General features: G+C 51.8%; 79 protein-coding genes, 1 other RNA gene, 3 pseudogenes and 1 riboswitch. Of the genes and pseudogenes, 52 read left to right on the top strand and 31 right to left on the bottom strand.

The genetic code is table 11. The features are described 5' to 3' along the window. The first annotated feature begins 400 nt into the window (after positions 1-400). The 3 genes from ardA to dddY all read left to right on the top strand — a co-directional run bounded on the left by ardA (position 401) and on the right by dddY (position 3,770). Positions 401-1,927, top strand: a complete 1,527-nt coding sequence (gene ardA, locus G506_RS0107430) for an acrylate reductase flavoprotein subunit ArdA (RefSeq protein WP_028116311.1) — start codon at positions 401-403, stop codon at positions 1,925-1,927. A gap of 25 nt (positions 1,928-1,952) precedes the next feature. Continuing rightward, on the top strand, positions 1,953-2,339 hold the full coding sequence (locus G506_RS0107425) for a cytochrome c3 family protein (RefSeq protein WP_028116310.1): 387 nt from the start codon (positions 1,953-1,955) through the stop codon (positions 2,337-2,339). A 174-nt stretch (positions 2,340-2,513) separates the two neighbouring features. Beyond that, positions 2,514-3,770, top strand: a complete 1,257-nt coding sequence (gene dddY / locus G506_RS0107420; protein WP_028116309.1) for a dimethylsulfoniopropionate lyase DddY — start codon at positions 2,514-2,516, stop codon at positions 3,768-3,770. Between the two features lie 83 nt (positions 3,771-3,853). Here dddY and G506_RS0107415 read toward each other — a convergent pair whose 3' ends face one another. The 5 genes from G506_RS0107415 to G506_RS0107395 form a co-directional block, all read right to left on the bottom strand. Next, on the bottom strand, positions 3,854-5,158 hold the full coding sequence (locus tag G506_RS0107415) for an NRAMP family divalent metal transporter (protein ID WP_028116308.1): 1,305 nt from the start codon (positions 5,156-5,158) through the stop codon (positions 3,854-3,856). A gap of 12 nt (positions 5,159-5,170) precedes the next feature. Then, a complete protein-coding gene (locus G506_RS0107410) occupies positions 5,171-6,100 on the bottom strand; it encodes a branched-chain amino acid transaminase (RefSeq protein WP_035387137.1) in 930 nt (309 codons plus the stop codon). Between the two features lie 539 nt (positions 6,101-6,639). After that, positions 6,640-7,929, bottom strand: a complete 1,290-nt coding sequence (locus G506_RS0107405; protein WP_028116306.1) for an NAD(P)/FAD-dependent oxidoreductase — start codon at positions 7,927-7,929, stop codon at positions 6,640-6,642. Between the two features lie 356 nt (positions 7,930-8,285). Further along, positions 8,286-9,125 carry an S-formylglutathione hydrolase gene (gene fghA / locus G506_RS0107400; RefSeq protein ID WP_035387136.1) on the bottom strand — a complete coding sequence of 280 codons (840 nt, stop codon included), beginning with the start codon at positions 9,123-9,125 and terminating at the stop codon, positions 8,286-8,288. Between the two features lie 76 nt (positions 9,126-9,201). Further along, positions 9,202-10,332: an S-(hydroxymethyl)glutathione dehydrogenase/class III alcohol dehydrogenase gene (locus G506_RS0107395; protein WP_028116304.1), complete on the bottom strand. Its 1,131-nt coding sequence runs from the start codon at positions 10,330-10,332 to the stop codon at positions 9,202-9,204. 183 nt (positions 10,333-10,515) lie between these two features. Between G506_RS0107395 and G506_RS0107390 the strand changes: the two genes are divergently transcribed. Continuing rightward, complete coding sequence (locus G506_RS0107390; protein ID WP_028116303.1) at positions 10,516-11,415, top strand: LysR substrate-binding domain-containing protein; 900 nt, start codon at positions 10,516-10,518, stop codon at positions 11,413-11,415. Positions 11,416-11,538: 123 nt separating this feature from the next. Here G506_RS0107390 and G506_RS0107385 read toward each other — a convergent pair whose 3' ends face one another. Next, a complete protein-coding gene (locus G506_RS0107385; protein WP_028116302.1) occupies positions 11,539-12,405 on the bottom strand; it encodes a LysR family transcriptional regulator in 867 nt (288 codons plus the stop codon). A gap of 159 nt (positions 12,406-12,564) precedes the next feature. Here G506_RS0107385 and G506_RS0107380 point away from each other — a divergent pair, with 159 nt between their 5' ends. Together G506_RS0107380 and G506_RS0107375 are read left to right on the top strand one after the other, a co-directional pair. Next, positions 12,565-13,230 (top strand): TetR/AcrR family transcriptional regulator, encoded by a 666-nt coding sequence (locus tag G506_RS0107380; protein ID WP_028116301.1) that lies wholly within the window; start codon positions 12,565-12,567, stop codon positions 13,228-13,230. Positions 13,231-13,308: 78 nt separating this feature from the next. Continuing rightward, positions 13,309-13,983 (top strand): DNA-3-methyladenine glycosylase I, encoded by a 675-nt coding sequence (locus G506_RS0107375; protein WP_028116300.1) that lies wholly within the window; start codon positions 13,309-13,311, stop codon positions 13,981-13,983. Positions 13,984-14,516: 533 nt separating this feature from the next. On the opposite strand, the gene G506_RS0107370 is transcribed toward G506_RS0107375, so the two are convergent. Further along, the gene (locus G506_RS0107370; protein ID WP_028116299.1) at positions 14,517-14,897 is read right to left on the bottom strand and encodes a PH domain-containing protein; all 381 of its coding nucleotides are present in this window, start codon (positions 14,895-14,897) and stop codon (positions 14,517-14,519) included. A 226-nt stretch (positions 14,898-15,123) separates the two neighbouring features. Here G506_RS0107370 and codB point away from each other — a divergent pair, with 226 nt between their 5' ends. The 3 genes from codB (at position 15,124) to G506_RS0107355 (ending at position 18,252) form a co-directional block, all read left to right on the top strand. Then, positions 15,124-16,365: a cytosine permease gene (codB, locus tag G506_RS19165; RefSeq protein ID WP_035387152.1), complete on the top strand. Its 1,242-nt coding sequence runs from the start codon at positions 15,124-15,126 to the stop codon at positions 16,363-16,365. A gap of 4 nt (positions 16,366-16,369) precedes the next feature. Continuing rightward, positions 16,370-17,638 carry a cytosine deaminase gene (locus tag G506_RS0107360; protein WP_028116298.1) on the top strand — a complete coding sequence of 423 codons (1,269 nt, stop codon included), beginning with the start codon at positions 16,370-16,372 and terminating at the stop codon, positions 17,636-17,638. Positions 17,639-17,754: 116 nt separating this feature from the next. After that, positions 17,755-18,252 (top strand): RNA methyltransferase, encoded by a 498-nt coding sequence (locus tag G506_RS0107355; protein ID WP_028116297.1) that lies wholly within the window; start codon positions 17,755-17,757, stop codon positions 18,250-18,252. A 377-nt stretch (positions 18,253-18,629) separates the two neighbouring features. On the opposite strand, the gene G506_RS0107345 is transcribed toward G506_RS0107355, so the two are convergent. After that, the gene (locus tag G506_RS0107345) at positions 18,630-19,931 is read right to left on the bottom strand and encodes a DUF2325 domain-containing protein (RefSeq protein ID WP_028116296.1); all 1,302 of its coding nucleotides are present in this window, start codon (positions 19,929-19,931) and stop codon (positions 18,630-18,632) included. Between the two features lie 233 nt (positions 19,932-20,164). On the opposite strand from G506_RS0107345, the gene fabV reads away from it, so the two are divergent. The 8 genes from fabV (at position 20,165) to G506_RS0107305 (ending at position 29,387) form a co-directional block, all read left to right on the top strand. Continuing rightward, the gene (gene fabV / locus G506_RS0107340) at positions 20,165-21,364 is read left to right on the top strand and encodes an enoyl-ACP reductase FabV (protein WP_028116295.1); all 1,200 of its coding nucleotides are present in this window, start codon (positions 20,165-20,167) and stop codon (positions 21,362-21,364) included. Between the two features lie 166 nt (positions 21,365-21,530). Further along, complete coding sequence (cysD, locus tag G506_RS0107335; RefSeq protein ID WP_035387135.1) at positions 21,531-22,457, top strand: sulfate adenylyltransferase subunit CysD; 927 nt, start codon at positions 21,531-21,533, stop codon at positions 22,455-22,457. Between the two features lie 150 nt (positions 22,458-22,607). Then, positions 22,608-22,955, top strand: a complete 348-nt coding sequence (locus G506_RS0107330; protein ID WP_028116293.1) for a four helix bundle protein — start codon at positions 22,608-22,610, stop codon at positions 22,953-22,955. Positions 22,956-23,039: 84 nt separating this feature from the next. Then, positions 23,040-24,464, top strand: coding sequence for a sulfate adenylyltransferase subunit CysN (gene cysN / locus G506_RS0107325; protein ID WP_028116292.1), 1,425 nt, complete (start codon positions 23,040-23,042; stop codon positions 24,462-24,464). Further along, positions 24,464-26,200, top strand: coding sequence for an SLC13 family permease (locus G506_RS0107320; protein ID WP_035387134.1), 1,737 nt, complete (start codon positions 24,464-24,466; stop codon positions 26,198-26,200). The genes cysN and G506_RS0107320 overlap by 1 nt, the downstream gene beginning before the upstream one ends. A gap of 133 nt (positions 26,201-26,333) precedes the next feature. After that, the gene (glmM, locus tag G506_RS0107315; protein ID WP_028116290.1) at positions 26,334-27,674 is read left to right on the top strand and encodes a phosphoglucosamine mutase; all 1,341 of its coding nucleotides are present in this window, start codon (positions 26,334-26,336) and stop codon (positions 27,672-27,674) included. 73 nt (positions 27,675-27,747) lie between these two features. Next, a complete protein-coding gene (locus G506_RS0107310; RefSeq protein ID WP_028116289.1) occupies positions 27,748-28,662 on the top strand; it encodes an ROK family protein in 915 nt (304 codons plus the stop codon). Next, a complete protein-coding gene (locus tag G506_RS0107305; protein ID WP_035387133.1) occupies positions 28,656-29,387 on the top strand; it encodes an ElyC/SanA/YdcF family protein in 732 nt (243 codons plus the stop codon). Before G506_RS0107310 ends, G506_RS0107305 begins: the two co-directional genes overlap by 7 nt. Here G506_RS0107305 and G506_RS0107300 read toward each other — a convergent pair. From G506_RS0107300 to G506_RS0107290, 3 genes are all read right to left on the bottom strand, one after another. Continuing rightward, entirely contained in the window at positions 29,377-30,021 is a 645-nt protein-coding gene (locus tag G506_RS0107300; protein ID WP_156904837.1) for a DUF2982 domain-containing protein, read from the bottom strand. The two genes, G506_RS0107305 and G506_RS0107300, sit on opposite strands and share 11 nt — an antisense overlap. Positions 30,022-30,080: 59 nt before the next feature. Then, complete coding sequence (gene galU, locus G506_RS19160) at positions 30,081-31,031, bottom strand: UTP--glucose-1-phosphate uridylyltransferase GalU (RefSeq protein WP_051201979.1); 951 nt, start codon at positions 31,029-31,031, stop codon at positions 30,081-30,083. Positions 31,032-31,140: 109 nt separating this feature from the next. After that, positions 31,141-31,461 carry a ComEA family DNA-binding protein gene (locus G506_RS0107290; RefSeq protein ID WP_028116286.1) on the bottom strand — a complete coding sequence of 107 codons (321 nt, stop codon included), beginning with the start codon at positions 31,459-31,461 and terminating at the stop codon, positions 31,141-31,143. Positions 31,462-31,681: 220 nt separating this feature from the next. Here G506_RS0107290 and ffs point away from each other — a divergent pair. From ffs to G506_RS0107235, 10 genes are all read left to right on the top strand, one after another. Then, an RNA gene (gene ffs, locus G506_RS20665) (signal recognition particle sRNA small type) lies at positions 31,682-31,778 on the top strand. A 134-nt stretch (positions 31,779-31,912) separates the two neighbouring features. Then, the gene (locus G506_RS0107285; protein WP_028116285.1) at positions 31,913-32,530 is read left to right on the top strand and encodes a TnsA endonuclease N-terminal domain-containing protein; all 618 of its coding nucleotides are present in this window, start codon (positions 31,913-31,915) and stop codon (positions 32,528-32,530) included. Between the two features lie 2 nt (positions 32,531-32,532). Continuing rightward, the gene (locus tag G506_RS19155) at positions 32,533-34,434 is read left to right on the top strand and encodes a Mu transposase C-terminal domain-containing protein (protein WP_035387132.1); all 1,902 of its coding nucleotides are present in this window, start codon (positions 32,533-32,535) and stop codon (positions 34,432-34,434) included. After that, positions 34,421-35,455, top strand: a complete 1,035-nt coding sequence (locus tag G506_RS0107275) for a TniB family NTP-binding protein (RefSeq protein ID WP_028116284.1) — start codon at positions 34,421-34,423, stop codon at positions 35,453-35,455. Before G506_RS19155 ends, G506_RS0107275 begins: the two co-directional genes overlap by 14 nt. A gap of 82 nt (positions 35,456-35,537) precedes the next feature. Further along, complete coding sequence (locus G506_RS0107270) at positions 35,538-35,837, top strand: helix-turn-helix domain-containing protein (RefSeq protein ID WP_028116283.1); 300 nt, start codon at positions 35,538-35,540, stop codon at positions 35,835-35,837. Between the two features lie 76 nt (positions 35,838-35,913). Then, the gene (locus G506_RS20660; RefSeq protein ID WP_028116282.1) at positions 35,914-37,137 is read left to right on the top strand and encodes a TniQ family protein; all 1,224 of its coding nucleotides are present in this window, start codon (positions 35,914-35,916) and stop codon (positions 37,135-37,137) included. 5 nt (positions 37,138-37,142) lie between these two features. Then, positions 37,143-39,263, top strand: coding sequence for a type I-F CRISPR-associated protein Csy2 (locus G506_RS19150; protein ID WP_051201976.1), 2,121 nt, complete (start codon positions 37,143-37,145; stop codon positions 39,261-39,263). Further along, positions 39,241-40,281, top strand: a complete 1,041-nt coding sequence (csy3, locus tag G506_RS0107255; protein ID WP_028116281.1) for a type I-F CRISPR-associated protein Csy3 — start codon at positions 39,241-39,243, stop codon at positions 40,279-40,281. The genes G506_RS19150 and csy3 overlap by 23 nt, the downstream gene beginning before the upstream one ends. Continuing rightward, entirely contained in the window at positions 40,282-40,905 is a 624-nt protein-coding gene (gene cas6f / locus G506_RS0107250; protein ID WP_028116280.1) for a type I-F CRISPR-associated endoribonuclease Cas6/Csy4, read from the top strand. A 502-nt stretch (positions 40,906-41,407) separates the two neighbouring features. Continuing rightward, positions 41,408-42,558, top strand: a protein-coding gene (locus G506_RS0107235; protein ID WP_156904836.1) for an IS3 family transposase whose coding sequence is annotated in 2 segments (ribosomal slippage) — positions 41,408-41,651 and positions 41,651-42,558 — 1,152 coding nt in all. Because the reading frame shifts where the segments join, the coding sequence is not laid out codon by codon here. A gap of 33 nt (positions 42,559-42,591) precedes the next feature. On the opposite strand, the pseudogene G506_RS20655 reads toward G506_RS0107235, so the two are convergent. Further along, positions 42,592-42,774 (bottom strand): annotated as a pseudogene (locus tag G506_RS20655) (transposase family protein); the annotation flags it as partial. A gap of 313 nt (positions 42,775-43,087) precedes the next feature. On the opposite strand from G506_RS20655, the gene G506_RS0107225 reads away from it, so the two are divergent. The 6 genes and pseudogenes from G506_RS0107225 (at position 43,088) to G506_RS21310 (ending at position 58,030) form a co-directional block, all read left to right on the top strand. After that, complete coding sequence (locus G506_RS0107225; RefSeq protein WP_028116276.1) at positions 43,088-54,232, top strand: putative Ig domain-containing protein; 11,145 nt, start codon at positions 43,088-43,090, stop codon at positions 54,230-54,232. A 2-nt stretch (positions 54,233-54,234) separates the two neighbouring features. Continuing rightward, positions 54,235-54,732, top strand: coding sequence for a hypothetical protein (locus G506_RS0107220; RefSeq protein WP_028116275.1), 498 nt, complete (start codon positions 54,235-54,237; stop codon positions 54,730-54,732). Positions 54,733-55,113: 381 nt separating this feature from the next. After that, positions 55,114-55,374: a hypothetical protein gene (locus tag G506_RS0107215; RefSeq protein ID WP_028116274.1), complete on the top strand. Its 261-nt coding sequence runs from the start codon at positions 55,114-55,116 to the stop codon at positions 55,372-55,374. Between the two features lie 46 nt (positions 55,375-55,420). Next, positions 55,421-56,317 carry a leucine-rich repeat domain-containing protein gene (locus G506_RS0107210; protein ID WP_156904835.1) on the top strand — a complete coding sequence of 299 codons (897 nt, stop codon included), beginning with the start codon at positions 55,421-55,423 and terminating at the stop codon, positions 56,315-56,317. 142 nt (positions 56,318-56,459) lie between these two features. Continuing rightward, a pseudogene (locus G506_RS19145) lies at positions 56,460-57,221 on the top strand (IS5 family transposase). 512 nt (positions 57,222-57,733) lie between these two features. Further along, the gene (locus G506_RS21310) at positions 57,734-58,030 is read left to right on the top strand and encodes a DUF6538 domain-containing protein (protein WP_420806078.1); all 297 of its coding nucleotides are present in this window, start codon (positions 57,734-57,736) and stop codon (positions 58,028-58,030) included. A 348-nt stretch (positions 58,031-58,378) separates the two neighbouring features. On the opposite strand, the gene G506_RS0107195 is transcribed toward G506_RS21310, so the two are convergent. Beyond that, entirely contained in the window at positions 58,379-58,729 is a 351-nt protein-coding gene (locus tag G506_RS0107195; RefSeq protein WP_028116271.1) for a hypothetical protein, read from the bottom strand. Positions 58,730-59,151: 422 nt separating this feature from the next. Here G506_RS0107195 and G506_RS0107190 point away from each other — a divergent pair, with 422 nt between their 5' ends. Further along, positions 59,152-60,288, top strand: coding sequence for a DUF6538 domain-containing protein (locus tag G506_RS0107190; RefSeq protein WP_156904834.1), 1,137 nt, complete (start codon positions 59,152-59,154; stop codon positions 60,286-60,288). A 62-nt stretch (positions 60,289-60,350) separates the two neighbouring features. On the opposite strand, the gene G506_RS20900 is transcribed toward G506_RS0107190, so the two are convergent. The 4 genes from G506_RS20900 to G506_RS0107170 all read right to left on the bottom strand — a co-directional run bounded on the left by G506_RS20900 (position 60,351) and on the right by G506_RS0107170 (position 64,872). Next, positions 60,351-61,094, bottom strand: a complete 744-nt coding sequence (locus tag G506_RS20900; RefSeq protein WP_156904833.1) for an ankyrin repeat domain-containing protein — start codon at positions 61,092-61,094, stop codon at positions 60,351-60,353. 472 nt (positions 61,095-61,566) lie between these two features. After that, entirely contained in the window at positions 61,567-62,676 is a 1,110-nt protein-coding gene (gene dbpB / locus G506_RS0107180) for a DGQHR domain-containing protein DpdB (protein ID WP_028116269.1), read from the bottom strand. 26 nt (positions 62,677-62,702) lie between these two features. Continuing rightward, on the bottom strand, positions 62,703-63,947 hold the full coding sequence (gene dpdA, locus G506_RS0107175; protein ID WP_028116268.1) for a tRNA-guanine transglycosylase DpdA: 1,245 nt from the start codon (positions 63,945-63,947) through the stop codon (positions 62,703-62,705). Between the two features lie 82 nt (positions 63,948-64,029). Next, positions 64,030-64,872, bottom strand: a complete 843-nt coding sequence (locus G506_RS0107170) for a hypothetical protein (protein ID WP_156904832.1) — start codon at positions 64,870-64,872, stop codon at positions 64,030-64,032. Between the two features lie 211 nt (positions 64,873-65,083). Between G506_RS0107170 and dpdE the strand changes: the two genes are divergently transcribed. From dpdE to dpdD, 8 genes are read left to right on the top strand one after another with little or no spacing between them, the layout of a single operon-like run. Continuing rightward, complete coding sequence (dpdE, locus tag G506_RS0107165) at positions 65,084-68,125, top strand: protein DpdE (RefSeq protein WP_051201974.1); 3,042 nt, start codon at positions 65,084-65,086, stop codon at positions 68,123-68,125. Positions 68,126-68,131: 6 nt separating this feature from the next. Further along, complete coding sequence (gene dpdF, locus G506_RS19140) at positions 68,132-70,570, top strand: protein DpdF (RefSeq protein ID WP_156904831.1); 2,439 nt, start codon at positions 68,132-68,134, stop codon at positions 70,568-70,570. A 4-nt stretch (positions 70,571-70,574) separates the two neighbouring features. Next, positions 70,575-71,456: a protein DpdG gene (gene dpdG, locus G506_RS20410; RefSeq protein WP_028116265.1), complete on the top strand. Its 882-nt coding sequence runs from the start codon at positions 70,575-70,577 to the stop codon at positions 71,454-71,456. Then, on the top strand, positions 71,447-74,557 hold the full coding sequence (gene dpdH, locus G506_RS0107150) for a protein DpdH (RefSeq protein WP_156904830.1): 3,111 nt from the start codon (positions 71,447-71,449) through the stop codon (positions 74,555-74,557). The genes dpdG and dpdH overlap by 10 nt, the downstream gene beginning before the upstream one ends. Before the next feature lie 2 nt (positions 74,558-74,559). Continuing rightward, on the top strand, positions 74,560-75,297 hold the full coding sequence (gene dpdI, locus G506_RS0107145; protein ID WP_028116263.1) for a protein DpdI: 738 nt from the start codon (positions 74,560-74,562) through the stop codon (positions 75,295-75,297). Beyond that, positions 75,297-79,739, top strand: a complete 4,443-nt coding sequence (gene dpdJ, locus G506_RS0107140) for a protein DpdJ (RefSeq protein WP_035387131.1) — start codon at positions 75,297-75,299, stop codon at positions 79,737-79,739. The genes dpdI and dpdJ overlap by 1 nt, the downstream gene beginning before the upstream one ends. 22 nt (positions 79,740-79,761) lie before the next feature. Then, positions 79,762-80,286, top strand: coding sequence for a phospholipase D-like domain-containing protein DpdK (gene dpdK / locus G506_RS0107135; RefSeq protein ID WP_028116261.1), 525 nt, complete (start codon positions 79,762-79,764; stop codon positions 80,284-80,286). Beyond that, complete coding sequence (gene dpdD / locus G506_RS0107130; protein WP_028116260.1) at positions 80,286-82,409, top strand: protein DpdD; 2,124 nt, start codon at positions 80,286-80,288, stop codon at positions 82,407-82,409. Before dpdK ends, dpdD begins: the two co-directional genes overlap by 1 nt. A 232-nt stretch (positions 82,410-82,641) precedes the next feature. Here the strand turns inward: dpdD and queC are convergent, their stop codons facing one another. The 4 genes from queC to queE are packed head-to-tail and all read right to left on the bottom strand — an operon-like array spanning position 82,642 to position 85,788. Then, positions 82,642-83,298, bottom strand: a complete 657-nt coding sequence (gene queC, locus G506_RS0107125) for a 7-cyano-7-deazaguanine synthase QueC (RefSeq protein ID WP_028116259.1) — start codon at positions 83,296-83,298, stop codon at positions 82,642-82,644. A gap of 7 nt (positions 83,299-83,305) precedes the next feature. Next, positions 83,306-84,223 carry a GTP cyclohydrolase FolE2 gene (gene folE2, locus G506_RS0107120; RefSeq protein ID WP_240473396.1) on the bottom strand — a complete coding sequence of 306 codons (918 nt, stop codon included), beginning with the start codon at positions 84,221-84,223 and terminating at the stop codon, positions 83,306-83,308. Continuing rightward, a complete protein-coding gene (locus G506_RS0107115; RefSeq protein WP_028116257.1) occupies positions 84,220-85,110 on the bottom strand; it encodes a 6-carboxytetrahydropterin synthase in 891 nt (296 codons plus the stop codon). The genes folE2 and G506_RS0107115 overlap by 4 nt, the downstream gene beginning before the upstream one ends. A 6-nt stretch (positions 85,111-85,116) precedes the next feature. Beyond that, positions 85,117-85,788, bottom strand: coding sequence for a 7-carboxy-7-deazaguanine synthase QueE (gene queE, locus G506_RS0107110; RefSeq protein ID WP_028116256.1), 672 nt, complete (start codon positions 85,786-85,788; stop codon positions 85,117-85,119). Positions 85,789-86,254: 466 nt separating this feature from the next. Here queE and G506_RS0107105 point away from each other — a divergent pair, with 466 nt between their 5' ends. The 3 genes from G506_RS0107105 to G506_RS0107095 all read left to right on the top strand — a co-directional run bounded on the left by G506_RS0107105 (position 86,255) and on the right by G506_RS0107095 (position 90,141). Further along, positions 86,255-86,818, top strand: a complete 564-nt coding sequence (locus tag G506_RS0107105) for a DUF6538 domain-containing protein (protein WP_156904828.1) — start codon at positions 86,255-86,257, stop codon at positions 86,816-86,818. A gap of 446 nt (positions 86,819-87,264) precedes the next feature. After that, positions 87,265-87,434: riboswitch (Lysine riboswitch) on the top strand. 111 nt (positions 87,435-87,545) lie between these two features. Next, positions 87,546-89,042 (top strand): 5-oxoproline transporter, DUF979 family subunit, encoded by a 1,497-nt coding sequence (locus tag G506_RS0107100; RefSeq protein ID WP_028116254.1) that lies wholly within the window; start codon positions 87,546-87,548, stop codon positions 89,040-89,042. Between the two features lie 31 nt (positions 89,043-89,073). After that, complete coding sequence (locus G506_RS0107095; protein ID WP_028116253.1) at positions 89,074-90,141, top strand: saccharopine dehydrogenase; 1,068 nt, start codon at positions 89,074-89,076, stop codon at positions 90,139-90,141. 145 nt (positions 90,142-90,286) lie between these two features. Here the strand turns inward: G506_RS0107095 and G506_RS0107090 are convergent, their stop codons facing one another. Further along, positions 90,287-90,562, bottom strand: a complete 276-nt coding sequence (locus tag G506_RS0107090; RefSeq protein ID WP_028116252.1) for a hypothetical protein — start codon at positions 90,560-90,562, stop codon at positions 90,287-90,289. Positions 90,563-90,710: 148 nt separating this feature from the next. Beyond that, a complete protein-coding gene (locus G506_RS19130; protein WP_051201972.1) occupies positions 90,711-91,622 on the bottom strand; it encodes a diguanylate cyclase domain-containing protein in 912 nt (303 codons plus the stop codon). Between the two features lie 165 nt (positions 91,623-91,787). Between G506_RS19130 and tadA the strand changes: the two genes are divergently transcribed. After that, positions 91,788-92,309: a tRNA adenosine(34) deaminase TadA gene (tadA, locus tag G506_RS0107080; RefSeq protein WP_035387130.1), complete on the top strand. Its 522-nt coding sequence runs from the start codon at positions 91,788-91,790 to the stop codon at positions 92,307-92,309. Between the two features lie 13 nt (positions 92,310-92,322). Here tadA and G506_RS21305 read toward each other — a convergent pair. The 3 genes and pseudogenes from G506_RS21305 to mltF all read right to left on the bottom strand — a co-directional run. Next, positions 92,323-92,649, bottom strand: a pseudogene (locus G506_RS21305) (RDD family protein); the annotation flags it as partial. A gap of 638 nt (positions 92,650-93,287) precedes the next feature. Beyond that, positions 93,288-93,452 carry a hypothetical protein gene (locus tag G506_RS20895; RefSeq protein ID WP_156904827.1) on the bottom strand — a complete coding sequence of 55 codons (165 nt, stop codon included), beginning with the start codon at positions 93,450-93,452 and terminating at the stop codon, positions 93,288-93,290. A gap of 610 nt (positions 93,453-94,062) precedes the next feature. Continuing rightward, positions 94,063-95,604: a membrane-bound lytic murein transglycosylase MltF gene (gene mltF / locus G506_RS19125; protein ID WP_156904826.1), complete on the bottom strand. Its 1,542-nt coding sequence runs from the start codon at positions 95,602-95,604 to the stop codon at positions 94,063-94,065. 295 nt (positions 95,605-95,899) lie between these two features. On the opposite strand from mltF, the gene purL reads away from it, so the two are divergent. Next, positions 95,900-99,817 (top strand): phosphoribosylformylglycinamidine synthase, encoded by a 3,918-nt coding sequence (gene purL / locus G506_RS0107060; protein WP_028116249.1) that lies wholly within the window; start codon positions 95,900-95,902, stop codon positions 99,815-99,817. 111 nt (positions 99,818-99,928) lie between these two features. On the opposite strand, the gene G506_RS0107055 is transcribed toward purL, so the two are convergent. The 3 genes from G506_RS0107055 to G506_RS19120 form a co-directional block, all read right to left on the bottom strand. Further along, on the bottom strand, positions 99,929-100,888 hold the full coding sequence (locus G506_RS0107055; protein ID WP_028116248.1) for a hypothetical protein: 960 nt from the start codon (positions 100,886-100,888) through the stop codon (positions 99,929-99,931). A 425-nt stretch (positions 100,889-101,313) separates the two neighbouring features. Beyond that, positions 101,314-102,090 carry an arylamine N-acetyltransferase family protein gene (locus G506_RS0107050; protein WP_028116247.1) on the bottom strand — a complete coding sequence of 259 codons (777 nt, stop codon included), beginning with the start codon at positions 102,088-102,090 and terminating at the stop codon, positions 101,314-101,316. A 2-nt stretch (positions 102,091-102,092) separates the two neighbouring features. Beyond that, positions 102,093-102,752, bottom strand: a complete 660-nt coding sequence (locus G506_RS19120) for an FMN-dependent NADH-azoreductase (RefSeq protein WP_051201971.1) — start codon at positions 102,750-102,752, stop codon at positions 102,093-102,095. A gap of 104 nt (positions 102,753-102,856) precedes the next feature. Between G506_RS19120 and soxR the strand changes: the two genes are divergently transcribed. After that, positions 102,857-103,324, top strand: a complete 468-nt coding sequence (gene soxR / locus G506_RS0107040; RefSeq protein ID WP_084631232.1) for a redox-sensitive transcriptional activator SoxR — start codon at positions 102,857-102,859, stop codon at positions 103,322-103,324. A gap of 35 nt (positions 103,325-103,359) precedes the next feature. Beyond that, a complete protein-coding gene (locus G506_RS0107035; protein ID WP_028116245.1) occupies positions 103,360-103,830 on the top strand; it encodes a LabA-like NYN domain-containing protein in 471 nt (156 codons plus the stop codon). 61 nt (positions 103,831-103,891) lie between these two features. Here the strand turns inward: G506_RS0107035 and G506_RS0107030 are convergent, their stop codons facing one another. Further along, complete coding sequence (locus G506_RS0107030) at positions 103,892-105,067, bottom strand: sugar transporter (protein WP_051201970.1); 1,176 nt, start codon at positions 105,065-105,067, stop codon at positions 103,892-103,894. Between the two features lie 183 nt (positions 105,068-105,250). Between G506_RS0107030 and katG the strand changes: the two genes are divergently transcribed. Continuing rightward, positions 105,251-107,413, top strand: coding sequence for a catalase/peroxidase HPI (gene katG / locus G506_RS0107025; RefSeq protein WP_028116243.1), 2,163 nt, complete (start codon positions 105,251-105,253; stop codon positions 107,411-107,413). A 190-nt stretch (positions 107,414-107,603) separates the two neighbouring features. Further along, entirely contained in the window at positions 107,604-108,947 is a 1,344-nt protein-coding gene (rlmD, locus tag G506_RS0107020) for a 23S rRNA (uracil(1939)-C(5))-methyltransferase RlmD (RefSeq protein ID WP_028116242.1), read from the top strand. A gap of 65 nt (positions 108,948-109,012) precedes the next feature. Here rlmD and dauA read toward each other — a convergent pair whose 3' ends face one another. Beyond that, positions 109,013-110,758 (bottom strand): C4-dicarboxylic acid transporter DauA, encoded by a 1,746-nt coding sequence (gene dauA, locus G506_RS0107015; protein WP_028116241.1) that lies wholly within the window; start codon positions 110,756-110,758, stop codon positions 109,013-109,015. 206 nt (positions 110,759-110,964) lie between these two features. Between dauA and G506_RS19115 the strand changes: the two genes are divergently transcribed. After that, positions 110,965-115,343, top strand: a 4,379-nt coding sequence (locus G506_RS19115; protein WP_169628081.1) for a retention module-containing protein, incomplete at its 3' end; no start/stop codon positions are given.

Here is a 115,343-nt window from a genome sequence, read left to right as displayed (position 1 = left end):
AGCCGATGCGGGTAACCGTATCGGCTTTTTTTCGTTAATATAGTGGCTGATCTGTGAGTTAACTTACATTATTTTAATTGTTGTGGTTTATTCTATATTTAATAATTGTAATAGGTTGAGTTAGATCTCTGAATAATAGCAAAGCCAGCAAAAATGCGCTGCCGCAAGCTTTATTAAGTATTTTCTGGTAAGCCGCTAGATTTGAACTGGGCAGCCTGAAAGTAAATTTCTTTTTATTGCAAACAACTGCGAACTTACCGTAAATATCAAAGTAATTGTGCCGTCAACCATAAATTTAATAATGGACAATTTGGCCAGTCAATATCCCCACTGAATTAGCAGTTTGGAATCAGTTCCAAAATTATCTTGGTTGCATCTCTCACTGATAGGGTAATCAACCATGACTGATGTAACTCAACAAGCGCGTCGTCGTTTTCTAAAAGGACTAGGGGTCGCCGGCGCTGTTGCCGCGGCACCGATGGCGATGCCGGCATTGGCGGTATCCAAAGCAAGCGATATCAAGTGGAACAAAACCGTTGAAATCGCCATTATCGGCTCCGGTTTTGCCGGTCTTGCCGCTGGCATTGAAGCGATGCGTAATGGCGCTAAACAGGTCACCATTTTTGAAAAAATGGGGGTGTACGGCGGGAACTCGGCCATCAACGGTGGCTTATTCGCGGCACCCAATACCCCGATGCAGCAACAAGAGGGCGTAGAAGATAGCCCAGAGCGGATGGCGCAGGATCAGATCAAAGCTGGCCGCGGTATCGCCGATGAAGTGCTGTTGCGCCATGTGGCTAAGCACGCCATGGAAGCGCTGCAGATGACCTTAGATGCCGGCGCGCAATTCCACCCATACCTGCAGCAGCTGGGCGGTCACTCGGTGGCGCGTACCTATCAAACCTCGGTTTCTTGTGGTGCTGGTATTACCCAGCCGCTGCTGAAGCTAGCGCGTAAAGAGGGCGTAGAAACTGTCAACCGGATGAAGTTCGTGCGCTTTGTGCAAGACGACAGCGGTAAAGTTATCGGCGCCGAGATGCGGCAAAACTTCTACATCGATCAGCCTGACAGCGGCACCCCTTATTTTGTTAAGGCCAGCCGTGGGGTGATCATGGCTACCGGCGGTTTCTCTAACAACATCAAACTGCGGATGGCGCAGGATCCAACCCTGACCGCCGAAGTGGGCTGCACCAACGTTGAAGGCGCGACCGGTGAAGGGATGTTAGAGATGTTCCGTCTGGGCGCGGTACCCGTGCACCTGGCGCACATTCAGTCCGGCCCATGGGCTTCACCAGATGAAGGCGGCTTTGGCTACTGTTCCAACTTTGCCATCTACAACTTCCCACATTCAGTGGCTATCGACTGCAACACCGGCAAACGTTTTATGGACGAGATTGCCGATCGTAAGACCCGCGCCGATGCCGAACTGAAGTGTCGTTACCCTGATGGCAGCCCACGTCCGCCACTGATGATCTCCAGCTACGAGCACGCTGATCAGCACCCGAACAACAAGAAAGTATTGAAGTATGGCGTTGGTTGGAAGTTTGAATCACTCAAAGAGATCGCCGCTAAGTTCGATGTTCCAGCTGAAGCGCTGGAGCAGCAGGTCGCCGAGTACAACGAATATGTTCGTACTGGGGTTGATAAGCAGTTTGGCAAAGACATGACCTTGTCGATGCAAAAAGGCGAAATCAAAGCGCCATACACCGTGATCCGACTGTGGCCAAAAGTGCACTACTGCATGGGCGGGGTGCAAATTGACGCGACCGCTAAGGTACTGGATTCACTGACCGGCCAACCGATTGCCGGGCTGTACGCGGCCGGCGAAGTGACCGGTGGCATTCACGGGGTAAGCCGCTTAGGCAGCTGCTCGATTCCAGAATGTATGGTGATGGGGATGACTGCAGCACGCACCATCATGGCGTAAGCAGCGGACTTTAAGGGAATTTATTATGAAAAAATTACTGACTGTTGTTGCCGCTGCTGCCATTGCGTTAAGTGCGCAAGCGGCGGAATTGAAAGCCGATGCGTCGCTGGTGGAGATGGGGCCGACCATGGGCCGTGATTTCCATGCGATGAACTACGATGACGGCTGTGAATCGTGCCACGATCAGGGTATCAAAGTGCGTCCTTCCGACACCGCCTGTGCCGCTTGCCACGATATTGATGAGTTGGCGGAAGCGACCAAACGCAGTGGCGATGAAGTGCATCAGAACCCACACGACAACCTGCACTACGGCAAAGAAACGCCATGTACCGAGTGTCACGGCGAACACGAAGCCAAAGCGCCACTGTGTGCCGACTGTCATACCTTTAAGTACGACCAACATAAAAATTAATTAGTCAATCTGATTAATTAAACAAGCCGTCTTGTTAATGTTGTTGATCCCGACCTCACCGGATTAACTGGCAATAATTAAGGCGGCTTTCCTATTTTTACCTCGGCATAAACCACTAACGTAAATACCGGTTTAGTGGCATTAGTGTGCTTATAAATTTTGATGAGAATCCCAATGAATAAACTAAGTTTGGTTGCGGCAGCGCTGTTTGCTGCGAACGGTTATGCAATCGAGATCCCAGATTTCCTGGATAAAAATGAAATTAGCAATGCAACTTTCCAATGTCTAGGTGATTCACCACGTTACTCTGCGGCAGACCAAAAATACGTCGATATGCTTTGGGCGGAAACCTTGAAATACCTAGAGGGTTACGCGGTCGCCTTAAGCACCAGCGACAGCAATTGTCGTAATTCCGATTTGGCGATGTACCAAACCAATACTCACGATCTAAAAGGGCCACAGTACATGTGTATTATGGACAACCGTGATATGCAGTTGATGGTAAAACATATCCATGCGGTGTTGGCCAACCCAGAGCAAGCTAAGCAGTGCTTTGGTGCCCGTGAGGACGTCAATTGGATCTACAGCCCTGGTGGTGAACTGGAGGCCAATTCGCCGGTAGCTCAGTGGCTTAAACGGGAAACCTTTGCCGAGTTCTTCGACAACAAAGTGACCGATCCAAAAGTTAAAGCCTACGGCAAGGATTACACCGAACACTTCGCCAAGATGGTCACCGGCAGCGACATTAAGATGCCAGCGGCGTTCCCGTTTGATGTTAGTGCCAATGCCTTACCAAACCTATGGGCAGCGGTCGGCTGGTTCCCGATGTACGCCGAAGAGAGCGAGCGTAACCAACGTAACTTCGATAAGACCCGAGGCACTTATTCTTACGCAGAAGTGTTTGGTCACTGGGGCTTGCTGCGAATCGATCAAATTAACAATGAAAAGGTTGGCGCGGAAGTGGGCATGGTGGCGCAGCGGATCGATTCGTTCTACCCCTACCACAACCATGCGATCTCTGAGATTTACTACACCATTCGCCAACCGGCCTGCACCGATGAGTTCCAAAATTTCGCGATTCGTGAAGACAGCCCACTGGTGAAGACCATCAGCGAAACCGATACCGTTCGTGAAGTTGAGTTTGATGCCGGCATGGAGAACGAGTCGTGGTTCTGGGCCAGCACCTCACCGGAAAAAGATGATTTGTCCTATTTCCATCAAAACACCATCCACGCCTTTAATTACAACGGCGCCGATTGCCACGCCAAACCGGAACAGAAAGCGATTGTTTCCGTCTGGGCTCGGTCTAATGCGCACGACACGCGCAATGACTACGGCACTACGCTGTTGTGCGAATCGGCCGAGCGCCCAAACACGCCAGCCATGCGTGGAGAGAAGATCCGTTGTGACCTGACTAAGACCAAATATTGATGGTCAAGATTGGTTGAGTAACACGCAAGCCTCAGCAATTGCTGAGGCTTTTTCTTGGTGTAGCGGCAGGCAAGCGAGGCCAATTACAAGTAGAAAAATTTCCACCAGATAAACAGTGCTAAGAAGCCGAACAGCGCGACCAAGCCCAGTTTTGACAACAGCTTAACCCAGGTCGGGGAGTGGTATTGGGCAGGCAGACGAGCATCGCTGACCAACAGGTAGTTCAACAGCGCAAATACCGGTGTGGTGGTAAACGCGGCGACCATCGCGAAGTTAAGCATTCCCAGCAAACTGGAACTGAACGACACCACAATAGCGACTGAACCGAGGCCCACGGCCAGCAACCATTTGCTGTAGTGGCGCGCATTGGTTTGCGGATCGTAGTTGACGCCCTGATCGCACAGCAGTCGGTGAGATTCGGCCACCGCGCGACTGTAGCCATCTAAGGCGGTGATGGTACTGCCAAAGATGGTAAGGAACGCGACGGTGGAGATCAGATAGTGCGCCCAATCGCCGATCACCGAGGTAAACATGCTGACCAATTGATGGGTAAAGCCGGTACCGGATTTTTCCAACACCACCCCAGTACCATGCATTACCAGTGCGCCAAGGGCGACAAAGACAACGGCCAACACCGCGGTGCCGATGTAACCGACGTTAAAATCCAACAGTGCCTGTTTGAAGTTCACTTCGGTGGTTTTGCAGTGGCGCTGTAGCCACAAGGTGTTGATGGCGGCAATGTCGATGGGTGCAGGCATCCAGCCCATGGTCGCCACCAAGAACCCCAGCGAGGCTAATGTCCACGGCGATGGCGACACAAAGTTGGGATCGGTGATGCTCGGCGCACCAGCGGCGATCGCCACCGCACTGCAAGTAGCGATGGTTAACGCCAACATCAACCATTTCGACAGCGAGTCCAGCAACCGATAGTGACCGCCGATCAGAATCGCTAAGCAGGCTGCCATGATCAGCAGTGCCCACGGCAATCCTGCCCAACTGGTTGGCACAAACAGCAACCACAAACTGGCGCTAAACAGCAGCAGCGCCGCGACGTTAACCACCGCTGAGAATGCCGCCAAGACCGCAAACACCAACAGGTAAGGACGTCCCATTTCGGCATAACCTTCAATTAAGGTTTTGCCGGTGCCCATGGTGTATTGCACCCCGGCGCGGAAAAACGGGTATTTCAGCAAGTTCACCAATAGGATCAGCCCGACCAATTGCCAGCCGTATAGGGCGCCGGCTTGGGTGGAGGCGACCAAGTGGGAACCTCCCACTGCGGCTGCCGCTAACATGATCCCAGGCCCAAGCAGCTGATACAGCTTGATTACGCGTTGTTTCAAACTGCTGCTGGGGTTATCAAGCACTAATGTGACGTCTCTTTGCATGATGTTCTCTGCCTATTTTGCCGGTGTGACCGGGGTGAGCCATTGCCATTTGTCTTCGGTGGTGCCATCAAACAGGCCGAAAAAGGCCCGTTGCAGCTGTTCGGTGATCGGGCCTCGGGCGCCGCAGCCGATGTCGATGCCATCGACGCTGCGCACCGGCACAATTTCGGCGGCGGTGCCGGTCATAAACACTTCATCAGCCAGATAGAGCGCTTCCCGTGCCAACGCTTGCTGCTGGACTTCCAAACCTAACTCTTTGGCCAGCGTCATCACGCTGTCTCGGGTTAGACCCGGCAGAATCGCCGCGGTTACCGGTGGGGTGTACAGCACCTTGTTTTTGACGATAAACAGGTTTTCTCCGGCGCCCTCGCTGATCTGGCCATTAACGTCTAAGGCGATCCCTTCGGCATAGCCGTGACGTTTGGCCTCGCCGGAGATCAGTTGTGATGACAGGTAGTTACCACCGGCTTTAGCGCCAGTTGGCATGGTGTTGGCGGCCAGTCGTTGCCAACTGGAGACGCACACATCAACCCCTTGTTGCAGGCTCTCTTCACCCAGATAGGCGCCCCATGGCATCGCCGCGACCATCACTTCGGCGTTGTGACCGCGGGCGGCGTTGATGCCAAGGCCGACGTTACCGTAAAACGCCAGCGGGCGGATGTAGGCGCTGGCCAAGCCATTGCGGCTCACTGCCTCGCAGCAAGCTTGTTCCAGCTCTGCTTGGCTGTAAGGGATAGTCATCCGGTAGATTTTGGCGCTGTCGAACAGTCGCTGGATATGATCGCCTAAGCGAAACACTGCCGGACCGTTCGGGGTATCGTAAGCGCGGATCCCTTCAAATACGGATGAGCCGTAGTGCAGGGCGTGGCTGAATACGTGAACTTTGGCATCGGCGTAGGCAACAAATTGACCGTTGAACCAAATCGTTTCTGGCAGAGACATGAAGCAGTTTCCTTGAGTTATTATTTTGTTTTAAGCAAAAAAAAAGCCCGCTTGAATCAAGCGGGCTCTGGGAATGCTACATCAACTTAGGGGTACTTTTTGATGTACGGATCCACGCCCGCCAGTGCCATTAGCACTAGAGTAATTCGCTTTAGAATTAGGGCGATAAAATGGAAGTACATGGTAGTTATCCAAGTGATGGTAATTAAGGCTATCCGCCACGGTTGGAGACGAGGCGGAGGTTTATCTTGCGACTGCTGTTAACGATCACGCAATCAGATTTTGCCGAATAGGTTGTTCTGATGGGCGGCGAATCCGCAGCCACATCAAAACCGCCAAGAAGTTAATTAATCTGAGCTACCCCCAGTTCTGCTAAGGAAGCTCGTATAGCCGCGACCAAATTCTGAACACCAAACGTCAACACGTCCTAGCAACTGTTAAGGGCGAAATCGACCAGCCTTAGAGCGGATTTTCGGCCACTAAAAAGGGCTCTGAGTTACCTCAGCGCCCTTGTTTATGACGGCGTTAGTCAGACACTGTTACCACAGTTTCAGTTGTGGCCGCAGCAGCCGGTTAAGGCCGTGGATCATCAGGATCATTGAGCCTTTCAGCGGGCCGTGTAGCGCTAGAATGTGGCGCCGGTACAGCGACGCGTAGACGAAGCGAGCTGGCGAGCCGGCCAACTGCAAACCACCGTGGAAGAACGAGAACATGTTACCGATGGTGTTGAAGTGGGCCAGGTTTACGAAGCTGCCCAAATCTTTGTAGATGTAGCTGTCCATCTTGGCGTTTGGATTGCTGTTCAATCGGATCAAGTTGGTGCCGACCATCAGTGCCACTTGGCGAGCGGTTTGGCCGCGCGGTGGCAGGAAGCTGCCATCTGGCTGTGGAATGCAGGCGCAGTCACCGAAGGTGAAGATCCGCTCGTCCGACAGGGTGCGGCCGGTATCGGCAGCCATCAGCTGGTTGGCACGGTTAACTTCCAGACCCAAGGTGGCCAGTACTTCCGGGGCTTTTACGCCGGCGGCCCAGATCACCAGATCGGCTTCGATGAAGTTGCCGTCTTTGGTGCTTAGACCAGTTTCGGACACTTCGGTCACCATGGTGTTGGTGGCCACTTTCACGCCGATCTCAATCAGTTTGTCGTGCACTGCTTTGCGCAGATCCGATTTTGGCAGCGCTGGCATCACCGAATCGGACGCTTCAACGATGGTCAGATCCAGCAGGTCTTTTTCCAACTGGTAGCCGTAGCGACGCAGGGTGTGATCCATGTGGTGCAGTTCGGCGGCCATCTCTACCCCGGTGGCGCCAGCGCCAACGATGGCGACCTTCATCTTGCCCTGACGTTGGCCGGTGGCGTGCTGCATAAACTGGTGCTGAATGCGTTCGCGCAGGGTCATCGCCTGTTCGGTCAGATCCAGAGTAAAGGCGTGTTCTTTAACCCCGGGAATGCCGAAATCGTTGCTGATGGCACCAATGCCGATAACCAAGTAGTCGTAGTCCAGACGGCGTTCATTCAAGATCAGTCGGCCGTCGCTGCTGTACAGCGGCGCCAGAATAATTTGGCGGTTTTCACGGTCGATGCCGGTGAGCGCGCCGCGCTGGTAGATGTAACCGTTGTTGGTGCCATGCACTTGGTAATCGACGGCGTTGGTGCCTTCGTCCAAGCTGCCGGTGGCCAGTTCGTGCAACAGCGGTTTCCAGATGTGGTGGTTACAGATGTCCACCAAGGTGATTTCGGCTTTGCCAGTTTTACCAAGACGTTTGCCGATCTTGGTGATCAGTTCCATACCGCCGGCACCGCCGCCGACGACCACGATCTTATTCATCATTTGCTCCAAGTAAGGGGCAGCGCAGTTGCCTCTGGGATCACAAGTGTAATCGGCCACAGCAAACTCGCTTGGGAGTTGTTAGTTATTGGTTTTTTACTGGACTCGTTGGCACGGCCACGCGGCACAACCCTAGAGCAACATCGGTCTTTATCAGGGGTGCGGATGGGCGGCTGAACGCAGAGGGTAGGGAGACGCTCTGGTGTCGCGCGTAACTGCCACCAATCTAAGTGATCGGAGCAGTTACGGCGCTGGATTGTAGCGACAAAAAACGCGGTTTTTTAGCTCGATGCGCCAATGTATTCAATTTGATTGGCGGTTATAAGCAAAAGCTAGAGTTTAATCACAACCGCACATCAAAACGCCTGAGCGTGGAAGCGCAAATGCGCTTCGATAAAGCTGGCGATGAAGTAGTAGCTGTGATCATAACCCGGGTGCTGATTCAACGTCAGCGGGTAGCCGGAAACCTCGGCGGCATCCAGCAGCGCTTGCGGTTGCAGCTGTTCTGGCAAGAAGCTGTCACCAAGGCCTTGATCTACCAGTGCCGGCAGTTGCAACTGGCCGCGGCTGGCTTTCATCAGCTCGCAGCTGTCGTATTGTTGCCACGCCGCTTTATCGCTGCCTAAGTAAGCGGTAAAGGCTTTTTGGCCCCAAGGCACTTGGCTTGGGTTAACGATTGGGCTGAACGCCGATACTGAGCGGTAGCGATCGGGATTGCGCAGAGCGATCATCAAGGCGCCGTGGCCGCCCATCGAGTGGCCGCTGATGGCGCGCACGTCAGACACTGGGAATTGATCTTCAATCAGCGCTGGCAGTTCGTCGACGATGTAATCGTACATCCGGTAGTGCTTATTCCACGGCGCTTGGGTGGCGTTTAGGTAGAAACCGGCGCCTTGGCCGAGATCGTAGCCGTCGTCGTTGGCGACGTCGTCACCGCGAGGGCTGGTATCTGGGGCGACAATGGCGATCCCCAATTCGGCGGCGATGCGCTGAGCTCCGGCTTTTTGCATGAAGTTTTCGTCGGTGCAGGTAAGGCCAGAGAGCCAGTACAGCACCGGCACTTTGCTGGTTTCCGCCTGTGGTGGCAGGTAGATGGCAAAGCGCATGTCGCAGCCCAGTACCGCACAGCGATGCTGATATTGTTTGTGCCAACCGCCAAAACTTTTGTTGGCGGAAAGGTTGGTCAGAGTTGTCATCACAGCTCCTCAGATAGCGTTTGGGTTTAACAATTAAAAACCGCCTCAAATTACGAGGCGGTTTGGCTGCGAGTTATTAGCGGTTCATGTGCAGTACGGTGCGGATCGATTTGCCTTCGTGCATTAGATCAAAGGCTTTGTTCACTTCCTGCAGGCTCATGGTGTGGGTGATGAAATCATCCAACTTGAACTCGCCATTCATGTAACGCTCGACGTACTCTGGCAGCTCAGAACGGCCTTTTACGCCACCGAAGGCAGAGCCTTTCCAAACTCGGCCAGTCACCAGTTGGAATGGACGAGTTGAGATCTCTTGGCCAGCACCGGCAACACCGATGATCACCGATTCGCCCCAACCTTTGTGGCAACATTCCAGCGCGCTGCGCATCAGGTGGACGTTACCAACACACTCGAAGGAGAAATCCACGCCGCCGTCGGTCATCTCAACGATCACTTCTTGGATTGGCTTGTCGAACTCTTTCGGGTTAACGCAATCGGTGGCACCCAGTTTGCGGGCCAGATCGAATTTACCTGGGTTGATGTCGATGGCGATGATGCGGCCAGCGCCAGCCATCTGTGCGCCGATGATGGCGGACAGGCCAATGCCGCCCAAGCCAAATACCGCTACGGTATCGCCTTTTTGTACCTTGGCAGTGTTAGTAACCGCACCCATACCGGTGGTTACGCCACAGCCCAGCAGACACACCTCTTCCAGAGGCGCTTCTTTGTTAATCTTCGCTAGTGAGATCTCTGGCAACACGGTGTACTCACTGAAGGTCGAGCAACCCATGTAGTGGAAGATTGGCTGACCGTCGATGGAGAAACGGGTGGTGCCGTCTGGCATCAGGCCCTTGCCTTGGGTTTCACGAATTTTCTGACACAGGTTGGTTTTGCCTGACTTACAGAACTTACACTCGCCACACTCTGGGGTGTACAGCGGGATCACGTGGTCGCCCACTTGCACGCTGGTAACGCCTTCGCCAATGGCTTCAACGATGCCGCCGCCTTCGTGCCCCAGAATCGATGGGAAGATCCCTTCTGGATCGTCACCGGACAGGGTGAAGGCGTCAGTGTGGCATACGCCGGTCGCCATGATCTTTACTCGTACTTCGCCCGCTTTTGGCGGTGCTACGGTAACGGTTTCCTCTTTCAGAGGTTGACCTGCGGCCCAAGCCACCATCGCTTTACAAGTAATTGGTTGTGCAGTCATTGCGTGCTTCCTGTTAGTCAATCAACGTCTATTTGGTTAGGCATGAGGGCCACCGTTGCTATGACACCTCGATTTGATGGCTGACATTATTATTGACCTTGCCCTTGTTGATAATTACCTGTTTTGGTAAATAACTATTACTGGTGTGTAACAATCCGCCGCAACCTAGTGAGACAAAAGTAGATGTTTAATTGGCAAGGGATCAGCGAATTTATCGCGGTGGTGGAAACCAAGAGCTTTACCTTAGCGGCCAAGCGCCTTGAGTTGTCGACCGCACAGGTGAGTCGGCAAATTAACCAGTTAGAACAGCGGCTAGAACTAAAGCTGTTTTACCGTACCACCCGCCAAGTGACGGTGACCGAGCCCGGCCAGCTGTATTACCGCCAATGTAAGCCGCTGCTGGAAGGGCTTGAGCAAGCGCAGCTGCAACTGACCAACCTGCAACAAAACCCCAGCGGCCGCTTTAAGGTGACCGCGCCGGTAACTTTTGGCGAGTTGATGTTAACCCCAGCGGTAGCGCGTTTTGCTAAGCGTTATCCGAAAGTGCAGATTGAGTTGGACTTGACCAACCGCCAGTTGGATTTGGTGGAGGAGGGGGTCGATCTGGCTATCCGTCTGGGCCATCTGGGGGATTCCAGCATGATCGCCAAACGCCTAGCCAGTCGCCGCTTATACGTTTGTGCCGCCCCCAGCTACATCGCCGCCTATGGTCAGCCCCACAGTCTGTCGGAACTGTCTAAGCACAACTGTTTGATCGGCAGTGTTGAGCAGTGGCGTTTTATTGAGCGCGGCCAAGAGCGCAGCATCCGCGTTAAAGGCAGCTTGCGCTGCAACAGCGGTATTGCTTTGTTGGAAGCGGCGTTGGCCGGGGTCGGGTTGGTGCAATTGCCGGATTACTACGTCGATGAGCATCTGGCCAGCGGGGCGCTGCAAGAGGTACTGGCCCAGCAGCGGCAAGCGGACGATGGGATCTACGCGGTGTATCCGCACAATCGTCAGCTGTCGCCGAAAGTGCGGTTATTTATTGAAGAGCTGCAACGGACATTGAATGGGGAATCACAGCAGTCAGTTGGCAGTGGTTAGTTTTTAGCTAGAGCTAGAGCTAGAGCTAGAACAAGAGCAGTACCAGTTCCGCTGAGCTACTGCTTGCTGATCACTATTAACTATTAACTATTAACTGATAACTAACGGCTAACGGCAGTGCCGTTAACCCTGATGCACCAGCTCTTCCAAGTTGGCTTTCAGCAGTGAATGCAGGTGTGCCAAGGCGACGCTGTCAGAGTTTGGATTCACATACAGCGATTCGTTGAAGGTTGGCAGCGGCGGCAGGCCGTGTTCAGCGGGGTCAAGCAGCTGCATCTGATCGTTGAGGCGGAACTCAGCGATCGGAGCAATGGCTAAGTCCTCCTCGACCGCCATGCACAGCGCTTGAGGCGATGGCGTCGACAGTAATACCCGGATTGGCCGCATCGACAATTGATGGTTGGCAAACACCTGCGCCCGAATTGGGCAGTTCTCTGGGTACAGCGCCATCTGCAGTACCGATTTTTCTAACACTTTACCTTGTAGCGCGCCAACCCAGTGGAAGCGTCGCTCAAACAGCAGATGGCCGTTCTCTTGTGGCAGCTGCCAATGAGTAGCAATGATGGCGTCGAACTCGCCGGCATCCAGACGCTTGAACAGGTTGCCAGACACGTCGGTATCGATGGTTAGCTGGTAGTGGGTGAATTCGCGAATAAACTCCACCAACCCCGATTGCAAATACCACTGCACGTAATCGGTTGGCACGCCTAAACGGATCACCTGACGATCGTTGTCGGAACTCAGATCGTCCAAGGCTTGTAGGTTTAACTGCACCAGCTGATAGGCATAGTTGAGTAACTTGCTGCCAGCGGCGGTTAAACTGGCGCCGCGGTTATCGCGTTTCAGCAGTTCTTGGCCGGTGGTTTGCTCTAACTTTTTGATCTGCAGGCTGACTGCTGATTGGGTGCGGCACAGACGATCCGCCGCTTTGGATAGGTTGCCGGTCTCGGCAACGGCGATAAAGCTTTCGAGCAATTCAATCTTGAGCATTGGTCAGTAATCCCGCGAGCCGATTCGGTCGATCCGCTTGCTATTGTAATTCGTCATGATGCTGCAAGTTTTACTCACTTTGGCCTTGGGATGAACCTTGCTACCGTGCAACTGTGAAAATGTTCTCGTATTGGCACGCAGTTGCGTCAGGAGTTGAAAATGAGCGGTAACCAGCAGCGACATGACTTTTTAGTAGCCTGTGCCCAGCGGGCGCTGCAGGGCAAAAAAAGTTTTGACCTGGCTCGGGCGCATCTGGTCGAGCTAAGCGGGATCTCCAAAGGCACCATCTATAACCATTTCGCCAGCGAAGCCGACTTAATTGTGTCGGTGGCAATTGCCGATCTAAAGCAGTTTCTAGCGCAAGCGCAAGAGCTGGAACAGCATCTTGATAATCCGTTTGACATCTATCTGGCGCATCAGTGTCAGCGGTTGCAGATGGTGTTAGAGCAAGATCGTTTCGTGATCTGCAAAGTGATGCCAAACCCTGATCTGGTCGCGCAAGCCAGCGAGTTTTTGCAAGCCAGCCATCGCCAAGTGGCACTGGCCTACCGTGAGTGGAATCAGCAGCTGATCGCGCGGATGGGCGAAGTCAGCGGTTACAACCGCTATGAACTGGCGCAGCAGTTTATTCGTGGCACCTTGATCGACCTAGACGATCACCGTCCGCAAGGCGATTTGGGGCCGGTATATCACCAGTTCTGCTACGCGCTGCTGCAGTTGCTGGGGCATTCGGCTAAGCGGCCGCCGAACCAAGAGCAGATCAGCAATTGGCTGACGTTGCAGGCTCACATCGATGCGGCGCGATTACAAGCCAAGCGCGCTTAACCATCACGGCGCAAGCTCGCAAAGGTAGGGGCAAGTTTGTTATAAACTTGCCCCTGTTTCGTTGTATGAGAAGCCGTTATGGAGTCGTTTGCTCAGATCTGGCAACGCGCCGCCGAGCGCAAAGGCGGTGACGCAGCATTGCAAGCACTGTTACCCCACGCCAACCCCAATCTTGCTAAGATGAGCGACGGCCAACTGCTGTCGAGCATGAGTCGGCAGGTGTTTCGTTCTGGCATGATGTGGCGCGTGGTCGATAACAAATGGCCAGCGTTTGAGGAAGCCTTTTGGGGCTTTGAGCCAACTAAGGTGCTGATGATGTCGCCCGAGCAGCGCGATAAGCGCGCCAGCGATCCGGCGCTGATCCGCCACAGCGGCAAAATCCAAACCATCTTCGACAATGCCCAGATGCTGTTGGATTTAAGCTTCGAACACGGCAGCGCGGTGCAGTGGCTGGCGGATTTTGATAGCCGCAACATCATCGAGCTGTGGCAAGTATTAAAACGCCAAGGCAGTCGTTTGGGCGGCAATACTGGCCCTTACTGGCTGCGAGTGATCGGCAAAGACACCTTTTTGCTGACCAACGACGTGGTCGGCTACCTGCAAGCGCATCAGTTGCTTGATGCCGCCCCGACCTCGAAAAAGGCGATGCAACAAACCCAAGCGCTGTTTAATCAGTGGCAGGATGAATCCGGCCTTGAAATGGCGCAGATCTCCAAAGTGATCTCGTGTTCGGTCGGGGATAATCGGGTTTAAGTGCGGCGAGAACAAGGGCTTTCGTCAACCTTGAAGGCGCAGGGGGATCCAGAGGGCAAAGCCCTAGGCCGCCGGAGGCAAAGATAAGAAAGTTGATAGTGATTAGGGCGTGTTGACGTTTGGTGTTCAGAATTTGGTTGAGGATAGCGGCTGTCAATCGAGGATTGCGATTGAAGGCATAGTGGCTCTACGTCGAAATCGTATGACGAAGAGTGACAGCCGCTAGTCCGACCCTGCCAAGGCGCCCCTCAGTGAGAGCAGAACAGCAAAAATAACCAAGCAAGATCAATTGGCTTTCAAAAACAGCCAACAATGGGCGCAAAAATATACAGCAAAGGTCAACACGCCCTAATTCGCAGTAGTCAGTATGAGCAAAAGTGTCAGCGGCAGTAGCGAATGCCAGCGATAACCAATCTATCCCTACGTTCCATGACCCTCCGACCTCAATGCGCAGCACACCGCTTAGCGCCGCGAGTCAGCCAACCTTGGTTGGCGCAACCCGCAGCGCTTAAAGCAACGTTATGGCGATTGGCTTAGCCAAACAGTACGCGGTTGGCTAGTGCCTTTTGAATGCCGACGACGTTGCTGCCGCGTTTTAGCTCTTGCTTCAGTGGCTCGCTTTGGCCGGAGATCCAAATTTTTAGCTCGGAATCCATGTCGAAGTGGCCAGCGCTTTCCACCTGAAACTGGGTGATCGCTTTGTAAGGCACTGAGTGGTAGCTGACTTTGCTGCCGGTCAGTCCCTGTTTGTCGATCAGCACCAAGCGTTTATTGGTGAAGATAAACATGTCCCGCACCAGCTTGTAGGCCAGATCGACGCTCTCGTTATCCGCCAAAATTGGCGCCAACTCTTCTTGTACGTCACTCACGTCCAGCTCGCTGGCGTTGCCCATTAGGGCGTCTAGTAATCCCATCTTCGTCTCCTTGCAGTGGTTGTGGCACTGACTGTGGCAGTTTTCCAGCTGGTTGTCATTGTCTGCGCGTGCCGTTTTTAATTGCCGTGCGGTTGAATTTTGTTCGCTTAATCTAGGTGCTGGTAGTTTTCGCTTGCGACTTTGTTTTTTGGCCGTAAACTCCCGCGCAATTTGTCTGGAGCCCAGCAAATTTACCAAAATTAAAAACGACAATCTGGAGTCAGCTATGGCGTCGAATGATACCGAATACGGTTTAAGCCCAGTCCCTTCTCATGCGCGAAAGGGCTTTGTGCCATTGACTCTGGTGATGCTAGGTCTGACGTTCTTCTCTGCCAGCATGTGGACTGGCGGCACCTTGGGTACCGGCCTAGCGCTGGATCAATTCTTTATGGCGGTGGCCATCGGTAACTTGTTGCTTGGGGTATATACTGCCTTGCTGGGTTACATCGGTGCCTCGACCGGTCTTTCTACTCACCTGCTGGCGCGCTACTCCTTTGGCGTGAAAGGCTCTTGGTTACCTTCGGCGCTGCTGGGCGGCACCCAAGTCGGCTGGTTTGGCGTTGGCGTGGCGATGTTTGCGCTGCCGGTGCAAAAGTTCACTGGCATTGAGGTCGAGTGGCTGATCTTAGCCGCCGGTATCGCCATGACCGCCACCGTGTACTTTGGGATCTCGGCGTTGATGATCCTCTCTACCATTGCCGTACCGGCGATTGCGATCCTTGGCGGCTACTCGGTTTATCTGGCGGTAACCGACGCTGGCGGCATGGCGCAACTGGCGGCACTGACTCCAGCCGAGCCACTGGATTTTAATGTGGCGCTGGCGATGGTGGTGGGCTCCTTTATCAGTGCCGGTACCCTAACCGCCGATTTTGTCCGCTTTAGCAAAAGCGCCAAAACCGCGGTGCTGGTGACCCTGATTGCGTTTTTCCTTGGTAACTCGCTGATGTTTATCTTCGGCGCTGCCGGTGCCGCGGTGACTGGCCAGGCGGATATCTCCGAGGTGATGGTGATGCAGGGCTTGCTGTTGCCGGCGATCATTGTGCTGGGCTTAAATATCTGGACCACAAACGATAACGCGCTGTACGCCTCTGGTCTGGGGTTTGCCAACATCACCGGCATGAACTCGAAGATGTTGTCGATGGTCAACGGTCTGATCGGTACCCTATTTGCGATGTGGCTGTACAACAACTTTGTTGGCTGGCTGACCTTCCTCTCTGGCGCCATCCCACCAATCGGCGGGGTGTTGATTGCCGACTATCTGCTGAACCGTCAGCGTTACCATGACTTTGCCAATGCCCAATTTGAGCAGGTGCGCTGGAGCGCACTGCTGGCGGTGGCGATTGGTGTCGCGGCGGGACAACTGCCGTTTGGCGTGGTACCGGTGAATGCGGTACTGGGGGCGGCGCTGGCGTATGCTGGATTTACTTTGATGGCTCGCATTCGCGCGGCCAAGGCTCAGGAGGCCTAATTCGATGCTAGTAACTAATCTGCGTTTTGCCGACCGTGAAGGGTTGTGGCAAGTGGCCTCTGAAGATGGCGTGATCACCGCGATTGAGCCGATGACCGCAGCACTGGCGGTTGCCGGTGAGGTGATTGACGGTCAGGGCGGTTTGGTGACCACCCCATTTATCGAGCCGCATATCCACTTGGATACCACCCAAACCGCTGGTCAGCCGAACTGGAACCGCTCTGGCACCTTGTTCGAGGGGATTGAGCGTTGGGCTGAGCGCAAAGCGATGCTGACCGCCGAGGACGTTAAAGCCCGTGCGCGTCAGACCTTGGAGTGGCAGATCGCCAACGGTGTGCAGTTTGTTCGTACCCACGTTGACGTGTCCGATCCTGAGCTGGTTGCCCTAAAAGCGATGGTGGAACTGCGTGAAGAGATGCGCGAGTTCGTGACTTTGCAGATTGTGGCGTTCCCGCAAGAGGGCATTTTGTCGTTCCCGAACGGTAAAGCGCTGCTGGAGCAGGCGCTGCAACTGGGCGCCGATGTGATTGGCGCGATCCCGCACTTTGAGTTCACCCGCGAATATGGGGTTGAGTCACTGCACTTCATGTTTGATCTGGCGGACAAATACGATGTGCTGGTGGACGTGCACTGTGATGAGATCGACGACGAACAGTCGCGGTTCTTGGAAACCTTGGCGACCCTAGCTTACGAGCGTGGCTGCGGCCATCGGGTAACCGCCAGCCATACTACCGCGATGCACTCTTACAACGGCGCTTACACCTCGCGCTTGTTCCGTCTGCTGAAGATGGCTGGGATCAACTTTGTCGCCAACCCACTGGTAAACATTCACCTGCAGGGCCGTTTTGATGATTACCCGAAACGCCGTGGTGTTACCCGGGTGAAAGAGTTGCTGGAAGCCAACATCAACGTCTGTTTCGGTCACGATGATGTGTTTGATCCATGGTACCCGCTGGGCACCGCCAACATGCTGCAAGTGACCCACATGGGGATGCACGTTTGTCAGATCATGGGTTACGACCAGTTGAACGACTGCTTCAAGCTGATCGGCCGTCACAGCGCGCGCACCCTGCAAGTGGAAGCGGAGTACGGCATTGAAATTGGTAAGCCGATGAGCCTGCTGGTGCTGCCAGCAGAAAGCGAATTTGATGCCCTGCGTCGTCAGGTGCCGGTGCGTTACTCCATCCGTCGCGGCAAGCTGTTGGCACAAACCCAACCTGCACAAACCCAGCTGCATCTGGAAACCACCAAAGCGATCGATTTTCGTCGCTAAGACGGCTGTTGATTGGGTGAAATGATAACGGCCGAGGGCAATTGCTCTCGGCCGTTTCTTTTTGGTGGCAGATCCGTACACTTGCCGCTCTAATTTTTAACTTCAAAGAGAATGCGATGACCGCTGTTGCCATCATTGGTTTAACCAACCCGAAAAGCCCAACCAACGTCGGCGCCGTCATGCGTGCCGCTGGTTGTTTTGGTGTGGCCGAGGTGCGCTACAACGGCAGCCGTTACGATCGCGCCGCGCCGTTTTACACCGACACCCACGATGCCAGCAACGATATTCCACTGACCAATATTGATGATCTCTGTGCTGAACTGCCGGCCGGCACCAAAGTGGTGGCGGTGGAGCTGGTAGAGGGGGCTCAACCGCTGCCAGAGTTTGTTCATCCCGAGCAGGCTATCTATCTGTTTGGCCCAGAAGATGGCAGCTTGCCGCAACCATTGGTGAGCGCCGCTGACGCGGTGGTGTATATCCCCACCGCTGCCTGTTTGAATCTGGCCGCTACCGTTAATGTGCTGTTGTACGACCGTCTAGCCAAATCCCAATACCACGCTGGTGATGAGCTGATCCGTGACAGCCGTGACGTGCGTAATCGCTTGAAAGTGTGAGCTAAAGCTTTAGCGGTTCCGAGGACACCTCCTCGGCTACCAGATACTGCTAGCCTCCGGCGGGAAAGGGTTTCACCCTTTTCAATCCCAAAAGCCTCCAACACGGCGAAAACCCTTCGCTCCTTGTGCTGCTTCTTTCGGCACTGCGCTGATGCGCCATCCTTGGCTTAGCAGCGCACTTCGGCCATCCATGGCCTTCGGCCTCAATGCGCAGCACACCACTCAGCGCCGCGAGTCGGCCAAAGCCCGTTGGCGCAACCGTCAGTGGTTCAATCTAGGTAGCGATTAGTTCGCAGTGAGTAGTAAGAGCAGATCCCCAGACAGTTGGCGCAACCTGCGATAACAACAATCCCGTGAACACGTTCGCGGAATAGCGCTCAAGCCGCGCTGCTCTCTTGCTCTAATTTGACCGCCAAGGTATTCACGGTGCTGGCGAAGCTCGACAGGCTGGAAGATTCCATAAAGATGTGGCGTTTGTTCTGCTGTTTACAGAAGCGCTTGAGCTTGTAGTAGGCGTCGTGGCTGACACAATCCACTGCGCAGATGATCACATCCGCCGCCGCTAACATCGATTCTAAGCGAGCGCGACTGTCCTCTTTGCCACCGTCGTGGTGGCTGAACTGACCATTGCTGCGTTCTACTACTGCTCGGTATTGCTCAACCATTCGGTGTAAGCCACCGACCAACAACACTTTATTGGTGCATAGATCTGGACAGCTGGTGCAATCGGCGCTGCCACAATCGCTGCAGCCGCTGGCGCTGGCACGGGTGCCAAAGGCCGCTTCGAGGGTGCGCATATCTTGGTCGTGCTGAGCGCGGATTTTATCCAGTTTGCGCTGGTGGGTTAGGGCGGTCATCTGCCAGTGGTCGCGCTGCTCGGCGGTGCGTTGCAGGGCACTTTGACTGTCTTCAAAGCGTTGCTGCAACTGCTGGTTTTGCTGGCGCAAGGGCTCGATCTCATCGCATTCGACTTGTGGGGCTTGCTGCAATTGCAGATTGGCCAGCTGCAACTGTTCCAGCTGAGTTTTAAGCGCTTGCAGCTGCTGATCTTTATCCAGCAGTTGTTGCTGCAGTTTCTTGTGCTGTTGTTGTGACTCGGTTTTGAGCTGCTTTAATTCTGCTTCGGCGATCACCAGCCGTTTCAGATCCGCCTGCTGACCGGCGCCAATTTGGTGCGACAACATGTGGATGGTTTCGTACGCCTGTTCTTGCAGTTGCTCGTTGCATTGGCCGTGACTGACGGTGGCCCACAGCGCCGCTGCGGTTTCACCGCGATCCAGCGCTTGTTGCCACAACTGGCGCAGATCCTCGCTGGACTTGGCACTGGCAAATTGGCGTACGGTGGCGCTGTATTTGCGCTCTAAAAACTTAAAGGTGGCCAGTGCCAGCGGATTTTTGTGCTGACAGTTGGTGACGAAAAAGGTGTGCAACCAATAATCGCTGCGGCCCTTGCCATGGCCGTTGCCGTGCTTGTTGGCCAGATTGCGCAGTTCGATATTGGTTAAACAGGTGCCGATCACCGGACAGTGCATTCGCCCTTCAAGTTCCCACAGTTTACGGCGCAAGCGGGTGGTTGAGCCTTGGCAGGTCGCCAGTGGCATTGATATGGCATCAACCGCAACTGGGTTGCTGGCAGTGCTGGCAGTGCTGGCAGTGGTGGCAGGGTGGGCAAGGCACATGGTGTCGGGTCTCAACAGATCGGCATGGAACTTAAGTGTAAGAGCGCTTTAATTAATGTCAATGATAACCATTATCATTTGGTGGGCAGATTCTGTGCTGTTTATCGACATCTATGGTCGGATCAGCGCATCTCGACTTTGTCGCTAGGGCGCTTTACGTTAACCTTTGCGCCAATTTATTTACTTGCGCTGGCACAACCTTTGCGTTCGCCGCGCTGCCTCAGGGATTCGATATGATTATCACGCCAAAGATCCGCGGTTTTATCTGCACCACCACTCACCCAACCGGTTGTGAGAAGAACGTGCAGGATCAGATCGCTTTCGTTAAGTCTCAGCCAAAACTGACCAATGGCCCGAAGCGGGTGTTGGTGGTTGGCTCTTCCAGCGGCTACGGCTTGGCGTCGCGGATCTCGGCGGCCTTCGGTTCTGATGCAGCCACCATCGGTGTGTTCTTTGAAAAGCCAGGCACCGAGCGTAAGCCGGGCACTGCCGGTTGGTACAACAGCGCCGCGTTCGACGCTGCCGCCAAAGACGCTGGCCTGTACGCCAAGAGCATCAATGGCGATGCCTTCTCTCACGCTGCCAAAGAGCAAGTGATTGAGCTGATCAAGCAAGACTTGGGTCAGATCGACATGGTGGTGTACTCACTGGCCTCGCCAGTGCGCAAGCTGCCAGAAACCGGTGAGCTGGTGCGTTCTTGCCTGAAACCAATGGGCCAGACCTACACTGCGACTGCGGTTGATACCAACAAGGATCAGCTGTTTGAAGCATCTATTGAACCTGCCACCGGCGAAGAAGTAGCGAACACCGTTACCGTAATGGGCGGTCAGGATTGGGAACTGTGGATCAACGCGCTGGCCGACGCTGGCGTGCTGGCAGACGGTTGTCGCACCGTGGCTTACAGTTACATCGGTACCGAAATCACCTGGCCAATCTACTGGGATGGCGCGCTGGGCGAAGCTAAAAAAGACTTGGATCGCGCCTCTACTGCCCTGAACAGCAAACTGGCTGCAATCGGCGGTGGCGCCAACGTGGCGGTACTGAAGAGCGTGATCACTCAGGCTTCTTCGGCCATTCCAGTGATGCCACTGTACATCGCAATGGTGTTTAAGAAGATGCGTGAAGAGGGCGTTCACGAAGGCTGTATCGAGCAGATCTGGCGAATGCTGAGCACTCGTTTGTACCACGGCGGCGAGATCCCAACCGATGCCGACAACCGTCTGCGTTTGGACGATTGGGAACTGCGCGATGACATTCAAGATCACTGCAAAGCGTTGTGGCCACAACTGACCAACGAGAATTTGGCGCAAGAGACCGATTACCTGCAATACAAGCAGGAGTTTATGAGCCTGTTTGGCTTTGGTCTGGATGGCGTTGATTACGACGCGGACGTTAACCCAGAAGTTGAGTTCGATGTAATTACTCTGGACTAACTCTTGTTAGTCTTACGAAAGGTGCCCTTGTGGCGCCTTTTTTGTTGCTGTTTTTCACTAGGCAGCAACCACATCAAAGCGCCTTACTTATTCCTTAACTGAATTAATAGCCCGTTTCTTATAAGCAATAATGCGGTCACATTGACTCTTAAGGAACGAGGTACCGATGTCGTCAAAACCAGCGATTGCCGCTGACCGTCGCACCCACTTGCAGCGACTGGAAGCGGAGGCGATCTACATCATGCGTGAAGTGGTGGCGGAGTTTGAAAATCCGGTGATGCTCTACTCGGTCGGCAAGGACTCATCGGTGCTGCTGCATCTGGCGCGCAAGGCGTTTTACCCCGGCACCATTCCGTTCCCGCTGCTGCATGTCGATACCACCTGGAAGTTTCGCGAGATGATCGAATTTCGCGATCGGATGGCCAAACAGCACGGCTTTGAACTGCTGGTGCATCAAAACCAAGAGGGCATCGCCCGCGGCATCGGCCCATTCGAGCACGGCAGCGCGCTGCACACCGACATCATGAAAACCCAAGCGCTCAAACAGGCGCTGGATAAATACCAATTCGACGCCGCTTTTGGCGGCGCCCGCCGTGATGAGGAGAAATCCCGCGCCAAAGAGCGGGTGTACTCCTTCCGCGATAAACACCATCGCTGGGATCCGAAAAACCAGCGCCCTGAGCTGTGGCAACTGTTCAATGGCCGCACCCACCCCGGTGAGTCGATCCGTGTGTTCCCCTTGTCGAATTGGACCGAGCTCGACATCTGGCAATACATCTATTTAGAAAATATCGAGATCCCTGAACTGTATCTGGCGCAGCCGCGGCCGGTGGTTGAACGCGACGGCACTTTGATCATGGTCGATGACGACCGGATGCCGCTGGCTGCCGGGGAAACCCCACAATTGGAGATGGTGCGCTTTCGCACTCTTGGCTGCTACCCACTGACCGGCGCGGTGCGCTCCGAAGCCACCACCTTGCCGGAAGTGATTCAAGAGATGCTGCTAACCAAAACCTCCGAACGCCAAGGGCGGGTGATTGACCACGACAGCGCCGGTTCAATGGAGAAGAAAAAAGTAGAGGGGTATTTCTAACAGCCAGTTAACAGCAGTCGATAGTGGTTAGTTTTTAGTTGGTTGGCGGTGGTCGCATCCGTTACTGCTCAAGCTGCAAACTTTCAAGAGCCAAATTTCAGCATTTAGGTGTTAGTGGAACTGAAACCTCTATTAGACATAAAGGCGAAAATGGAATTGGAAAAGTTAGAGATCTGGCAACGCGCTTGTCGTTTGTCCTGCGAGTTGTACCAAGAAACAAACCAGCTGCGCGATTTCGGTTTTCGAGATCAGTTAACGCGTTCGGGCTTATCGGTGCCGAGCAATATCGCCGAAGGGATGGCGCGCCAGTCTGCTAAGGAAAAAGTGCGCTTTTTGGATATTGCTCGCGCTTCGCTGGCTGAAGCAAGAACTCAGATTTATATCGGCAAACAGGTTGGCTTTTTAAATCCAAAGCGAGCCGAAAGTTGGATCGATGAGTGTCGACAGTTGGCCTCAATGATCAGTGCGTTGATGATTGCCGTCGAGCGCAATTGTTAAGGCTGAGGTAACGGCTCTTACTAATCACTAAAGACTGATAACTGCGAACTGATTACCGATAGCTACTTAAACAAAGGATTAGCAATGATTAAGCAAAGTCAGTTATTGAAAACGGATATTTTGGGCTATCTGCAACAGCACCAAGATAAGGAGCTGCTGCGGTTTATTACCTGCGGCAGTGTCGATGATGGCAAAAGTACCTTGATTGGCCGCTTGCTGCACGATTCTAAGATGATTTTTGAGGATCAGCTGGCGAGCATTGCCGCCGACAGTAAAAAGGTGGGCACCCAAGGTGAAGCCATCGATTTGGCGTTGTTGGTGGATGGTCTGCAATCAGAGCGAGAGCAGGGGATCACCATCGATGTCGCTTATCGCTACTTTGCCACCGATAAGCGCAAGTTCATTATCGCCGATACCCCAGGTCACGAGCAGTACACCCGCAATATGGTTACCGGCGCCAGCACCGCTGACTTGGCGATTATCTTGATTGATGCTCGCGCCGGTTTGCAGGTGCAGACCCGTCGGCACTCTTATCTGGTGTCGCTGCTGGGGATCAAGCAGGTGGTGGTGGCGGTCAACAAGATGGATCTGGTCGATTTCAGCCAAGCGCGGTTTGATGAAATTGTTGCCGATTACCGGCAACTGGCGACCGAGCTTGGGCTTACCGAGGTGCAGTATCTGCCGTTATCGGCGTTGACCGGCGATAACGTGGTGACGCCCTCAGCGCAGATGCCGTGGTATCAAGGCCAGCCGTTGATGCCTTATTTGGAGTCAGTGCCACTTAAGCAAACCGAGCTTAGTGAAGCGTTTCGTTTGCCGGTGCAGTTGGTATCGCGCCCCAACAGCGAGTTTCGCGGCTATGCCGGTACCATCAGTGCCGGTCGGATTGAAGTGGGACAGACTGTGGTAGCGCTGCCATCCGGCCGATCCAGCACGGTAGCGCGGATTGTTAACTTCGATGGCGATTTGCCAAGTGCGCAGGCTGGGGATGCCATTACCGTGACTTTAGCGGATGAGATCGACCTAAGCCGTGGAGAGCTGTTGGTGACTCCGGCACATCACGCTAGCAGCGCCGATCATGCCAAGGCGACCCTAGTGTGGATGGCTGACAAGCCACTGCAAGTTGGCCACGAATACGGCATTAAACTGGCGACCCAAAGTGGCAGCGTCTGGGTGGATCAGGTGCTTGAACAGATCGACGTCAATACATTGCAGCGCTTTGTCAGCGATGGCATGGCGCTGAATGAGATCGCCGAGGTGTCGCTGCGTTTTGGTCAAGCCATGTTGCTGGATAACTATCATCAGCAGCCGCATACCGGCAGTTTTATTGTGGTGGATAAGTTTTCTAATGCCACGGTGGCGGCGGGGATGATCCGCAGCGCCAGTGCCGTTAGCAACACCGAACCGGCGCAATTTAGCCAGTTCGAGCTTGAGCTTAACGCCTTAGTACGCAAACACTTTCCCCATTGGCAGGCGCGGGATCTGCGCACCTTGATCAAAGGTGACTGATGCTGGCGCTTACCCTCGCCCAGTGGCAAGTGATCGGTGCTGCCATCGCCTTGGTGGCAGCGCTGCTGCTGACCAAACTGCGGCCAGAGCTGCTGTTCGCCGCCTTGGCGTTAGGGTTGGCGGTCAGCGGCGTGGTCGCGCCAGAGCGGCTGCCGCAACTGGCGGCCAATCCGGCGGTGATCACCTTGTTGCTGCTGTTGTTGGTGTCGGCGGCGCTGGAGAAAACCGGCTTGCTACAGCGCTTAGGCAGCAAGCTGTTTAGACCCAATTATCACCACACCTTGTTACGTCTTGGCACCAGCACGGTATTCAGTTCAGCGCTGCTGAATAACACTGCGGTGGTGGCGACCTTGGCGGGGATGGTCAATCGTCAGCTAGAACATTTGCCATCACGGCTGCTGTTGCCGCTCTCTTATGCGGCGATTTTGGGCGGCACCTTAACCTTGGTCGGCACCTCAACCCACTTGGTGCTTAATTCGGTGCTGACCGAACAGGGCCGCAGTTCGTTGGCATTGCTGGATTTCTTTCCGGTGGGGATTGCCGCCGCGGTTGCTGGGATGGGCTTGCTGCTGCTGTTGTCACGAGGCATTCCTGACCGACGACCAGCGCGCAGCCAAGAGCAGCCCTACTTTATTGATGCTCGGGTGCAGCCAAACAGTCCGCTTATCGGCAAAACCGTGATGCAAAATGGCCTGCGGGCGCTGGATGGTCTGTATCTGGCGGAAGTGGTGCGCAATGGTCAATTGATTGCGCCAGTGACGCCGGATCTGGTGCTGCAAGTAACGGACAAGCTGGTGTTTTGCGGTGAGGTCGACAAACTCGGTGAATTGGAACGTTTTGCTGGCCTTGAGCTGTTCGCTGGCAGCAATGGTTTGCTTGGCCAGAACCTACATGAAGTGCTGGTTAGCCCGACCTCGAATATCGTTGGCAAGACCTTAAAAGAGTTGGATTTTCGGGCCCGATTTGATGCCGCTGTGGTGGCGATGCGCCGCGGCGGTGAACGCCTCTCCGGCAAGCTTGGCACCATCGAACTGCAAGGGGGCGATGTGTTGGTGCTGGCGGTGGGTGAGCAATACCTGAAGCGGCGCCAGCTCAACCGCCACTTTTATCATATTGGCGGCACCCAACTCAGTCGTAATCTGGTGCCGTGGCAAGAGTATTTGGTGATTGGTGGCTTTGCGGCGGTGCTGCTGGGCAATTTACTGTGGGCGTTACCGTTGTATCTGGGGTTGGCGCTGTTGCTGGTGGGCTTAGTCGCCGCAGGGGTACTGGGCAGTAACGACATCCGCCAGCGTTTTCCGTTTGAGCTGTGGGTGATTATCACCGGGGCGTTAACCTTGGCCGAGGGCTTTCAGCAAAGCGGTTTGGCTTCGCTGTTGGCAACGCAACTGCAAAGTCAGCTGAGCGATGGCGGGGTGATGGCGGCATTTGTCGGCTGTTACCTGTTGGCGCTGCTGACCACCGAATTGATGACCAATAACGCCGCGGCGGCGTTGGTGTTGCCCTTGGCGCTGGGGCTGGCAGATGCTTTCGGTGTCAGTGCGATGCCCTTTATTATGGCAGTGGCTTATGGCGCCAGTGCCAGCTTTATTAGCCCCTTTAGTTACCAAACTCATCTTTTAGTAATGAATCTAGGCGGCTATCGCAAACGCGATTATCTGCGGCTGGGCTTACCATTGTCGTTGCTTTATAGCGCGGTGGTGCTGTGGTTAGTGCCGAAAGTGTTTCCTTTTTGACCTTGTAAATAACCAGTAACGTTGTTTATGACGGCTGCACTGGGACTCGCTGGTAACAACTGGCACAATACCGATAATTTTTTTCATGGTGTTGTGCGCCAGTCGGATGGTGCACCAATCTTAGTGAAGCGTTATGTCTCGTAAATACTTCGGCACCGATGGTGTCCGTGGCCTGGTTGGCCAATTCCCTATTACCCCAGACTTTGCCATGCGCTTGGCATACGCCGCTGGCTCCGTGATGGCGAAAACTGGCACCCGTCAGGTGATCATCGGTAAAGATCCGCGTATTTCTGGTTACATGTTGGAATCGGCGATGGAAGCCGGTTTCAGCGCCGCTGGTGTTGGTGTTCAGCTAACCGGTCCGCTGCCAACCCCTGCGATTGCTTATCTGGCGCAAACCTTCCGCGCCGATGCGGGCGTAGTGATCAGTGCCTCGCATAACCCGTACCACGACAACGGCATTAAGTTTTTCAGTCAAACTGGCACTAAGTTGACCGACGAAGACGAGTTGGCGATTGAAGCGGAACTGGATAAGCCGATGGGCTGCGTATCGTCTGACAAACTGGGCAAAGTGCGCCGCATTGATGATGCCGCCGGTCGTTACATCGAATTTTGCAAAAGCACCTTTGCTAAAGACGCCAGCCTGGCGGGGATGCATATCGTATTGGACTGCGCCAACGGTGCTACCTACCACATTGCGCCGAACGTGTTCCAAGAGTTGGGTGCTCAAATCACCGTGATCAATGCGGCGCCAAACGGCATCAACATCAATGACCGCTGTGGTGCAACCCACATGGACGGTTTGGTGGAAAAGGTGTTGGAAGTTGGCGCTGATCTGGGTATCGCCTTCGACGGCGATGGCGACCGAGTAATGATGGTCAACAAAGACGGCGCGGTGATCGATGGCGATCAGATCCTGTATGTGATTGCCCGCCACTTTAAATTGGCTGGTGAACTGCAGGGCGGTGTGGTTGGCACGCTGATGGCCAACTTGGGCTTTGAGTTGGCGCTGGGCCGTTTGGATATCCCATTTGCCCGCTCCAAAGTGGGCGACCGCTACGTGGTGGAACTGCTCAAAGCCAATAACTGGTCGTTAGGCGGCGAGAACTCCGGTCACGTGTTGTCACTGCGTCATCACAGCACCGGCGATGGCATTATCGCGGCGCTGCAGGTATTAAACGCGTTGCAAGCTCGTGGTGAAACTCTAGAGCAAGCGCTGGCGGATCTGACTATGCTGCCGCAGGTGTTGGTCAATGTCCGTTTCTCTGGCAAAACCGCGCCGCTGGAAGATGAGTCGGTGTTGGCGGTAGCAGCCGAAGTGGAAGCGGAGATGGCTGGCCGAGGTCGCGTGCTGCTGCGCAAATCCGGCACTGAGCCGTTGATCCGAGTTATGGTTGAAGCGGAAGCGGACATCGATGTTAAAGGATTGGCCCAGCGAATTGCCGATCAAGTGCACGCGGTCGATAACGCCTAAGCGCCACCGCAAAATGAATAACAACGGGAGAGGGCAACCTCTCCCGTTTTTGCACCGACAATAAGGAAATAGCATGCGAGTCGGAATCGATCTCGGTGGCACCAAAATTGAAGCGATTGTGATTGATAATCAGGGGGTACAATTGTGGCGCCAGCGCTTGCCGACGCCGAAAGGGGATTATCAAGGCACCGTCGCTACCATGGCGACTTTGATTGCTTTAGCTGGTGAACATTGCTCGGCTTTAGGCACTACCATTCGCGGCGTTGGTGTCGGCATTCCCGGGGTGTTATCCAAGCAGACTGGCTACGTTAAAAATGCCAACTCCCAGTGTCTTAACGGCCAAAATTTGGCGGGGGATCTAAGCGCTGCTTGCGGTCTGCCGGTGCGTCTTGCTAATGACGCCAACTGCTTTGCGCTATCGGAAGCGACTGATGGCGCCGGTAAAGGTCATCAAGTGGTGTTTGCGGCGATCATCGGTACCGGCTGTGGCGCTGGTATTGTGGTTAATGGTGGCGATTTAGTTGGCGCCAATGGCCTCGCAGGAGAGTGGGGCCACAATCCAATGCCGTGGCTAGAGGCCAGTGAGTTTCCGGGGCCCGAGTGCTTTTGTGGTCGCCATGGCTGCATTGAACAGTACGTCTCCGGCAGCGGCTATCAGCGCTTGTACCAACAGCTAACCGGTGAGACGGTAACTGCCCAGCAGATTGAACAGCGCGCCGAGCAAGGCGAGGTGGCAGCACTTAGAGCGCGCCAGCAACTAAGTCATTACCTTGGCAATGCCTTAGCGCACGTGGTCAATCTGCTCGATCCTGATGTCATTGTTCTTGGCGGCGGCCTATCCAATCTCGATTGGCTCTACCCGCAATTAAATAATGAGTTAGCCAGCCGAGTGGTCGGCCAAGAGTGCATTACTCAGATAGTTAAAAATCATCATGGTGACAGCTCTGGGGTGCGCGGCGCCGCTTGGTTGTGGGAGGCACAGTGCTAGGGTTTTGGCTTAAAAAAGGGATCAGTGCGTTACTGCTGCCGTTGCCCTCGGCGCTGTTGTTGATGGCACTGGGATGGTTGTTGATGCGCCGCTGGCGGCGCTTGGGGCAAGCACTGCTGCTGTTGGGACCTGTCTATCTGACGCTGTTGTCGTTCTCGCCGGTGACCGTATGGTTGGCCAATTCGCTAGAACAGCGTTATCCGGTTTATCAAGGACAGCGGGTTGAATTTGTCGCGGTATTGGGTAGCGGCCATCACAGCGATCCAGAGCGGCCGATTGAACAACAACTGTCGGCGGTGGCTCGTGGTCGCTTGCTAGAGGGATTGCGGTTGCTGCAGATTAACCCACAGGCAACCTTGATTGTCTCAGGCTACAGCGGCGAAGACGGTCGTCCCCATGCCGAGGTGATGCACGAGGCAGCGCGGCGTTTCGGTGTGCCAGCGCAGCGAATCGTCTATTTCCCCAAGGCCAAAGACACCCAAGAGGAGGCTGCCGCCACCTTGGCACTGGTGGGGGATCGACCTCTGGCTCTGGTGACCTCGGCGACTCATATGCATCGGTCGATGCTCAGCTACCGCCTAGCGGGTCTTACGCCGATTGCGGCTCCAGCGGATTTTATCGCGACGCCAACGCGCAGTTGGTATCTGAGTGCGCAAAACCTGTGGACCAGTCAGCGGGTGCTGCACGAATACATCGGCTTGTTGTGGTTAGCGATCAAGGGCTAGGGGCAGTGCCATGAGCTTGTTGCCAATGGTGCTTGAGCAGCTCAAGCATCGCATCAGGGGAGCGGTCGAAACTGCCGTGCGGCAGCAGCAGATCATAACCCAGTTGCTGTCGCAACAGCCGTCGCTGTTTGCTAAATGCCGCTAACACACCGCCGTGACTGCTGCTTTCAACCAACAGCATGGCGTTGTTGGTTTGGCCCCCACTGGCCAGTATCGTCAGCGGCCGCTGCTCGCAAAATAGCGCCAGCGCCAAGCGTGGGGTTAGGCCTGTCAGCGGCCGCTCAGGTTGGCGTAGGCGAATACCGATAAAGGCCAAATCATCACCCTGATGACGGACTTGGTCGAGTCGTTGGCAGCGTTGCCAGCAAAGCCGCAAGGTACCGCGCCGGTGATGGTAACTTAGGCCGCGGCGGCTGATGGTCATCGACACCGCCGGGGTTATCCATTTACTCAGCCCCAGTACCAGCGCCAATATCGCTGCAAACAGCAGCCCTAGAGCGACCACCTTATTTTGCCACAACAGATAGCATCCCCACGCGGCGAGTAGACTGCTGCCGCCCGCAACCATCAAAGTCAGGCAGTTACGACGGCTAAATGGGCTGACATAAAGGTGTGATGTGCTTGATAGTGGCATGGGACTCCAACAAACCAACGCCTCGGCGCAGTAATCAATGTTACGACGGCGTCACCGAATTAGATCGAGGCCAGTTCGATGGCTGGCGCGGGGCAAAACTGGTCGATGTTCTTCTGTTGAATGTACTCTGCCAACGCAGGGCCAAACTCCGGATGGTGCAGGGCGTAGTCGAGGCAGGCGCGCATGTAGCCGACTTTGTCGCCGCAGTCGTGACTGCGCCCTTGAATGGCGAACGCGTGCAGCGGTTGTAGCTGCAATAGTTTGGCAATGGCATCAGTCAGTTGGATTTCATTGCCAGCCCCCTCTTCGGTGCTGGCCAGCAGCGGCCAGATGGCTGCGGGCAATACGTAGCGACCAACAATTGCCAGATCCGAAGGTGCTTGTTTGATAGTTGGCTTTTCGATTAGGCCATGCATCAAGGTGTGTTCGCCGCTGGCAAGCTTAACGCCGTCGACATCGACGATGCCGTAGTTGCTGATCTGCGCCTTTGGTACCGGTTCCACCATCACTTGACCACAGCCGTTTTCGGCAAAGTTTTTCACCATCTTCGCTAAGTTATCTTGGCTTGGGTTGCACTGGTATTTGTCGATCAACACATCTGGAAGTACCACCACAAAAGGGTTATCGCCAACCACTGGGCGAGCGCACAGCACCGCATCACCAAGCCCTTTGGCTTCCGGCTGGCGGACACTGATGATGGTGACGTCGTCAGGGCAGACCGATTTTATCTCCTGCAATTGCTGCCGTTTGACCCGTTGCTCAAGCGTGGTTTCTAATTCAAACGAGGTATCAAAGTGGTTTTCAATGGCGTTTTTGCTGGAGTGAGTCACCAACACAATCTCTTTGATGCCAGCGGCGATAGTCTCTGCCACCACATGTTGGATCAGCGGTTTATCAACTACCGGTAGCATCTCTTTAGGGATCGCTTTGGTGGCGGGTAACATGCGGGTGCCTAGGCCGGCGACAGGGATAACCGCCTTGGTGATGGCTGTTGTGCTAGTTGTGGGCATCCTTGCTCCTGAAACGTTAACGACAGTGCAGAAACGAAGTGTAGTTGCTGGGATCGATTAAGGTGGTAGAAGGGGACGTATTGCGTCCCCAAAAGATGAAGTAAAACACTTACAACTCAATAAGGTGATAGTTTGAGGCGATCAGCGAAGCACCGATGCCTTTGACTTTAGTCAGGCCGTTGATGTTAGTGAATTTGCCGTGCTTTTGGCGGTAGTCGATGATCGCTTGCGCCTTCTTTTCACCAATGCCCTTGAGACCAGCAGCCAATTGCGATGCGCTGGCGGTATTGACGTTGATTTTGGCCAACGCCTTCGCCGTCTGCTCGATTTTTTTGGTACTGGCTGTGGTAGCGACATTGGCGGTGGCAGCAAGGCTCGGTACAGCAATAGCGAGCAAGCAAGCGATAATGAACGGGTAAGCTTTTCTCATTGGGTGTGCTCCTCTAGCGGTTCGGTGCCGGTAATGACACTTTGATAGCTAACGACAGCGGTAGAAGCGCTGGTGCAGCGGCTTTACAACAAATGTGTCGCCTCCGGCTTGATTGGCGTGATTGGGTAATTCCTGTGCGAACGATCGCCAAGGTATTGCATGGCGGCAGGGCTGTAGTCATAATGCGTCTGCGCTTGTCCGAGCGCACCTTTCTATGGTGCCCCGGTCCTCTCGCAACGCTAATTCGTGTACCTGGTCAGGCCCGGAAGGGAGCAGCCACCGCGGAGGACGTGTGTGCCGGGATGTGGCTGGGGTGCCACCCAAATCTTCATAAAAATTTGTCGCTTCAAGCATAAGTCTGCATACTTCAAGCAAAACCCTGCATAACTTGTGGCATAAGTCTGCATAGACTAAGTTTTGATGTAGTAAAACTACATTGAGGCGTCAGCAGATGTATCGACGCAATCTCGGCCACTCTCGGGTCAAAAACCTCTTTCGTTTCGCCAGCCCTAAAACGAACAGCGTACTGACGGTCGAATCGTCACTCGAATTCGATGCCTGCTTTCATTTTGAATACTCTCCTGTCGTTGAATATTTTGAAGCCCAGCCCGAAGGATTTTTCTATGCGTTTAATGGACGTGACTGCGGTTACACACCCGATTTTGCAGTAGTAGAAAACGGGGTACGTCGTTTTATTGAAGTAAAACCCCAGCGCAGAACCTTACGTAGTGATTTTCGAAGCCGTTTTCATGCGAAGCAGATAAAGGCAAAAGAGTTGGGGATCTCTCTAGTTCTGGTGACAGACAAGCAGATCTGCGTAAACCCAATCCTTAACAATCTCAAATTGTTGCATCGATACTCGGGCTTTCAAGCCATGACCCCCTTGCACCTTCGCTTGCTCAAGCTTGTTAAATGCATCGGGGTGGTCAGCGTTGCTGAACTCGTTGGCGAAAGTGGTGAAGAACCTGGCTCGGTGCTAGCAACAACACTGTCGTTGGTGGCTGGAGGGCAGATAACGACTGATCTTCTCAATAGTGCTCTGGGTTTTGATACTCAGGTTTGGTGTTAGCCATGCCTGCTGATACACGCGGCACGGTATTCCCAAGCTTTGAAGATGAGTTTGTTTCGGAATTGCCGCTTCAGGAGCGGGATCAAGCACCCCAAGGGCCGGAACTGATCCCACGTGATATCGCTAGCTACCCCGAATCAGTGCGAGATGAGACTTATCGGCGCGCTGACTACGTGCTTTGGTTTCGAAAGAACCTTAAGGGAGGATGGACTCAAAAGAACATTGAGCCATTGCTGGCTGAGGCGGAACTGGCTGTAAGGCGACCAGCACCGAGCTGGCGCACGCTAGCCTCGTGGTGGCGAATTTATAAACAAGCCGGTTGTGAGATTCTCGCTCTAGTGCCGAAGCATGCAAATAAAGGCAATACCAAATCGAGAACCAGCTCTCGTGAGCAGAAGATCTTTGATAAGGCAGTGGAGCGCTATCTGATCCCACAGCGCCCCTCGGTTGCGGCGGTTTATCAATTTTACAAAGACTCAATATGGGTTGAAAATCAGCATACCCTCGGAGATAAAATTGAGCCAATTTCACATCAGGCTTTTTATGAACGAATCAATCGGCTTCCTCCCTATGAAGTGATGAAGGCTCGGCATGGCAAGTACAAGGCTGACGTGGAGTTTGATGCCGTCGGTAGCCACATTCCACCGGCGAGAGTACTTGAGCGGGTAGAGATCGACCATACACCGTTGGATATTATTCTGCTGGATGACCAACTTCACATCCCGCTAGGCCGCGCGTTCTTGACCTTGCTCATCGACAGTCATAGCAAGTGCATAGTCGGCTTCCACATCGGTTACAAAGAGCCATCTTATTACTCCGTAAAGATGGCGTTGCTCAATGCGATGAGGCCGAAGGATGAGATTTGCAAACGATTTCCTCAACTGAAAAACGATTGGCCGTGTCACGGTAAGATTGAAACGTTGGTTGTGGATAATGGTGCTGAGTTCTGGAGCAAAAGCTTAGAGCAGGCTTGTCTGGAGGTGGTTACTGATATTCAGTTCAACCCGGTAAAGCGACCTTGGCTCAAACCTTTGGTGGAGCGTATGTTTGGTACGATAAACCGTGAGCTGCTCGTCTCTATGCGGGGCAAGACCTTCTCGAATATTCTGGAAAAAGAAGACTACAATCCAGCCAAAGATGCTGTGATACGGTTTAGTACTTTCATTGAGGTTTTCCATCGCTGGATCATTGATGTGTACCATATGGATGCCGATAGCCGATTTGATGGGATTCCCTATCACTCTTGGCTGCAGTCAGTAACGAGCCTACCACCGCTTCCATTGTCTGATGATGACCAAAAGAAGCTCGAAATTGTGTTGGCGCAAAGCGATGACCGCCAACACCGTCGTGGAGGCATCCATATCCATAATCTTCGCTATGACAGTGATGAGTTTGCTGCCTACCGAAAGTACCATACGGTAAATCGTGGCCGTGGTGAGCAACCATCGCTACGCGTGAAAACCAATCCTGACGACATCTCCTATATCCACGTGTTCGTGGAACAATTGGAGGGCTATCTGGCTGTGCCTTGTGTAGATCCTGTGGGGTACACCAAAGGCTTGTCTTTGCAGCAACACAAAGTGAATTGCCGCTTACATAGGGAGTTCATCAGAGAGCAGTTGGATCTTGAGAGCCTCGCGCAAGTGCGCATGGCGCTCCATCAGCGTATTGAGCAAGAAGCAGAAGAGATAAAAGCGGGCAAACGCAGCGGCAAAGTGAAGCCGGCGGCAAAGCTAGCCCGTCAGCAGAATGTATCCAGTGCCGGTACTGGTACAGTCGTTCCTAAGTCATCTGATGGCGAGTTTGCACCTGCTAGCGCAGTTGAAAAGAGTAAACCTGCGTTACCCAGCCAGGACGGATGGGATGAAATGATTTCCGAGTTAAAACCTTATGAGTCCTCTTGACGACGAGCAAATTCAAAGGCTCGAAGCGTTTAAAAACTGCTTCGTTGAATCACCTATTGTCACCCAAATCTTTGATGATTTTGAACGACTTCGCTTCAATAAGCAGCTAGGGGGAACCCAGCAGTGTATGTTGATAACCGGCGATACGGGAACGGGTAAAACTGAACTGATAAAACATTACGTCCGGCTGGTTCCGCAAAGGCAAAACGGTGGGTATTCACACCGCCCGATATTGTTAAGTCGGATCCCCAGCAACGCTAATTTAGATTCGACGCTCATCCAACTTCATGTAGATCTTGGTCAACCATTTAACGCATCTAGGCGAAGCAAGGGTAATGATCAGGCATTGACCGAGTCACTGGTCAGGCTGCTGTCAAAGTGTCACACCGAATTGATTATTATTGATGAGTTTCATGAGCTCCTTGAGTTTCAGTCTGAGGCCAGCAGAGCGGGAATAGCAAACCGATTGAAGTTCATTAGTGAAAAAGCCGAAATTCCTATTGTTTTGGTTGGCATGCCTTGGGCTGCAAAGATTGCTGACGAGCCACAATGGGGACGTCGTTTAGTTAATCGCCGAATGATCCCTTATTTTAAGTTATCCGATAATCCGGCTGATTTTGTGAAATTTTTGATGGGTCTGGCTCAGTGCATGCCTTTTGCATCACGGCCAAAACTAGAAGAGCAACATACGACCTATGCGCTATTCGCATCCAGCGCTGGGCGAATTAGTTTCCTGAAAGAGTTTCTTTATGAAGCGACGAAGTTGGCTTTGTTGGACGGTGCAGAAACACTAACTCCTGTTCACATGTCAAAAACGTTCCGCTTATGGTCACCCGAAAACTCAAACCCATTTGATCTCTCAGTCGATAAAATCATGGCAGCTGAGGTATCTGAATACTCAGCATATGATTTTGATGCACCGAAAGGTACTGATCCAATCCGTTCTACTCAGTTCATGGATCTGCTGCCGATTTCTCAGCTTCTCAGCAAGACTCCGATGTTGAAGCGAAGTAGCCCTTGAAAACTAAGTTATCCTTAGTACACTTTTAAGCTTAAACTAAGAAAATCTTAGCTATTGATTGCTTTTGGATAGCTGATGATTGATGACAACTCCTTTACCGGTAAGGCTTAGAGTGGCGCGTAAAGCGGTAGGTTTAACTCAGCAACAGCTAGGAATGCGCTTGGGAATGGACCCAAATACGGCCAGCGCAAGGATGAACCAGTATGAAAAGGGCAAGCATACTCCTGACTACCAAACGATGAAGCGAGTTGCTGTGGAGCTTGGGGTACCCGTAGCGTATTTCTATTGTGAAGATGACTTGCTTGCCGAAATCATGTGCGCGGTTGCCAAACGCTCGAAAGAAGAGCAGCAGGAACTGCTTGCGTCGCTAACAAAAGCTTAATCTCGTTAGTTTTTTACCATGATTGGAAATTGATACTACCCTAAAACTAAGACTTTCTTAGTTTTAGGGGGTAGTAGTGGAGTTACTTGTCAGGCCTTCACCGTTTGATGACGAGTCGCTGGAAAGCTATGTGCTACGTCTTGCCGAAGAAAATGGGTTTGAGTCGTATCAAGCACTGAGTACCCCCATACACGAATGGTTAGCGCAACAAGATCACCGAGCAGCAGGCGCATTCCCGAAAACGTTACGTTTATTGAATGTCTATCACGCCAACCTCAGTAGCAGTCTTCGAGTGCGCGCAATCCAACTTTTTCAACAACTGTCGCGTTCGGACGAACTGCCGCTGCTGAAGCTTGCGTTGATGCATTCCGCAACAACCTTTGGAAGCGGAGCGATTTCAGTTTTTCGAGACGGTATCGACATTCCCCGCAAATTTTTTCGCCGAGAGGGCGTCCCTGTTTGCCCTGAATGTTTGGAAGAGTCGCCGTACATCCGACAGCATTGGCACCTTTCGCTATATAACGCATGTCATCTTCATGGTCATAATCTAGTAAGCCATTGTCCTGAATGTCATCAACAACTGGACTATCAAATAACCGAGCGAATTGGGCACTGTGAATGTGGTTTTGCCCTGTCTTGTGCGCCGAGAAATCGAGCCGATGCAACGGTGCTGGAGCTTAGCCAAGTCGTTGCTGGCGAAAAAGTGAGCGGCGACAGCCCGCTGGCTTTAACTTGCAACCCGTCCACTCGTTTTGGGGCTTTGCTTTGGTTTCAAACCTTTCTGGATGGCGTCGTCACGGAAGCTGAAGCTTGTAACAATGCCATTACCTTTTTTAAGGCTTGGCCAAACGCACTTGTCGACGAGCTCGAGTGTCGTCGAGAGCAAGCGGAATTGAGGCTAATAAAAGGCCTTAACCACACGTCTTTTAAAGACGTGTTTGGCAATCTGCTCATTGATGCTCGCAAGCTGCCAATGCGAGATGTCGGTCGTAATTTTGTGCTGAGGGCGATTGTTCACTATTTGACTGAGTTGGTTCGTGTGAATCCGCTGTCAAAGCAAGCCAATATTGGTGACGTGCTGATGAGTTTGCTGGAGGTTGCCGCTGCTTTGTCCTGTAATGTCGATGCCGCATATCGCCTTAGCCGAGAGGGCTATTTACCATTGGCCGTGCGAGTAAAGAAGTATGGAAAGCTTCAACCACACACTCCTGCGTTTCGGTTGCGTGATGTGATGGAATTGCGCTTAGCACGGATGCAATCATTAAACGACGGCGGTGATGAATATTTGCCCGCATGGTGATTTAAATGCATTTGAGTGAATTGCTTAAAATCCCAGATATTGAGGAGCGGGATAAACAATTACGTCGAGCTTTTTCACCGGCAACGGCGCTCATAGAGGTTTCAGGTAGCGAACTTAAGGCGTTAACGATCCTGTGCAACCTGACTTTCAAACGAAATGATGTGCAGGATTTACTGTCTATCAGCCAAGCCAAGCAGGTTCTTTCTGATCCAGTTCATTTTGAGCGTTGTCTCAAGGAGGCTAGGTGGTTCCACAGCCATAACTTGAAGTATCCAGACCCCAGAGTTAGCCATCAACGTCTTATCCTACCGCAGCCCCAGACAATCTTTGGAGCCATCACTTCGTCAGCAGAACCGGCACTTTGGGGCTGGTCCCATAACAGCTCGGAGGTCAATCGTGCCAGGTTATTCAGTACAGCCTTCCTGATGGGCGGGGAAGCAACCTGTTTGGCAGAACAAGTGATCTTGTCGCCATCAAAGTGGTTGCCTAAATTGGCACAGCGTGCTTTGCCCTCAGAAACGCGCAAGCAATTGAGACAAAGGCTGTTAGAGCTTTTGGAACAGTCGACGCTTCCCGAAGAGATCAGCTCATACAGTAAGCAGATTAGAGTATTCGATGGTCGGGATTATTGCTCAGTAACGCCGGTGGTCAGTCACAGCCTGCAAAGTAAGATCCAGCAGTTGGCCAATAGTCGGCAGTTAAGGGCGATCACCATAGAACATGCTCACCCTGCATCGGTTAGTGATCTGGTTGCCAGCCAAGGAGGACGAGTGCGAGCGTTGTTTTACCCCCCTCCGGTGTATGTGCCTAAATCCCAAGGGTTGGCTGGTGCCCTAAGCAATAAAATAAGGCATAGTGGAACCGCTTTTGATTATAAGGCTCTGAGCAGCAGACACTTTGTGTTTGCATTGGAACAATTAGTTGGAAGCCAAGGATTCCAGACTCTGCGGGAGCGAAGAAGAATGCGAGCCGCATCGCTACGAGTCATCAGACGAAGTTTGGCCCAGTGGTTGAGCCCGATACTAGAATGGCGTGATGATCTGGAAGAGCGTGGTCTCAAGTTGAATTTGCCTGCCGGTCTAGAAAGAGACTTGTTGGTGATGCCAAAAGAGTGCCTTCCTGAAAGTTTGCTTCCGCTGTCGAGCCGCTTGCAGGCAGAGTTGGAGCAGTCTCACTACAGCAAACCGTATGCCTATCACCCCGAACTACTATTGCCACTGAAAAATCAGTTGAAATGGCTGCTCAATGAGTTAGCAAAAGAGGATGAGGCCATTAGCGAAGAGTCGACATCGTTGAGCTATCTGCACCTTTCAGGGCTCCGTGTATTTGATGCTCAAGCGTTGAGTAACCCCTACCTAGTTGGGATCCCTTCACTGTCTGCGCTATGGGGACTAGCACATCAATACCAGCGGAAATTGACTGAACTGTTGGGGCGACCGATTCAGATTGCAGGAACGGCTTGGTATATCGCTCAGTACAACCTTAATGAATCAAAAAAGCTGCCAGAGCCTCGAACTCCGCGTAAGGTTTCCGCACCGTCAGAGGTAAAGCGTCCAGGCATTCTGGACAACAAGTTGTGCGACATGTCAATAGAGCTAGTTTTTAAACTGGTGTCCGTAGACGGCGAAGCACCGTTGTCACCGGAGGAACTCAACCTAGCTCAAGCCGCCTTCCCCTCTCGCTTTGCCGGTGGCTGTCTGCAGCCTCCATGCCTTTATGAGCATACCCATTGGTGCCAACTACACACGTCGCCTCAAGAGCTGTTTGATGAGCTAAAGCGCCTTCCTAGGGGGGGGGCCTGGGTGTATCCCACAGCAACAGGTGTTACGGCTCTGGATGAGCTACCTGAACTTCTGACAGAGAATCCCAGTTATCGTCCAGCATCGATTGGCTTTGTGGCGCTTGAGGAGCCTCAGGAACGAGCTGGCAGCCTGGAGCGGACTCATTGCTATGCTGAGCCTGCGATTGGCGTGGTTAACTGTGTGGGGCCAATTGAGGTGCGGCTTGCTGGGCTGAAGTCTTTTCTTGAAAAGGCTTTCTGGCAAATGGATGTGGACGGAAGAGCTATGCTTTTGCACAAAGCCACTCTGCTGGAGCCTTTTTATGGAGTTAGGCCGACATCTTAATTACATCCGCTCGTTGTCCCCAGGCAAAGCGGTATTTTTCTATCAAACCCAAGACAGCGACTTTGTTCCGCTCCCAGTAGAAGTAAACAAGATCAATGGACAGAAGGGTAATTTCTCTGCGGGCTATGACGCACGTTTCCGAGCAAAATCGACCGAAACCAAAGACTTGGCCTACGGCAACCCCCAAACCATCGAAGCATGTTATGTCCCACCATTGGTTGAGGAACTACTGTGTCGTTTTTCTCTGCGTGTTGAAGCCAACTCTTTGGCTCCCACTGGCAGCGACAATCCCAAGGCGAATCGTTGGCTAAGGAAGTTGGCTGCTGGCTACAAACAAGCTGGAGGATATCAGGAGCTGGCCAGGCGCTATGCCAGGAACATCCTGATGGGCACATGGCTTTGGCGGAATAAGCAGACCATGGGAACCGAGATAGAGGTGATCACTTCCAATGGCGAACTCTATCTGATTGGTGATGCGCGGCGATTGGATTGGCAATCTCAATGGTCGGAAATGGATAATGCAACGCTTGAAGCCCTCACCTGCGAGTTGTCCCAAGCATTAAGCGACCCGAAACAGTATTGGTTTGCCACGATAACCGCGAAGATGACAGTGGCTTTTTGTCAGGAGATTCACCCTAGCCAAGAGTTTACCGAAAATGTGGAGCAAGGACTGCCCTCAAGAGAATTGGCCAAAGTGCAGTGTATTGACGGGCGTAAGGCTGCGAGTTTTCATGCAGAGAAGGTTGGCGCCGCACTGCAGACGATTGATGATTGGTGGGATGAAGAGGCCGACATGCCACTTCGGGTGCATGAGTATGGCGCCAACAAGCACAGCCTAGTTGCTCTCCGGCATCCGACGACAGGCCAAGACTTTTATCAACACCTGAGGCGCACTGCCTACTATGCCCGCCAGTTAAGGCACTGTAAAAAAACTGATGGCAGCGATATTCCCAGTGAGATCCATTACCTCATGTCTGTGCTTCTCAAAGGTGGTCTATTCCAGCAGGGAAGAAATTAGATGAAGCAACGATACTTTTTTGCCATTCGTTATCTTCCCGTGGATGTCGACGCTTGCTTACTAGCTGGTCGCTGTATCTCCGTACTCCACGGCTTTCTCTGTCGTCACCAAGTGGCTGGTGGTATCGGTGTAAGTTTTCCTGATTGGACGGAAGCATCTCTGGGGAACTCGATAGCATTTGTCTGCGCTAACAAGGCGTTGCTTGAACATTTTAGTAAGCAAAATTATTTCGATATCATGGCTAGCGACCAACTGTTTGAATGCACTGAAATCCACCCAGTTTCGAGGAGTTGCCCAGAGGTCCGCTTCAAGCGGAATCAGAGTATTGCTAAATGCTTCCCTGGAGAGAAACGCCGAAGGTTGGAGCGTGCTAAGCGTCGTGCTGAAGATAGGGGCGAAGTTTTTCAACCTGTTGTTGATGTAATAGAGCGTCGGATAGACCCCTTCCATAGTGTGTTAATGCACAGTAAGAGCACAGGCCAACAGTTTTTGCTCCATATCCAGAAAGAACTGAACCTATGTGAAAGGTCCGATAGCTACGGGCAGTATGGCTTGGGCACGAACCAGCAGTACCTTGGGACCGTGCCAGAGTTCAGGGACTGTAAGACCAACTTTTTTGGCTAGAAATATTTAACGCATTTAGTCAATGGCTTGGTGTTAGTTCTAGAAAAAGGGTGGATCAGCCCTTTTTCGGTGAAAAGTCAGTAGGAGCGCGGATATTAAGCCTAGAATCAACAGTGAACCGCCGCAATGGCAGCCGAGAAATACAGTGTTGATGAGGCGTTTATGACGCTGGCGTGAACCGCCGCAAAGGCAGATGAGATCAGGCCAAGAAGCAAGCAGCCACCACGAAGAACGTGATTCTACCGAAGAAGTAGCACTTCCAACTAAAGCCTGCGGCGATCGCTGGAGGCTTTTCACATCTGGCCATTGTGCAGAGGAGCCTGCCGGAGCGCTAACTCCGCTTGACTGACATACAGCTCCCAGACTGGCTCAATGGGCTGTTTTCGGATACTGAACAAGCGGCTTAAGGCCTGTTCAGCCGGAGTAAACCGATTGAACATGATCCGCACCAGTATTTCTGGACACCGAGCTAAGTGAGTAAAATCACTCAACGAGGTGAACCATGACATCGAAAACCAAACGCAAATCCTACACGGCTGAATTTAAGGCAGATGCCCTGAAGTTGGCACATCTCAAAGGCGTTAGTGCAGCAGCCAAAGATCTTGGGATCTATGAGTCTCAGATCTACAACTGGCGAGCATCTTCCGAGAAGAAAGCTAACACCAGTCAGCGTGAAGCTGAGTTGGCAACCGAGGTAGCTCGCCTTAAGCGGCAATTGGCTGAACAAGCTGAGGATCTTGCCATATTAAAAAAGGCGGCTACCTACTTCGCGAAGAACCAAAAGTAAGCCGGTTTGAGTTCATGCTTGAGCACCAACACCACCTCTCTTTGAAGCGGATGTGCTTGGTGCTCAAGGTATCGCGTAGTGGGTATTACAATTGGCGTAACACCGGTGCCATCTGCAACCAACGACAGCAGATGCGTGATGATCGGGATGTAAAAATCAAAGCGGCGTTTGATGCCAGTAAACAGCGTGATGGTGCTCGTCGTATTCAAGCAGAACTGGCTGATAACGGCGATGCGGCCAATGTAAAGACCATCGCAAACAGCATGAGAAGGCAGGGTTTGGTCCCCAAGGCTGCTTGTAAATTCAAAGTTACTACGAACAGTGATCATAAATTGCCGATTGCGCCAAACCCGTTGCAGCAAGATTTCAGTGCGTCGGCACCAAACCAAAAGTGGGTAGGCGAGATCACATATCTAATGACCAGTGAGGGCTGGTTATACCTAGCCGTCATCATTGACCTTTTCTCAAGGTGTGTCGTCGGTTGGTCGATGAGTACGCACATGACCGCAGAGTTGGCCTGTAACGCACTGAAAATGGCTATCTTTCGACGAGGCAAGCCGAAGGGAGTTATCGTGCATAGCGATCGTGGAAGCCAATACTGCTCCCATGCTTATCGAGAATTGGTTTTAGCGCATGAGTTGCAACTGAGTATGAGTCGAAAGGGTAACTGCTGGGATAATGACTGTGCAGAGAGTTTTTTCCACTCATTGAAGGTTGAAGCCATTCAGTATGAGCCAGTTATGGATCGTGAAACTACGCGGCAAGCCGTATTTGAATATATTGAGGTTGATTACAACCGAACCAGAAGGCACAGTGCGCTTGGGTATCTCAGCCCTGCAAACTACGAACTGAAATATGCAGCTTAGCCGTGTGTCCAGTTTTACCGGTGCAGATCATCGATGACGAAGAAACCAGTCATGGTGGCCCAGAACATACTCACGAATATCCGTCCAGCCTCGGGCACCTGCAATGACGGCACAAAGGGCACCAAACAGGATATCGAACAATGGGTAATCGACTTTGGCACTTTGCCGACTGTCTTGAATGATGCTGAAGTGTGCTTTGATACCGTCGATGACCATGCTGGTACGCCCGAAAAAGAGAGCATGAGATCACAGACCGATCTGTGGGTCAATCAGACGCCCAAATTGGTCAAGAAACATTCATGATCTTGCCTTGGACTACCATCCCTCAGAGCAACGTATCATAGTCATAACGACGGGCACGTTAAAAGTTCTGTACGAGAGCCAACTTCTTGACGGTAAGTTGGGCTTCAAAATGTTTCGCCTAAAATGTTGATATTTGAGTGTTGTTAATGTCACGCTATGCAAATCTTGACAGCTGAGCGTCAAAAAACCGACAGGAAGTTGGTTTTGTTTTAGCTATGGAACTCAAATGGAGATTGGTGCCGTGCTAGGGAAGCTACTGCAATTCGCGATGTTGATTGCGTTTACAGTGTCGTGTCATGTAAACGCTGACACGCTGATAAAGTCGTCAGAATTTTGCTCTATTTATCCTCTCGCAATTTCAGAAGCGACTCTTGGTTCTCCAAAGCTTAATACAAATTTCGCTGATATTCCGACTAAATCAGGTGCAGGTAATTTTTCTTTCTTGAATTGGGACGGCAAGAAAGATGCTAACACCCTAGCAAATAGCTTAATTCCTCCTGGAAATAGCGAGGATTATATCAATCCCAATAACCCCTCTGATAACAAGGTCGATATTGGAGACTGGGTGCAGGGGACTCCTGGAGTTAAAAATAGCAGTTCTATTCGCTCTAACCTAAGCGCGTTAATTGATAAGTCGATCATCATCCCCGTCTGGCAAAAAAAGCAAGGTAAAGGTTCTAACCAAAATTATCTTATCCAGAAGTTTGCCATTATCCGCCTATCTGGCTTTAAACTGAACGGAAAAGGATGGATCAGTTTTACATTTGAAGGCTTCACACGCTGTTATAACGAACCACCCACAGTAGCCGATGCTTTCCTAGAAACAGAACAAAATAAACCAGCATCCATCAATTTACCGGCATCTGATCCCGATGGCGACGCTTTGACTTTTGAGGTTGTAACACCGCCTCAGCATGGCACCTTTACTTTTCACAACTCAGAGTTAACATATACCCCGAACCTTAACTTTTACGGCGCAGATGAACTGACTTTCAGGGCGAACGATGGTGAAGATAACTCCTCTGTTGCTAAAGTGACAATCAACGTAAAAAGGACAAACAAGCCCCCAGTAATCATTAGTCAAGCAATTGAACATGCAGTAGAAGATTCAAATTATTCTTACCCCGTCCTAGCTGAAGATCCAAATGAAGATGATGTTCTTAATTATCAACTTGTTGCTGCGCCAAGGGGTATGCAGATTGTTGCCGACACTGGTGAAATAACTTGGTTGCCCGATGCTGCTTACGTAGGGACTGTTCCGACTCTAAATAAACAGTGCTATGTAATACCTGCCGGTGCTGTTTCGACGACTAACGACATTGCTAGTGATCCGGCTAGCGTAACGTACATAGCGCCTTTATTCCGCCGAGTCCAAGAGGCTCTGGAGATAGCAAGTACCTACACAGCAAATGAAGCGGTAAGGTGGGATAAACAACATAATTGTTTGGGGTGTCACGTTCAAACCCAAAGCCTTTTGGGTTTAGAAACGTCTATTGATAAGATTAATGTTGACTTGGAAGCGACTGAATATCTCCTTAATGAGCTATTAACCAGCCAACAATCCGACGGTTCGATACGGCAGTCACATCCGGAGTACTCAAAAACACAAACTGCGTTGGCATTGTGGGCTTTAGGTGATAATCCTGACCGGCAAAGAACGGCTCTAGTGAGAGCGAATGCGCTAAAATTCTTTTATGACAAGCGCCAAGGTTCGTCGAGCCAGACGTATTGGACTCAAGATCATAATACTGCTTGGCTCAATAATCCTACCCCTATTACAGCGCTTGTTGCACAAGCTGCGGCTAAGTTGATAACTGATAGCGAACGGCTTCCATTTGCTGAAAGTGAACAACAGATAATTGAAAATTACAAAGCATTGATGCCATCCATTGCGGAATATTTGCTAGCTAATTATCAAGATAACAACAGCGACACGTTATACAGTGTATTTAGGTACATTGGCTTAAGCGAGATAAGTTCTTCATTCATTAACGAAGAGCTTAAGCTACGTATAGACGCTGCAACTGTTCACATAGATAATCTTTTACGTCAGCGCCAGAACCAAGATGGTGGTTGGTCGCGATATAATAATAGCGCAAGTGATCCGTTAACTACTGCATGGGTAGGAACTGCACTTAATTATGGTCAGCCGGAGTTGACTGATCCAGTAGTTATAAATGCCATCAGCTACTTGCTGAACGAACAAAAGGTTAGTGGCACTTGGTCAACAAATTCGGGATTGTTTAGCACTGCTTTTGGGCCTACCAGTCTCGTTATGTCTTATTTGCCTATTGCCTTAGAGCATTTAGGTAATCCAGATCTTCGAGTTGGCAGCCTTCATTTAAATGAAGCTGACGAGGGTAAATACACCCTATCTGCTGAAATATCGAATAGAGGGATAGCGGATGTTTCGGAGCAAGTTGTCGTTCATTTCTATGCGGGCATAGATGAAAATGGTGAGTACCTTGGGTATAGCCCAGTAGCAGCACTTCAAAGTGGCAGTCAATCGTGGGCAACTATTCCACTATCAGACGTCAGTGTTTTACAAACCGATGTTTTTGCTGTTTTGGAAGTACCTGCATCTGTAGATGAATGTGATGTCCTTAACAACCAATCTCGTGCAGCAGTCGTTCGCGTAGATGTTACCGATATTGGCGGATTGTCTGATCAGCAGGTTTATTTACTGAATGTGCATGACAATAACAAAGCACCTGTTATTACAAGCGAAGCGACTGTTACCCATCAAGCAGGTCAAGTTTATGATTATCAGGTAACGGTCGAGGATCAAGATATTGGTGATGCCGCAATTTTTTCTATCGCGAACGGGCCAGAAGGTTTGTACATTGACCCACGCACAGGTCGTATGTCATCCGATCCAACCCTGCTTCCTCCTGGTGAGTATCAGATAACCGTATTAGTAGAGGATTTGCGAGGCGCGCAGGTCACTCAGACCTTTACGTTAGTTGTCGAACAAAATCATGCCCCTGAATTTGTGACCGAGGCACCGACTATGGTTGCCGAAGGAGAGGTTTATCAATATGCCTCGCAAGCTCGGGATCAAAACCCTGGTGATGAGCTGGGTTTTATCCTTGAGCAATCGATTGCTAGCGCTGACGTTGATGGTACGACTGGCCTATTAACTTGGTCTCCTACAAGCGACTTTACAGGTTCATTACTAAGCACTCATACGCAGTGCTTAGCCGAACCAGAGTCATTGGATGCGTCATTGCAGCCGATTGTTAAGTGGGAATGGAACGGCTCAGAGCCAGAATCCCATGACAAGAAAGTCATTCACGCGGCTATTGTCGTACCGCTGTTCGATACCAATGGAAATAGTGAGATCGATGATGGCGATGAAAGGGCGATCATCTTCCACAGCCATAGCAATGACTATAGCAGCCTGTTAAGAGCTATCAGTGCAAAAGATGGTTCGCCCATTTGGACATCTGACCTTTCTGCGCACACTTTCGCGCTTGGTTCTCTTGCTGCGGCTGATATCGATCATGATGGATTCTTCGAGATCATTGCGCCAAAAGATGGCGGCGGTCTACTGGCTTTCGAGCATGATGGGACGGTTAAATGGGAAACTTCTATTCCCTCTATCGTTAACCGTGGCGGGGCTGCGATTCATGACCTAGAGGGCGATGGAACACCTGAAATAATGGTTGGAGGCGTAGTCTTCGACGCTAACGGTCATGTTATTTGGCAAGGTTCTAACAGCACAGGTCCCAGCGGATACGGTCCTATCACATTTGCTGCCGATATTGATTTGGATGGTTCAAAGGAGGTCATCGCTGGCGGAACTGTGTACAGCTATGATGGCATCAAACGATTTTCCAAAGGGGAACGACTCGCCGCTGTTGGAAACTTCGATAATGATGACTTCGCTGAAATAGTCCTGACAGGTGACGGCCATGTAACTCTCATCGAACATGATGGTACACAGATCTGGAGGGTAACGCTACCTGGCGGCGGCGATGGGGGCGCACCTACGATCGCTGATATAGATGGTGACGGTAAGCCAGAGATTGGGGTTGCTGGACGCAGTTATTACAATACGTTCAATGCAGATGGTTCCTTGCTTTGGAAGCGTGCGAATCAGGATTATTCCTCCCACAAAACCGGATCATCTGTATTCGACTTCAACGGTGATGGGCGCGCTGAAGTTGCCTATGCGGATGAAACAAAACTTCGGATATTTGATGGTCCTACAGGCGACGTTATTTACGAGATCGCCAATCCATCAGGAACTACCTACGAGCTTCCAATCATTGTAGATGTCGACAACGATGGTCACGCTGAGATGGTCGTGGTGGCAGGTAATGGATCTAGCGGCTTTGCCGGCATCCGTGTCTTTGAAGAACAGCAGGATCGCTGGGCTCCAACTCGTGGGATCTGGAATCAACATGCGTATTCCGTTGGCAATATCAATGACGATGGCTCTGTGCCTTCAGAGCCAGCACACAGTTGGTTGACCCACAATACCTTCCGCCTTAACACCTTCATCGACAGTGAAGCTCTCGCGCAACCAGATTTGGTGGTTAGTCATCTTTCCCTAGGTGACAATGGAACAAAAATTATTGTCGATGTACTGAACCGAGGATTAGCACCAACGCGCAAATCAACTGTTATCTCGCTTTACCACGGTCATTACTGGAATGGCGAAACTCAATTGGGTGACCTTAGTGTGCCAGCATTATCGGCAGGTGATTCGGTCCGGTTAACCTTTGATGTTGCCAATCCTGAGGTATTGTCAGACACATTGCGTGCGGTACTTAATGTTCAAGATGAAGAATGTCTGGATAACAACAATTCGGCCAAAGCTAAGCTAGTTGAGCTTGGAGTTTACGACCCCGCAGGTTTAAGCGACCAGCAGCGTTTCAGTGTTCAAATTGAAAACCTGAATGACGCCCCCAGTGTTACCAGTGCATCAACATGGGAAGCAGTATTTGGCCAGCCAGCGCAGTTCCAGATTCAGGTATCGGATCCGGACATCGGTGATGCCTTCGCCTACGCGTTGCAAGATCAACCTGCGAGTGTCGAGATCGATCCGTTTACAGGTTTGGTAACCGTTTCCGCTGATCAGATCGGTATCTACCTGTTTACCGTGACGGCGACCGATCTGGCTGGCGAAGTCGCCACGCAGGATGTGGTTTTGACCGTCGTTGAGCCAGATAACTATGCGCCGGTGTTTACATCCGAGCCTGGTCTGGCAGTCGAGGCGGAAAATCAGTACCAATATTTACCAATGGCCACCGACACTGATGGAGATGAAGTTTACTTTATTGTTGCTGCTGGCCCGCAAGGGCTGGTGTTTGATGCTGATTCCGGATTGATTCTTTGGGACACCACAGAGGCGGATGTAGGCATTTACAATGTCACGTTAACCGCTATCGATGCTCGAGGGGCTAGCACACAACAAGAGTTCACATTGGAAGTCATCGATCCGGATCTTGGAAATACCGCGCCAGAAATCCGAAGTCAGCCGTCAGGATATGTGTATGCAGGCCAGACATTTGAGTATCAGTTGGTTGCTGTTGATGCTGATTCCGACCCGCTAACTTACTCGCTCGAGCGTGCACTCCCTGAAATGGCCATAGACAATTCTGGGCTATTTACTTGGGTACCGTCTTTCGATCAAATTGGTACCTCTCTCGTTTTTGACATTAATGTCAGCGACGGCCGCGGCGGCTTTGCCAGTCAAACACTGACTCTGCCGGTCAACGAGACGGCTAATCAGGTACCACAGATTCATTCAGTGCCACTATCGGTGGTGAACCTAGGGAATAACTACCACTATCAGATTGAGGCTAAAGATCCTGATGGCGATGCGCTGTCATATGAATTGCTCATTAAGCCCAATGGCATGCAACTCTCCACTGATGGCGTTGTGAATTGGATGCCAAGCGAAGTGCAGGCTGGCCAAAGCCACAATGTCCAAGTAAAGGTTACAGATGCTCGCGGAGCCCAGGTAATTCAAACCTTTATCGTATTTGTGAATCTACCTTCAGAACAAAATGAAGCGCCACAGATCCGTTCTTTGCCAACTGCACCAGCGATGGTTGACGCGGTCTATTTGTATAAAGTAATTGCGGTTGATCCAGAAGCGCTACCGCTGACCTACGGGCTAAGTACCGCGCCTAGCGGCATGGCTATAGATGCCTCTGGTTTACTGATCTGGAATCCGCAAGAAGGCGATATTGGTGAGCACTCGGTTGTTGTTACGGTGTCCGACGGCGCCAACATTGCTACCCAAAGCTTCACGCTGCCTGTGATTGCGGCGGATTTAAGTAATCAGCTGCCAAATATTTCTAGCATTCCTCGTCATCAAGCTGTGGTTGAGGCTGAGTACAGATACGACGTAATCGCAGAAGACCCAGATGGCGATGCACTAGCATTTGGCCTGCTACAAGGGCCTATTGGTGCCGGCATTGACCCAACAACTGGAGTATTGAGTTGGACCCCTCAAGCAGATCAGAACGGCAACCATAGTTTTGAGTTGTTCGCAGACGATGGCAAGGGAAAAACACTGCAGCGCTTCTCTGTCTTCGTAACTGACGAACCTCTTCCATTGCAATTAACGATTTGGCAATCCGGGGATTATTTAAACGAGGGGGAAGAGCTCACTCTGACCCTTGAAATGAGTGGCGGGACCGGCAATGTTAGTTCGTCACTGACTATTGATGGCCAACCATTGGCGCTGGATCGTTATGGGCAGGCTCAGTGGGTTGCAAGTGCGCCTGGTCAATATTTGATTGAGGCCCAAGCGAGTGATGATCTGGTAACTGAGGAAGCTACTGCTGTGGTTAATGTTGCAGATGCTAACGATACTCAAGCGCCTGTGGTGCAGTTGCTATCTCCGGCTTCGGATGACGTGCTGTGGAACAGTTCTGACGTAATCGCGAGCATAGCTGACGATAACTTAGCAGGTTGGGTTCTTTATCTTTCCTCCGTTGGCAATCAACAATGGCAAGAGTTGGCTCGTGGCGATGCGGTTGCCAACAATCAAGCAATTTCAGTACTGGATCCAAGTCTGCTGGTAAATGGCCAGTACGATCTTGTTTTGCAAGCGACTGATATTAACGGGGCCCAATCACAAGATGGCATTACCCTTGCTGTAGAAGGCGATCTCAAAGTAGGTAACTTTTCTATTACTTTGACGGATCTTGAGATCCCAATGGCAGGCCTGCCAATTCAAGTAAATCGGACATACGACAGCCGCCGTCGCCATGAAGCACTGGACTTCGGTTATGGTTGGAGTATTGATTATCAGGATGTGAAAATCGAAGAGTCGCGCACTCCAGGTAAGTTCTGGGCGATGAACGCTTATCCTTCTGGTCCTTTAGGCTTGATCCCGAACTACTGCATCGAGCCACAAGGTGCACCAGTGGTTACTGTAACCCTGCCTGATGGCGAAGTTGAACGCTTTGAAGGTTACGCGTCGCCACACTGTAATCTTGCCTCGCCGGCCTTGGATGTGGAGTTAAAATTTGAAGCGAAAGGAGACACTCAATCAACGCTAGAGCCGCTAGACGACAGGTTTGCCCGCTTAGTTGATTCTCAGTTAGTAGAGAAGGGTTTCTTTGCTGCGCCAATCAATCCGCAGCGTTACAAGCTTACTACCCGCACAGGCTACGTCTATTACCTTGACCAATCTTATGGCATTGAAAAAGTCGTAGAACCTAATGGCGCAGAATTGGTGTATACCAATGATGGTATTTTCCACTCATCCGGTAAGGCGGTTATCTTTGAGCGCGACAGCGAAGGTAAGATCCAGACGATCACCGATCCCATGGGGCATAAGCGCCATTATCACTATTCCGACGACAATGATTTGGTCGCCAGCGACGATCAGTTAGGCCACCAGACCAGTTACACCTACAACCTTTCACACGGCTTATTGGATATCGTAGATCCACTGGGGCGCACCATCGTCCGTAATATCTATGATGATGCTGGCCGCTTGACTGCTCAGGAAGATAACCAGGGTAACCGTACTGAGTTCGATCATGACCTGATAGGCCAGCAATCGGTGGTCACCGATCGTTTGGGTAATACCAGCCTCTACTACTATGACGATCGCGGCAATGTTACTTCGATGGTGAATCCGCTTGGTGAAGTGACGAACTACACCTTTGATGATCGTGGTAATCAACTGACAGAAACCAACGCGTTGGGTGAAACCACTACTCGAACCTTCAGTGCAGCTAACGATGTACTGACCGAGACGGACCCACTGGGGAACGTCACGCGCTACAGTTACAACACTCGTGGCCAGGAAACCACCATCACAGATCCTCTGGGTAATAGCTACACCAACAGCTATGACAGTGTCGGTAACCTCTACCTGGTGCAAGATCCCACAGGTAAGCAGGCTGGTAATCATATTAATGCCGCAGGCTTAGTTACCAAAACCGTTGATATGCTTGGTAACGAGACCAACTATACCTACGATAACGAAGGGAATAAGCTCACTGAAACTGACGCGCTTGGCCATCAAACCCGCTATAGCTACGACGCTAACAACAACCTATTGAGTGAAACTCGCACTCGTAAGTTGCCTGATGGCAGTAATTCAGAGGACACAACAACCTACCAGTACGATGCCCGTAATCAGTTGGTGGCGACTATTCTCCCAGATGGACGAGCCTTGCGTACGGAGTATGACGCTTTAGGTCGTGAAGTGGCTCAAATAGGTACCGATGGCTTGCGTACCGAAATGGTTTACGACCTTTACGGTAATTTGTTGGAAACTCGTTACCCTGACGGTACAAAATTAAGTCGTACCTTTGATGCAGAAAACAACAAACTAACCGAGACAGATCGTGCTGGGCATAAAACTTACTATCAGTATGACGCTCTTAATCGGCTAGTACAAACCACCTATGAGGATGGTTCAACTGAATCGACTCATTACGATGAGGCTGGTCGCATATCGTCAGTCACCAATCGTAATGGCGCCATTACTGAGTATCAATATGACGCTGCTGGTAGACGCACTAAGGTGATTGATGCGTTAGGTAATGAGCACAGCTACCAGTATGACGAAAATGGCAATCTCGTCTCAGATAGCGATGCGTTAGGGCGCACGACTCGTTATATCTACGATGCGTTGGATCGTAGAGTTCGTACCGAATATGCAGATGGTTCTAGCATTGGCGAAAGTCACGATGCAATGGGGCGCACCATTAGCCGCACCGATCAAGCAGGTATTGTCACTAGCTATCAATACGATGCGTTAGGCTCGTTGATTAAAGTGACTGATGCACTAGGTGGTGAGACATCTTATGGTTATGACGAACAAGGTAACAAACTCACCCAGACAGATGCCCTTGGTAGAGTGACCCACTGGGAATACGACAGTAACGGAAGAGAGGTTGCACGTGTACTGCCGCTGGGGCAGCGCGAGACCTTTGCCTATGACGACAGCGGCGGCCTGATCAGCCATACCGACTTCAACGGTGCACTTACCCTGCACAGTTATGACGACAATGGCCGACTGATACTGACTGACTATGCCGACGGTACCCAGGCCAGCTATCAATACGACGCTAACGGCAACCGTACCCAGGCCACAACCGAGAACGGTACCTGGAACTATGAGTACGACTTTGCCGGCCGATTGATCCGCGAAGCGCAGCCGGACGGCACGATACTGGAGTACAGCTATGATGCCGAGGGTAATCGACAGCAGTTGAAGGTTACCTATAGTGATGGTAGTGAGCGGATCGAAGCCCAGAGTTTTGATGCACTGAACCGCCTGAACGATCACACCGACCAGACCGGTGCGATCACGGCATACCAGTATGACGCGGTCGGCAACCTGCAACAGGTGACGCGTGATAGTGGTTTGTTCACCCGATACGAATACGACGTTCTAAATCGTTTATGGCGAATGGGCGACTACCAGGGCACCACAGATACGGTAGTCAACCGGATCTCCTACACCCTGGATTCAACCGGTCGCCGGACGGAGATCCTTGAGCACGACGGTCGCCACAGCCAGTACACCTATGACCTTTTGTATCGCCTGACAGCTGAACAGATCACCGATCTGTTTACCGGCGGTCATACTGCCAGCTACCAGTACGATAAAGTAGGTAACCGGATCCAGAGTGACATCAATGGCGTGCTGGCCAGCTTCAGTTATGACGACAATGATCGTCTGCTACAGCAGGGCAGCGTCAGTTACAGCTATGACGAAAACGGCAACATCCTATCCAGGGACGACGGTGCAGACGTTGTCAGCTACAGCTACAACGCCATCAATAAACTGAGTGGCTTCGACAAGGACGGCAGCAGCCATACATACCTGTACAACCCTGATGGGATCCGCATTGCACAGGGTAAAGACGGCGTAATCAAACAGTTCGTTATCGACAGCAACCGTGATTATGCCCAGGTAGTGGCTGAGACTGGCGATAACAATGGCGTGACCTCTGAGTATGTACACGCCCATGATCTGCTCAGTCAACACCAAGCAGGGCAACGTGCTGACTTCCTGTACGACGGATTGGGTAGTGTACGCGCAATAAGCGATACCACAGGCGTGGTAAGCGATACGTATAAATACGACGCTTTTGGTAATCTGCTGGAGCAACAAGGGACAACAGAGAACCCATATCGCTTTACTGGGGGACAGTTTGATAGTGAGTTGGGGCAGTACTATCTGCGAGCTAGGACGTATGACGCTGAGATTGGGCGTTTTGGGCAGATGGATGAATGGAGAGGCATTGGCGGTCAGCCGATTACACTGCATAAGTACCTTTATGCCAATGCTGATCCAGTATTCTATGTAGATCCTACTGGAAACTTTAGCCTAGCTAGTATTGGTTCTGCGAGTAATATTCGAGCAAGAATGGCAAGTGTTGCAACTCCATCTTTCCAGCGAACATTTTCAAGAGCACTTTGGGGAGAAGTTAAGAAAGATTTCACTAAGGGCCAAATAACAGAGCAAGCTTTCGGTATTATCGGTGAGTTTGTTGTGCAGCGAATGGTGGATGCCGTTGGAAAAGTTGTCGACTCAGGGCAATCTGCGCAGTCTTTCGGGTCGTCTGCACATAAGAACCTAGAAAAGCTCATCGAAGACGATGTTGATTCCATCAATCGGTACTTGAGAAAATTCAATGCGCAAATAGAAGCAGAGGTTTTCAGATTCGAAAATGGTCAAAGAACGCTAAATCAAGGGAAGAATCGTTCAAAGGGAGCGATGGGGCTGGACGTTACCGTAGTAGACTTGCGTACAGATAAGGTAATATTGGGCTTTGATCTTAAAACTGGACGAGCAGGAACCTCAAAACGAAAAGTGCCAGGGTATCGGAGAAGTCACTTCGATGCGCCTATCATTGATGTTTTTGTAAAGAGGAGATAAAAATGACTAATTATAAAGAGCTTTCAGTTATTGCAAAAAATGTAGGGTTTATTGAAAAAATAGAAACGCTAGGCTTTAAGCTAGGCCCTAAACAATTTTGGATTTATAGAGAGCGGGGGAACTTTATTGATTACATTGGTCTGCAACTCAGTCGAAGTAAATGCTATGTTAATGTGCCAATCACATGCTTTAAAAAATCACTTATAGAGCATTGCGATATGTCTCAATTTCCCAAAGGGTTTAATAATGGCTGGCCTACATATTCGAGTACTTGCTTAAAAAAATACTATGGCGTCGAAATCGGCAACGATCCTCGCAAAGTTGAAACGCCCAAAGATATCGAAGCGATGTTTAATGAGTTATTGATAAACATTGTCAATGATGGTGACCCTTGGCTTAAAAATATCGATTCAGATCGTAAATTCTATGAGAGTTTTACCGTAGTTTTTAAAGAATCTGAAGAGGGACAGAAACTCAAGGATATATTGATTGGTGATTGATCATTAAAAATACCGATGTGCTCCAAAGCAAACCACCAGCTAGTACGTATAAGATGCTCTATAGGCTTCTTCATGTCATGTTGAAAAATGACAAAGAACTAAAAATTGGACAAGCAAGAAAAATTGGGCTGGAAGAGAATTGCTTTATAAACACATCGAAGCGGCATCGGGTTTAGTCGATAAATTCTGCCATCTCAAAAAACAGAATAACTTAATGCACTATGTGAAGAAGAGTCGAGCGAAGTTTATTGGGGGCGCTAATGAACAAATCAAAGATAGAATATGTCGAAAAAAACTTAGGATTCGTATTTGAAGGGGAATTTCAATCAACAATAGAAAAAGGTCATCTTTGATGAAGATGAAGTTAATGAATGGGTCAGCATGGCTTACTTGTTTTTGCAATCTTATGCAGAGGCCGCGCTTGAGATCGAAAACAATTATGATGCGTTTTCTTTGATTCAATCTTTATACATTGAAGCTAAAATCAATTTGGCAATGGGATTTTCAATAGAGGAATTAGATCTTGAAGACGTTTTTGATGGACATCCTTTCGATATCAAACAGTACCGTCCTTTAGTAGAGCAGGCATATCAATTAATAAAAACAAATGGAATTAACATACACACTCTTCCATTTGTTTAGTTGACAACTTCACACTGCGCTAATGGACGAAAGGAATAAATTAATAATGGAAATGATTCACTACTCCCAAGAGGGTTCAAGGCTTACCTTAAGGGGAGGGCTTGAATCTGAGGCATGCGAAGAAATAAAAAAGGGAACCTATAGAGTCTTGCATTTAAAGACTGGGTCATGGCCTGATTTAAGCGTTTTACGAGGTCTAAGCCTTGAAGGGTTGATTATAAGTAGTGACGATATAGATTGGGATTCCCTTTATCAGTTGAAAGGACTAAAAAGGCTAGAACTCAGGGTGCCATTTAAGCACGCGGTAGATTTTTACAAATTTCCCCAGCTTGAGTTTGTCAAACTAATATGGAGTAAGTGTTATAACGAAGGTTCCTTCTACCTTGAACATTTAGAAGTTTTGATTATAGAAGGCCACAAAGGTGCAGATATTTCTGAGTTTCCTTGCCTGAATAATTTAAAATATGTCGAGTTCATACGTTGTGCTTTTAACTCGATGGATGGTATTGATAGATTTGCAAATCTGAAGGGGATTTATCTGTACTCTCTTCCAAAATTGCTTGATATCTCAGCATTTACACGACTACACCAATTGAAGTCGTTGGAAATCGACTGCTGTAAACGTATAGGTAATTTTGAGGCAATAGGTGCTATCACTCACCTCTCTTACCTCATGCTCACTGGTGGTGGGGTAATTTCTTCTCTTGATTTTATAAAAAAACTAAAACAGTTAGCTTATTTGGCATTTGGCAATGGTACTAAGGTCGAAACTAATGATTTAACCCCTCTATATAAAGTGAAGAGTTTGAAGAGATGCCGTTTTCATAATTCACGTGGGTACAACCTCAAGCAGAAAGATGTTGAAATGGAATTAATTAAACGTCATGGAAAACTTTATGAACCAGAGGAACTCATGTGGGATCAGCCCAGAATGCGTTGTTGAACTATTATGCCAGATATTAAAATATTGAGCGTATTTGATTTTAAAGTCGGTAGGGCGTGTTGATCTTTTGTGACTGATTTTTGAGCAGCATGGTAAAGGGTTACAATTTGCTTCGCCAAAAGTAAAAAAGGAACCCAATACCATGCCTAGAACAATGTTAACCGACGCACGCTGGAAACTGCTATTTAATACGATGAAAAGCACTGGTCGGGTTTACGATAAACCTGAGCACCGTATGACCTTTGAAGGGATCCTTTACCGAATGAGGACTGGGCTACCATGGCGCGATCTACCCATTGAATTCGGTGATTGGAGTGCTGTTTATCGACGATTTAACCTGTGGTCAAAAAAGGGAATTTTAAGGATTCTTTTCAATAGGTTATCTGAATTTTCTGACTTTGATTGGGTGTTCTTAGACGGCTCCATCGTTAGAGCCCATCAGCACAGCACTGGAGCTGCGACAAAGAGTTCAGAACAGATAGGCAAGAGTCGTGGTGGAAACAGCACAAAGATACATTTGGCTGTAGACAGTGGCGGATTACCCATTTGCTTTGATTTGTCAGAAGGGCAGCGGCACGACATTGTTCATGCAAATAGCTTGGTTGCGCAGTTACCTGAAGTAAATACTGTTATCGCTGATAAGGGCTATGACAGCGAATCTTTCCGTACCTTTATCGAGGAGCAAGGCGGGACATCAGTGATAGCCAAACGCAACTACGGCCAAGATCTAAACAAAGACAGCATGGACTGGTGCTTATACAAGCATCGACATTTAGTCGAAAATGCGTTTGCAAGAATTAAGCATTTTCGAGCAATTTCAACACGATATGACTAGTTAGAAAGGAACTATGCCAGCATGCTGTCGCTGGCATTTATGCTAATGTGGCTGCCAATGCACTGTTGAGCAATATGTGTACAGCAAAGATCAACAGCCCCTAGTAATTGGTTTAAAAAAAGTGGCTGGTACTCGAACCAAAAGGCTCGGCTCAAACTTATTCCAAATCTACGTTATGCCAAAGAGGTAGTCATGACGACAAAGTTGCAACTCAAAAATTGGGCTAAAGATAGGGTAGCCCTCCCATTTTAACCGCACTTAAACGTTGAGCTGAGCTCGGTGCTTTTTGCCTTACGTTGTGTTGTAAGTTTACTAGCTAATTGCAGAGTGAGATGTCACTCTATGCAGCCTTTTGCTTTATTTTTATGCAATGTTTTGCCTCGGAAGTTTCGCTAACAGACTGAGCTATCGTTAGGGTTTATGCAAACTTATGCTTGAAGCAACAAAATTAATACCTTAATCGTATCTTTCCGAAGTGAGACACTCGGTGAGACATTTTGCGTACCTACTCGCCGCATTCTGCCGGTTCAATTCCCTATCTGTTTCAGTCCCGTCATGGGGTTTGGTATGCCCGGTTAGTCGTGCCCAAAGCGCAGCAAGCCGAGCGTGGCTGCCGAGAAGTGAAACGGTCACTTCGAACCCATTGCCGCAAAGAGGCGATAAGGCGCTCTTGGCGAGTGCTGGATGAATTGGCTGACATTGTTCATGGCCGTGAGCCTGAGGCTGTTAGCAGCCCTGTCCGTGGCACTGATGATGTGCCGCAGCCAAGCGCTCCAGCGCAAACCACACCAGACATCAATTTTATGATTTTCAAAGCCCCAACTATCGTAAAGGCGTTGATAAAGCTCTTCATCAGAGAGCTCTCTAACCTCTTCTAGGTCATAGATAACTTGTTCTAAAGCCATGATTTCTATTCAAACAATAAAGGGAAAAAAGCAGCGTTTAAGCTGCCATTAATGTGTGCCAGAACCTTTCACCGTGTCGACCTCAACAATCGCATCCGTAAGCTGAAGTTAGGTTTGTTGGCTATCGCGAAGGCGTTGTTTTAGTTGGTCACATATTGCTGTTAAGTCATTCACCATGCCAACAATTCTTGATTGTTCTTCCAATGCTCAAAGGATAGCTTGGATATGTCTAGTATACTGGGGATATTCAATTTTCATTCTCTGATCTCAACTAAAAAGCTCCATCAATTGGCAGGGCTAAGATAAATAATAAGACCACACTTATTTCTTGCTACAGGCGTAAGTCATTTTACGATCGATAGAAGTTCCAAAGTGCTCTGCTGTAATCGTATTTGTTGACTTGTCCCAAGTAATTGAGCCAAAACCATCCTCAACGATAGTCAGCTTATCTCCGACACTTACAACCCTATCGTTCATAAACATAAACCTGCCAACTTGGGAAGTGTAGTGCTTAGTGTTGAAGTAACCGTCGTGGATGCTTCCAATATGCCCAGCTTCCTCTCTGTGTTGGCTCCCGTCCCCAGCATAAACAGCATCAGAGACTAACACGCACTCAATGCTGTACGGGTTGCTCTTAGAATGGACATAAGCCTCAATAAGTGAATCTAACATTGACGGATCTCTTGTTATGCCATTTTAGGCAGAAAGTTATTTGGTGCAGTCGAACTGCGCATCACAACATTTTAAATTAATACTATCAATAAGCTAGACCCGAATAGTGCATTAGCTCGAAGTCAGTACACTGTGTTAATGCATTGTGATGTGGCCTTCCCATTTTTAACCATATTCAAACATTAATTTGAGCTGAGTTTGATGCTATCTGCTGTGCGTCAATGTTGTAAGTTTACGAGCCACCTACAGCGTGAGAATGCCATTCTATGCAGCCTTTTGCTTTATTTTTATGCAATGTTTTGCTTTAAAGGTTTCGCTAACAGCTTGAACTGTCGTTGTGGCTTATGCAGACTTATGCCTTAAGCAACAAAAATTAATACCTTAATCGTATCTTTCCGAAGTGAGACACTCGGTGAGACATTTTGCGTACCTATTCGCCGCGTTCTGCCGGTTCAATTCCCTATCTGTTTCAGTCCCGTCACGAGGTTTGGTATGCACGGTTAGTCGTGCCCAAAGCGCAGCAAGCCGAGCGTGGCTGCCGTGAAGTGAAACGGTCACTCCGAACCCATTGCCGCAAAGAAGCGATAAGGCGCTCTTGGCGAGTGCTGGATGAACTGGCTGACATTGTTCATGGTCGTGAGCCTGAGGCTGTTAGCAGCCCAATTCGTGGCGCTGATGATGCGCCGCAGTCAAGCGTGCCAACGCCCACCACACCAGCAACCAAGCCCGTTAAAGCCCCCACAGACGACTCGCCGAAGTTGTCGGAAGCCGTTGCCCAGTTCACCGCCGAAAAGCTGCGAGCGAACGCGTGGGGTGAGCATGAGCAGTCCCACAATGAGTTGGTCTTCAAAGAGTTCATCAAGATTGTCGGCGACGTCCGAATCCGCCGCTTTGATGCCAAGTTGGCCATGAAATACAAGCAGCGACTGTTGGATGAGGGGCGATTGTCTATTTCGACCATCAATAAGCGCCTTGGCAGGGTAGGGACGCTGTTCAAATGGGCGATGCCTTACTTCGGCAACGGCAATCCTTTAGCGGGCATGACCATCCGCAATAACACACCGGCCAAGAATCAACGTAAAGCGGTGTCAGACGGCAAAGTACGAGAGATGCTGCATCGAGCCAAACGCGACTATAGCGCCAGTAAAGACGCCTTTAAACGATGGTTGCCGTTCATGGCAGCATACACCGGCGCAAGGCTTGGCGAGCTGTCACAGCTTTATCTGGACGACTTTAAGGTTATCCAAGGGCTGCCGTGCATATTGATTCGTGCCAGCCATCCAGACCAGCGAGTTAAGAACGCCACCAGCGAACGGGTGATACCGATAGCGCAGTCATTGATTGCTGAAGGGTTCTTGCGGTTTGTTGAGCAGCAACGGGCGGCAGGGCATCAGCGACTATTTCCCGAACTGCCCAGTGGTAACCAACGGGGCTATGGCCATAAACCGTCGCTGTGGTTTACCAAATTCAAAGCCAAATTAAATTGGGAGGACTGCCATGTCATTTGGTTTATTTATTTTAAGAAATGGCAAGTTGCAGTATTAAATTGTATGGATTAGCCTTATGACAACTGAACTTGTGAAAATGGTCCATATGAAAATTTTGGAAAACATGTTTATGGTTAATCCCACAAAAACAATGTAGGGAAGTGTTTTCTGAAAATAGATTTAACTTTGACGCAGGAAACTATATCTAATGGGGAAGCGCCAGGTGGAACCACTTTATGATAATGAGCATCAACAGGAATAGAGCAAGCGTCCTCGGCTAATGCTTTTGAATAAGGGGATGCACCTCGTGATAATAGTTGCTCTACCAATTTATCATCATTGTGAGCACATGCAATATGCAATGGTGTAATACCCTTATCATCACATGCATTAACACCAACTCCGAGTTCTAACAACTGAGATACGATCTTATCGGCAATCAGTTCTCCATCCTCATCATAATTTTCACGCTGGTAAGAAGTTGCACAAATCAAAGGACTTTCGCCACTTGAGTTTCTCAGTTCGATGCAAGCTCCATGTTTTACTAACATCAAAATTGCATCAACCACACCTGGGCCATAAGCACCATATGGTCCATTACAAATTTCATGAATTGGGGTATTCTTTTCATTATTTTGTGAATTAGGGTTACATCCTGAGACAAGTACTTGACCAAGCAAATCTATATCTATCCCCTCTTCCGGATTATTGCATATTATGTGCAATAAAGAATTATTCCACTCATCTTTAGCCTGAGAAAAAAATTCAAGCTTTCTCCTAATATGACTGTCTTTAAATCTATAGCCATCAGAATCAGTAGCCGTTATAAAAAAATACTCTAGTCGTGCTTTTAATTCTTCCGAATAAACTTCTTTCAAAATTCCTCCGAATCATATTCGTCGAGTGTTGCTATAACTCAATAAAGTCAAGGTACAACTACGTTCTAATCAATAGCAAGAAAAAATACGAAACAAAAGAAAAACAGCCAACAATCAATATTCTTGAGTGGCATTCAGTTTTTTGCGATAACTCCTGCATTTTAACCGCAGTGAAAAGTAGCGGTCAGGCTGCTTGGGAAAGTGCTGTGGTTTTGTTGAACAAAAGCAGATTGTAAAATGAACTGTGCTCATACCAACGGTTGAATCCCTCTTTCAGGCCGCCCGTGAGCATCTGCATCCACTATTGATGGAATCAACTAAAGAAATTACGCCAAGACGAAGCACAATGTATGTTTAGGCAACAGCGCCAAGTACTGAAGACCCATTTGTGTTATGAGCTTGTTGAGTGGCATTCCATTTTGAATAATTAAGGCGAAAGACTTCATCTTCACGCCTTAATTGTTGGTGCCGATCAAGCTTTTCTGTAAGCATTCACCAAGTAATCAGTTACCAAAGCAATATCTTTAGATAGATTTTGTAGGTCGTTCCACTTACGCTCGATCTTCATACCATCAAGATCTAACCCAAAGTTCCAGGTGCCCCGACTCCAGCAGCACAGCGGGTAGATAGCTCGTAACTCGTCTGCGAACAGCTCGATGGTTGGGATATCGTCCCAACCATCGGTGTAGCCTTTATGGGTTTCATAGATCTCATCCATTAAAGAGCCTAGAGCTATAACACCAACGCCGTGGAGCAAGCGGGAGCGACGTGGAGGCAGTTCCCACTCATCTTTGAATACTTGCTTTACTGCACCCCAAAAGTTGTTGAGCAATGTCACCATCTTAGTTTCGTCGCCCATGCCTGTTTGTGCATCGCGGAAGTGATGAAGCGCACCCTCACGCAAACTGCTGTCAATCATCTTAATGATTGAGTTGTCTGCAATAACACCGCTAGGATTGGTTGCTGTCTTGATCTTACCGTTCAGTGGGCCTTCACCAAAGTTCAATCGTTGGGTCAATAATGATGGAAACTTGCGAGCTTGCAGGTCGGACGGAAGGCGACCTTCAGTGTGTGGCGCTAATTCATGTAGAAGCGTTTTGGGCAGTGGTTTAGTTGAGTTGACAAGCATGAACTGCTCGCGTTGTTCAGCATCATTGTTTGCAATGAAGGCAGAAACAGGCATTACAAATGAGTTGATCTCTGCTTCGCGAAGCGCAGCTGTGCGCTGTTGACCATCAACGATAAAGCCTGGCTTTACAAAATCTTCCGCGTCGTCGCAGGGAATCACAAGATGACCGATGCTGTCTTCAGCATCACCGAACGGTTCGAATCGAACGCGATGGTCAAAAGCAATGATCACTGGATTAGGGATCATTGGGTTGTCGCTTTCGATGTATCGCTGGATCTCACGGATATGGTTTTGTACCTCTGGGCGTTGATAGCCAATGAGGTTTTCATTACCGCGCTTGATTCGCGAGATTGATGCAATCTCGGTGATCTGCTTACCTTCAATCGCCAAACTGAAAAGTTGACGTTTTGGGCCTTGCTTAATACGCAAAGCCGGAACTCGGATTTCTGACATGAATAAACCTATATTGCCTCACCGTGTTACAGGGTGAGGGTGTGTTGCAATTTCTTGTAAAGCACCTGGATATTGTGAAAACCACGGCGGCGATTACGTTCGGCACCGCGGAAGATGATCACGTTAATGCCAATGCTCTGGCAGACTTCGCAATCGCACTTTTCCCAAGGGCGATCACTCAAGGTGCGCATATAACTAGCACGGATCTTACCCGCTTTGTCTTCGCCTGCATGTAGAGTTTCGTACTCCATGAGTACGTTTAATGTACTTTCAAGCTCAATCTCGCGGTTGTCGTAGGCTCGCAGTGCCTTTAACGTCAGGCGCTCAAGAATGCGAGCTCTGTCCTGATCGACTTCACCGGATTTGATCTTGCGACTCAGGGTTAAATTCCCGTCAGATTGCGGGACGCGGATGGCGACATAAGCGTCACCATCAACCACGTGGTAGTTGTTCTTTTTGTCCTTGAACGCCTGTGCCAATGGCGTGGTTGAGTCGATACTGGTGACGCCAAGCCGAATAAAGTCGTTAAAACTCTCAGGGCGGGCGATCCCCAAAAGGTGGACTTGAGTATCCGTTTTTAGGTGGGGTTTTATCTCCGCAAGCGTTTCTAATATCTGAGGGGTTTTTAACGGAACCATACCCCCCATGGTAATGCGTTTGTAACCCATCTTGAGCAGTGCCTGTACTGACTCGGCATAGGTTTCCTTATTCCAACCGTGGGCTACGCCAAAAGGTTGAAAATGCGCGTCTTTAGAAGCTATTAAGAATTTTTCTGCAAGCTCTAACGTTAGTTGCTGACGGCGACAGCATTCGTCGAGGTCAGCACCAGTGATTATCTTTTTGGGTGTGTCATAGCCAAATACAATGTGGTCAAGAGAAACCCCATAATCGAACTGACTATCTTCGTAAAAATCGATAATCTCATCAATGCGATACGGAGGATTTTCGTGGTGAACATATGTAAATGCACCACAGTCACCCATCGAAAGCATCTGTTCTGGCAAACGGAAGAATCGCTTCATTTTAGCGCGGTAAAAACGCAGACGTTGGGCACGAGTGTATTTACTTTCACCGTTTCCTAAGCCGTCAACTACTGCCTTTGAAACCAGCATCCCATCGTAAGGGAAGGGGAAGTCCCGCTTAAAGACTTCATGAGGGTAGAGATCATCGCGTTGGCGCACTCTGTGCTCGTTACGAGTTTCCTTTAGAAAATCGAAACTTGGATCGACAAAGTCCTGACTGTCCGGGAAAAAATAGTTCAGCTTTGACAAGGTGCTCTCCCAAGGGCTTCTGAAGTGTAAAACTGGCGGTGAAAAAAAAGTGCTGTAGGCTACCACAGAGCACCTCAATCATCTAATTTCGCGCAGCGGCAACCTTGGTAAAAATCGCTTTGAAGCGCTTTTCTTCAAAACTGTTTCCACTGTCCCTGAAGTGTCTTAGGGCAGGTGTGGGCTTCAACGTCGGATTCTGTGCGAGTGCTTCCTTCAGATACTGCTCGACGTACTCTGGAGTGCGTCGTATACGATTCTCTTGATGATTTTCAGTAGTTCCTTCTATCGTTCTCAGGAGTTCCTGTTTGATTTTTTCAACAGGTATTGACCCGCTTTGTTCCCGCCACTGAAGCACGCGCTTTGCCAAGTTGATATTGAGGGTCAGCATGTTCGCTTCTAGTGCTTTGGCCATAGTGGCTTTGCTTCTGAGGATGTACGTATCCAGATCTCGGTATTGTCGCGTCCCGGAGGTGATAATCACGAGTTGGCGAGTTGGATTGGGCAGGACGTGAATGGCATTCAATACATCATCGTTAATCGCAGAAATATAGTCATTGGATCCTGCGATGATGAAGTTGTCGTCAGGGTGCGTTGAGAACAAGTCAAAGAAGCCAAAGCGGCTCTCTTGACACAGAAGGTGCCACCACTGCTGATACGCGTCTGCCCGTCTCTGTCCCATATTCGGAATTGTGTCGGGGGAATGAAGTGAAAAAGTAGCTTGGTAGTCAGGGATTAGTTGTTGACTATAGATGAGCCCCAGACCTGCTGACATGACCCAAAGTTCCACTCCCTCCTGTTGGCCACAGGACAACGCTGTCTGCCAGTGAGCCCCCATGTAGCGTTTGTGTGCCGGCATCTTATCATCTTGCGACAAAGAATTAACTTTGTTTAACCAATCTTTCGCTAGAGACTCTAAAGAGTCCACGTGCCGTCTCTCATTCAGGCACAGTCGTTGCTGTCCAGGTTGCTTGCTGTTGGTGCAGGTTGTGATTAGGTGGGTTCGGGTCACGACATTGGTCCAAATCTGAAACGGAGCGTCTGCCAGTGTAAAGCAAAAGTCAGAGAGCAGCCACTGTTCGTTGCCGCTCTGGTCTGGGTATACTTGGACAATAATTTTTAAGGCTCAATCATTTCACATGGAAGTTAAGGCTACAGATTTACCAGAGTTTATTCCCGGTCAGTTAGTTCGTTCCGATTTGTTTTCTGGAGTAGGTAAATTCCACGGTACTGATGAAAGCGGCCTTGCGATAGTTAACTTTTTTGAATCACCAGCAGCGCCACGTGCGCGGGAACAGCACTTAAAGCTGGAACACTTGCAAGTGTCAGTTCTTAGTGAAAAAGCTTTAGTTTTTTGCTTCGATGAGATAACACAGATTTGGCGTCAAGGTGAGTACCTCAGCGCCATTCCTGGCGATATGCATCGCGTGTATTTCAAGAAAGACGAATACGCAGATTTACCTTTGACAGAGATCTACGTCCTAAATGCCGAAGAGCGAGAATTGTCGCCGGTCGAATTTTTGGCTGCACGCAGCAATAACGCCCCTTTCTTCTATCCGCTGCGACGCGAATTTCAGCGCAGTTACATTGAACAGCGTTGCGCCGTAAATTCGATTAAGTCACTCAGCAGCAGTGGCATCGAACTTGAAGCCCATCAATTGGCCGTGGTGCGAAGGGTGCTAACTGATCGAAACAAGCGCTACTTGTTGGCCGACGAGGTAGGGTTAGGTAAAACCATCGAAGCGGCGGTGATTAGCCGTGAGCATTTGCTGGAATATGGCAATCATGCGCGGATTTTGATTGCTGTACCCGAAGGTATGGTCGGTCAATGGCAACATGAACTGTCCACCCGTTTTCAGATGGAACCATTTATCAATCTTGAACTTGAGGACGCCGGTGATCCCGCCTCGCAGGTTCAGGTATGTGTCCATCAGCAATTAACCGAGTTTGCCGCCGAATGCCAACCAACCATGGTGGTGATAGACGAAGCGCACCAAGTGGCGCCCTGGGCTTGGGATCCAGAGCGACAATCGCAGTTCTACGACATTGCCAGTTGTTGCCGCGACGCCGACTGGGCGCTGCTGCTTTCTGGTACCCCGTTGCACGGTAACGAAAACAACTTTTTGGCGATGCTGCATTGCCTCAATCCACAAGGGTACGAGTTGAGCCAGCAAGGCGTCGATCGGTTCAGCCAATTGGTGCAGCAACGTGAACTGCTCAGTGGCCTGTTTAGCGCTATTACCCCGACCTCAGACAACGTCAGCTTAACCGATACCATTGATACCTTAGAGCAGACCCTAAGTGGCGATGCCGAGTTGTTAGCGCTTATTGAGCAGGTACGACCGCATATCGACTGGCTTAGTAGCGGAGAGGGGGAAGTGCGCGAGCAGGCGATCAATGCACTGCGGGATTTCGTTGGCGAGAACTATCGTTTACAGCATCGGATGTTGCGAAATCGCCGCGACAACAAAGGGATCGAACTGCTGTTCCCTGGTCTCGCTGGAGCCAAGCAGAGCCAGTGGAGTGTCGGCCCAGTTTCCACTGAGTACTTGTTTGAGTCTTACCGCGCCTCTGCGATCGAGACGCCAGATCAGTATCCAGTTTGGCACCTAATTGGCCTCGATGCTTGGCTTGAGGCCGCAGTTGCCAGCCCGATGAGTTTAGCCATGCTCGCCCGAGACTCCCTTGACATTCACGACCAGCAACTCGCAGAGTCGGAGCGAGAGTTACTGAACGAATTGTATCAGGTTGGCCGTCAAGAGCAGCGAAGCATGGATGATGCCTTGACGCACGAACTGCAACAGTGGTTAGACGATGGCGATGGCAAGGCTGTGGTGTTCTGTGACAGTAGCATAGAGGCGGATCGGATTGCGGTTAAGTTGCAGATAAAGCTTGGGCATAGTGTTACTCGTCACAACCCGGATGAGCCAGTCGACCCATTGCCTAGCCATACTCGGGTGTTGGTGTGCGATCGTCGCGGCGAAGATGGCTTGAATATGCATGGTGGCAGTCGTTTGGCGGTGCACTATAGCTTGCCGTTGGATTGCGGTCGCATCGAGCAACGACTGGGGCGATTCAACCGCTACAGCGGCAACCTACCGTTGGTTAAGCCTGTGGAAAGCTTGGTGCTGGTGCCGGAGCACAATGGTTTGCGTCGCGCGTGGATGGCGTTGCTGGACAATGGTCTGCGGATTTTTAACCGCACCACCGCCTCTTATCAGCACGCTCTAGCAGGCTATTTTGATGGGTTCTGGCGCCGCTATGGTGAGCAAGGTATCACGGTTCTTGACCACGCCATTACTGAACTGGAAGGCAGTGATGGATTGCTAGAAAAAGAGCGGATTAAGGTTTCAAACCAAGAACAGTTGCTGGCGATGGAAGCAGACGTCGCCAAGGCGTTTGGGTTCAGTCAGCAAATGCGGGCGGCGGACGAGAAGGCGGAAGAAGAGTTTAAAGCGATCCAAAACTGGATTAAGCAAGCACTTCACTTTCAGAGTCGAAGAGAAAAAGATGGGGTGAGGTTTAGCTTTGAGATCGGTGGTCGTGGCCCCAAAACCGCAGTGGATATTGATACGCTGCTGCAACGATGCATCGTAGGCTTTGATGGTGACGCTGGCTATCCGCCATCTACACACATCATGACGCCGTCTCGCACCATCAGCGGTCGGGAGGAAAACATCTACCCGCTGCGCTACGGTCAACCCTTTGTGGATCAGATCTGGCAGATGATGCAGCATGATCCTCGTGGCCTTAGTTGCGCCTTTTTGCGTTTTGTTAACATCCCATTGTCAGAGCCTAAACCTTTCTTTAGGTTGGATTATTTCCGTAATGTTGAGCGCTACAAAGACTACAACCAGCAGCGCCAGCAAGACGAGTCGCGGTCACCACAGTTTTTCTCGGTGTGGGTCGATCAAAATGGCAATGCGGTTGATCCACAACTGATCGTTTGGCTGGAAAAACCCTACAGCAAAAGTAGTGGCAGTGCTTACCAAGATCTGAATTTGCGCCCGGAGGTGTGGCAACAAATGACCGCCTACTTCCCGCAAGATCACTGGCAGCGTTTGGTCACGAACGTGACGACCAAGATTACCGACGAACAACAGGGCCTCCTCAGCCATGGTGAATCAATTCGCGTCATCGGCATGCAGGCGGTGATCCTATGCAGCAAATCAGAGGGGTAACGCAAAGTGTCGATTCAAACCCAATGGGACCAGTTTCAGACTGAAGTATTCGGACGCTTGCACCATGGGGGGCAATCTCAGTTGGAACAACATGTTCCCCTTTGGCAGCGTTTACTTATCCTGATAGATGCCAACGCTTCGGGCTGCGATATCCTGGCGGGGTATCGCGATGCCTTGGCAAGCGCGACGGTTCTTGGTATCGACAGCGTAAGTTTGCCTGCGCTTCATCCATTTGCATTTGAGTTGCTGGCTAGGTTTGGTTTACAGCAACAGCCTGCGTCGATGGAGATTTGCCTAGCGGAGTTGATTGAGCCGGGCCTCACTGCAGTATTTCAGCATCAATTGCGCCGTAAAGTGTTGCAGGTACCGTTCGATGCCACCTTACAGCGACGCTTAAACGCGCCAGAGTATCAACACTACAATGGCACTGGTCAGGCAACGGCAGTGCGGGCAGTTCTTAAAGCGCCGATCGATGCGGCGTTGTTGGTCAATCTACCAACAGGTTGCGGTAAAACACTACTTATCGATGCCCAGGTTGCGATCACCCCAAAGGATCAATTGGTTGTGGTGATCGTTCCGACGGTGGCGCTGGCCTTGGACCAAGCTGAGCGCATGCGAGCAACCCTTGCTAAGATGGGCGAAGATCATGGTGGAGATTACGCGTGGCATTCGGATCTGTCTGCTGATGCCAAAGAAGGGATCAGACAACGCCTCATACAGGGTCAACAGCGAGTCCTATTTTCCTCGCCAGAAGCAGCTACTTCGAGCCTAACGGTGCGTCTGTTCGAATTAGCCCAGCAACAGCGACTTGCAGCAATGGTGATTGACGAAGCCCATATCTTGGCCCATTGGGGGGCTGAGTTCCGTCCCGAGTTTCAGTTGATGCCAGCGCTGTTGCAGGCTCTGCAAAACAGCAGTACCAAACCGATTCGACATATTTTAATGTCGGCGACGCTGACTCAAGCCACGATCGATCTGCTTCAGACCTTATTGCCAACCAAGCAACCGGTGATCGAGGTGAATGGCAGTTTTCTGCGGCCCGAGATCGACTACGTGATTGAACAGGCCGACAGTCAACGGCAGCATCAAACTCGAGTCAGCCAACTACTGAAGCAATTGCCACGACCGTTGATCCTCTACACCACCAAGGTTGAAGATGCGAACCAGTGGTTTGAACATCTACGACAGCTAGGCTTTGAGCGCATTGGCTTGTTTACTGGTAAGACCAATAAGAGCGAGCGCTTGCGTTTGATGGATGACTGGCGCAAAAACCGTTGCGATCTGATGGTGGCCACCTCCGCCTTCGGGGTGGGTATCGATAAGTCCGACGTGCGCTCGGTGGTTCACGCCGCCATTCCTGAAAACCTCGACCGTTATTATCAAGAGTGCGGCCGTGGTGGCCGCGATGGTCATGCTTGTCGTGCTCATCTAGTGTACTACTTTGAGCAAATGAATGCGGCCAAGGCCCTCAGCAGCAAGCGCCGTATCGGCCGAGAGAAAGGTTTTGCCCGTTGGCTGGCAATGTTCCAACGAGGGAAACCCAGCGACGTGGCGGAGATCGCGGTATCGATCGACACGGTTCCGCCCCACGGCACCAGCAGCAATGAATCCAACACCGACTGGAACTGGCGTACCCTGTTGTTAATGCAGCGCTCTGGCTTGCTGACCATCCGCTTTGCCCAACCGCACACACCAGAGCGGCAGCCTGGGGAAGACGATATTCACTACAACGTTCGGATTGAACATTATTATGCTCAGTATTTCCGTACTGTACATGTGGATCTTAACTCCGGCCACAGCAACGAGAGCGAGTGGTGGGCTAGGATTTCGCCGCAACGGGATGAAGAGAAGCGTGCGGATCGTGATGACTTTAAGGCGATGGCGGCGGCCATCAATACCCCGGATTTTTCGATGTGCCGCTTGTTGCAGCGCCACTACCAGACCTCAACTGGGCTACCGCAGCGCAGTTGTGGTGGTTGCCCAGGTTGTCGCGCCAGCGGTCGGATTTCGAGAAAACGGCAACTGGGCCAGCATGTCTGGTGCAGTTACCGCAATAGTGGCGGCACAGCGCTAGCGTTGCACTATCCGCAACATAGCGATCTGCGGGGCCTGTTGCACACCCTACGACCACGGTTGCATGCTTGGTTGAGCAGCGGTGAGGTGCAAGCAATCCGCACCGACAGAGAAACCCAAGCGGTGCTGCAAAAGCTTTTTCAAAGCAGTGGCTTGGTTTGGATCGATCTCGATCTCGATGCCTCTAACCCCCATTGGAATGAACTGGTGCTGTTGTCACCGAGCGCCGAAACCATGATTCGACCCGATCCCCTTGGGCCCAATACCATCTTAATTGCGCCGGCAGAGTTGGCTGACCTCGATTCTCCCTATCGAACTTGGGCGGAACACCATCAACATGCTATGCCGTTAGATCAATTTTTGAAGCGATAACCCTATGTCCATTATTAACAACGCTAACCCCGGCAGTGATTTTAAACTTATCGCTCTTGTAGACCGCCTATTGCTGCGTAATAAAAAGCCGAGAACCATCGAGCAATTGGTGAAGGATTGCTGTCCCGACAACTTGCCTTTGAATGCCAACTCCGAGGGCAAATTGCAGGAAAACATTCGCTTTTGGGCTGATCTCGGCTTGTGGAAGCAGACCGAAGAGGGGTTGTATCCAACTGACAATCCGCTTGGGCATGATTCCCTGCCGCGGAGAATGCTCGGCATCCTGTTTCGCCGCTATAGAGATCAAAGCGTGATGACCGGCAACGACGGCGAACCGTTGCTGCGTAACGCGGTGTTGATGCTGGTGCATGCTCCCTTGACCCTCAATGACAGCAAGCCAGTGATGAATAACATGGTCGAAGGCTTTGTAAAAGAGCACTGGCCCACTGAGACCATGAACTCCAACGTTAAAGGCACCCTGCTCGGTTATCTTGAATTTCTGGGGGTGTTGGAGAAAATTGATGCTAAAAGTTACTGCGTTGATCCCACCCGTGCCATCCTGCCGTGGTTACCGCAGGTGTTTAAGCAGCAACAGCGATTATCGATCACCGAGTTCTTGGCTAACTTAGCGGAACTGATGCCGATTGTTGATGGTGGTGCCATGCGCCAAGAGGTGGAGCTTAGCCTGCCGAAGATTAAGACATTGCCGCCGCATCAACTGAGCGCCAGTTTAAGTAACGCCTTGTGGCGCTTGGATCGTAATCGAACCATTAACTTGATCGAAAAAAGTGATGACCCTGACGCTAAGGTGATCGACAGCGCCGCCATCGCGCGACGAAGCATCAGTGCCGTTGAATTTATTCAAGGAGCCGTGCAATGGAGCTAATGAACTATTGGCCAAGCCAAGAGGGCATTCGGCAATGCATCCGCACCGAAGCGGAAGAGTTGGCAGAAACAACCTTGCTGGCGGTGCACGAGCCGATGGTGTTGCGCAAAGATGGCATGAGTAGTAGCACCTTAAGCAGTGATAATGATCTACTGGCGGAATTCATGGAAAGCGAGCGGCCACTGCCGATCATCGGTCGCTCTGGGGTTGGCAAATCCCACTTAATTCGCTGGTTGGATGCTAAGTTGGCCACCCACCCTGAAAGCGTCGATTGGCATAGAGTCCGCATCCCGAAGAACGCCAGTCTGCGCCAGGTGTTAGAGAAGTTGCTGGATGGCCTTGAGGGCGAACTATTTGAAGACGCTCGCAATAAGATCCACCAAGTGGGTGAGCAAAAACGGGTTGATGAATTGGCGGAAGAACTGCTGCTGGAGATGGGGCAGCAGTTGACGCGGATTGAGGTCGAGGCCAGAAAGGAGGCGCTGCATCTCAGAGAAACCGGTCAACTCACCCCAGAAAAAACCGAGCATCTGCAAGCAAGAGTAAAACACTGCGGGCGTAACGGTTTGCGGGTGATGCTCAACGATCCTGAAATTAAGGATAAGTTCTTCCTGACCCCAGATCACTGCATCTATCAGTTCGCTCAGCGGATGTTGCAAGGGGCATCGAACAAAACTCTCGAAGGCAAAGACTATAAGATCCACGGGAAGGATCTTGATTTTTGTGACGCCTTGGAGCTAGATGACGTTTCCGCCCCGGCGGCGCAGTACATCCAGCGCAGTCGTCTTAATACCGATGCGCGTATCCGTGATGAGATTGCCGACATCCTTAATGAGGTACTCGGGGATGCAACTCGGGTTAAGTTCGAGCAGATGTTCCGCTATCGCGGCGGTTCGTTCCAAGATCTGTTTAAGGAGATCCGCCAATACTTGCATCAGCAAGGGCGCACTCTGGTGGTGCTGGTGGAGGACATGGCGGCGATCTCGGCCATTGAAGATGTATTGATCGACTCGCTGTTGGAAGAGGGGATCCGCGATGGCGAGCGGACCTTATGCCCATTGCGCTCGGCCATCGCTGTTACCGACGGTTACCCTGGCTACGTACGTCGCCAAGGCACCATTAAAACCCGTGCCCAAGCTGAATGGTGGATTGAAGAGTCCAGCGATGATCAGCAGCAGTTGATGCAGCGGATCATCAATTTTTGCGGTCGCTACCTAAATGCGGCCCGCTACGGTGCCGCCGAACTGAGCATTCAATACAAGCAGTGCGATGAGCACACTTGGCCGCCGGTTTGGCACGATAGCGACGGCGAAGCCGATGCGCTGCAGTACTTTGGCCAGGCCGAGAGGCCCCATGTGCCGTTGTTCCCGCTAAGTCGCTATGCCATTGAGGTATTAGTGAAACACCATTGCCTTGATGGTCACGGCCAACTGCAGTTTAACCCGCGGTTGGTGATCAACCTGGTGCTGTTGGCCATCGTCCGCGACAGCGCGGTGCAGGTTCGCCAAGGTACATTCCCACACGGTGGCTTTGCCGGTATCAACGGCGAACTGGAACTGCAGTCTGAATTGATTGACTTGGGTATCGACGATCTTGGTCGGGCAATGAGCCTAGCGGCGATCTGGGGGGGGCGGGCCGAAAACCTAAGCCAATTGCGCCAGCGTCTTCCTGCACAGGTGGCAATGGCGTTTGGTTTGCCACAGTTAGCCCAACATCTTAGTCAGGATGGGGTTAGCGTGGTGCCAATTCAGCCAATTTCGATGCCCACCGCTGGGGGCGTTGGTAGCGCGCCGACGCCGAAAGCGGCACCAAAGGCTGAAGCACCAGCAAAAGACCCATTTGTTAAAGAGGTTGACGCTTGGTTGCAGCAGGGGACGCAACTGTCGCAGAACACCGCTAAGGATTTAAGAAATGCGTTGAAAAAACAGTTGGAGTTGAAGGTCGATGAAGAACTGATCGCCGCGAAAGTGAAAAAATCGTTGACGGTCAACAAGGTGTTCATGTGCTCGATCCCGAATGCAAACGGCAACAACGAAGCTATGCGGATGCGCTTCTTCGATGACAAATTGCTTAAGGAACCGTATGCAACCGCGGCGATCCGAAAGGTGACTCTGGCCCTGCTGCGCTGGGCCTCGGCCAATAACGGTAATGACATCGGTTACGGTTACAGTCACGGCGCGGAAGACTACATCGCCATTAAAGACTTTATGGATCAGTGGTTGCCAGCCCAGTTGCCAATCATCATCAATTCGCAGCGTGAGGCTCAGTTAGAAAAGGCTTTGCAGCAGCACCTTAAACTGGCCTATCAGTTGGCGTTGATCGATTCGTCGATGACCACCGAGGTGAAGCTTAATCAATTGCTGTTAACGGCCAACAATCTTCTCAGTCAGAACAAGGAGCTGTACCGTTTGGGCATCGGTGAGTTGCGGTTAGACAACGCCCGCGAGGTCGATCGAGATTACTTGGCCAAGGCGCTGGCTAAATGGGCTGAGGCACAATCTGCGTGGTTGGATCTGGTTAATAGTCAAAACCGAGCTATCGCCGGCGATCTGGTCAAAATCGCCTTGCTGCGTGCAGATAAACAACTGCGTGGTGTGGTGGATAGCGCTTTAGAGAAGCAGGTGAAGCGCAGTCATCGCGATATCGAAGAGCTAGAGCAGGGAGTAAAGCTGTTTGCTGGTTGCAGCCAAAAAGAGGAGTTCGAGCAACTCATCGAGCGCTGGCTAGAGGTGTTAACTCAATTGAAGAAAGCCGATAAGTACCCGGTTGATGCCCCAGTTAAGGTAGAAACGATGAGAGCTCGTATCAAGTCTCTTACCGATGAGAATTTCTGGACGATGATCAAAGCGGTTCGTGCGGTTGCGCTGAAGGAAGATGTGCACCAACAATGGATAGCGTTGCAGCAACTGCCGCTGCAACTGGCGAAGAAGTTCGGCATCACCATTGAGTCTTGGAACACCATCCACGGCCAGATCAGTGCCCGCTTACAAGCGGAGAATGCCGGTTCCGATGCACAGCTTGTGGTGGATGCCCGCGAACGTACTGAAAGTATTCTCAACCAGACTCAGAACGATCTTAATTCGTTGATGCAGGAATCGTAGCAATGACGAACTTACAAGAACAACTGAACGAGTTAACCAAACAGTTGGACGCCAACCAATCTGCCGCTGATGTGAAACAAAAACTGGCCGTTTACGACACCATTGCTGATCGAGTGCAGTCTATCGCTAAACCTTTGAAAAAGGCTCGACTAACACAGCAAGCACTTAAGAGTGTGGACCCTAAGTTGGCGCAATTGCCTGATTGGGATGACGAGCAACTGGCACAGCTTAAAACCAGTGCTGCCAGCATTACGGCCTTGGCAGCGGAGTGGAATCAAGGTGCCGATTTGACCCAAGGGGAGCAACTAAACAAAACCATTAGCTCCTGCAAGGCCAGCCTGAAGCAGGTGGATGAAGTTCAGGATGCTACTTGGCGGCGTTGGACCCAAGCACTGAAAGAAAAAGGGTTGGTGCAAGAACAGATGCTGGAGATGCAGCGTAACCTGACCAGCGTCAAAGAGGTGGTGGCGCAATATCGGCGGCGAGCTGACGAATTGAATGGCTTGCTGCAAAGCACACCAACGGATGTGGCGGTGGTCGAGCGCTGCCAAGCGTTGGCGCAACAACTGGTGGAACTGCAACAACAGATGGAGTTCAACATCCCCGAGGACGTAGAAAAGTTCCTTAACGAATTTAGCCTTAATGCTAAGCCGACCTTGGCGATGTTAACTCCAGAGGTACTAGCGTGGTTAACCTCCAAGGGGATGTTAAGCAATTTCCAGCTGAAACAGGTGCTTTGATGCCGTACTCATCTGAGGTGCTGCTCGAAGCACTGGATCTGCTGGAAGAGCAAGAGAGCAAACTGCTGGTATGGGGCGACACCAGCGGCTTTTTCAATCAGCAAGAAGTGTTAGATCTGTTAACGCCAACCTTGGCGTGCAAAGCGGACCCTACCGATCTGTTCTACCAATTGCTTGACTATGGCTACCTGTTTCCGGTTGAGACGATGCTTGGGGTCGAAGGGTATCGCACTCGAATGGCCGAGGCGGTCAACCTGTATCGAAATCAGCGCCAATGGTTCCGCGGCCAAAAGCTGAAGAACACTCGGTCGCTGGTGGCGGATTATCGCTTTTTGCGCCGCCGTCGCCGCTACCCCAAGCGCGAGTTAGAGGCGGAAGCATTGCTGCAGTGCTGGCAACCGTTGCTGCAGAAAAGGCCACTGCGGCAGGAGGCGATAACAGCATTACTGAAGGGCTATACCTTAGCCAACTTTCAGGCGCAATCGACGGATCGCATCCTACGGGCTTGGGAGCGTCACAGCCAACCGATGCGAACCCCATCTGGTACCATTGTCTGTGCTGGTACCGGTAGCGGTAAAACCTTGTCGTTTTACCTACCTGCGCTGACTGCGCTGGCCGCCGATATTGTCGCAGAGCGAACCGAGCGAGTGCGGATCTTGGCGATCTACCCTCGAAAAGAACTGCTTAAAGATCAGTTCAACGAAACCTGGCAACAGTGTCGAAAACTGGATCCCTTATTGACTCAGGCTGCTGGTCGTAAGATTTGCATTGGCGCCTTGTTCGGTGATACCCCAGAGGATCAAAAGGCGGTCGCCGCTAAGAATCAAGCGGGTAACTACCATTTTAGTTTGCTGCAGTGCCCGAGCAAGGGGTGCGATGGCCAGATGGTGTGGCGCCAAGACAAACAACAGCGCCAACAACAGCAGTTACAGTGCGTGAAGTGCGGTGTTCACACCGGCGACGACGAGATCTCGATTACCCGACGAGCGATCTTGGAGCAGGTGCCAGATATCCTGTTTACCACCACAGAGATGCTCAACCAGCATCTGGGCAACCGCCGCTATCAAAAGCTGTTCGGTATTGGTAAAGATAATCCAGGGCCGAAATTGGTGTTGCTCGATGAAGTACACACCTACACCGGCAATACCGGGGCGCAGACTGCTTATCTGCTGCGGCGCTGGATGCAACGGGCCTTTTGCCGACCTCACTTCGTTGGCTTGTCGGCGACCTTAGCGGATGCTGAGAACCTCTTTGCTGAGCTGGTAGGGGCGCAGACCAAGCACGTTCGTTTGATTGAGCCCAATAACGATGAGATGACCGAAGAGGGGGCCGAATACCTGATGGTGCTTCGCGGCGATCCGGTGTCGCAGACCTCGTTGCTGTCAACCACCATCCAGACCAGCATGCTCACTCGGCGGATCCTTGATAATCGCAACAAGATATCCAAGGGGGTTTGGGGCAACAAAACCTTTGTGTTTACCGACAACCTCGATGTGGTCAACCGCTTGTATCATGACTTAGCGGATGCCGAGGGCTGGAACAGTAACTTTAGCTTGACGCCTAAAGATTCCTCGTTAGCGGCGTTACGCCGTACTGATGGTAGCGCCACGGCAAAGTTGCAACATGCTCGTTATGGTCAGGACTGGTCGATGCCTTTGGCCATCGGTCATACGTTAGCAGACGAAGACCGGGCGATCGTTGAGCGTACCTCCAGCCAAGATGCTGGTGTCAGCCGTGAAGCGGAGATTGTGGTGGCGACCGCCTCTTTGGAGGTGGGCTTCAACGATCCCGACGTTGGCGCCGTGATCCAACACAAAGCCCCAAGGGACGTTGCTTCTTATCTGCAGCGTAAAGGTCGTGCTGGTCGAAGCCGCACCATGCGCCCATGGATGTTGGCGGTGATGTCTGATTTTGGCCGCGACCGTATGGCATTTCAGCAATATGAGAACCTGATTGATCCCGAGGTGAAACGTCAAGGCTTACCGTTGGGTAACAGCCACATTCAGAAGATGCAGGCGGCGATGGCGACCCTCGATTGGCTTGGTCTTCATAACCAAGCCAAAAGCCTGTGGAATCTGCTTAACTGGCCCCAAGACGGAGGGCAAGGCAACGATAAGCAACGCCAGTTGCAGCAGTTACTAGAGCAAGTGAGCACGGTGCTGACCGACAGCCAACAGCAGCAAAAGCTGAGCGCTTATCTTGGTGGCGCCCTGGGGTTGGATGAGCACTCGCTGCAGCGAGTATTATGGCATCCGCCACGGGCGATCATGCTGGAGTTCTTGCCGACTTTGAAGCGACAACTTCAATCAAACTGGAGCGAGTTCGGTGAACCATGGAAGGGCGTGAGTAAAGAACGTTCCCCGGTGCCCGAATTTATTCCTAGTGCTCTGTTTGATGAATTGAACCAAGCAACTCTCAACATTGAACTACGACGCGGTCGCGATGGAGCGTTCTCCGATTGGCAAGCACTTAACTTCTTCCAAGGGATGCGTGAATTTGCCCCAGGGCGGATCTCCAAACGTTACGCGGTTAAAAGCCGTTATGACGCCGACTGGTTGGTGCCCAGTGATTTCGAACCGGCAGCGAACATCTGTCAACAACTGCCGTTTGAGATCAGTGAAGCCTTTGGCAATGGGGTTATTCATGCAGAAGGCGAAGTGCGTTGCCCAGAGCAGGGGGTAATGAAGGTGTATCGACCTACTGCGGTCGCGACACAGCAACTTCGTTACGATGCGGGGTTAACGGAGAAGAGCAACTCACAACTGCACTGGCAGGTGACGTTTCATTGTGATTCACCAGCTCAGCGCTTCAGCCCGCCTAAGGGCCCATGGAGCAGCCAGTTGGAGGAGATCCAATTCTTTACCCACCAACAGCTGGCACCGCTGGAGATAACCCGTTATTGCACCGGTTCCACCGCGTCGATGCGGTTTCGCGATGGTGCTCAGGGCCACGCACGTTTTCATTGGACCCACAACGACCAAGCTGTGGTGATCGGCAACAAGCAGTGGTTCGATGGCCTGTGCTTACGCTTCAATATCAACGAACAACAATTACTGGCCTTGGTGGACTCGCCAGCACTGGCTAAGGCGTTGCGCAGCCAGTTCTTTGCCGCCCAAGTGAAGGCGTTGTCGGCGTTCGAATTTGACCCCTTTAGCGCCAACTGGATCAGCGAAACCTATTTGGCCGCCATCGCCCTAGCGTTGATGTCAGAATCGAGCATCGACAAGGTACTCGATGACCTGACTGGACCGCAAGCGGGACAACGACTGATAGCCGTTTCTGACTCACTGTTTCAATCCGGTCTTGAACTGGATGGTGAGGAGGCCGAGCCGGAACGACTGCAAGCACAGATGCGGGATATGTTTAGCCAGCCATCGTTGTTGATGGAATTGGCGCAATGTGCCGAATATCTGCGTCGTCCGTTAACGGACAGTGGGGCTTATCTGCCGTGGCTGAAAACCCTGCTCAGCAACAGCATAGCGGCGGTGGCACAGAAGTGGCAGTTAACTACCTTGCCGGACGTAGACGAGCGGGCGTTGATCATCGATACCCAGTGGCACGGCGGCCAACTGCAACTGTGGATCAGTGAAGCGGAACCTGGTGGCAGCGGTATCGTTAGCCGGATTGCTGATCGCTACCGGGTCGATCCGGTGCAGGTATTGAATATGTGGGTGCGTTCGATGACCGCTGGTGATTACGAGCAATTGGACGAGGATCTGTTCCAACTGCTGCAAACCCTGCCCCAGCAAGCGCCGTTGACGGAGACGCTAAAGTCGATCCGAACTGCCACCAACTACCAACAGCGTGCCGCTGCCAACAAAAACCTGCAGCATCTATTACGGGAATCGGGCTTTGTGGTCTCTCACAGCTTTATGGCGGTGCTACATAGTCGTTTGCTGCGCCCGGGCAGCAACGAACGTCACGACAACAACCTGACGGAGTGGTTGCTATTATGGCGAGAGTTGGAGGACAAGGCCAATCTCGAGCTGAACTTAAACGCGGTTTGCCACGCCATCGCCAAACAAGCTTATGGCACTAACAGCAGCCAAGTGTTTAACGAATACTGCCGCCTTCAGGGACAGTTATGGCCTCGCGGCAACGTTATCCGCCAAGCGGAACTGAATCACTACAATCCCTTTACTAAACCCGGCCAAGGTACTGAACGATTGCTGCTCGCCAACTTGTTCTCTGAGCAATTGCCGTCTGTTAACGTTGCCGATCCAGAATGGTTACCGACCTTGCATCAACTGATTGGCAGTCACGGCAGCGCCGAGGTCAAGGTGCCACGAGCGCTTATCCATCAGTTCAATGAGATGATCACCACCGTCAATGTGAAGCCCATCAACTATTACGGTTTAGTTCTTTATCCACGGCTAGCTGGGATCCGCCGTGATCGCAGCGACTTGATGGCTTGTTTCGAGTTAGCGGAGGCGTTGCAGTAAATCGAACTGCTAGCAAAATATCATGACATCACAACGACAGATTTTTCTACACGGTCCTTTGGGTAAACGACAAACCAAAGAGGTGATTGCGGCGCAATTAGCGGCATTGATTATGCGACCTGAGCCTCTGTGGCTAGTGTCGCCGTGGATCAGCGATTTTGAGCTGTTGGACAACCGCGGTGGCCATTGGGATGCGGTGGAACCCTCTTGGGGGCAGCGTGTGGTTGGCTGGGAAGAGGTGTTGGCTTGTGCAATCAACCAAGGGGTGCCATTGAAACTGGTAACTCGCCCAGATGACCGCAATAAAAATTTTGTGGCGCGATTACAGCATCGGCTCCGTCCCGGTGCGGATCTGTGCCTTTTGTTTACCGAGGAAGTCCACTCGAAAGGGTTGCTGTGCAATAGCTTCTTTTTGAAAGGCTCGATGAACTTTACCTATAGCGGCGCTAACCTCAACGATGAGCATCTGGTGTTAAGTAACGACAAGGATCTGATCGCCGAGGCTCTGTTGGAGTTTGGAGCACAGTATCGGTTTGAGGCGCTGTGATGAGTCAAATGCCATCCTGGCTAACGCCATTTTTTACTGCACCCAATAAGCTCAATCTAGAAGTCATTGCGGCCAAGCGCCCGGAACTGACGCAGTTGCTGCAGCCGCTATTGGATACCGCCTCTACGCCAGCAGGGCCAACGGTAGTGCCATGGACCGACGGCAAACAGTGGTGGTTGTACTGCTGCAGTGCTGACGGTAAAGCTACCCGAGAGCTGCAGCGGTTGCTGCGAGCTCGCTTAGGCAGTGTCCATAGCTACCCTGAGGTTCTGTTGGTGCAACAACCGCTGCATCAGTCTGAGCAGTTGCTATTGACCCAGTTTCCCGAGGGGATCCTCAAGCTTGAGTTATTCCCCTTCAGCAACCGTGAGCAGATCCGCTATGCCTTGACCGAGGTCATCGCTGCGGTGGTTGAAACCCTAGAACTTTTGCAAGCACGGCCGCCGATGTTGGCATCCACTCGCCGCCCCGTTGGCCAGATTCTACGTAACCTGATCACCGCTTGTGCCGCCAAGGACAGCGTCAGCAGCGGCGACTATTTGGACGAACTCAAAGCAAGCGGCGATTTGTCGAACCAGAATCTGCTGCTGATTGAACTGCAGCGCTTGGGCCACCTCGAGCAATGGCAAGAGTTACTGCAACACCCGAAATTGGTGTCTCTGATGATGGGGCGAGTTCCAAGCTCGCTGGTGGAGCTGTTACTTACTGGCCTACATACTACGGTGATCGACGCGCCAGCAGCGCAGCTTACCCCAGAGGCGCTGCGCGGGGCATTATTGGCGTTTGAGCCTCTGTATTGCCGGGTGCCGCTCTTTGGTCACGATGACCAGCATGAAGCCCAGTGGCGAGTCTGGGGCTGCGGTGCGGCGTTGCTGGGTCTGGAACACTGGTCGCAGTCGGTGCCTCGGCAACTGATTGCTGAGATTGAGGGCTTAACTGGAGTTACCGCCCCCACAGTTGCCGAGGCCCCGCCAGAGGTTGAAACCACCCCGATTCCTCAATCCTTAGAGCAGTTGGTTGCGCTTTTGAATCAGCAAGTCAGGTGCAACCAGGATTCGGCTTCGCAGTTGCAACACGCGCTGCAGCAGTTGTCGCCGCAGTTGCTGCAACAACTGCAACAGTTTGTGCCGCTTCAGCAGCAGATTAATAGCCTGCACGATGACGTGGATGCGCTCACCGAAGGCTGGAGCGCTTGGCTAACGCTATTGCAACAGGGCACTACCGAAGGCTTGCTACAGCAACTAACTCAGCATCAGGCGCAGTGGACCGTTGACAGTTATCAAGAGTCACAGTTGCTGGCGCTGTTGTCGCAAGACCTCTCGTTGTCTCAGATCGAACTGATTCGAACCATGTTGCCGTTGTGGCTGTTGTGGACCGAAAAGCATGAAGTCTCTGCCAGCACAGACGTGATGGTGAAACTGCTTGAATTGCTGGCCGCCGATGATGTGACCAATCCGGAAGATTTGCGTCTGGCTCAGATGATGCTGGAACGTTTGATGCTCGGCAGTATGGTTAAGCAGGATTACCAGCATGCTCTGGAAGCGTATCAGATGGTATTCGAGAAAAACGATTCGGTGGTAGCCATTGATCGTGCTTGTGAATCGTTAGAGTGGTTGTTAGATCAAGCCGTCCTATCCATGGATGCACTGGAGTTGTTATGGCGCGCGATTCTGCAGGTTTCACTCGGTAAGTGGCGTCGGCTAGATTCTGAACTGACCCAAGTTTTGCGGTTGCTAACTCGTGACTTTAACGAAGGCGAGCAGTTTCTACCACCGGAGGCCCAAGATAAAGAGCCAGAACAGTACAAGTTGCCGGACCTGACAGGTAAGTTGCTGGCTATGTATGGCCTGACCGAAGGTGCTCTGCGCCGCGCGAAAGCGATTTTGCAGCAACGATATCCAGAGTTGCAGATTGACATTAACCACGACCATTGCGCTACATCGAAGCTAAAACACTTAGCACAAAAGGCAGATTACTTTTTGTTTATGACTGGCAGTGCAAAACACCAAGCGTTCTACCCAGTTAGCGAAATACGAAGTGACCTTATCTATCCCAAAGGTAAGGGAACGACATCTATTGTGAGGGCTGTCGGTGAGCGAATAAATGTAAAGGTGTCAGAGTAGCAAACGGCTACTTTTTGAGGTAACGGTCTTTGCCTACCTGTTCGATGAGTCCTTCCTCAAGCAGGGTGTGGCAGTGAAGGTGGCACTGAGATAGCAACTCTTGATGGTTGGTATGCTCACCAGAAAGACTAAGAACTGCTCGAGCCAAAGTGGCACAGTCGAAATCCCCCACGGAGTGGTTAATGATACTTCTCGCTAACTGTTCGTAGGGGATTTGATTCATTGTCTGATCCTATTCGTACGTAAGAGGGTCGGTGGCATTATTCAAGCTGAATGCTTCGAGACGTTCAACGCAACTACCGCATTTGCCACAGGCATTTTCTCGGCCATTATAGCAGGTCCACGATTTACCATAGTCCAAACCCATTGTCAGGCCATCGGTTAGGATCTCAATTTTGGATTGATTGAGATAAGGGCTAACTATTTCAATAGGGTCGTAGTTCGCAATCTTTGTCACTTCGTTCATCTTCTCAACAAACTCTGGTCGGCAGTCAGGGTAGATGGCATGATCACCAGAGTGCGCGCCGTAAAACACTTTCGAAGCCCCAACAGTAACAGCGTAGCCAGTTGCTAAAGAGAGCAAAATCATGTTGCGATTTGGAACAACCGTTGATTTCATGTTCTCCTCGGCGTAATGCCCTTCTGGGATGTCGCCTTGGCCAGTTAGTGAGGAATTGGCAATCAACTGATTCATCGCTGTGATATCGATGACTTTGTGTTCAATTTCTAACTCTTCACAAACTCGAGCGGCATACTCGATTTCTTTATTATGGCGTTGACCATAATCAAATGTCAGAGCGAACGGCTCATAACCATCTTTGATCACTTTATGCAGAACTGTGAAGGAATCCATCCCTCCTGAATAGACGACTACAGCTTTGTCTTTCATATTGTCCTCAGATAATAAATTGTGAATCAGTCTCTGCAACTGCGTTGTGGCCATGCAAGCTCTCTGCGTGGACTACTTTTACTTGGTAGTCGCCGAGAATTTGACTTGAAGCCAAGACCGAATCAATCGCTCGTGCAGCATCTTCACAGAACTGCGGGTTCTGCCCATTTAGCCGCGCGAACTCTTGTTCGTCTTCTCGTTTTACAACCGCTTGTACTGGCGTTTGTATCACCTTTTCAACCAAGCAAATAAGCTGGTTGATGGGGATCAGTAATGCCGATTCAGGCAGTGAACCACCAACTATCGCTGTACTTCTTTGGCTGTGTGGTGTCGCTACTATAGCCTGGTTGCTTGCTAGCCAACTGTGGATAGCCTCAAAATTAAGGTTACTGGTGTCTTTAAATTCATTTGCAAATGCTTGTTGAATTAGCTGGCGTGAAAGTGCAGCCGAACACGGGCACGTTGATGAATAATCGATCTCGACTGAAAGCTTAAGCTCAAACCTACCATTAATAATGCATGCGTCAATTGTAACTGGATAGCATGACCAGCCTTGATAAGACGAAACAAGAGATGGTCGCTTGATATGGTAGTCGAAGCGGAAGACCAATCTAGAGCCATTACTTATTTCTGCATGACACTCGATCATCTTCTGCAATAGTTCGTTTAAAGAAGACTTTGTTAGCAAGTTGTTGTCAGCAAAGTCCTCAAGCAGCAAATACAGGCGTGACATATGGATCCCTTTTGCTTCGGGATCACATAAGTTGACATAACTACTCACTCTGGCCGATACAGTTTGTTCCCGGTTAGCATCGAGTTTGACGCTCAACGGAAGCTTTATCTCTTCCATACCAACCCAGCGTAATGGACTAAGTACAGAAGGTAACACCTGCGTGACTACATCTGGCATAGCTTTCTTGATCATTCGGTACCTCGATTCGGAGAGACGGAAGCCATTGCGCCCTTCCCAACGCCTTCAAAGGCATGCACTTCGATATGAGAGCTAGGATTATCAATTGCTAATAGGTTTGCTACGTATTCAGCAATGCACTCAACCGTCGTGTCTGTTGGCATAATCTCTGCTCTTTTGCGCGGGAGAACGAGCTCAAATAGCCCTTGTGGACTCGTGTAACTAGTGCAGATAGTCGCGGCGTTACAAACCTCTTGAGCGGCAACAGAAAGTGATTCTTTGTTTACGACATCTTCCTCTGTAATTAGGTAGATATCGTTCCATCGGGATGCCCAAGTAGTTTGTAGATCTCGATCTAACTTGCCATCTTTGAATATTCGAATTCGTGAGCGATGACCGTGAGCGATGCGTTGGCAGTTACCATCATGTTTTTTCAAGCCGTGACTGTATTGGTAAAAAGGCTCATCGATTGCTTCGCTTCTCAGTGCTAAATTGAGCCCCACAATATTGTTTGGCAACTCAGGCAGTATTTTCTGCTCTAGATAGTTGGCAACAGATTGTGGAGTGACCTCCTCACACGCGATGAAGCAGAATGCTTCCTTCGGTCCATGTACATGGCACATCGAATCAGCGCTGTGCATGTTGCGGACCCAAACCCCTTGATTTTCTTCGCCGTGAATGATTGAGCTGTGTAAAGACGGGATCACTAGGCGATGATCAACTAAGACATCAATCAAGTGCTTGATTTGTTTTTTTACTTGTCCAAAGTCCAGAACCATAGATTGTTGGTTCAAATCGCCCTCTAGGACTAAATCTACGATCCAGCTTTCACCAATGATACCGCGCTGGGTATCCAGAATTGAGGAATCAATGACCGTTAGGTCATTTACAAACATTTTCATCGTACGTTACTCAATGCCTAGATATTTGTGGGTTTGAACAGATAGTCTCCAGTTACGGGCGATGCAAACGTCAATTGCCAGTTGAGTCGCTCGTGCTTTTTGACTAATGGGTTGCAGACAGACTTGTGCTGAGATGCTTGAGCTTTGCGCCAATAAGGCATCAAGTTGCTCGATATCATTTTCAGTTGCAACTGGGTGCTTGATCTCATTGGCTCGCTCAAGAGCACTTGTTTGGATTTCTAATCCACCACGCATGTTCACTTTTGGTGAGACTGTCACCCATGTACTGTCGCTGGCCAGGACAGGGTAAGTACCACTCGTTTCGATCTGAATGCTATAGCCATGAGATTCGAATATTTCACAGAGTGGGCGAAGGTCGTAGAGGCAGGGTTCACCACCGGTAATCACAAGGTGTTTCGCACTGTAAGATTGAAGGCAATGAGTTAGCAAACTGTCGGTTGAAGCGTCTGCCCATTTTGCTGATTCGTTCGTTTTCGCTAACAGATCGGTTAATGCAATAACGTTTTGGTCAAGCTTGTCCCATGTGTGTTTGGTGTCGCACCAAGCACACCCAACTGGACAGCCTTGAAGTCGCAGAAAAATCGCTGGAACACCAGTATGGATACCCTCTCCTTGGATGGTTTCAAAAAGCTCATTGACGGGATATCTCTCAATCATCTTACACCTATCTTTACCTGCGCTTGGCTTATGCTAGTTAGCCCGCGAACGTTGGAAATAAACGCGGAATATTATCACAATTGCGATTTTGAAGTGTGGAAAGAGAGGGTAGTTCTCCCATTTCTAACCGCATTCAAACGTTGACCTGGGCTTGGTGCTTTCGCTCGGGGGATACCGGGATAAATGTTGTAAGTTTACAAGTTGGCTGCGGAGTCGGTTGTCAGTCTATGCAGCCTTTTGCTTTATTCTTATGCGATCTTATGCTTCAAAAGCTATGGTAAGTGTCTGATGTTGTGGTGCCACTTATGCAATAAGCCGCTTCAAGCAACAAAATTAATACCTTAATCGTATCTTTCCGAAGTGAGACACTCGGTGAGACATTTTGCGTACCTATTCGCCGCGTTCTGCCGGTTCAATTTCCTATCTGTTTCAGTCCCGTCATGGGGTTTGGTATGCACGGTAAGTCGTGCCCAAAGCGCAGCAAGCCGAGCGTGGCTGCCGTGAAGTCAAACGGTCACTTCGAACCCATTGTCGCAAAGAGGCGATAAGGCGCTCTTGGCGAGTGCTGGATGAACTGGCTGACATTATTCATGGCCGCGAGCCAGAAGCCGTTAGCAGCCCAGTTCGTGGCGCTGATGATGCGCCGCAGCCGAGCGTTCCAACGCCCATCACACCAGCAACCAAGCCCGTTAAGGCCGCCACAGACGACTCGCCAAAGTTGTCGGAAGCCATTGCCCAGTTCACCGCCGAAAAGCTGCGAGCGAACGCGTGGGGCGAGCACGAGCAGTCCCACAACGAGTTGGTCTTTAACGAATTCATCAAGATTGTCGGCGACGTCCGAATTCGCCGGTTTGATGCTAAGTTGGCCATGAAATACGAGCAGCGACCGCTGGATGAAGGGCGACTGCCTATTTCGACCATCAACAAGCGTTTTGGCAGGGTAGGGACACTAACGCCTATTTCCATTAGCTTATACCAATGCTTTGATAACAATTATCGGCAAAGCGATGTTTCATGCTTAAATAGTTAATTAGCTTCGATTTTCTTTCGATATTTAATTGTGACTGGCAAGGCTCAAAGTTGCTGCGATATTTGGTTTTTAGGTTGGGCAATTTACTGGTTATATTATTTTTGCCTGTTTCTTTGGCTAGTTTAAATATAATCCTGTTATTCCGTGCGGTAGCGATTGCAATAATATCGCTTTGCTATTTATCAAGTCTGATTGATATTTGATTTAATATTTCCAAGTGAAGTTATTTTGATTGCGACTGCTATTCTGGTTGGTTGCTTGATTAAGCGCATTTGCTTGTGAGTTTATTAAGCTCGGCGAGATTAACTTTGACTGGTGGTATTGTTGGGCGAATAGTGATTAGCTGCTCATTAGTTTCTATTTAGGTGTTTTTATTACGCATGCGACAGCATTGATACTTTTCAAAAAATTGCTGATATGCTCGATTTCACTTGGAGCACACTCCAAGTATTTGTAGAGGCGCGTTGCCTATCAGTAACCAGTCGAGGTTGACCCCGATGACGCTGGCCAAAGGAGTCAACGCCGAAGTGCAAGAGGCGTCATCCTTTTGTGCTGGGGTGGTCTTTAATAGGGATCACACTGTCACGGCTCTAGTCCGTGGAGTGCTACTGATATCGCGCAAGTTCGCTGACTTGTGTTGCCGATCGGCAATGTATCAACAGTCCCTCCCTACATCTTGCAGGCGTTTAGCACGCCAGATTCTTATAAAAAGATCAGGATGTAATTAATGGAAAGTTTTGGTTTTTGGGCGGTTGTACCACCGCTGTTAGCGCTGATATTGGCGTTTACAACGCGGCATGTGGTGCTGTCTTTAGGGGTGGCGACCTTTACCGGTATGTTGATTATTCACGGTGGCCAGCCAGTGGATGCGCTTCAGGGGCTACTCGTGGATGGGCCATTTACCCAGCTAGCCCAAGGCGGTAATGCTCAAATCATCGTAGTTATCACCATCATCTCCGGCTTTATCTATTTGGTTGAGCAGTCCGGTGGGATGAAAGCGTTTTCGCAATTAAGCACGCGTTACATTACTTCGCCGGTTAAAGCGAAGCTCGCCAGTTGGCTTACTGGGCTGGGGATATTCTTTACCGATTCTGGTAACTCGCTCATTCTCGGGCCGATGTTTGCGCCGATATTCGACCGTCTGCGCGTCAGTAGAGAAAAGTTAGCTTACATCATCGATTCCACCTCATCGCCGGTGTGTGTGCTAGTTCCCATCATCAGTTGGGGCGTATATTCCCAAGGATTGATCGAGAACGCTTTTACCAACTTAGGCCAAAAAGTTGATGGTTTTACGGTGTTCTTGCAAGTGATCCCCTATCAGCTCTACCCATTGCTAGCGTTGGCAGCGATCCCGATGTACGCCCTGTTAAATCAAGACTGGGGGCCAATGGCCGAGGCGCAGCGAGCCGCCAAGGAAGCGCAGCAGCGTCAGCTGCAGAGTCAGCAACAACAGGCTGCGGTCGACATTAGCTTAGTGCTGCTGCCGCTGGCGGCGCTGTTCGGCACCTTAATTTGTCTGTTTATCTACAACTACGGCGTTCAAGGAAAAATCAACGGACCGGTGATCCGCATGTCATTGGGCAGCAGCTATGTGGTGGCGACCTTGGTGGCGATGGTGCTGTATTGGCGTAAGCGAGTAATGACCCCGTCGCAGTCGTTCAATACTTTCCTTGCTGGGATGCAGCGCATCACATTGATTTTAGTGATCTTATTGCTGGCCTGGACGCTGGGCAGCATCTGTAAAACCTTGGGCACTGGCGATTACATTAGCCAGTTGTTGGACGGCCGCCTGCCGATCTTCTTGGTGCCATCGTTGGTGTTTGTGATTGGCGCATTCGTTTCGGTTGCTACCGGATCGTCTTGGGGCACCTTTGCACTGCTCATTCCGATTACGGTGCCGGTCGCGGTGACGTTAGGCGCCGATCCATTGGTGTGCATTGGCGCTGCGCTTAGTGGTGGCCTGCTTGGCGATCACGCCTCGCCGATATCTGACACCACCATTTTAAGTTCGATGGCGACCGGTTGTGATCACGGCAGTCACGTTCGCACTCAATTCCCCTACGCGATTCTGACCGGCGTAGCGGCCTGCATCGGTTTTATGGTGGCGCAGTTAACTCAGAATCCATGGACTGTGCTGCTGGCGTTGCTGCTGCAGTTTGGCTTGATAGTGGTGATGACTCGACGTCAACGTCGCAATGAACAACAACAGCTGGTGACCGCGTAGTCGCCATTGGTAAAAGATAAGGAACCAGATTATGAATCCTCTGTTTTGGCTGCGTGCCGAAGTGAAATCCGGCGAACGTCGTAGCCCGTTGACCCCGGCGGGCGCAGCAACGCTGTTGGCCACTGGTGCCGACGTGGTGGTGGAGCGCAGCGAAGAGCGGATCTTTACCGATCAAGAGTTTGCGGCGGTCGGGTGTCAGTTGGTGAGGCCAGGCAGTTGGCAGGAGGCGCCCAATCACGCCTACGTACTTGGCTTGAAAGAGTTACCGGTAGCAGACCATGCCTTGGTACATCGCCACATCTATTTTGCGCATGTGTTTAAAGGGCAGGATGAATCGGCGCAAGTGCTAGGGCGTTTTCATCGTGGCGGTGGCCAGATTTTTGATTTGGAGTTTTTGCGAGATGACCAAGACCGTCGACTGTGTGCCTTTGGCTATTGGGCCGGTTACGTTGGGGCGGCGGTTGCCATTGCCGGTTACTATCATCACGCCAATAGCGATGAACTTTTCCCAGCGCAGTGCAGCTACCCCAACAAGGTGCAGTACTTGCAGCAGCTTCGAGCGTTACAAGCTTGCGGCACAGCATTACCGAAAGTACTGGTGATTGGCGCTAAAGGCCGTTGCGGTCGCGGCGCCGTCGAACTGTGCGAGGAGCTGGGCATTACCGCCGTGCAATGGGATCTAGCGGAAACCCAAGCGGGCGGTCCGTTTGCCGCAATCAATGATTTTGACATCATGATCAACTGTGCTTACTTGGCACCGGGGACTGCGCCGTTTGTGACTGCCCAAAGTCTTGCTGAACCGCGCCGCTTGAGCATCATCAGTGATGTTAGCTGCGATCCGAATAATCCCGACAATCCAATTCGGATCTACGATTCCATCACCACCTTGCCACAGCCAATTGTGCCATCGAATGTGGATGGCGTTTACATTCAAGCAGTCGATCACCTGCCAACGGTGTTGCCGAAAGAGAGCAGCGAAGAGTTTGCTGGGTTGTTATTGCCGCATCTGCTGGAACTTGCCCGCAGTGGCGAGGGAGCTGAAGTGTGGCAGCGAGCGGCAACCTTTTACCAAAATGCCTTGGTGCGTTACTTTGATTGAGGCCGGATAATTACCGCAACGTTGCTAGGCGAAGTGATTTACGCACTTCGCCTTTTTTTATTGTTCACTCAGCGGTAGCGGACGCTGTGCAGACCTATTCGGTGATAGATGACGCATGCCAACGCCATGCAGCAGTGTTGGCAAGTTAACTGCGCTTTAGCCGCACCACTTTCATGATTTCGACCTCAAAGCCGGCGACCACTTCGACATCTGGGTAGTAGGTCAGGTTTACGCGGGCGCCTTTCAGGCTCTGGTATTGTTGTTTGCGTTTGTATTTAAACGGTACGGTTTGCCCTTCCAGCATCAACGTATTTAGCCACCAATCGCCAGATTCGCGCTGGGTGTGAGAACTCACTTTTTGGTTGTCGCTGTGGGTTAACTGTTGATGGCGTTTAAGCAGTTGCTCGGGATCAGTAGACATGCGCGGTACTAGTTAAAGGGCGGTAACTACAGCCTATCACGCTGAAAAATCGGCTGATACCGACGTATAGCCAATAGGGCTGCACTACTGAACCCGATCAGATAGGCAGCCGTTGATGTTGTAGGTGATAACCCTGCGTTGGCGCTGGTTACTCGGCCATTGCGGTAGGTTCAAATTGCAGATAGCGATAGCCATCACGCCCCAGCTTTTTGGCTTCATAGAGCGCTTTATCGACCGCATCGAGCAACTGTTCACGCTCTACCTTGGGTTGTGGAATTTGGCTCGAAACGCCGATGCTGATGGTCACCACTGGCGCCAGATCGTTGTCGGCGTGCGGGATCCCCAGTTTGCGCATGGCACTTAACAGGCGCTCGGCCATCTGTTTGGCGGCCTCGCTGGGGGTATTGCCCAACACAATCACAAACTCTTCGCCGCCGTAGCGGCAGATCAGATCGCTAGGGCGCTTAGCAAATTGACGCAGCAGCTCTGCAATTAATCTCAGACACTCGTCGCCTTTTTGATGGCCATAGCGGTCGTTGTAGTGCTTGAAGCGATCGACATCGATCAGCAGCAGCGATAATGGCTGTTGTTCACGACAAGCGCGGCGCCATTCCCGTTCAAAGAACAAATTAAAGTGGTGGCGATTGGCCAGCGAGGTCAACGAATCGCTTAGGGTAAGTTCGCCAATTTGCCGTTCAACCAGTTTCTGCGCCGAAATATCGCAGCGACTGATGGTGGTTAACCGTTGTCCTTGCCAGTCAAATGGGGTGGCGGTCAGTAAAAACCAGTGGGCTTGCTGTTCGGCGGTAAAGCACATTTCGGCACTGTAGCTGGCCTGTTTGCCGCTTAACACCTGTTTGATACCAAAGACGTCATTGGGTTCGTCATTGCACAACTGCCAATAACTAAAACCTACCCAGTCGTGCACCAAGCCATGCTGTTGAGAAAACAGCAACCACGCTTGGTTAACAAATAAAATGGTGCCCTGTTCATCGATGATCGCTACTTGATTTGGCAGCGCATCGCAGGCGGCGCGGAAAAACGGATAGGGGAAGTTCACTGACACTCGTTCCGTGAGATGCGGATTAAATCGACATTTTGACCCTGTAGTGATGTCGATGGCAGTGATGATTGATTGAATTTTGATGCACTTAACACTATTTGTGTGGTGAATCGCCATTGCTGGATGGTTTAAAATTGCCAGCCACAAATTGGGAGAGCATTCGTGACACAAGCAACTGCGCAATCATCACATCAATATTGGATGAGCTACGCCATCAATTTGGCAGCGAAAGCCGAAGCCTTGGGAGAAGTGCCCTGTGGTGCGGTGTTGGTCAAAGATGGTGAAGTGGTGGCAGAGGGTTACAACCGCTGTATTACCGATAACGATCCGACCGCCCATGCCGAGATCCAAGTGCTGCGCCAAGCTGGAGCAAAGCTGGATAATTACCGGTTGCTGGATACCACCTTGTACATCACCTTAGAACCGTGCCCAATGTGCGCCGGGGCGATCGTGCATGCGCGAGTCGGTACTGTAGTGTTTGGCGCCAGTGATCTGAAAACTGGAGCCGCCGGTTCAGTCATGAATTTGCTCGACGACGCACGCTTAAACCATTGGCCAGAGGTAGTTGCTGGGGTGTTAGCCGAGGAGTGTGGTGAACAACTTAGTGCGTTCTTCCGGCGTCGTCGCCAAGAACAAAAAGCGCTGAAACAAGCCCGCAAAGCCGCCGAACAAAACGGCGATTAATCGTTACTGGCTATTAGCCACTGATTAGCTTGCGGCGTTCGCGGCGGGCGTTGGCGCGGGCATTACTGCGCAGATCAATTACCACCGTCGAGGCTATCTTATCGTGGATCCCTTGGCGGTTGGGATCCCAAAATATCTGAATAAACCCTAACATGCCGGTGGCGATCCCGGCGCCATAGCCGCCGTAGCGACTGAACGCTTCCCATAGGCTTAGTGGTTGATTATCGAGCCGCCGCACCTGGATCCGCATAATCCGCTTACCTAACGTTTGTCCCTTAAAGCGGGCAGTAAACAGCGAAAAATAGAGCGCCGCCCAAGATAGCCCCAAGCCTAATGGCGAGTCGCTGGCGATGTTGGTGCGGTTGCTGCCTAAATCAGTGGCGTCATTGATTCTGGTATAGCGCAGCTCGTGCGCCCACGATTCTGGCAGTAACTCAATCACCACCGCCCCCGCCAGCCATAATCCCATCGCCGCAAACACACTGGTGGTAATGGCGCGGCCCACTTGCCAGCCGTGCCAGCGAAACAGCGCCACCAGCACGATGGTGGTCAGCAACACACTAAGGCTTAACTCGGCCAACAGCAGCACCAGCAGTAGATCGATAAACAGCGCCAGCGCCCGTCGCATTGGCGAAGCCAGTGGCCGATGCAGCAGTGTGTCGGCCACCGTAAAGGCGTATGGGGTCACGATGGAGCGAGGATCGACGTCCGGTGTCATGGTGGTGGCTCGCAGCGGCGTTTGCCCCACAATAACACGCCAGTGGATGCAGTTCAGCGCCAACTTAGTCTGGGAAGTTCATTGCTAAGTGATTGGGCTATTTGCCATTGTCAGTACTATTAAGCGGTGGCGTTGATGGCAAACGTAGAGCGTTGAAATGAACAGTGGCGAATGCCAGAAATAATTAGAGCGCCGGTTTTCGTGAGGTCGGGTTCAGTGAACCTCAACGAAAAGCATGGCGCTCGATGGGATTGCCCGATTTAGTTGCAGTGGGCGCTGCTGACGACCTCAGGAGTAATATCCTGATAGATGGTGCCAAACAGTTTGGTGCGTTGTACTACGCGGATCTGGCTGCGCTTGCGCGCAATCCGGCGTCGTTCACACAAACTGGTGGTTGCCAACCGTCTACGACGAGTGCGATTCATGGCGAACCTCCTTTTTACTTTCCTTTCTTAACTACGCAACCGACGACCTTGTCGGCTGTAACTGGTGTTGCACGGGGCAAACTAAAACGTCCAGATGACGCTTGGCCGACCGCCGTGTGACACTTGCATGACCATAGTTAAATCAACGTGTTATACGTGGCGATAAGCGCCACCGGTTCACGCAGACTTAACAAATCAGCAGACGTTGCAAACATTGCAAACAGAATGCCACTTTGTATCGAATCACCATGTAGGTCAATGGGGTCGTATCGCAAATGCCGCAAGGGTTGGTGGTTTTTAACGCGATCTGTCGATGGTGTCGATTAATTGTCGCAACCGTGATGTTGGCCGCTACCTCTAAGAGGTTAGGGCGTGTTGACCTTTGCTGTATATTTTTGCGCCCATTGTTAGTTGCTTTTGACAGCAAATTGTTTTTGGTCGGTTAATTTTGCTGTTCAGAGATCACTGAGGGGCGCCTTGTAGGGTCGGACTAGCAGCTGTCACTCTTCGTCATACGATTTCGACGTAGAGCCACTATGTCTTCAATCGTAATCCTCGATTGACAGCCGCTATCCTCGACCAAATTCTGAACACCAAACGTCAACACGCCCTAGAGCTTCAGCACCGATTTTAGTTGCATTAGCGCATCCGGTTGACTTGAGGACTGCTGTTGCTCGGTGTTGGGCTCGACTGGGGTTTCTGCATCAACATCGCCGTTGGCTTCGCCAGCGTCCGGTTCAGTTAACTCCGGTTCGGCGTCGGTGCTCGCCTCTGTGGTTGTTGGCGGCGGTGTTCGCTCCGGTTCAGGCTCGGGAATAGTGGATTGGCTGTCCAGCCACAGCAAGGTGTCGTAGTAGCGGCGAATATTTTCCACATAGTGCGCTGCTTCGTCGCCTCGGGCATAGCCGTAACGGGTGCGTTGATAGTGCTGCTTCTTACGCAGCAGCGGCAGATGTTCGGCAACATCGTGCCAGTTGTTGGGATCAAAGCCCATTCGCTGGGTGATCACCCGCGCGTCTTCCAAATGGCCAAGGCCGATGTTGTACGCTGCCAGCGCAAACCAGAAGCGCTCGTCGTTGGGAATGTTAGGCGGCAGGCGATCCATCATCTGCTGCAGATAGGCGCTGCCACCTCGGATGCTTTGCTCGGGATCTAATCGATTACTGACTTTCATCCGCTTGGCGGTCGGCAGGGTCAGCATCATCAGTCCGCGCACCCCAGTTGGCGATTTGGCTTTCGGATTCCAGTGGGATTCTTGGTAAGACAGCGCCGCCAACTGGCGCCAATCAAATTGGTTGGCGTGGCGTTTAAACAGCGCTTCATACTTGGGCAGGGTGTTCTCGACCTTGCGAATAAACGCCAAGGTATCGACGTAATCAAACCGCTGCACATGGCCGAAGTATTTCGCTTCTAGCCGTGCTAGCCGCTCTCCTTGTAATTCGTCGCTCCAAAAATCGAGCATAATGCTGGTCAGCCACGGATTTAGTTTGTTGTTGATAACCCAGCCGATCGATTCTGGTGTGGTCAGTTCTAGGCCGCCGCGCAAACTGGGGAAATAGCGCTGTGACAGGGCCAGTTCGGTGGAATCGGCAATGGTGTAATCCAGCACCCCGTCGGCTACCAGTTTTAGCAGTTGCTGGCTGTCTTGTTCGACCGTTTGCCAGCTTAGGCTGGGCAGTTGCTGCTGCTTTTGTTGCAGTAACTCTTGATGGCTGGAACCGGCTACCACTTGCAGGGTGCCTTCCAGTTGCTGCCAGGTCTTCGGTGGCCGACGCCCTTGGCGATAGACCAACTGCGCGGTGACTTGATACAGCGGCGGACTGAAGGTCCAACGCTGCTCCCGCAGTTCGGTTCGGGTCAGTCCGGCAGCCATGATATCGAGCTCGCCTTGCTGAAAAGCGCTAAACAATGTTTCCAGTGAATCGAACGGGGTGATCCGCATCGGCAGCCCACTGTACTCGCTAAATTGCAGTGCCAGCTCGTAATCGATCCCCACCGGTCCTAGCTCACGCATCTCGTAGGTGGCTGGGCCAATCAGGGTGCCAAAGCGCACCACGGTAGGCTTTGCAGGGCGAACCGTGGTGGTTTGTTCTGATTGGTTGCTGCAACCGCTGCTTAACAGGGTGGTAAACAACAGCAGCAGTGTCGTCAAGAGGGGTCGATAAACTGTTCGGTACACGTTCCGCTTAGATCCTTTTATGCCTTTTGAGTCAGGCTGTTATGGCTGGGGCTTTGGCCTATAATAGCGCCACCTCAACCCTACCTGATACCAATCGCATTAATTTATTGGTCCTGCTAGTGCGTCGCCCAAGTCGTCTTTGATAGGCGTTTAACGCCTTCGCCTAGGGGTTTGAGCCCCGCAGCACATCGATGATTACCCACGCCGTAGTGACCATGCCATTAAGCAGAGTGGTACAACACATAACTACAAAAAGGTAATTGACGTGATTGAGATCCTCCGTGGTGCTCCTGCGTTATCGGCATTTCGACTAACCAAACTGTTGAATGCATGCAAGCAAAGCGATCTGCCAGTATCCCAGCTGTACGCCGAACACTATCACTTCGCCCATCTGTCAGCGCCGCTGTCTGATACCCAATCAGAACAACTTGCCAAGATCCTAACCTACGGTCCGAAACTGGAAGAGCACGAGCCCGCCGGCAAACTGCTGCTGGTGGTTCCGCGTCCCGGCACCATTTCGCCGTGGGCTTCCAAAGCCACCGACATCGCCCGCAACTGTGGCCTTAGCCAAGTCAAACGGCTAGAACGCGGCTTGGCGTGGTATGTCGAGCTGACCGACGAACTGACCGACGCCCAGCAAAAGCAGCTGCTTAGCTTAATCCACGACCGCATGGTGGAAGCGGTGCTGCCAAGCTTCGAGTCTGCCTCGGTACTGTTTGAGCAATCCGAGCCAAAGCCTTTTACCAGCGTTGATATCCTTGCTGGCGGCCGCGAAGAATTGGTGCAAGCCAACATCAAGCTGGGTTTAGCGCTGGCGGACGATGAGATCGACTACTTGGTCGAGAACTTCAGCAAGCTGGGTCGCAACCCCAACGACATCGAACTGTACATGTTCGCGCAGGCTAACTCTGAGCACTGTCGTCACAAGATCTTTAACGCCGATTGGACCATCGACGGCGTAGAGCAGCCAAAGTCGCTGTTCAAGATGATCAAAAACACCTTCGAACAAAACCCAGAGCACGTGTTGTCAGCTTACAAAGACAACGCCGCGGTGATGGTCGGTTCCAACGCCGGTCGCTTCTTTGCCGACACCGATGGCAGCTACCGCTACCACCAAGAGCCGGTGCACATCTTGATGAAGGTGGAAACCCACAACCACCCAACCGCAATTTCACCCTACCCGGGCGCAGCTACCGGCTCTGGCGGTGAAATTCGCGATGAAGGCGCCACCGGCCGAGGCTCTAAGCCCAAAGCGGGCTTAACCGGCTTTACCGTATCCAACCTCAAGATCCCGGGCTTTGAACAGCCGTGGGAACAGCACGATTCCATCAAAGCCTACGGCAAGCCAAACCGCATCGTTTCGGCGCTGGATATCATGACCGAAGGGCCACTGGGCGGCGCCGCCTTTAACAACGAATTTGGTCGTCCGGCGCTGACCGGCTACTTCCGTACCTTCGAGCAACAAGTCGACAGCTTTAACGGCCGTGAAGTGCGTGGTTACCACAAGCCGATCATGCTGGCGGGCGGCTACGGCAACATCCGTGAAGAACACGTCCAAAAAGGCGAGATCCCAGTCGGTGCCAAACTGATCGTATTGGGCGGCCCAGCGATGAACATCGGCCTCGGTGGCGGTGCGGCGTCCTCTATCGCTTCCGGTGAGCAAGCGGAAGACTTGGATTTTGCCTCGGTACAGCGTGACAACCCAGAGATTGAGCGTCGCTGCCAAGAGGTGATCGATCGCTGCTGGCAACTGGGTGACGCTAACCCTATCGCCTTTATCCACGATGTCGGCGCTGGCGGTTTGTCGAACGCCATGCCAGAGCTGGTGGACGACGGCGGGCGTGGCGGCAAATTCCAGCTGCGCGACGTCCTCAATGACGAACCGGGCATGAGCCCACTAGAGCTGTGGTGTAACGAATCGCAAGAACGCTACGTAATGGCGGTGGCGCCAGAAAACCTGGCCACCTTTGAAGCCATTTGTCAGCGTGAGCGCGCGCCGTTTGCGGTGATCGGTGAAGCCACCGAACAGCGTCACCTGACTCTGGAAGACAACCACTTTGGCAACAACCCCATCGATATGCCGATGGAGGTGCTGCTGGGCAAAGCGCCGAAGATGCAGCGCGATGTTGAAACTGCCCAATCCTCGGCCAAGCCGCTGGATTTGGCTGGGGTAACCGTGGCCGATGCGGTACGTCGGGTGCTGCGTCTGCCTGCGGTAGCCGAAAAAACCTTCCTGATCACCATCGGTGATCGCTCAGTCACCGGCATGGTGGCGCGGGATCAGATGGTCGGTCCGTGGCAGGTGCCAGTGGCCAACTGCGCCTTGACCACCGCCACTTTAGATAGCTACCACGGTGAAGCGATGGCGATGGGCGAGCGTACCCCAATCGCGCTGATCAACCACGGTGCTTCAGCGCGGATGGCGGTCGGTGAATCGCTGACCAACATGGCCGGCGCGCAAATCGGCTCGCTGGAGCACGTTAAGCTGTCTGCCAACTGGATGGCCGCCGCCGGTCACCCGGGCGAAGACGCCGGTTTGTACGAAGCGGTAAAAGCGGTCGGTGAAGAGTTGTGTCCGGCGCTGGGGCTGACCATTCCAGTGGGCAAAGACTCAATGTCGATGAAAACCGCGTGGAACGATGACGGCGAAGAGAAGTGCGTGACCGCCCCGCTGAGCCTGGTGATCACCGCCTTTGGCCGCGTGGAAGACGTGCGCAGCAACGTCACCCCACAGCTAAGCCAAGCCGACGACACCATGCTGCTGTACCTCGATATCGCCGCAGGCAAGCAGCGTCTGGGCGGCTCGGCACTGGCGCAGGTGTACAACCAGTTGGGCAACCAGGCCCCAGATGTCGATGACGCCGCACGCTTAAAAGGCTTCTGGCTGCTGATGCAGCAACTGGTAGCCAACAACCAACTGCTGGCCTACCACGACAAAGGCGATGGCGGTCTGCTGGTGACGCTGGCGGAGATGGCGTTTGCCGGCAACATCGGCATCGACGTTGACCTTGAAGGCTTGGGCCACGATCCATTGGCGCTGCTGTTTAACGAAGAGCTGGGTGCGGTCATTCAAATCCGCAAGGCTGACTTCGAAGCGGTGATCTCCGCCGCCATCGTTCATGGTCTGGATACCGGCATTCACGCCATCGGCACCGTTGCTAAGGGCGATCAGATCCTGATCCGCCAAGGCGAGCTTGAACTGCTGCGTGAATCGCGCACCGAACTGCGCACCATCTGGGGCGAAACCACCTACCAGATGCAAGCGCTGCGGGATAACCCAGAGTGCGCCAAAGAGGAGTTCGACGCCAAGCACAACGCCAACGATCCGGGGCTGTCTGCCAAGCTCAGCTTTAACCCAAGCGACGACATTGCCGCGCCACTAGTTCGTAGCGTAAGTATCAACAAAGGTGCAGCACCGAAGATCGCCATCCTGCGCGAGCAGGGGGTTAACTCCCACGTCGAGATGGCGGCGGCGTTTGACCGCGCTGGCTTTGATGCCATCGACGTCCATATGAGTGACATCCTTGAAGGTCGTTTGACGCTAGAACAGTTCCAAGCGTTGGTGGCCTGTGGCGGTTTCTCTTACGGTGACGTATTGGGCGCAGGCGAAGGCTGGGCCAAGTCGATTCTGTTTAACGACCGTGCCCGCGAGCAGTTCCAAGGCTTCTTTGAACGTGCCGATACCCTGTCATTGGGCGTCTGTAACGGCTGTCAGATGTTGTCCAACTTGAAAGAGATCATCCCAGGTACCGATCTGTGGCCGCACTTTGTTCGCAACCGCTCCGAGCGCTTTGAAGCCCGTTTCTCACTGGTGGAAGTGCAGGACAACCCGTCCAAGTTCTTTGCGGGGATGGCAGGCTCGGTAATGCCAATTGCGGTATCCCACGGTGAAGGCCGCGCCGAGTTCGCTTCTTCTGAAGCGTTCTTAGCGACTGACACCTCCGGCACCGTGGCACTGCGCTATCTCAACAACCACGGGCAGATCGCCACCAGCTACCCTGCCAACCCGAACGGTTCGCCAGCGGGTATCACTGGGCTAACCTCCCGCGATGGCCGCGCCACCATCATGATGCCGCACCCAGAGCGGGTGTTCCGCACCGTGACCAACTCGTGGCACCCAGCCGAGTGGGGCGAAGACTCGCCATGGATGCGGATGTTCCGCAACGCCCGCGTGGAGCTTGGCTAAGGGCTAGCGGTTAACCCTGAGAAATAATGAAAAACCCAGCTTATGCTGGGTTTTTTGTGCGTGAAAATTTCTACCTGTAATGAGTTATTTTTTATTTTGATAGTTAGAGTCTTATTCGTAATCTGAGAACATATCTTGTTGACTATCTATCAGTGATTTTAGATGGCGGTGATTTTTTCCTTGTGTCGTTTCAAGGAAAGTACCCTCATGACCATTTTCGATCACCGTATCTACGGAATACCCTGTAATGACCACCTCTCCAACTTCATCGAGTTTACGATGAATGTGCAGTACACATTTGATGGCGGCTCCGTGCGTAAAGCTAAATTTTTTTGTCAATACATCATTTTTGAAGTCATTATCCTTCATCGAGAAATTAATGCTTTCACCGTTATAAATCCCTTTCCATTTGTGCTTGCCTGTCCTCAACACTGGAGAAATGATTTCAATAACAGCTTCATTTTCAATAATCATAGGCAAGGAGTTTGAATGAAGAATAAATCTTTCAAATTCTTTCCGGTCTACAATAACCTCATCAAAAGCATCTTTTCCTTCGACATCTAAACCATTGACGCCAATTTTAGTAACTCTATGAGTATTATTTAACTTCTTATAAAAATTTGACTTTCGAGTTACTATTTTATGATTGTTGTCAACTATCTCAACAATATTATTAACGGTTTCTTTAGTGATGTTTTTTGATTTAATTTCTTTGTCTAGCTTAGCTAAACGCGCCTTGCGTTCTAGTATGCTCAACTTCAAATCTTCTTTTTGAAGTTGAGCAAGTTCTGGATCAGTTGCTGGAACATTTGAAATTATAAGGCTAACAACACCAATGATAACTGATAGTATCCCAGCATTTGCATTAGTTAAAGTCCAGATATCTCGAAGACCACCTTCTTTCCAAGCCTCTGAATCGATAACGATATGAGCATTTAAAATGCAGGCTACTTCTTGAATGATCGCTAGTAACTCTGCCTCACAAGTATTTCGAGCTAGTGCATCCATTTTGTGCAAATCGTCTTGCAAGTAATAGTGCAACTGAAGTTTAGTAGAAAGAGTTGGTTGCATGGAATCACCTTTTGTATTTGTCCATGCACTATGTGTGCTTTACTAAATGAAAATCAAGAGATTTTTAGTAAAATGGTGCTTCGGTATGGTTATCAGTGAGTCTACATTTAACTTAATGTTAACGTATGAGAAACACCATCACGGGATTCAAGAATATAAAAGTAAATACAAAAGCCAATGGTGGAATGGAGTTGCTTGTTATTAGAAGTCACTTTTAATTGATTTGTTGTGTTCATTCATATTTTCAATTAATAATTTTAATTTCATATCCATATTTGATCATTAATAAAGTCCTCTCGTTTTGGTCATACATTGACAACTTGCTAGTTAAGTGTGTTGGCAAGACCCGAAATAAAAGCGAACCTCGGACTACTAGCCCGAGGCGTCGTTGTTGGTGTGCTAGCGCGATTGCAGAACAGAACGGATTAGCCGAATTGAATTCCAAACTGCTGCCTTAGCTGCTGCTCGAATTCGGCTTCGCTGATCTCGGTAAAGTCGTCGACACCGGCGGCGCGGTAGCGATAACCCTCTTGGTTGTGGGTTAGAGTGACTCGCCCTTGCGGGCTAAGTCGAGTAACCACTTTGCTTTGAGTGAAATGCGATTCCGGCGAGGTTTGAATGTAGTGGCTGGCAACAGCAAAGCTGTCGCGGCTAACCGCTTCGGGTAATACCAGATAGCGCGGTTGCCAGTCGCCATCGGCGCTGCGGAAGTACAGGCCAAGATGGCGGCCATCGTGGCGCATCAACCGGTATTGCTGGCCTTCCGCTTGGCTAATGTCGGTGCTGGCATTAAACGGCGCTTGCTTAGTGGCAAAACGCAGCGGCTTGCCAAAATCGAGGCCATTACCAACATCCACCAGATAGCTATCGCCATCAATCTGTACCCGCAGCGCCATGTGGCTGTAATGCGGTGAGCTATCGCTGCACATCTTGGCCGCCAAAAACTCAACTTGAAATCCTAGTTCGGTCAGCAGATCGTACATCAAGCTGTTGTTTTCAAAGCAGACGCCGCCACGACCTTGGCGCACCAGTTTATTAAACAGATGTTCCGAATCGAATTGCAGCGCCACGCCACGGTGAATATCGAGATTTTCAAAGGCGATGTGTTCGACAAAACGTTGTTGCAGTTGGCTGACTAACGCCAGCGGCGCTTGGTCGAGTTCGATGCCGCCAAGGCGGTCGAACAAGGCATTCAAATCCATTTTTAGTGTTGCTCCATAGGCGTTGCGACGGGTGCTTGTGCTGCTACAGGTGCAGCCGCTTGGCTGGCGGCCAGCGACATCGCAGATTGAGGCGCGAGTGAAAGCTGTTGTAACTGCTGCTCTAGCTGCTGTCGCGCTTGCTGATTGTCGCTGCGATCCAGCATCGCGCCGTGAATAACCTCGATTTTACTAACGCCCAGCATTGCAAACTGCTGGCGTAACTGACTTTCGATGTGATCGACGTTGCCGCCGCCGTAGGTAAGCACCACATATACCTGCAGATCGGCCAGCGGGCTGGTGAACGCCTCGCGGTAGCTGAAGGTGCGGCCGCTGCGGGCGATATGATCAAACCACGCTTTTAAGGTGGTCGGGAAGCTGAAGTTGTACACCGGCGCGGCGATGATCAGGGTGTCGATCCCAAGCAGTTCGTCAATCAACTGATCCGACAGCGCAGCGGCGGCGCTGGCGGCCGGGTCTTGTTCGCCGTGGAAACCGCGATAGGTATCAATGGAGAAGTGCGGCAGTGGCGCTAGCGCCAGATCTCGTTCGAGGTGACGGATTGGCTGCTGCGATTGCAGTTGGGCGATAAGGCGGGCGCTGATCTGACGGCTGTGGGATTCGCTGCCGCGAATGCTGCTTTGTAAGCTAAGAACGTGATGCATAGAGAGATAACAATTGTGGAATTGGCGGCAGGATAAAAGTTGAAGTTAACTTTAAGTCAAGCTACTTTGCCGACAAAATTATTCTCCCTTAAACGGTTGCTGTGATGCCCAATCAATCTTCATCGACTTTGCCCAATGACGGCGCGCTGATGACCATCAGTGAAGTGGCGCAGCGCTGCGATATCGCCACCTCGGCCCTGCGCTTTTATGAACAGCGTGGCTTGATCTTTAGTACTCGCACCAGCGGTAACCAGCGTCGTTATCACAGTTCGATGGTGCGGCGGATTTCGGTGATTAAGGTGGCGCAGAGCCTTGGCCTGAGTTTGGAACAGATCGCCGCGGCGCTGGCGACCTTGCCGAAACAGCGCACCCCGACGCAGGAGGATTGGCAGCGGCTGAGCCAGTTATGGCACGATGATCTGCAACAGCGCATCGAACAGATGCAACGATTGCGTGATAATCTCGGCGGCTGCATCGGGTGCGGCTGTTTGTCACTGAAACGCTGCCAGTTGATGAACCCCGATGACAGTGCCGCCGGAGCGGGCGCAGGCCCCCGTTATCTGCTGGATTAACGCAGGCATTGAACACCATAACAAGAGAGAACCCATTGGAAAAAATCGCCCTGTTTGTTGATGTGCAAAACGTCTACTACACCACCCGTGATGCTTATCAACGCCGCTTTGATTACAACGCCTTTTGGCGCCAAGTCACCGCCGGGCGAGAAGTGGTGCAAGCGGTGGCCTACGCCATCGACCGTGGTGATAAGAAGCAGCAGGAGTTTCAAAACATCCTGCGCGCCATCGGTTTTGAGGTGAAGTTAAAGCCGTTTATTCAGCGCCAAGATGGCTCGGCCAAAGGCGACTGGGATGTGGGGATCACCATCGATGTGATGGAAGCGCAGGCGCAGGTCGATACTGTGGTGTTGGTTTCCGGCGATGGCGACTTTGCGTTGTTGGCGGATCACGTTGGCCGCAAAGGCACTGGTTTTGAAGTTTACGGTGTACCCAACTGGACTGCCCAATCGCTGGCCAAAGCCGCCTCGCAGTTTCATGCAATTGAAGAGCCGCTGTTGCTGTAGAAATCCAAAGTGTAGAAACAACAGAGCCAGTCGTGATGACTGGCTCTGTGCGTTTAGGGAGTTATTGCGCCAGCGGTTCGGCGGCGCGGCGGGCGCGCACCAATAACCACAGCGGCAATAGCGCCACCGCCACCAGCAAGGTCGCCCACGTACCGTTGTGAACTACCCCAAACTGGCTGGCGACGATGCTGCCCAGCAGCGCGCCACCGCCGATGCCGACGTTAAACAGGCCAGAGAAGATCGCCATCGCCACATCGGTGGCATCCGGTGCCAGTTTCAGCGCTTTGGCTTGCAGTGATAGCGCCACCAACATCATGCCAACGCCCCACAGCACGCACAGCGGCAGCAGTAACCACAGCTGCTGTGCCACCAATGCCAGTACCGCCAAACAGGCACCAAGCAGAACAATGGCGATGGTTAGCAGGTTACGCGGCGCTTGGCCGTGGTAGCGGCCAAACAGGGCGCTGCCGATAAAGCCGGAGCCGCCGTACAACAGCATCATCATGGTGGTGACGTTCGGCTGATAGCCAAAGTGTTCCTGCAGCAGTGGTTCTAAGTAAGTAAACACGCTGTAGTGGGCGGTGACCACTAACACGGTGAGACCGTACAGCCACAGCAGCGCGCGGTTACGCACTAGGGCGGGCAGACTACGCCAATCGCCGCCGCGTTCGGCGGGTAGGGCAGGCAGACCGCGCCATAGAATGGCCATCGCAATCAGCGTCAGTACCGCAAAGCTGGCAAAGATCAAGCGCCAACCCATCCAGTAGCCGAGCACGCGTCCCAGCGGCACCCCTAGCACCAACGCCAGAACACAGCCGGTGGCAAACAGGCTGAGTGCCTTCGCGCCTTGCCCCTCTGGTGCCAGACGCATCGCCAGTGCCGGGGCGATTGACCAGAACAAGGCGTGCGCTAGGGCAATGCCGATGCGGCCGGTCATCAGCCACGGGTAGCTTGGCGCCCATGCACAGATTAAGTGGCTAAGCACGAACACCAGCATCAGCCCCATCAGCAGTTTTTTGCGTTCGAACTTGGCGAACAGCAGCACCACCGGCAGTGACGCCAGTGCGACAATGGCGGCGTAGACGGTCAGCAGCGGCCCCATCTCGACTGCGGTCATGCCAAAGCTGCTGCCAAGGCCAGCCAATAGCCCCACCGGCACAAATTCGGTGGAGACAAACAAAAATGCGGTCAGCGCCAGCAGTAATACCGGCGCCCAAGCCACCATTCTCGACAGCATTACAGCTACCCCTGAAATTGAAAAAAAAGCGGCGAATACTACGCCGAATTTCCGGCGGCGGCGAGGGTTAATTGGAGGCTGCGGTTGAATAATTCGGTTAACGCTATCGGTGCTTATCCGCGTTGCCTGTGTGCCTGACTACTAAGCTGTTTGGGATGAGTGGACAATAAAGCGAGGACGCAGATGAGCAATCAACCGACAGGACGCTGCCCAGTAATGCACGGCGGCCAAACCGAAAGCGGCAAGTCGGTCACCGATTGGTGGCCAACCAGTTTAAATTTGGACATCTTGCATCAGCACGATGGCAAGACCGATCCGATGGCCAGCGACTTTAACTACCGCCAAGCGCTGGCCAATTTGGATGTGGCGGCGTTAAAGCAAGACTTGCATCAATTGATGACCGACAGCCAATCGTGGTGGCCCGCGGATTGGGGCAGTTACGTCGGCTTGATGGTACGGATGACGTGGCATGCGGCGGGCACCTACCGTATTGCCGATGGCCGTGGCGGCGCCAGTACCGGCAACCAACGCTTTGCGCCGCTGAATTCATGGCCAGATAACGGCAACCTGGATAAAGCGCGGCGGCTGCTGTGGCCGATTAAGAAAAAGTACGGTAACAGCTTGAGCTGGGCGGATCTGTTGGCCTACGCCGGCACCATCGCTTACGAACAAGCGGGACTGAAAACCTTTGGCTTTGCCTTTGGCCGTGAGGATATTTGGCATCCGGAAAAAGACATCTATTGGGGCGCGGAGAAAGAGTGGCTGGCGCCCAGTGGCAGCGAGGGCAGCCGTTACAGCGGCCAGCGGGATCTGGCCAATCCATTGGCAGCGGTGATGATGGGGCTAATTTACGTTAACCCAGAGGGGGTCGATGGCGAGCCGGATCCACTGAAAACCGCCGCTGACATTCGGGTGACCTTTGCGCGGATGGCGATGAACGATGAGGAAACCGCCGCCTTGACCGCCGGCGGGCATACTCTGGGGAAATGTCATGGTAACGGCGATGCCGCCAATTTGGGGCCAGAGCCGGAAGGCGGCGCCATTGAGGATCAAGGCTTTGGCTGGCTCAATAAAACCGCCCGTGGCATTGGTGCCGACGCCATCACCAGTGGCGTGGAAGGGGCGTGGACGTCCGAGCCGACCAAGTGGGATAACGGCTATCTGTCGATGTTGCTCGATCACGAATGGACCATCACCAAAAGCCCCGCCGGAGCTTGGCAATGGCAGCCGGTGGGGATCACCGAAACTGACAAGCCGCTGGATGCCGAAGATCCTAGCCAGCGCCGAATGCCGGTGATGACCGACGCCGATATGGCGATGAAGTTCGATCCCAGCTATCGCCACTACATCGAACGCTTTGCCGCCGATCCTGACTACTTTGCTGATACCTTTGCCCGCGCTTGGTTCAAGCTGACCCACCGTGATTTGGGGCCGAAAAGCCGTTACTTTGGCCCCGATGTGCCGAGCGAAGATCTGCTGTGGCAAGATCCGGTGCCGCAAGGCAACCGCAATTACGATGTCGATGCGGTTAAGGCAGCGCTGCAGCAATCGGGCTTAACCATCAGCGAGCTGGTGTGTACCGCGTGGGACAGCGCCCGCACCTATCGCGGCAGCGATAAGCGCGGCGGCGCCAATGGCGCTCGCATCCGCTTGGCACCACAAAACCAATGGCAGGGCAATGAGCCGCAGCGACTGGCCAAAGTGCTGCCGCTGTTAACCGATATCGCCAATCAGCATGGTGCCAGCATTGCCGATGTGATTGTGCTTGGCGGTAATGTTGGGATTGAGCAAGCCGCCGCCGCCGCTGGGGTGACCATCTCGGTGCCGTTCAGCGCGGGCCGCGGCGATGCCAGCGAAGCGCAGACCGATGTCGAATCCTTTGCGGTGCTAGAGCCGCTGCACGACGGTTTTCGCAACTGGATTAAAGACGATTACGTGGTGACCGCCGAGGAGTTGCTGCTGGATAGGGCGCAACTGATGGGACTTACCGCGCCGGAGATGACGGTGCTGCTTGGCGGTATGCGGGTGCTGGGCACCAACTACGGTGACAGCAATCACGGGGTGTTTACCGCCAATGTCGGCCAGCTCACCCCAGATTTCTTTGTCACCTTAACCGACATGAACCTGCGCTGGCAGCCGCAAGCGGATGGCAGTTACCAGTTGCTTGATCGCGCCACTGACCAACTGAAATGGACCGCCAATCGGGTCGATCTGGTGTTTGGCTCTAACTCGATATTGCGCAGCTACGCCGAACATTACGCCCAAGATGACAATCGCCATAAGTTCGTCAGCGATTTTGTCCGCGCTTGGGTCAAAGTGATGAACGCCGATCGCTTCGACCTTTAAATTGGCAACGGCTTAATCTGCAGCAAGCCCCCAATCTTGGGGGCTTTTTAACATCTCGCTTAGGTGCATTTGCGGGTCGCGCTGTTTTTGTTTGTAAGGGCAGGTGGCGGCGCTATAATCCCGCGCCGCTTTTTGGCATCGATTAGGCTTACCCCAAGTGATTGGGGTAGCAGTACACATTGAGGTAGTTATGACCAAGCTTGGCTCAAAGCACTGGGTAGAGATCACCGATCTCACCGACAAAGGCGACGGAGTAGGTACTCTGTTGGGCCGTCCCCTGTTTGTTGAGGGCGCACTGCCGGGCGATGAGGTGGAAGTGAAGCTGACCCAAATCAAGCCTAACTACCTGCACGGCCTAATCGGCCAAATCGGCACCCCAGCCGCAGAGCGGGTTGACGACTTCTGTGCCCATCAAGCCTGTGGCGGCTGTCAGGTGCGCACCCTGTCTTACCAAGGTCAGCTGGCGCATAAGCAACAGCTGGTGCAGCGCGAAATGCAGCGCTTTGGCTTGAACTGTGAAGTGAAGCCGGTGCTGGGGATGGCTGAACCGTTCGCTTGGCGTAATAAAGCCCAGTTTGCGGTTCGTCAGATTGACGGCGGCGCCGAGATCGGTTTCTACCGTAAGCACTCGCACCAGTTGGTGGCCTGCGATGACTGTGCGGTGCAAGATCCGCTGCACATCGAGCTGTTAGCGCGGTTGCGTCAATGGCTGCAGCAGCACGATGTGCGCGCTTATGATGAACACAACCATAGCGGCGATCTGCGCCACGTAGTCACCCGCAAAGGCTTTGCCACCGGTGAAGTGATGTTGGTGCTGGTGACCCGCACCGAGGTGCTGCCAGCGCAGGCTGAATTGCTGGCGCAGCTGGCGGATCTGAACCTGACCACCATCGTCCATAACGTTCATGGCGAACGTGGCAACCGGGTGATGGGGTTGGATAACCGGGTGCTGACCGGCAATGGCGTGATCCGCGATACCCTCGATGGCCTTGATTTCATTATCTCGCCGCTGTCGTTCTATCAGGTCAACCCAAGCCAAACCGAGGTGCTATACAAGCAGGCGCTGCAGCTGGCCGAGCTGACCGGCAACGAAACCGTGTACGATCTGTACTGCGGCATCGGCACCATCTCGCTGTTTTTGGCGCGTCACGCCAGCAAGGTGATCGGCATCGAGCTGATCCCAGAAGCGATTGCCGATGCCGAGGAGAATGCCAAGGCCAACGGCTTAAGCAACACTGAATTCCACGTTGGCCGTGCCGAAGTGTTGGTGCCGGAGCTGTACCAGCAGGGCGTGAGCGCCGATGTGGTGGTGGTCGATCCGCCGCGCAAAGGCTGTGACCAAGCGTTGCTGCAAACCCTGACCGCGATGGCGCCAAAGACCTTGGTGTATGTCTCTTGCAACCCCAAGACCTTGGCTCGCGATCTGGCGTGGCTGACCGCCAACGGCTTTAGCCTAGAGCAGCTGCAACCGGTAGATATGTTCCCGCATACCCTGCACGTTGAAGCGGTAGCGCAGCTGCGCTGGCAGGGTTAAGGGTAAGCCAACAAAAAAGCGGGCTTGGATAATTCCAAGCCCGCTTTTTTATGCGCTGTTAGCTGTTAATCGCTTAGCTTTCCACTTAGCTCGTGATTTAGCTCAGCCAAGGCCTCATCCAAGCTGGGGTAGAAGGTCAGTACGCCCTCAATCGGCTGCACTTTGGCGCGAGCTAAGGTCTTCAGCGGCTGGAATTGCAGTTCGCAGATCATCAGCTCGGTGCCATTGGCTTGCGAGCGCCTAATCAACTTATCCATCGCGGCTAAGCCACCGGCGTCAAGCAGGTGAACCGCATCCATCTGCAGGATCAAGCGGCGGCAATCGTTGGTTAGCTGGCTGATCTCGCCAAACACGTTTTCGGCGGCGGCGAAGAACAGCGGCCCCTCAATCCGCACCACTTTGGTGTCATCCGGCAGCGTCATCGGCACAAAGCGGCTAGAGCCACTCACGTCGCGAACACGGGTCATCTCCGCTACTTGCTTCATAAACAGCAGCGCCGCCAACACGATGCCAACGCTGATGGCGATCACCATGTCGAACATTACTGTCAGTGAGAAGCAGACCAAGAACACCAAGATGTCGCTGTGCGGGGCGGTTTTGAGTAGATGCAGCGCTTTTGGCGCTTCACTCATGTTCCACGCTACCACCAACAGCAGGGCCGCCATCGCTGCCATTGGCACGTAAGCCAACACCTGGGTCAGCGCCACTAATGCCAGCAACACCACTAAGGCGTGGACAATGGCGGAGATTGGGCTGGTGGCGCCGGCTTTGACGTTGGCGGCGGAGCGTGCAATGGCGGCGGTGGCCGGAATGCCGCCAAAAAATGGTGCGACGATGTTGCCAAGGCCTTGGCCTAACAATTCGCTGTTGGCGCTGTGGCGGGTGTTGGTCATGCCATCCAGCACCACCGCACACAGCAGCGATTCGATGGCACCGAGCATGGCGATGGCAAAGGCCGATGGCAGCAGTGCTTGGATCATCTCCCAGCTCAGCCCCAATGGTTGGCCATCGACGCCATTTTGCAGCCATGGCAGCACAAACTCTGGCAGTACCGGCGGGATCCCAAAGCCGCTGGTGCCATCGCTTAGGGTGTAGCTGAAGCGGCTGCCAATGGTATCCACCTGCCAACCCTGTTGGTTGAGATAGAGACCAATCAGCGTGCCGACGATCACCGCCGGCAGGTGCGCCGGTACCGGAATTTTCAGCTTCGGCCACAGCAGCATCACCACCAAGGTAACGCTGGCGACCACGATGCTTGGCCAATGGGCGCTAGGGGCGGCGTTGACTAAAATAGCGATCTTTTCCCAGTAATGTTCCGGCATCGCGCTGAGGTTAAGACCAAAGAAGTCTTTCATCTGTAAGGTGGCGATCACCACCCCGATCCCGGCGGTAAAGCCCAAGGTGATCGATTCCGGGATGTATTGGATCAGTCGTCCTAGTCGAAGCAGCGCCATCAGTACCAAGATGATCCCCGACATCACCGTTGCCACCAGCAGACCGGCTAACCCGAACTGTTCGGCAATCGGATACAGCAACACCACAAAGGCGGCGGTAGGGCCGGAGATGCTAAAGCGCGAACCGCCAAAGAGGGCGATAACGATGCCGCCGACAATCGCGGTGTAGAGGCCATATTGCGGTGCCACGCCGCTGGCAATCGCCAATGCCATCGCCAGTGGAATGGCAATAATGCCGACGGAAACCCCCGCCAACAGATCGCGACTAAAGCGCGCCATGTTGTACGGCTGATTACGGCAGCCTTGCAGCATGGCATGGCCAGGAATAAGTGAGAATAGGTGAGCTCGGTGCGGCACCGGTTGATGTCCAATCAGTAGAACGGATCGGTAATTTTAGGCTTCGGTTCAGCAATAGATGGTGACCTAGATCACTAACGCTGGGTTGCTCGGATGATTTGTTTAAGTGCGCACAAGATGACAGTTATCCACAAAGTTGCTGATGGGGCAGTTTAGCCAGCGCTAACTAGGCTTTAAGTGAGATGGACTACCACAAGGAAGTGGCAATGGAACAGGTAATTGTCGCCGCTGTGCGCGGCCAGGCGTTTTTTGTCGAGTACAGCACCGGGCAGATGCATCCGGTACGCGAAGGAATGGTTCTGGCTGAAGGCGATATTTTACTTACCAGCAGTAACGGTGAAGTGGAACTGCGCCAATCTGGCCGCGAGATGTTGTTGGTAGGCCCGAGTCAGCAGTTAGAGGTCGTAGACAACGGCGATGAACAGCCACTGGATATTGCCGGTTTAGCTAGCCAAGACCTAACTATCGAGCAGATCCAGCAAGCGTTGCTGTCCGGGCAAGATCCGACAGCAGTGATCGAAGCTCCGGCAGCCATTGCGCTGTTGGTGTCCAGCGCCCACAACAGCGGCGCTGATCTATTGCGTCACGCCAAGGCCACTTTGGCACAGGCGGGTTACGACACCGAGTACCGCCGCGTTGAGCCGGAAGTCGACGATCAATTCGGTTTGGCCAGTCAAGCGAGTCAGGCCACCGGCGGCATCTTGCCGATCCAGTTTCAATTGCTGGAAGGTGAAGGTGAGCAGGGTAATTTGATTGTTGATACCGGGGCGCAGCTGGCAGGGTTCGGGCAATTGTTGTTGATTGCCGGGCGGCCGCTGGTGGAGTGGCCATTAGTGAGCGACGGTGAATTTGTCGGTGCGCGCCAGGTATCGCTGCCATATGGTGAGTTCTATGTTTATCCCGACGGCAGCTACGCCTTCCAATCTCTGCCATCGCTGGACCACAGCAGCAGTGATTCACTGCCGCAAATTCCGTTGAATTTAACCTTTCAAGATGCCTTTGGCGGCATTGCCGAAACCACGGTAATTGTCACCATCGATGACGGTGCCGATCCACAAGGGATCACCGCTGACGCGGAGGTGACTGATGCTGGTGGTAGCGATGAGGCGCAACTGCGGATCTTTGGTGGCTCTGATGCGATTGATGCCTCTACCCTGGGGTTTGATGTTGCGGCAATTGTGGCGGGGCTAACGCCATTGCAGCTCACGAACCAAGGCGTTGCGCTGGACCTTGATAACCTAAGCGTTACCGATACGGTGCTGCTGATAAGCGATGTTAATGGCAATCCAGTGCTGCAATTGACATTGCAGCCGCCGTTGCTCGGCAATAACGATCTGTTTGTCACGGTTACTGCAACCTCGCTGGCACCATTGGATCACGTCGATAACGCGTTACAACTGCCGATATTCCTCGCTGGTAGCGACAGTGATGGCGATCCCTTCAGTGCTGAACTGTTGTTGACGGTGACCGATACCGTGCCGTTGGCCGCTGACGTCAGCAATAGCTTGAGCGAAACTGAAGGCGGCAGCCAGGTCGCTGGCAACTTACTGGATAATACTCAGTTTGGTGCCGATGGTGCTGCCGCCGCCGGTGGTGTTACCGTGGTTAATGGTGTGGATCTATCTACTCAAACCGCCATTAGTGGTGGAGAGTTTGATGGTTATATTCAGGTCGATGTTGATAACGGCACTCTGTACGTCAAGCCAACCGGCGAGTACATCTTCGTTGCTGATGACAACCTCGATCACGGCGCTGGCACTCAACAAGAACCTGAAGCCGACATCGTCTTTGATGTGCCCTTTACCGTCGAGGATTTTGATGGTGATCTTTCTGATGCCAATCTTAATCTAACCATCGTTGATGGCGCTGCACCAACCGCCGCTACCGTCAGCGTGGATGTCTCGGACGATGGCAGTAGCGATCAAGTTAACTTAGTAATTGAGCGCGGCTCCGATCAGCTAGATCCCGCCAGTTTTGGTTTTGATACCGATGCCATCAGCAGTGCGATTGCGGCGTTGAATCTCACCTCCGGAGGCGTTGCGGTCGATGGCAGTAACTTGTCGGTGAGCAATGGGGTTCTGACCGTATTTGATGCCAACAACAATCCAGTTTTAAGCGTTACCTTAGGCAACCCGACGGACAACAACGGTGATTTGTCATTCCCGGTTACCGTTAACCCATTGGCACCGCTCGACCATCTCGGTTCAGGCAACGGTGCCAGCCTTAGTCTGCCAATCTTCATCAAGGGTCAAGACAGCGATAACGATCCGGTTACTGGCCAAGTGACGGTCAATGTCGCCGATACCAGCCCAACCGCCGCTGGCGTCAGCAATCAAGTCACCGAAGCGGAGGGCGGCGCACAGGTTGCGGGCAACTTGCTTGATAACACCCAGTTCGGCGCCGATGGCGCTGCCGCCGCCGGTGGTGTCACCGTGGTTAATAGCGTGGATCTATCGACTCAAACCGCCATCAGTGGCGGTGCGTTTGACGGCTACATCGAGGTTGCTGTTGATAACGGCACTCTGTATGTCAAACCAACCGGCGAGTACATTTTTGTTGCCGATGACAACCTCGACCACGGCGCTGGCACGGCTCAAGATCCGGAAGCCGATATCGTCTTTGATGTGCCCTTTACCGTTGAAGACTTTGATGGCGATCCCTCTAATGCCAACCTCAATCTGACCATCGTTGATGGCGCTGCACCAACCGCCGCTACCGTTAGCGTGGATGTCTCGGACGATGGCAGTAGCGACCAAGTTAATCTAGTGGTAGAACGTGGCTCGGATCAGTTAGATCCCGCCAGCTTTGGCTTTGATACCGGCGCCATCAGCAACGCGATTGCGGCGCTCAATCTCACCTCTGCTGGGGGTGCGGTTGATGGCAGTAACCTCACGCTGCTAGGTAGCACTCTGACCATCCTTGATGGCAACGATAACCCGGTGCTGGAGGTGATACTCGGCTTGCCAACCGAAACCAATGGCGATTTGAGCTTCCCGGTTACCGTTAACCCACTGGCACCGCTCGACCATTTTGGTGCAGGCAACGACACTAGCTTCAGCCTGCCAATCTTCATTAAGGGCCAAGACAGCGATAACGATCCGGTTAGCGGCCAAGTGACGGTCAATGTCGCCGATACCACCCCAACCGCCGCTGGCGTTAGCAATCAAGTCATTGAAACGGAAGGCGGCGCACAAGTTGCGGGCAACTTGCTGGATAACACCCAGTTCGGTGCTGATGGCGCTGCGGCGGCTGGTGGTGTCACCGTGGTTAATGGTGTGGATCTATCTACCCAAACCGCCATCAATGGCGGTGCGTTTGATGGCTATATCGAGGTTGCTGTTGATAACGGCTCTCTGTACGTCAAACCAACCGGCGAGTACATCTTCGTTGCTGATGACAACCTCGATCACGGCGCTGGCACGGCTCAAGATCCGGAAGCCGACATCGTCTTTGATGTGCCCTTTACCGTTGAGGATTTTGACGGCGATCCCTCTGATGCCAACCTTAATCTGACCATCGTTGATGGCGCCGCGCCAACCGCTGAGGTGGTGGCGGTTGAACTGACCGATGGCTTAGACAGTTTTACGGTATTTCCTACCTTTACCCGAGGTTCAGACCAGCTCGACCCAGACTCTGTTGCCTTTGATGTTGCCGCAATTGCTGCTGCATTGGCAGACGCCGGATTGACTAGCGTCGGCGTCGGTTTGGATCTCGATAATATCTATCTGACTCCAAGCGGCAGTACCATGATTATTCGCGACCTAAATGGCAACGAGGTAATCAAGGCGACTCTGAATCCACTGCGTATCAGCGATGGGGAGATTACCGCGCCTGTAAATGTGCAAATTGTCGCGCCGCTAGATCATCAGGGTGATCAACCATTGGAGTTTCCGCTCTATCTCAGCGCCAGTGATATAGATAATGACAGTGCTCAAGCTCGCATCGATGTCACCGTGATTGATGGTGACGGACCTAGTTCCGATGGCGCTGCGGTGACCTTGGATGATGGCGTTGATAGTTTTACTGTACGGGTGTTGTTTGAACCAGGCAGTGATCCCTTGGTTAGCGACACGGTGGCATTCGATATTGCCGCTATTCAACAAGCGTTGGCGCCATTGCAGCTATCCAGTGGCGGTGCCGATTTGAATCTGGATAACATTTTCATTAGCGGCAATACCCTGATTATTCGCGATGTCGATGGCAATGAGGTGATCAAAGCCACCATCAATCAGGTGGATCAGCAAGGCGATGATGTAAGTGTGGCAGTCAACGTGCAGTTGGTAGCGCCACTAGACCATCAGGGGGATCAGCTGCAGTTCCCCGTGATTTTGACTATCGATGACAGTGATGGGGATAGTGTTCACGGGCAGATCGCCGTTACCGTTACCGATGCCGAGCCGCAAGCGGGCGATGTCAGCAACAGCCTCACAGAAACTGAAGGCGGCAGTCAGGTCAGTGGTAACTTGCTGGATAATACCCAATTAGGCGCCGATGGCGCGATCGATGGTGGTGCCGTTGTAACGGTAAACGGCGTGCAGCTGGCGCAACAACCGCAGGTATTGGGTGGAGAGTTTGACGGCTACAT

The sequence above is a fragment of the Ferrimonas senticii DSM 18821 genome (assembly GCF_000422665.1).
Lineage (GTDB): Bacteria > Pseudomonadota > Gammaproteobacteria > Enterobacterales > Shewanellaceae > Ferrimonas > Ferrimonas senticii.
Note: the sequence above shows the minus strand (reverse complement) of the source record. Positions and strands in the feature narration are given on the sequence as shown.

Coding starts and splice junctions, on each gene's coding strand:
- rlmD (WP_028116242.1), top strand. CDS start 107,604: ATGACCAAGCTTGGCTCAAAGCACTGGGTAGAGATCACCGATCTCACC.
- G506_RS0107310 (WP_028116289.1), top strand. CDS start 27,748: ATGCGAGTCGGAATCGATCTCGGTGGCACCAAAATTGAAGCGATTGTG.
- G506_RS0107395 (WP_028116304.1), bottom strand. CDS start 10,332: ATGACTGCACAACCAATTACTTGTAAAGCGATGGTGGCTTGGGCCGCA.
- G506_RS0107390 (WP_028116303.1), top strand. CDS start 10,516: ATGTTTAATTGGCAAGGGATCAGCGAATTTATCGCGGTGGTGGAAACC.
- G506_RS0107095 (WP_028116253.1), top strand. CDS start 89,074: ATGAATCCTCTGTTTTGGCTGCGTGCCGAAGTGAAATCCGGCGAACGT.
- fabV (WP_028116295.1), top strand. CDS start 20,165: ATGATTATCACGCCAAAGATCCGCGGTTTTATCTGCACCACCACTCAC.
- queC (WP_028116259.1), bottom strand. CDS start 83,298: ATGAAAGACAAAGCTGTAGTCGTCTATTCAGGAGGGATGGATTCCTTC.
- G506_RS0107355 (WP_028116297.1), top strand. CDS start 17,755: ATGACCGCTGTTGCCATCATTGGTTTAACCAACCCGAAAAGCCCAACC.
- csy3 (WP_028116281.1), top strand. CDS start 39,241: ATGGAGTTAGGCCGACATCTTAATTACATCCGCTCGTTGTCCCCAGGC.
- G506_RS0107405 (WP_028116306.1), bottom strand. CDS start 7,929: ATGAATAAGATCGTGGTCGTCGGCGGCGGTGCCGGCGGTATGGAACTG.
- G506_RS0107215 (WP_028116274.1), top strand. CDS start 55,114: ATGGCTTACTTGTTTTTGCAATCTTATGCAGAGGCCGCGCTTGAGATC.
- G506_RS19150 (WP_051201976.1), top strand. CDS start 37,143: ATGCATTTGAGTGAATTGCTTAAAATCCCAGATATTGAGGAGCGGGAT.
- G506_RS0107385 (WP_028116302.1), bottom strand. CDS start 12,405: ATGCTCAAGATTGAATTGCTCGAAAGCTTTATCGCCGTTGCCGAGACC.
- katG (WP_028116243.1), top strand. CDS start 105,251: ATGAGCAATCAACCGACAGGACGCTGCCCAGTAATGCACGGCGGCCAA.
- G506_RS0107275 (WP_028116284.1), top strand. CDS start 34,421: ATGAGTCCTCTTGACGACGAGCAAATTCAAAGGCTCGAAGCGTTTAAA.
- G506_RS0107210 (WP_156904835.1), top strand. CDS start 55,421: ATGGAAATGATTCACTACTCCCAAGAGGGTTCAAGGCTTACCTTAAGG.
- fghA (WP_035387136.1), bottom strand. CDS start 9,125: ATGACAACTCTGACCAACCTTTCCGCCAACAAAAGTTTTGGCGGTTGG.
- dbpB (WP_028116269.1), bottom strand. CDS start 62,676: ATGTCAGAAATCCGAGTTCCGGCTTTGCGTATTAAGCAAGGCCCAAAA.
- G506_RS19120 (WP_051201971.1), bottom strand. CDS start 102,752: ATGCATCACGTTCTTAGCTTACAAAGCAGCATTCGCGGCAGCGAATCC.
- G506_RS0107375 (WP_028116300.1), top strand. CDS start 13,309: ATGGAGTCGTTTGCTCAGATCTGGCAACGCGCCGCCGAGCGCAAAGGC.
- G506_RS0107225 (WP_028116276.1), top strand. CDS start 43,088: ATGGAGATTGGTGCCGTGCTAGGGAAGCTACTGCAATTCGCGATGTTG.
- G506_RS0107220 (WP_028116275.1), top strand. CDS start 54,235: ATGACTAATTATAAAGAGCTTTCAGTTATTGCAAAAAATGTAGGGTTT.
- G506_RS0107195 (WP_028116271.1), bottom strand. CDS start 58,729: ATGTTAGATTCACTTATTGAGGCTTATGTCCATTCTAAGAGCAACCCG.
- G506_RS0107055 (WP_028116248.1), bottom strand. CDS start 100,888: ATGCAACCAACTCTTTCTACTAAACTTCAGTTGCACTATTACTTGCAA.
- G506_RS20895 (WP_156904827.1), bottom strand. CDS start 93,452: ATGAATCGCACTCGTCGTAGACGGTTGGCAACCACCAGTTTGTGTGAA.
- G506_RS0107300 (WP_156904837.1), bottom strand. CDS start 30,021: ATGCCACTATCAAGCACATCACACCTTTATGTCAGCCCATTTAGCCGT.
- G506_RS0107030 (WP_051201970.1), bottom strand. CDS start 105,067: ATGCTGTCGAGAATGGTGGCTTGGGCGCCGGTATTACTGCTGGCGCTG.
- dpdG (WP_028116265.1), top strand. CDS start 70,575: ATGTCCATTATTAACAACGCTAACCCCGGCAGTGATTTTAAACTTATC.
- G506_RS0107380 (WP_028116301.1), top strand. CDS start 12,565: ATGAGCGGTAACCAGCAGCGACATGACTTTTTAGTAGCCTGTGCCCAG.
- queE (WP_028116256.1), bottom strand. CDS start 85,788: ATGATTGAGAGATATCCCGTCAATGAGCTTTTTGAAACCATCCAAGGA.
- G506_RS0107090 (WP_028116252.1), bottom strand. CDS start 90,562: ATGTCTACTGATCCCGAGCAACTGCTTAAACGCCATCAACAGTTAACC.
- G506_RS0107285 (WP_028116285.1), top strand. CDS start 31,913: ATGTATCGACGCAATCTCGGCCACTCTCGGGTCAAAAACCTCTTTCGT.
- G506_RS0107345 (WP_028116296.1), bottom strand. CDS start 19,931: ATGTGCCTTGCCCACCCTGCCACCACTGCCAGCACTGCCAGCACTGCC.
- dpdJ (WP_035387131.1), top strand. CDS start 75,297: ATGCCGTACTCATCTGAGGTGCTGCTCGAAGCACTGGATCTGCTGGAA.
- G506_RS0107415 (WP_028116308.1), bottom strand. CDS start 5,158: ATGCAAAGAGACGTCACATTAGTGCTTGATAACCCCAGCAGCAGTTTG.
- G506_RS19155 (WP_035387132.1), top strand. CDS start 32,533: ATGCCTGCTGATACACGCGGCACGGTATTCCCAAGCTTTGAAGATGAG.
- cas6f (WP_028116280.1), top strand. CDS start 40,282: ATGAAGCAACGATACTTTTTTGCCATTCGTTATCTTCCCGTGGATGTC.
- cysD (WP_035387135.1), top strand. CDS start 21,531: ATGTCGTCAAAACCAGCGATTGCCGCTGACCGTCGCACCCACTTGCAG.
- dpdI (WP_028116263.1), top strand. CDS start 74,560: ATGACGAACTTACAAGAACAACTGAACGAGTTAACCAAACAGTTGGAC.
- G506_RS0107100 (WP_028116254.1), top strand. CDS start 87,546: ATGGAAAGTTTTGGTTTTTGGGCGGTTGTACCACCGCTGTTAGCGCTG.
- cysN (WP_028116292.1), top strand. CDS start 23,040: ATGATTAAGCAAAGTCAGTTATTGAAAACGGATATTTTGGGCTATCTG.
- G506_RS0107115 (WP_028116257.1), bottom strand. CDS start 85,110: ATGAAAATGTTTGTAAATGACCTAACGGTCATTGATTCCTCAATTCTG.
- galU (WP_051201979.1), bottom strand. CDS start 31,031: ATGCCCACAACTAGCACAACAGCCATCACCAAGGCGGTTATCCCTGTC.
- G506_RS0107330 (WP_028116293.1), top strand. CDS start 22,608: ATGGAATTGGAAAAGTTAGAGATCTGGCAACGCGCTTGTCGTTTGTCC.
- codB (WP_035387152.1), top strand. CDS start 15,124: ATGGCGTCGAATGATACCGAATACGGTTTAAGCCCAGTCCCTTCTCAT.
- dddY (WP_028116309.1), top strand. CDS start 2,514: ATGAATAAACTAAGTTTGGTTGCGGCAGCGCTGTTTGCTGCGAACGGT.
- G506_RS0107360 (WP_028116298.1), top strand. CDS start 16,370: ATGCTAGTAACTAATCTGCGTTTTGCCGACCGTGAAGGGTTGTGGCAA.
- dpdD (WP_028116260.1), top strand. CDS start 80,286: ATGAGTCAAATGCCATCCTGGCTAACGCCATTTTTTACTGCACCCAAT.
- glmM (WP_028116290.1), top strand. CDS start 26,334: ATGTCTCGTAAATACTTCGGCACCGATGGTGTCCGTGGCCTGGTTGGC.
- dpdE (WP_051201974.1), top strand. CDS start 65,084: ATGGAAGTTAAGGCTACAGATTTACCAGAGTTTATTCCCGGTCAGTTA.
- G506_RS0107425 (WP_028116310.1), top strand. CDS start 1,953: ATGAAAAAATTACTGACTGTTGTTGCCGCTGCTGCCATTGCGTTAAGT.
- G506_RS0107320 (WP_035387134.1), top strand. CDS start 24,464: ATGCTGGCGCTTACCCTCGCCCAGTGGCAAGTGATCGGTGCTGCCATC.
- soxR (WP_084631232.1), top strand. CDS start 102,857: ATGCCCAATCAATCTTCATCGACTTTGCCCAATGACGGCGCGCTGATG.
- G506_RS0107290 (WP_028116286.1), bottom strand. CDS start 31,461: ATGAGAAAAGCTTACCCGTTCATTATCGCTTGCTTGCTCGCTATTGCT.
- ardA (WP_028116311.1), top strand. CDS start 401: ATGACTGATGTAACTCAACAAGCGCGTCGTCGTTTTCTAAAAGGACTA.
- dpdH (WP_156904830.1), top strand. CDS start 71,447: ATGGAGCTAATGAACTATTGGCCAAGCCAAGAGGGCATTCGGCAATGC.
- G506_RS0107050 (WP_028116247.1), bottom strand. CDS start 102,090: ATGGATTTGAATGCCTTGTTCGACCGCCTTGGCGGCATCGAACTCGAC.
- folE2 (WP_240473396.1), bottom strand. CDS start 84,223: ATGATCAAGAAAGCTATGCCAGATGTAGTCACGCAGGTGTTACCTTCT.
- G506_RS0107410 (WP_035387137.1), bottom strand. CDS start 6,100: ATGTCTCTGCCAGAAACGATTTGGTTCAACGGTCAATTTGTTGCCTAC.
- G506_RS0107270 (WP_028116283.1), top strand. CDS start 35,538: ATGACAACTCCTTTACCGGTAAGGCTTAGAGTGGCGCGTAAAGCGGTA.
- dpdK (WP_028116261.1), top strand. CDS start 79,762: ATGACATCACAACGACAGATTTTTCTACACGGTCCTTTGGGTAAACGA.
- G506_RS0107370 (WP_028116299.1), bottom strand. CDS start 14,897: ATGGGATTACTAGACGCCCTAATGGGCAACGCCAGCGAGCTGGACGTG.